At 62.7% G+C, this 80,872-nt stretch carries 88 protein-coding genes (1 of these 88 cut by a window edge); 41 read left to right on the forward strand and 47 right to left on the reverse strand.

What is annotated here, in order from left to right; genetic code table 11:
* From V3388_RS04665 to V3388_RS04680, 4 genes are all read left to right on the forward strand, one after another.
* Positions 1 to 393, forward strand: partial view of a MarR family winged helix-turn-helix transcriptional regulator gene (locus V3388_RS04665; protein ID WP_442915605.1) — the 3' portion only. Its footprint begins 147 nt before the window's first position; the window shows 393 of its 540 coding nt (coding positions 148–540); its start codon lies beyond the left edge, outside the window; the stop codon is at positions 391 to 393.
* Positions 393 to 821 carry an organic hydroperoxide resistance protein gene (locus V3388_RS04670; RefSeq protein WP_336366355.1) on the forward strand — a complete coding sequence of 143 codons (429 nt, stop codon included), beginning with the start codon at positions 393 to 395 and terminating at the stop codon, positions 819 to 821. The genes V3388_RS04665 and V3388_RS04670 overlap by 1 nt, the downstream gene beginning before the upstream one ends.
* 93 nt (positions 822 to 914) lie before the next feature.
* The gene (locus tag V3388_RS04675; protein WP_336366356.1) at positions 915 to 1,685 is read left to right on the forward strand and encodes an SDR family oxidoreductase; all 771 of its coding nucleotides are present in this window, start codon (positions 915 to 917) and stop codon (positions 1,683 to 1,685) included.
* Positions 1,686 to 1,703: 18 nt separating this feature from the next.
* Positions 1,704 to 2,378: a class I SAM-dependent methyltransferase gene (locus V3388_RS04680; protein WP_336366357.1), complete on the forward strand. Its 675-nt coding sequence runs from the start codon at positions 1,704 to 1,706 to the stop codon at positions 2,376 to 2,378.
* Here V3388_RS04680 and V3388_RS04685 read toward each other — a convergent pair.
* Both V3388_RS04685 and V3388_RS04690 read right to left on the reverse strand, forming a co-directional pair.
* Entirely contained in the window at positions 2,339 to 3,370 is a 1,032-nt protein-coding gene (locus tag V3388_RS04685) for a PA2778 family cysteine peptidase (RefSeq protein ID WP_336366358.1), read from the reverse strand. The two genes, V3388_RS04680 and V3388_RS04685, sit on opposite strands and share 40 nt — an antisense overlap.
* On the reverse strand, positions 3,328 to 3,729 hold the full coding sequence (locus tag V3388_RS04690) for a PA2779 family protein (RefSeq protein ID WP_442915606.1): 402 nt from the start codon (positions 3,727 to 3,729) through the stop codon (positions 3,328 to 3,330). Before V3388_RS04690 ends, V3388_RS04685 begins: the two co-directional genes overlap by 43 nt.
* Before the next feature lie 196 nt (positions 3,730 to 3,925).
* On the opposite strand from V3388_RS04690, the gene V3388_RS04695 reads away from it, so the two are divergent.
* Genes V3388_RS04695 through V3388_RS04705 form a run of 3 tightly spaced genes read left to right on the forward strand, consistent with a single transcriptional unit; the run spans position 3,926 to position 6,688 of the window.
* Positions 3,926 to 5,572 (forward strand): serine/threonine-protein kinase, encoded by a 1,647-nt coding sequence (locus V3388_RS04695; RefSeq protein WP_336366359.1) that lies wholly within the window; start codon positions 3,926 to 3,928, stop codon positions 5,570 to 5,572.
* Positions 5,572 to 6,327, forward strand: coding sequence for a PP2C family protein-serine/threonine phosphatase (locus tag V3388_RS04700; RefSeq protein ID WP_336366360.1), 756 nt, complete (start codon positions 5,572 to 5,574; stop codon positions 6,325 to 6,327). The genes V3388_RS04695 and V3388_RS04700 overlap by 1 nt, the downstream gene beginning before the upstream one ends.
* A gap of 10 nt (positions 6,328 to 6,337) precedes the next feature.
* The gene (locus tag V3388_RS04705; protein ID WP_336366361.1) at positions 6,338 to 6,688 is read left to right on the forward strand and encodes an FHA domain-containing protein; all 351 of its coding nucleotides are present in this window, start codon (positions 6,338 to 6,340) and stop codon (positions 6,686 to 6,688) included.
* A gap of 48 nt (positions 6,689 to 6,736) precedes the next feature.
* Here the strand turns inward: V3388_RS04705 and V3388_RS04710 are convergent, their stop codons facing one another.
* Positions 6,737 to 7,477, reverse strand: coding sequence for a glutamine amidotransferase (locus V3388_RS04710; protein ID WP_336366362.1), 741 nt, complete (start codon positions 7,475 to 7,477; stop codon positions 6,737 to 6,739).
* Positions 7,478 to 7,638: 161 nt separating this feature from the next.
* Between V3388_RS04710 and V3388_RS04715 the strand changes: the two genes are divergently transcribed.
* The gene (locus tag V3388_RS04715; protein ID WP_336366363.1) at positions 7,639 to 8,250 is read left to right on the forward strand and encodes a CAP domain-containing protein; all 612 of its coding nucleotides are present in this window, start codon (positions 7,639 to 7,641) and stop codon (positions 8,248 to 8,250) included.
* Positions 8,251 to 8,331: 81 nt separating this feature from the next.
* Here V3388_RS04715 and V3388_RS04720 read toward each other — a convergent pair whose 3' ends face one another.
* From V3388_RS04720 to V3388_RS04730, 3 genes are all read right to left on the reverse strand, one after another.
* Positions 8,332 to 9,057 (reverse strand): YebC/PmpR family DNA-binding transcriptional regulator, encoded by a 726-nt coding sequence (locus V3388_RS04720; RefSeq protein WP_336366364.1) that lies wholly within the window; start codon positions 9,055 to 9,057, stop codon positions 8,332 to 8,334.
* A gap of 85 nt (positions 9,058 to 9,142) precedes the next feature.
* Positions 9,143 to 9,571, reverse strand: coding sequence for an SRPBCC family protein (locus V3388_RS04725; protein WP_336366365.1), 429 nt, complete (start codon positions 9,569 to 9,571; stop codon positions 9,143 to 9,145).
* Positions 9,572 to 9,687: 116 nt separating this feature from the next.
* A complete protein-coding gene (locus tag V3388_RS04730; RefSeq protein ID WP_336366366.1) occupies positions 9,688 to 10,590 on the reverse strand; it encodes an AraC family transcriptional regulator in 903 nt (300 codons plus the stop codon).
* Positions 10,591 to 10,718: 128 nt separating this feature from the next.
* Between V3388_RS04730 and V3388_RS04735 the strand changes: the two genes are divergently transcribed.
* From V3388_RS04735 to V3388_RS04765, 7 genes are all read left to right on the forward strand, one after another.
* A complete protein-coding gene (locus tag V3388_RS04735; RefSeq protein ID WP_336366367.1) occupies positions 10,719 to 12,212 on the forward strand; it encodes a CoA-acylating methylmalonate-semialdehyde dehydrogenase in 1,494 nt (497 codons plus the stop codon).
* A gap of 90 nt (positions 12,213 to 12,302) precedes the next feature.
* Positions 12,303 to 13,469 carry an acyl-CoA dehydrogenase family protein gene (locus V3388_RS04740; RefSeq protein ID WP_336366368.1) on the forward strand — a complete coding sequence of 389 codons (1,167 nt, stop codon included), beginning with the start codon at positions 12,303 to 12,305 and terminating at the stop codon, positions 13,467 to 13,469.
* A gap of 95 nt (positions 13,470 to 13,564) precedes the next feature.
* Positions 13,565 to 14,344, forward strand: a complete 780-nt coding sequence (locus V3388_RS04745; RefSeq protein WP_336366369.1) for an enoyl-CoA hydratase — start codon at positions 13,565 to 13,567, stop codon at positions 14,342 to 14,344.
* Between the two features lie 26 nt (positions 14,345 to 14,370).
* Entirely contained in the window at positions 14,371 to 15,450 is a 1,080-nt protein-coding gene (locus tag V3388_RS04750; RefSeq protein WP_336366370.1) for an enoyl-CoA hydratase/isomerase family protein, read from the forward strand.
* Between the two features lie 31 nt (positions 15,451 to 15,481).
* Positions 15,482 to 16,369, forward strand: a complete 888-nt coding sequence (gene mmsB, locus V3388_RS04755; protein ID WP_336366371.1) for a 3-hydroxyisobutyrate dehydrogenase — start codon at positions 15,482 to 15,484, stop codon at positions 16,367 to 16,369.
* Positions 16,370 to 16,725: 356 nt separating this feature from the next.
* Positions 16,726 to 18,864: a type VI secretion system Vgr family protein gene (locus V3388_RS04760; RefSeq protein WP_336366372.1), complete on the forward strand. Its 2,139-nt coding sequence runs from the start codon at positions 16,726 to 16,728 to the stop codon at positions 18,862 to 18,864.
* A gap of 13 nt (positions 18,865 to 18,877) precedes the next feature.
* Complete coding sequence (locus V3388_RS04765; protein WP_336366373.1) at positions 18,878 to 19,585, forward strand: DUF3592 domain-containing protein; 708 nt, start codon at positions 18,878 to 18,880, stop codon at positions 19,583 to 19,585.
* 24 nt (positions 19,586 to 19,609) lie between these two features.
* On the opposite strand, the gene V3388_RS04770 is transcribed toward V3388_RS04765, so the two are convergent.
* Positions 19,610 to 20,002: a thiol-disulfide oxidoreductase DCC family protein gene (locus V3388_RS04770; RefSeq protein WP_336366374.1), complete on the reverse strand. Its 393-nt coding sequence runs from the start codon at positions 20,000 to 20,002 to the stop codon at positions 19,610 to 19,612.
* A 204-nt stretch (positions 20,003 to 20,206) separates the two neighbouring features.
* Between V3388_RS04770 and V3388_RS04775 the strand changes: the two genes are divergently transcribed.
* From V3388_RS04775 to V3388_RS04785, 3 genes are all read left to right on the forward strand, one after another.
* Positions 20,207 to 21,316, forward strand: a complete 1,110-nt coding sequence (locus V3388_RS04775) for an AI-2E family transporter (RefSeq protein WP_336366375.1) — start codon at positions 20,207 to 20,209, stop codon at positions 21,314 to 21,316.
* Between the two features lie 66 nt (positions 21,317 to 21,382).
* Positions 21,383 to 22,570, forward strand: coding sequence for an alcohol dehydrogenase catalytic domain-containing protein (locus V3388_RS04780; RefSeq protein WP_336366376.1), 1,188 nt, complete (start codon positions 21,383 to 21,385; stop codon positions 22,568 to 22,570).
* Positions 22,570 to 23,700: a proline racemase family protein gene (locus V3388_RS04785; RefSeq protein ID WP_336366377.1), complete on the forward strand. Its 1,131-nt coding sequence runs from the start codon at positions 22,570 to 22,572 to the stop codon at positions 23,698 to 23,700. The genes V3388_RS04780 and V3388_RS04785 overlap by 1 nt, the downstream gene beginning before the upstream one ends.
* Here V3388_RS04785 and V3388_RS04790 read toward each other — a convergent pair.
* Together V3388_RS04790 and V3388_RS04795 are read right to left on the reverse strand one after the other, a co-directional pair.
* Complete coding sequence (locus tag V3388_RS04790; RefSeq protein WP_336366378.1) at positions 23,673 to 24,455, reverse strand: DODA-type extradiol aromatic ring-opening family dioxygenase; 783 nt, start codon at positions 24,453 to 24,455, stop codon at positions 23,673 to 23,675. The genes V3388_RS04785 and V3388_RS04790 overlap by 28 nt on opposite strands.
* A 38-nt stretch (positions 24,456 to 24,493) precedes the next feature.
* Positions 24,494 to 24,934, reverse strand: a complete 441-nt coding sequence (locus tag V3388_RS04795; protein WP_336366379.1) for a DoxX family protein — start codon at positions 24,932 to 24,934, stop codon at positions 24,494 to 24,496.
* Positions 24,935 to 25,057: 123 nt separating this feature from the next.
* On the opposite strand from V3388_RS04795, the gene V3388_RS04800 reads away from it, so the two are divergent.
* Positions 25,058 to 25,948 (forward strand): LysR family transcriptional regulator, encoded by an 891-nt coding sequence (locus tag V3388_RS04800; RefSeq protein ID WP_336366380.1) that lies wholly within the window; start codon positions 25,058 to 25,060, stop codon positions 25,946 to 25,948.
* Positions 25,949 to 25,987: 39 nt separating this feature from the next.
* Here the strand turns inward: V3388_RS04800 and V3388_RS04805 are convergent, their stop codons facing one another.
* The 5 genes from V3388_RS04805 to V3388_RS04825 form a co-directional block, all read right to left on the reverse strand.
* Positions 25,988 to 26,806 carry an ABC transporter permease subunit gene (locus V3388_RS04805; RefSeq protein ID WP_336366381.1) on the reverse strand — a complete coding sequence of 273 codons (819 nt, stop codon included), beginning with the start codon at positions 26,804 to 26,806 and terminating at the stop codon, positions 25,988 to 25,990.
* On the reverse strand, positions 26,799 to 27,728 hold the full coding sequence (locus V3388_RS04810; protein WP_336366382.1) for a putrescine ABC transporter permease PotH: 930 nt from the start codon (positions 27,726 to 27,728) through the stop codon (positions 26,799 to 26,801). The genes V3388_RS04805 and V3388_RS04810 overlap by 8 nt, the downstream gene beginning before the upstream one ends.
* Positions 27,729 to 27,732: 4 nt before the next feature.
* Complete coding sequence (locus V3388_RS04815; protein ID WP_442915610.1) at positions 27,733 to 28,815, reverse strand: ABC transporter ATP-binding protein; 1,083 nt, start codon at positions 28,813 to 28,815, stop codon at positions 27,733 to 27,735.
* Between the two features lie 38 nt (positions 28,816 to 28,853).
* Complete coding sequence (locus tag V3388_RS04820) at positions 28,854 to 29,960, reverse strand: polyamine ABC transporter substrate-binding protein (RefSeq protein WP_336366384.1); 1,107 nt, start codon at positions 29,958 to 29,960, stop codon at positions 28,854 to 28,856.
* A gap of 304 nt (positions 29,961 to 30,264) precedes the next feature.
* On the reverse strand, positions 30,265 to 30,750 hold the full coding sequence (locus tag V3388_RS04825; RefSeq protein ID WP_336366385.1) for a DUF7282 domain-containing protein: 486 nt from the start codon (positions 30,748 to 30,750) through the stop codon (positions 30,265 to 30,267).
* 215 nt (positions 30,751 to 30,965) lie between these two features.
* Here V3388_RS04825 and V3388_RS04830 point away from each other — a divergent pair, with 215 nt between their 5' ends.
* The 9 genes from V3388_RS04830 (at position 30,966) to V3388_RS04870 (ending at position 40,893) form a co-directional block, all read left to right on the forward strand.
* The gene (locus V3388_RS04830) at positions 30,966 to 32,615 is read left to right on the forward strand and encodes an AMP-binding protein (RefSeq protein WP_336366386.1); all 1,650 of its coding nucleotides are present in this window, start codon (positions 30,966 to 30,968) and stop codon (positions 32,613 to 32,615) included.
* Positions 32,612 to 33,037, forward strand: coding sequence for a PaaI family thioesterase (locus V3388_RS04835; RefSeq protein ID WP_336366387.1), 426 nt, complete (start codon positions 32,612 to 32,614; stop codon positions 33,035 to 33,037). The genes V3388_RS04830 and V3388_RS04835 overlap by 4 nt, the downstream gene beginning before the upstream one ends.
* A gap of 79 nt (positions 33,038 to 33,116) precedes the next feature.
* Positions 33,117 to 33,923, forward strand: a complete 807-nt coding sequence (locus tag V3388_RS04840; RefSeq protein WP_336366388.1) for an ABC transporter ATP-binding protein — start codon at positions 33,117 to 33,119, stop codon at positions 33,921 to 33,923.
* Positions 33,920 to 34,678, forward strand: a complete 759-nt coding sequence (locus V3388_RS04845) for an ABC transporter ATP-binding protein (protein ID WP_336366389.1) — start codon at positions 33,920 to 33,922, stop codon at positions 34,676 to 34,678. The genes V3388_RS04840 and V3388_RS04845 overlap by 4 nt, the downstream gene beginning before the upstream one ends.
* A gap of 68 nt (positions 34,679 to 34,746) precedes the next feature.
* Complete coding sequence (locus tag V3388_RS04850) at positions 34,747 to 35,964, forward strand: ABC transporter substrate-binding protein (RefSeq protein WP_336366390.1); 1,218 nt, start codon at positions 34,747 to 34,749, stop codon at positions 35,962 to 35,964.
* Positions 35,965 to 36,062: 98 nt separating this feature from the next.
* Positions 36,063 to 36,950: a branched-chain amino acid ABC transporter permease gene (locus V3388_RS04855; RefSeq protein ID WP_336366391.1), complete on the forward strand. Its 888-nt coding sequence runs from the start codon at positions 36,063 to 36,065 to the stop codon at positions 36,948 to 36,950.
* A 2-nt stretch (positions 36,951 to 36,952) separates the two neighbouring features.
* A complete protein-coding gene (locus tag V3388_RS04860) occupies positions 36,953 to 37,957 on the forward strand; it encodes a branched-chain amino acid ABC transporter permease (protein ID WP_336366392.1) in 1,005 nt (334 codons plus the stop codon).
* A 243-nt stretch (positions 37,958 to 38,200) separates the two neighbouring features.
* Positions 38,201 to 39,331, forward strand: coding sequence for an HlyD family secretion protein (locus V3388_RS04865; protein WP_336366393.1), 1,131 nt, complete (start codon positions 38,201 to 38,203; stop codon positions 39,329 to 39,331).
* Positions 39,328 to 40,893: a DHA2 family efflux MFS transporter permease subunit gene (locus V3388_RS04870; protein WP_336366394.1), complete on the forward strand. Its 1,566-nt coding sequence runs from the start codon at positions 39,328 to 39,330 to the stop codon at positions 40,891 to 40,893. The genes V3388_RS04865 and V3388_RS04870 overlap by 4 nt, the downstream gene beginning before the upstream one ends.
* 40 nt (positions 40,894 to 40,933) lie before the next feature.
* Here the strand turns inward: V3388_RS04870 and V3388_RS04875 are convergent, their stop codons facing one another.
* Together V3388_RS04875 and V3388_RS04880 are read right to left on the reverse strand one after the other, a co-directional pair.
* Positions 40,934 to 41,716 carry a COG4705 family protein gene (locus tag V3388_RS04875; RefSeq protein ID WP_336366395.1) on the reverse strand — a complete coding sequence of 261 codons (783 nt, stop codon included), beginning with the start codon at positions 41,714 to 41,716 and terminating at the stop codon, positions 40,934 to 40,936.
* Between the two features lie 17 nt (positions 41,717 to 41,733).
* Positions 41,734 to 42,387: a hypothetical protein gene (locus tag V3388_RS04880; protein ID WP_336366396.1), complete on the reverse strand. Its 654-nt coding sequence runs from the start codon at positions 42,385 to 42,387 to the stop codon at positions 41,734 to 41,736.
* A gap of 225 nt (positions 42,388 to 42,612) precedes the next feature.
* Between V3388_RS04880 and V3388_RS04885 the strand changes: the two genes are divergently transcribed.
* Both V3388_RS04885 and V3388_RS04890 read left to right on the forward strand, forming a co-directional pair.
* Positions 42,613 to 43,284 carry a response regulator transcription factor gene (locus V3388_RS04885; protein ID WP_336366397.1) on the forward strand — a complete coding sequence of 224 codons (672 nt, stop codon included), beginning with the start codon at positions 42,613 to 42,615 and terminating at the stop codon, positions 43,282 to 43,284.
* A 2-nt stretch (positions 43,285 to 43,286) separates the two neighbouring features.
* The gene (locus tag V3388_RS04890; RefSeq protein ID WP_336366398.1) at positions 43,287 to 44,636 is read left to right on the forward strand and encodes a HAMP domain-containing sensor histidine kinase; all 1,350 of its coding nucleotides are present in this window, start codon (positions 43,287 to 43,289) and stop codon (positions 44,634 to 44,636) included.
* 4 nt (positions 44,637 to 44,640) lie between these two features.
* Here the strand turns inward: V3388_RS04890 and V3388_RS04895 are convergent, their stop codons facing one another.
* On the reverse strand, positions 44,641 to 45,591 hold the full coding sequence (locus tag V3388_RS04895; protein ID WP_336366399.1) for a DMT family transporter: 951 nt from the start codon (positions 45,589 to 45,591) through the stop codon (positions 44,641 to 44,643).
* Between the two features lie 155 nt (positions 45,592 to 45,746).
* Here V3388_RS04895 and V3388_RS04900 point away from each other — a divergent pair, with 155 nt between their 5' ends.
* Positions 45,747 to 46,649 (forward strand): LysR family transcriptional regulator, encoded by a 903-nt coding sequence (locus V3388_RS04900; protein ID WP_336366400.1) that lies wholly within the window; start codon positions 45,747 to 45,749, stop codon positions 46,647 to 46,649.
* Here the strand turns inward: V3388_RS04900 and V3388_RS04905 are convergent.
* The 15 genes from V3388_RS04905 to V3388_RS04975 all read right to left on the reverse strand — a co-directional run bounded on the left by V3388_RS04905 (position 46,630) and on the right by V3388_RS04975 (position 61,251).
* Positions 46,630 to 47,331 carry an MgtC/SapB family protein gene (locus V3388_RS04905; protein WP_336366401.1) on the reverse strand — a complete coding sequence of 234 codons (702 nt, stop codon included), beginning with the start codon at positions 47,329 to 47,331 and terminating at the stop codon, positions 46,630 to 46,632. The genes V3388_RS04900 and V3388_RS04905 overlap by 20 nt on opposite strands.
* Positions 47,332 to 47,370: 39 nt before the next feature.
* Positions 47,371 to 48,543: an HlyD family secretion protein gene (locus V3388_RS04910; RefSeq protein ID WP_336366402.1), complete on the reverse strand. Its 1,173-nt coding sequence runs from the start codon at positions 48,541 to 48,543 to the stop codon at positions 47,371 to 47,373.
* A gap of 32 nt (positions 48,544 to 48,575) precedes the next feature.
* Positions 48,576 to 50,129, reverse strand: coding sequence for a DHA2 family efflux MFS transporter permease subunit (locus V3388_RS04915; protein ID WP_336366403.1), 1,554 nt, complete (start codon positions 50,127 to 50,129; stop codon positions 48,576 to 48,578).
* A gap of 188 nt (positions 50,130 to 50,317) precedes the next feature.
* Positions 50,318 to 50,719 carry a GFA family protein gene (locus tag V3388_RS04920; protein WP_336366404.1) on the reverse strand — a complete coding sequence of 134 codons (402 nt, stop codon included), beginning with the start codon at positions 50,717 to 50,719 and terminating at the stop codon, positions 50,318 to 50,320.
* Between the two features lie 26 nt (positions 50,720 to 50,745).
* A complete protein-coding gene (locus V3388_RS04925; RefSeq protein ID WP_336366405.1) occupies positions 50,746 to 51,594 on the reverse strand; it encodes a glycerophosphodiester phosphodiesterase in 849 nt (282 codons plus the stop codon).
* Between the two features lie 28 nt (positions 51,595 to 51,622).
* Positions 51,623 to 53,407, reverse strand: coding sequence for a sulfatase-like hydrolase/transferase (locus V3388_RS04930; protein ID WP_336366406.1), 1,785 nt, complete (start codon positions 53,405 to 53,407; stop codon positions 51,623 to 51,625).
* Between the two features lie 158 nt (positions 53,408 to 53,565).
* Positions 53,566 to 53,967, reverse strand: coding sequence for a hypothetical protein (locus tag V3388_RS04935; protein ID WP_336366407.1), 402 nt, complete (start codon positions 53,965 to 53,967; stop codon positions 53,566 to 53,568).
* Positions 53,960 to 54,355 carry a hypothetical protein gene (locus V3388_RS04940; protein WP_336366408.1) on the reverse strand — a complete coding sequence of 132 codons (396 nt, stop codon included), beginning with the start codon at positions 54,353 to 54,355 and terminating at the stop codon, positions 53,960 to 53,962. The genes V3388_RS04935 and V3388_RS04940 overlap by 8 nt, the downstream gene beginning before the upstream one ends.
* Positions 54,356 to 54,578: 223 nt before the next feature.
* Complete coding sequence (locus tag V3388_RS04945; RefSeq protein WP_336366409.1) at positions 54,579 to 56,204, reverse strand: phytoene desaturase family protein; 1,626 nt, start codon at positions 56,202 to 56,204, stop codon at positions 54,579 to 54,581.
* A complete protein-coding gene (locus tag V3388_RS04950; protein WP_336366410.1) occupies positions 56,201 to 56,821 on the reverse strand; it encodes a TetR/AcrR family transcriptional regulator in 621 nt (206 codons plus the stop codon). The genes V3388_RS04945 and V3388_RS04950 overlap by 4 nt, the downstream gene beginning before the upstream one ends.
* Before the next feature lie 95 nt (positions 56,822 to 56,916).
* A complete protein-coding gene (locus V3388_RS04955) occupies positions 56,917 to 57,657 on the reverse strand; it encodes a DUF5602 domain-containing protein (protein WP_336366411.1) in 741 nt (246 codons plus the stop codon).
* 406 nt (positions 57,658 to 58,063) lie between these two features.
* Positions 58,064 to 59,065 carry an aldo/keto reductase gene (locus V3388_RS04960; RefSeq protein ID WP_336366412.1) on the reverse strand — a complete coding sequence of 334 codons (1,002 nt, stop codon included), beginning with the start codon at positions 59,063 to 59,065 and terminating at the stop codon, positions 58,064 to 58,066.
* A gap of 145 nt (positions 59,066 to 59,210) precedes the next feature.
* A complete protein-coding gene (locus V3388_RS04965) occupies positions 59,211 to 59,747 on the reverse strand; it encodes a DinB family protein (RefSeq protein ID WP_336366413.1) in 537 nt (178 codons plus the stop codon).
* Positions 59,744 to 59,971 (reverse strand): hypothetical protein, encoded by a 228-nt coding sequence (locus tag V3388_RS04970; RefSeq protein ID WP_336366414.1) that lies wholly within the window; start codon positions 59,969 to 59,971, stop codon positions 59,744 to 59,746. The genes V3388_RS04965 and V3388_RS04970 overlap by 4 nt, the downstream gene beginning before the upstream one ends.
* A 101-nt stretch (positions 59,972 to 60,072) precedes the next feature.
* On the reverse strand, positions 60,073 to 61,251 hold the full coding sequence (locus V3388_RS04975; RefSeq protein WP_336366415.1) for an alcohol dehydrogenase family protein: 1,179 nt from the start codon (positions 61,249 to 61,251) through the stop codon (positions 60,073 to 60,075).
* A 115-nt stretch (positions 61,252 to 61,366) separates the two neighbouring features.
* On the opposite strand from V3388_RS04975, the gene V3388_RS04980 reads away from it, so the two are divergent.
* Entirely contained in the window at positions 61,367 to 61,543 is a 177-nt protein-coding gene (locus tag V3388_RS04980; protein ID WP_336366416.1) for a DUF6435 family protein, read from the forward strand.
* 45 nt (positions 61,544 to 61,588) lie between these two features.
* Here the strand turns inward: V3388_RS04980 and V3388_RS04985 are convergent, their stop codons facing one another.
* Genes V3388_RS04985 through V3388_RS04995 form a run of 3 tightly spaced genes read right to left on the reverse strand, consistent with a single transcriptional unit; the run spans position 61,589 to position 63,347 of the window.
* A complete protein-coding gene (locus V3388_RS04985; protein WP_336366417.1) occupies positions 61,589 to 62,074 on the reverse strand; it encodes a VOC family protein in 486 nt (161 codons plus the stop codon).
* 17 nt (positions 62,075 to 62,091) lie between these two features.
* Positions 62,092 to 62,475, reverse strand: a complete 384-nt coding sequence (locus V3388_RS04990; protein ID WP_336366418.1) for a YciI family protein — start codon at positions 62,473 to 62,475, stop codon at positions 62,092 to 62,094.
* Positions 62,472 to 63,347: a YciI family protein gene (locus tag V3388_RS04995; protein ID WP_336366419.1), complete on the reverse strand. Its 876-nt coding sequence runs from the start codon at positions 63,345 to 63,347 to the stop codon at positions 62,472 to 62,474. The genes V3388_RS04990 and V3388_RS04995 overlap by 4 nt, the downstream gene beginning before the upstream one ends.
* 278 nt (positions 63,348 to 63,625) lie before the next feature.
* Between V3388_RS04995 and V3388_RS05000 the strand changes: the two genes are divergently transcribed.
* The 4 genes from V3388_RS05000 to V3388_RS05015 are packed head-to-tail and all read left to right on the forward strand — an operon-like array spanning position 63,626 to position 65,936.
* The gene (locus V3388_RS05000; protein ID WP_336366420.1) at positions 63,626 to 64,579 is read left to right on the forward strand and encodes a CsgG/HfaB family protein; all 954 of its coding nucleotides are present in this window, start codon (positions 63,626 to 63,628) and stop codon (positions 64,577 to 64,579) included.
* Positions 64,579 to 64,893, forward strand: coding sequence for a hypothetical protein (locus tag V3388_RS05005; protein WP_336366421.1), 315 nt, complete (start codon positions 64,579 to 64,581; stop codon positions 64,891 to 64,893). Before V3388_RS05000 ends, V3388_RS05005 begins: the two co-directional genes overlap by 1 nt.
* Positions 64,890 to 65,246 (forward strand): DUF4810 domain-containing protein, encoded by a 357-nt coding sequence (locus V3388_RS05010; protein ID WP_336366422.1) that lies wholly within the window; start codon positions 64,890 to 64,892, stop codon positions 65,244 to 65,246. The genes V3388_RS05005 and V3388_RS05010 overlap by 4 nt, the downstream gene beginning before the upstream one ends.
* A gap of 3 nt (positions 65,247 to 65,249) precedes the next feature.
* On the forward strand, positions 65,250 to 65,936 hold the full coding sequence (locus V3388_RS05015) for a GNA1162 family protein (protein ID WP_336366423.1): 687 nt from the start codon (positions 65,250 to 65,252) through the stop codon (positions 65,934 to 65,936).
* A 436-nt stretch (positions 65,937 to 66,372) separates the two neighbouring features.
* Here V3388_RS05015 and V3388_RS05020 read toward each other — a convergent pair whose 3' ends face one another.
* The 3 genes from V3388_RS05020 to V3388_RS05030 form a co-directional block, all read right to left on the reverse strand.
* Positions 66,373 to 67,113: a substrate-binding periplasmic protein gene (locus V3388_RS05020; RefSeq protein ID WP_336366424.1), complete on the reverse strand. Its 741-nt coding sequence runs from the start codon at positions 67,111 to 67,113 to the stop codon at positions 66,373 to 66,375.
* A gap of 157 nt (positions 67,114 to 67,270) precedes the next feature.
* A complete protein-coding gene (locus tag V3388_RS05025) occupies positions 67,271 to 68,494 on the reverse strand; it encodes an RNA polymerase sigma factor (protein WP_336366425.1) in 1,224 nt (407 codons plus the stop codon).
* Positions 68,495 to 68,572: 78 nt separating this feature from the next.
* Positions 68,573 to 70,054, reverse strand: coding sequence for a hypothetical protein (locus tag V3388_RS05030; protein ID WP_336366426.1), 1,482 nt, complete (start codon positions 70,052 to 70,054; stop codon positions 68,573 to 68,575).
* 214 nt (positions 70,055 to 70,268) lie between these two features.
* Between V3388_RS05030 and V3388_RS05035 the strand changes: the two genes are divergently transcribed.
* Positions 70,269 to 70,604 (forward strand): EthD family reductase, encoded by a 336-nt coding sequence (locus tag V3388_RS05035; protein WP_336366427.1) that lies wholly within the window; start codon positions 70,269 to 70,271, stop codon positions 70,602 to 70,604.
* On the opposite strand, the gene V3388_RS05040 is transcribed toward V3388_RS05035, so the two are convergent.
* The 3 genes from V3388_RS05040 to V3388_RS05050 all read right to left on the reverse strand — a co-directional run bounded on the left by V3388_RS05040 (position 70,601) and on the right by V3388_RS05050 (position 72,031).
* Positions 70,601 to 70,978 (reverse strand): nuclear transport factor 2 family protein, encoded by a 378-nt coding sequence (locus V3388_RS05040; protein WP_336366428.1) that lies wholly within the window; start codon positions 70,976 to 70,978, stop codon positions 70,601 to 70,603. The two genes, V3388_RS05035 and V3388_RS05040, sit on opposite strands and share 4 nt — an antisense overlap.
* A gap of 70 nt (positions 70,979 to 71,048) precedes the next feature.
* Positions 71,049 to 71,435, reverse strand: a complete 387-nt coding sequence (locus tag V3388_RS05045; protein ID WP_336366429.1) for a VOC family protein — start codon at positions 71,433 to 71,435, stop codon at positions 71,049 to 71,051.
* Positions 71,436 to 71,587: 152 nt separating this feature from the next.
* Positions 71,588 to 72,031 carry an SRPBCC domain-containing protein gene (locus V3388_RS05050; protein WP_336366430.1) on the reverse strand — a complete coding sequence of 148 codons (444 nt, stop codon included), beginning with the start codon at positions 72,029 to 72,031 and terminating at the stop codon, positions 71,588 to 71,590.
* A 219-nt stretch (positions 72,032 to 72,250) separates the two neighbouring features.
* On the opposite strand from V3388_RS05050, the gene V3388_RS05055 reads away from it, so the two are divergent.
* The gene (locus V3388_RS05055; RefSeq protein ID WP_336366431.1) at positions 72,251 to 72,847 is read left to right on the forward strand and encodes a zinc-binding dehydrogenase; all 597 of its coding nucleotides are present in this window, start codon (positions 72,251 to 72,253) and stop codon (positions 72,845 to 72,847) included.
* Between the two features lie 38 nt (positions 72,848 to 72,885).
* Here V3388_RS05055 and bla read toward each other — a convergent pair whose 3' ends face one another.
* Positions 72,886 to 73,665, reverse strand: coding sequence for a subclass B1 metallo-beta-lactamase (bla, locus tag V3388_RS05060; RefSeq protein ID WP_336366432.1), 780 nt, complete (start codon positions 73,663 to 73,665; stop codon positions 72,886 to 72,888).
* Between the two features lie 146 nt (positions 73,666 to 73,811).
* Positions 73,812 to 74,270 (reverse strand): protein tyrosine phosphatase family protein, encoded by a 459-nt coding sequence (locus V3388_RS05065; RefSeq protein ID WP_336366433.1) that lies wholly within the window; start codon positions 74,268 to 74,270, stop codon positions 73,812 to 73,814.
* A gap of 298 nt (positions 74,271 to 74,568) precedes the next feature.
* On the opposite strand from V3388_RS05065, the gene V3388_RS05070 reads away from it, so the two are divergent.
* Positions 74,569 to 76,638, forward strand: a complete 2,070-nt coding sequence (locus V3388_RS05070; RefSeq protein WP_336366434.1) for a TonB-dependent siderophore receptor — start codon at positions 74,569 to 74,571, stop codon at positions 76,636 to 76,638.
* Between the two features lie 65 nt (positions 76,639 to 76,703).
* On the opposite strand, the gene V3388_RS05075 is transcribed toward V3388_RS05070, so the two are convergent.
* Complete coding sequence (locus tag V3388_RS05075) at positions 76,704 to 77,318, reverse strand: LysE family translocator (protein WP_336366435.1); 615 nt, start codon at positions 77,316 to 77,318, stop codon at positions 76,704 to 76,706.
* 41 nt (positions 77,319 to 77,359) lie between these two features.
* On the reverse strand, positions 77,360 to 78,295 hold the full coding sequence (locus V3388_RS05080; RefSeq protein WP_336366436.1) for a tetratricopeptide repeat protein: 936 nt from the start codon (positions 78,293 to 78,295) through the stop codon (positions 77,360 to 77,362).
* A 565-nt stretch (positions 78,296 to 78,860) separates the two neighbouring features.
* Here V3388_RS05080 and V3388_RS05085 point away from each other — a divergent pair.
* Together V3388_RS05085 and V3388_RS05090 are read left to right on the forward strand one after the other, a co-directional pair.
* Positions 78,861 to 79,133, forward strand: a complete 273-nt coding sequence (locus tag V3388_RS05085) for a type II toxin-antitoxin system Phd/YefM family antitoxin (protein ID WP_106670532.1) — start codon at positions 78,861 to 78,863, stop codon at positions 79,131 to 79,133.
* Positions 79,114 to 79,386, forward strand: coding sequence for a Txe/YoeB family addiction module toxin (locus V3388_RS05090; RefSeq protein ID WP_106670531.1), 273 nt, complete (start codon positions 79,114 to 79,116; stop codon positions 79,384 to 79,386). The genes V3388_RS05085 and V3388_RS05090 overlap by 20 nt, the downstream gene beginning before the upstream one ends.
* 86 nt (positions 79,387 to 79,472) lie before the next feature.
* Here the strand turns inward: V3388_RS05090 and V3388_RS05095 are convergent, their stop codons facing one another.
* Together V3388_RS05095 and V3388_RS05100 are read right to left on the reverse strand one after the other, a co-directional pair.
* Positions 79,473 to 79,862 (reverse strand): hypothetical protein, encoded by a 390-nt coding sequence (locus tag V3388_RS05095; protein WP_336366437.1) that lies wholly within the window; start codon positions 79,860 to 79,862, stop codon positions 79,473 to 79,475.
* Between the two features lie 437 nt (positions 79,863 to 80,299).
* On the reverse strand, positions 80,300 to 80,725 hold the full coding sequence (locus V3388_RS05100) for a hypothetical protein (protein WP_336366438.1): 426 nt from the start codon (positions 80,723 to 80,725) through the stop codon (positions 80,300 to 80,302).
* Positions 80,726 to 80,872 lie beyond the last annotated feature (147 nt).

Raw genomic sequence — 80,872 nt, forward strand, 5'->3', positions numbered from 1 at the left:
GCGCTGGGGCTGACCTATCCCCAGTACCTGGCGATGCTGGTCTTGTGGCAGCAGGACAACGTCTCCCTCGTGCACCTGCGAGAGCGGTTGTATCTGGATTACGGCACGCTGACGCCGCTGATCAAGCGGCTGGAAGCCCAGGGCCTGGTGTCCCGGGTCCGGTCCGAAGACGACGAGCGCCAGGTTCGGGTTCGCCTGACCGATCATGGGCGCCGTCTGAAAGGCCAGGCCAGCAGCTTGCCGATCCGGGTAGCTTCCGCAACCGGCTGTTCCGCGCAGGAACTGGAGCAGCTCAAACAGCAGTTGATCGCACTCAGAAGCCGGTTGCACGGCTTTGATCTGACGGACGCCGACCCGGCGTCTGACCCAACGAATCCTGAAGGAGCGTCCTAATGTCTTTGAGCAAAGTTGCCTATCGTGCCTACGCAGAAGCCACCGGTGGCCGTGACGGCCGTGCCATTTCCTCCGACGGCATCCTGGATGTCGAGCTGAAGACCCCGAAGGAACTCGGCGGTGCGGGCGGTAAGGGCACCAACCCGGAACAGCTGTTTGCGGCGGGCTACTCCGCCTGCTTCATCGGCGCCATGAAGTTTGTCGCCGGCCGGGACAAGATCAAGATGCCGGACGATGCGTCCATTGAAGGCGTCGTAGGCATCGGTGAAATTCCCGGCGGTTTCGGCATCGAAGTGGAGCTTCGTATCAGCCTGCCCGGGCTCGAGAAGAGCCAGGCCAAGCAGTTGGTGGACGAAGCCCACAAGGTGTGCCCGTACTCCAACGCAACCCGGGGCAACATCGACGTTACCCTGACTCTCGTCGACTGATCCCTGCAGGCGACGGATCCGCGCGCGGCTGTGCCGAGAGCGGGTCCGTCGAAATGTGCCGACAGCGGATCCGTTAAAAAAGGGGAGCCCCGAATGAGCGAACAAACCTCGGTCATCCTGGTCACGGGCGGCGCCAAAGGCATCGGTCGCGCTCTGGTGGACGGGTTTGTCCGACGGGGCTGGCGGGTCGCGTTTGGCGACCTGGACCGGCAAGCCGGTACCGCGCTCGCCCGAACCCTGGGTGAGCGCGCCCATTTCATTCCGGCGGACGTCGCCGTTGAGGACGACGTTCGCCACCTGGTGGCCGAGGCCGTGCGCTGGGGCGGTCGCCTGGATGCGGTCATCAATAACGCCGGCCTGGCCAATCCGGTCACCGGCCCCATTGAGAACCTGTCGCTGGCGGACTGGCAGCGGCGGTTGGACGTCAACCTGACCGGCACCTTTCTGGTGACCCGGGAGGCCGTGCCTCATCTGCGCCTGTCGCACGGCGCGGTGATAAATCTGGCCTCCACCCGGGCCTTGCAATCGGAACCTGACACCGAAGCCTACGCCGCCACCAAGGGTGGCGTGGTGGCGCTCACCCATGCCCTATCGGTCAGCCTGGGGCCGGAGATTCGGGTGAACAGCATCAGCCCGGGCTGGATTGATACCCGGGCCTGGCAGGGGAGTGGGCGCGACGTTCGTGAGACCGTGCCGCCCCTGAGCGAGGGTGATCACCACCAGCACCCCGCTGGCCGGGTCGGGGAGCCAGAGGACATCGTCGCCCTGGCGGCGTTTCTGGTGTCGGCGGAGGCGGGGTTCATTACCGGACAGAACCTGGTGTCCGACGGCGGCATGACCCGCAAGATGATTTATGAAGAGTGAGGGATCGCGGTGTCGGCGATGACCTGCACGGTCTGCGAGCGGGGGCAGGTGCAACCCTTCCGGGCCATTGGCCGCCAGGCGTACCATCGCTGCCCGGTGTGCCAGGCCACCCTGATGGCGCCGGAATCCCGGCTGGATGCCGACGCCGAACAGGCGGTGTACGCCCTGCACGACAACGCCGTGGACGACCCGGGCTACCGCGCCTTCCTTCGGCGCCTGGCGGACCCGTTATGCGAACAGCTCAGCCCCGGTGCGGTCGGACTGGATTTTGGCTGCGGCCCGGGGCCGGCACTGGCTCGTATGCTGGAAACCGACGGGTTTTCGATGCGGCTGTACGACCCGTTTTTTTACCGGGACGACGCTGCGTTGGCGACCACCTACGATTTCATCACCTGTACCGAAGTGGTGGAGCACCTGCACAGCCCTGCGGAGGTGTTCCGCACCCTGCATGACCTGCTCCGGCCCGACGGCTGGCTGGGCATCATGACCTGCTTCCAGACGGACGACGACCGCTTCGACCGGTGGCATTACCGGCGGGATCCCACCCACGTGGTGTTCTATCGGGAAGCGACGTTCCATTGGCTGGCCGCTGCCTGGGGCTGGCACCTGGAGATTCCCCGCAAGGATGTGGTGTTGATGCGTAAACCGGTGGCTCAGGGTGCGGCCGGGCACGCCGGCAACGTGCCCGGGTAGTCGGTTCCGTTATCGGTAGCGGCCGGCAGTGTGTCCTGGCCGAAACGTTCGGGCGCCAGATGTTGCGCGCAGGTTAAAGCCTTTTCGGCGGCCTTCGGCCAGCCGGCACGGTTCAGGGTGTAGGCCAGGTTGTTCCAGCCTTCGGCCCGTTCGGGAAAGCGGGTCACGGTCTGTTTGAACCGATCGACCGCGAGAGTCAGGTCCGCCCGGGCGAACGCGAGGTTGCCCGCGGCCATCCAGCCGGCAAATTCCTGCGGCCAGGTTTCAATGGCCGTGCCGTAGGCCGCCTGTGCGGCCCTCAGGTGCCCGGTGCTCTCCAGATCATGGGCCGCCCGAAGGAACGGCAACGGGCTGGCCGTGGCGGGCACCTGATCCGGTGGCAGCATGACCCGCGCCCAGCGGTCCGCCCGGCCCCAGGTAGCCATGAAGGCCTCGTAGGCCATCGGGTAGTGCTTGCGGGTGTCCGTATTGAGAATCAGGGCCCTGGGGTTCTCCCGGTAGCCCACCACCACCGCAAAGTGCCACTGTGGCCACCAGTCGAATCGCAGGTTTTGCATCACCAGCACCGGATGGCCGGCATCAATCTCTTCGATCAGCGCGTCCACCGTGCCGTCCAACGGGTACACCAGCATGCCGTGGGCGCGGGCTGCGGCCACCATTTCCACCTGCAGTGAGCCTTCCCGCCCGGGCAGGTAGACCTCGGGCTTTAGGGCTTCTGGGGAGGTGTCCAACCCCTGGGCCGATAGCATGGTGGCCAGCGCCGCCGGGCCACACTGGTACTTTTCCTGAGGATAGAACGGAACGTCGGACAGCAGATGATTGCGGTTGGCAGACGCCGGCCATTGGGGCGTCGTGGCGCAGCCGGAAAGCAGAAGCGCCGCCGCCAGCAGGGCGACGGCGCTTTTGACCGCCCGCCCGAATCGGTCGGGGCGGGGGTAGGGCGCGGGCGTCACCGGATGCAGTTGACGAACGGGAAGATGTCCGTAGCGCACAGCATGTCGGTGACAATAAACACCAGGAAAAACAGCACGATAATACCCACCACGCCTTCGCCGGCCGGCGCTTCTGACAGGGTATCGTTGAACTGGGCGAGTTCGCTCGGGGTCAGGTTGTTGACCCGGTCGGCCACCTCGTCCTTGCTGACACCCAGCTGGGTCAGCTTTTCCTGAACGTCCTGACGGTCGAGCATGTTCAGCAACTGCTGGCGATCAACGCTGGTCTGTTGCTGCTGGATCAGGTCGCCGGTGCCGACCATGGAGGCCTGGGCGGTGGCGGAAAACGTGCTGGCCAGGGTGAAAACGGCCATCAGGACAAAAGACACCTGTTTAAGGTAGCGGCGTAAGTCGGACATCGTGTTCTCCTTATCGTCGTTAGGGGCAATGTCACTATAGCACGTGCGCATCGGGTCGAAGGTTCCCGTGACCACGGTCGCAGCTCAACAAACGCTTACAAAAAAGCCGGGGCGGGCACTGTCCTGGCGCGCCCGCGCTTTCTAAACTCCCTGTGAATCAATCACAACGCGACGGCGAGCGCCGCCCGAGGAAACGATGTCCGGTCTGCTGTCCTCCATGTTCAGTCTGCGTGCCCTGGTTTTGGCGCTGGCCGCCGTGTTCGCCGTCGCCGCCGACCAAATCCCGATGGTGTCCTGGCTTGACCGGGTCCTGCTCAATACCCTGGGAGTGGCGGACGCCAGCGGCCTGGTGCCGGTACCGCTGCCCCAGGTTGCCGAGGTTCTTGCTCAGCGTGGGCTGATGGTGCCGGACTGGTCCGGCCTGGCGCTGCAGCTCTCGCTGGCGCTGGCGGCGACCTACCTGATGTTTGGTGTGCCCCGGTTGGGCGCGGCGGTGGCGCTGCCGGTTACCCTGTTGCTGGCTGGCGCACTGCTGGTCACCCAGGGCGCGCTGATGTTCTACCGATCCCTGTGGCTGCCCCTGGGGCAGGTCATGACGCTGCTGGGCGTCGGTTATGTGATTCTGCTGTTCTGGCTCCAGCCCCACCGACGCATTGTCGCGCTCATTGATAACGTTCGCGACGCTCGATTGCGACTGGCACACCTGCTGCTCGGCCAGGGTCAGACTGATGAGGCACTGCAGGTCCTCGACGACCTCCCCGCCGCCGTAATGTCCCGCCCAGAGGCTCTGGAGCTTCGCTACCAGATTGCCCTGCAGCAGGAACGTCGTCGCCAGTACGAGCAGGCCCTGACCACTTACAATGGCATTCGGGCACTCAAGCGCCAATATCGCGATGTGGTCGACCGCATTGCCGCTTTGGGCAGCAACGGGCCGGTGGCCATGCCCCGCTCGGGCGCAGCCGATCTGACCCAGACCCTGGTGGTGGAGGCGCCGTCCGTGAGCCGTCCCGTCCTCGGACGCTATGAGATTGTGCGCGAGTTGGGCCGGGGCGCCATGGGCGTGGTGTACCTGGCGACCGATCCAAAGATTGCCCGCACCGTCGCCGTTAAAACGCTGCCGTACGCCGCCCTGGACCAGGACCAGCTGTCGGCCCTCAAGGCCCGGTTTTTCCGGGAAGCCGAAGCCGCCGGACGGCTCAGCCACCCGGCGATCGTGACCATCTATGACGTGGGCGAGGAGCCGGACCTGGCGTATATGGCCATGGACTATGCCCCCGGCCGTCCCCTCAGCGAGTTTGCCCGCCCTGGCCGGCTGTTGCCGGTGGCCACCGTGCTGGACGTGCTGGCCGAGGTGGCGGAGGCCCTGGCCTACGCTCACGAGCGCCGCATTGTTCATCGGGACATCAAACCGTCGAACATTCTCTACGACGCCGAGTCCGGCAGCGTCAAGGTGACCGATTTCGGCATCGCCCGGGTTGCCGACGATTCCATGACCCGCACCGGCAGCGTCATGGGCAGCCCCCTGTACATGTCGCCCGAACAGTTGATGGGACAAAAGGTGACCGGCGCCTCGGACATCTACAGCCTGGGTGCGACGCTGTTCAAACTGGTGACCGGAGAGACACCCTTCCAGGGCGATACCCTGGCCGGCCTGACCTACCAGATTCTCAACAAACGGCCCCGCAGTGCCCGGTCGCTGAACGCCGACCTGCCGGCGGGCGTGGTGCGGGTGATCGGCAAAGCGATCCAGCGGGAGCCGGGCAAACGCTTCGGCAGCGCCGCCGAGATGGCTGAAGCGCTGCGTCGGGCGGCGGCGCGGGAGCTTCGGGAGGCGGCCTCCTGATGGCGTTTACCGTGGCCGGTGAGTCCCACCGGGGTGCCGTAAGAGTGGTGAATCAGGACCGGGTGGCCTGGCGGGAAAGCGCCGATGGCAGCCGCGCCCTGCTGCTGCTGGCAGACGGCATGGGCGGTCATGACGGCGGTGAGGTGGCCAGCCGCCTGGCCGTCGACGCCGCCGAAGAGGTCCTGAAACCGGCCCTGGACGCGGGCGACGCGCCCACGCCGGAACGGCTGCGCGAGCGGCTGGCCAGGGCGTTCCAGGCGGCCGGTGGGCGGGTCCGTGCGGCCAGGCTGGCGGAACCCCGTCTGGCCAGCATGGGCACCACGTTGGTGGCGGTCTGCCTGGAGGACGGCCACGCCGGCATTGCCCACATCGGGGATTCCCGGTGCTACCTGATGCGCGCCGGCGAACCGCCGGTGTGCCTGACCCGGGACGATTCCGTGGTGCAGAACATGATTGACGACGGCAGCTTGCGGCCAGAAGACGCCGGCCGGGCGCCGTTCCGCAACGTGCTGACCCGGGCCGTCGGCACATCCGAGGACGACGAGCCCAGTTACCGGTTCCAGACCCTGGCGCCCGGCGATGCCTTGCTGCTTTGCTCGGACGGTCTGCCGGAAGCGGTCGCGGAGGCTGAATGGCCGGCCGTGGTCGCCGGCGGTGTCAGTGCCCGGGATATTGCCGACCGGTTCCTGGCCCGCAGCCTGGAGCAGGGCGCGCCGGATAACGTGTCCCTGATTTTCCTGATGATGACTTCCTGAGGAGCGCAGTATGGCATCCCTTTCCCAGTTGGTGGACAACGTGGTGGTCAACACCTTTGACCTGTCGCAGCCGGTCACCCGAATCGGCCGGCGGCCCGACAACGATCTGTGCATTGACGAGATTTCCGTCAGCGGCCAGCACGCGGTCATTGAGGCCGCTCCGAACGCCTATCTGGACGGTCTGGTGGATTACTACATTACCGACAGCAACAGCACCAACGGCACCTTTGTGAACGATCTGCCGGTGAACGGCCGGCAGCGGCTGAACAGCCACGACCTGATCCGGGTGGGCTGGAACCAGTTCCGCTTTGTGGACGAGGACGAAAGCGCCCTGGAAAAAACCGCGTTCATCCTCGACTGACCCCGGACGGGCGCCCCGGCCCGGCCTCCAATCCCTTGAATCGCCGGCTCAGCCGGCGCGCTCCTGAACCAGTGCGGCAAACCGGTGCAGCAGGCTGCTGGCGTGCAGGGCCGGTTGCACGGCATCAATCAGACCCTGGGCATCGCGGCCTTCCTGAACCAGGGTCTGGCGCTGGGAATCCAGATACGCCCGCATGATCTCATCGGTAAATTCCGGGTGGAACTGCACGCCCCAGGCGCAGGCGCCGATGCGGAATGCCTGGTGAGGCTCCGCCTCGGAGTGTCCGAGCAGAACGGCGCCCGGGGGCAGGGCGCGAACCGACTGGCGATGGGTCAGTTGGGCCGGAAACCGCTCGGGCAGACCGGCAAACAGCCGGTCATCGGTGGCCTCGGGTCGTAGATGAACCTGCTGGGTGCCGGTTTCCCGCCCGTCCGGGTGCCAGTCCACGTGGCCGCCCAGGGCATGGGCCAGCAGCTGGTGGCCATAGCACACCCCCAGCACCGGCAGGGCGGCGTCTACCGCCCGGGCCAGCCAGGCCGCTGTGGCCTCGCTCCAGGGTTCCCGATCGCTGACCATGGCCGGCGATCCGGTCACGATTACCCCATGCCAGTGGCCCGGCTCTGCCGGTTGCTCGCCGGCGCTCACATCGACCACGGTCACGTCCAGATCGTCCGGCAGGGACCGGAGAAACCAGGCGTCAAAGTCGCCGAAGCGGGCCCGGATGTCCGGATAGGTGGTGCCGGTTTTGAGGATCGCGAGCCGGGGCCGATGTGTAACATTCTGAGTCATATGTATCGCTTCCGCTGAGGTTTATATCAACGCGATGTAATAGTGTAAGTGATTGTATTTTGGGAAGGCTGTTCCCATTTTTCGCTCGTTTAACCCCGTATCTTTTCGCCAGGTCCGCCAGGAGCTGACGCTGGTGGTCACGTCCAAAAAGGGGTTGAGCGATGTCCGGTTTCTCACTGCGTTTTCTGATGATGGTTCTGGCCGTGGCGGCGTTGTCCGGTTGCGGCGGCGGAGGCGGCTCCGGTGGCGCTTCCGGTGGGTCCACCAGCGCATCGGCTGTGTCCGATGAGGTGGCGGTGAACGCGAAGGCCCAGGACAAGCCCGCCACCATCACCCTGAATGGGGCCGAAGTGGAAGAATACCAGGCCGCGATGCTGGAGTACGTCAACGCGGCCCGCAGCCAGGCCCGCAACTGCGGCAGCGAGCGGTTTGACGCCGCCCCTCCGCTGCAATACAACGGCGTTATCCAGGGTGCGGCGGACGAACACACCCAGGACATGGCCACCAACAACTTCTTCAGCCACACCGGCTCGGACGGCCTTCGTGTTGGCGGCCGTGTCACCAAAACCGGGTATGCCTGGTCTGTGGTGGGTGAGAATATCGCCGCGGGTTACGACAGCGTCAAGGCTGTCATGGACGCCTGGGTGGCCAGCCCGGGCCATTGTGCAAACATCATGGATCCCCGGTTTACCGAGTTTGCGGTCAAGCGGATGGACGCCACCGGCGCCGATTACCCGAACTACTGGACCCAGGTGTTCGCGGAAGCCCGCTGATCCGTTGCCCCGCCTCGCCTAACGGGGCCGCCCGTCTGGCGGACCCCGGAACCGGGCTCACGAACCATCGCCAGGGGGCGCTCAGCCCTCGGCGACCTCCGCGTTGTGGAAGACGTTCTGGACGTCGTCCAGCTCGTTCAGCATGTCCAGGAATTTCTCAAACAGGGGAATGTCGTCGCCGCTGACGGGCGTGGACGTTTTCGGCAGGAACTGGATCTCGTCCACATCGAATTCGATGCCCTCAAAGGCCGACTCCAATGCCTGCTTGGCCTTGGCGTACTCGGTGTTGGGGGTGAATACGGTGATCTTGCCGCCCTCGTTCTCAATGTCGGTGACGTCCACGTCGGCGTCAACCAGCGCTTCCAGCACCGCCTCCTCGTCCTCGCCGGAAAACACGAAGATCGCGCAGTGGTCGAACATGTGCGCGACCGTACCGGGCGTGCCGATTTTCGACTTGGTCTTGGTGAAGGCCAGGCGAACGTCGCCAAAGGTGCGGTTCGGGTTGTCGGTCAGGCAATCGACGATCACCATGCAGTTGCCCGGGCCGTAGCCCTCGTAGCGGGCCGGGGCGTAGTCTTCGCCGGCGCCGCCCTTGGCCTTGTCAATGGCCCGGTCAATGACGTGGGTGGGCACCTGGTCCTTCTTGGCCCGATCGATCAACCCGCGCAGGGTCAAGTTGGCCTGGGGGTCGGCGCCGCCGGACTTGGCGCACATGTAAATCTCACGGCCGTACTTGCTGTAGACCTTGGTTTTCGCCGCAGCCGTCTTGGCCATCGACTCCTTACGGTTCTGGTAGGCTCTGCCCATCTGACTGCCTCGTCATACTGTTCTGGAAAAGCCGCGATTTTACTCAACAAACGGGCCCGTGGACAGGCCCCGTCTGCGGGTTGCCTCAGGCCAGTTCCGGCACCCGCCGGATGCCCCGCCGCAAGCCTTGCTCCAGGGCTGAAGACACCAGCTTGCCGGTGAGCGGGACGATGTCCTCGAACCGGATGGTGTAGTGCACACGGGTCTGGCCGTCCGGGGTGTCGTCGAAACGGATACGGCCGACGTGATGGCGGATCGGGCTGCGGCTGGTGATGGTGTATTCGATCAGGGAGCCGGGCTCGAAGTGCAGTACGGTTTCCTCCAGCCCGATCGGGCCGATGCCGATGCGGCGCACGGAGCCGACGCCGTTGGGGTCGGCCTGGTCGCTGTCCCGGATACGCTTGACCGGCGCGCCCAGCAGTTTGCCGAACCGGTGGTGATCGGCAAACAGGTCGAACACCCGCTGGCGGGGTACGTCAAAGGTTTCTGTGATTTCAATATGATACTGGGCCATGGCGGGTCTCTTGTCGTCGTTATCAACCGAAGTCCTGAGGGTATCCTCTGGCGCGGCCACGGGAAAGTCAAACCGCCGGCCAGCCGCCGGTCTGGCCCCCGCTGACCGGTAGGCGATCAGTGCCGTGGCGTGTGCCGGTAATCGCTTGGAGACCGCCCCATGACTTTCTTGAACAGCCGGGAAAAGTAGTAGGCGTCGTCGTAACCCAGGCGCCGGCTGATCTCGGCAAAGCTGGCGCTGCTGGTGTCCAGCATCTGGCAGGCCCGTTCCACTTTCAGGTGCAGGAAGTGCTGGATCGGTGACGTGCCGGTCTGGGCCCGGTAGCGGGTGGCAAAGTGCGCTGGGGACAGGCCGGCCAGTTCGGCCAGTTGGTCCAGAGTGAGCCGGCTTTCCAGGTGCTCGCGCATGTAGTTGTGCAGAGTGTCCAGATCAAGCTGCCGGTCCTGCGGGTTCGGCTCGGTGGCTAATGGCAGCGCCGTCAGCAACTGGCGCAGGCGATTGGCAGCGTGAATCAGCCCCCGGGCCCGGAAGCCGGTCTGGCGTACGGACAGCAGGCCATTGAAGTCCACCAGCAGTCGCGGCTGCCGTCCCACCTGGCGGATCGGTTGTGTGCGGCCAAGGCCCAGATACTGGTGAAATTCCTCCGCCAGGGGACCGGTGTAATGCACCCAGTGAAGGCTCCACGGGTCATCGGGTGAAGCGGTGTAGCGGTGGCTGGCGCCGGCGGGAAGCAGCAGGAGGTCGCCGGCCTGCACCGTGTAGGGTACGCCGTCAACGTTGAGAAAGGCGCTACCGTCCGTGCAGTAAATCAAAAGATTGTCCCGATGGTGCTCCCGGTGCATGTGGTGGCCGGCGGCTTTCCGGTAGTGGCCGAACGCCAGCGGGTACAGGTCGCGAGTCAGCGGATGCCGGTCCAGAACCCGGATGAGTGGCTCCGGCACCACATAGCGAACGCTGTCAGGCGGCACGGGCCATTGAGAGGTTCTTGTCGTGGCGATGGATCGCTTTTCGCTGGTCATCGAAAAATAATCCATCATGCGCGAAATTTAGTCAATCACCGGAGCGCGGAGCGCGTGCTAGGCTTTTGAACATTGAGCGCCGGCCCGTGCGCCGGTTTTCCCGGATAACAACAAACAGGGAACCTGTCATGCAGAACGTACCCCAGTATATTGCGGGCGAATTCGCCCAGAGCCAGACCGACCAGTGGATTGACGTCACCAACCCGGCCACCAGCGAGGTAATCGCCCGGGTGCCCTGTGCCACCGACGATGAAATGAGCCGCGCCATTGCCAGCGCCGGCGACGCCTTCCGCACCTGGCGGGAAGTGCCGGTGTCCGAGCGGGCGCGGGTGATGCTCCGTTACCAGGCGCTGCTGAAAGAGCATCACGACGAGATCGCCGAGATCCTGTCCCAGGAAACCGGCAAGACCTTCGAGGACGCCAAGGGCGACGTGTGGCGGGGTATCGAGGTGGTCGAGCACGCCGGCAACGTGGCGTCCCTGATGATGGGCGAGACCGTCGAAAACGTGGCCCGCAACGTGGACACCCACTCCTGGATCCAGCCGCTGGGCGTCTGTGCCGGCATCACCCCGTTCAACTTCCCGGCCATGATCCCCCTGTGGATGTTCCCGATGGCCATTGCCTGCGGCAATACCTTTATCCTCAAGCCCTCCGAACAGGACCCGCTGACGCCGATGCGTCTGGCCGAGCTGTTCGAGCAGGCCGGCGCGCCCAAGGGCGTGCTTCAGGTGGTGCACGGCGCCAAGGCCCAGGTGGACCGGTTGCTGACGGACCCGGCCATCAAGGCGATTTCCTTCGTCGGCTCAGTGCCGGTGGGCCGCTACATCTATGAGACGGGCACCCGGCACATGAAGCGGGTACAGAGCTTCGCCGGCGCCAAGAACCACATGGTGATCATGCCGGACGCGGACAAACAGCAGGTGATCAACGCCCTCGTGGGCGCGTCCGTGGGTGCCGCCGGCCAGCGCTGCATGGCGATCTCCGTGGCGGTGTTCGTGGGCGAGGCCCAGCAGTGGATTCCTGAACTCAAGGAGGCCATGGCCAGGGTTCGGCCGGGCGCCTGGAACGATTCCGGTGCCAGCTACGGGCCAATCATTTCCGCCAAGGCGAAAGATCGCATCGAATCGTTGATCGCCACCGGCGAGGCCCAGGGCGCCAGCCTGCTGCTGGATGGCCGTGGCTGCCAGGTGGATGGCCTGCCGGACGGTAACTGGGTCGGCCCGACCCTGTTCGGCGATGTCACCCCGGAGATGGACATCTACAAGGAAGAAATCTTCGGCCCGGTGCTGGCCTGCATGAACGCGGACAGCCTGGGTGAGGCGATCGAGCTGATCAACCGCAGCCCCTACGGCAACGGCACCTCCATCTTCACCAATTCCGGCGGTGCCGCCCGTCGGTTCCAGCATGAGATCGACGTGGGCCAGGTGGGCGTGAACATCCCCATTCCGGTGCCTCTGCCGTTCTTCTCCTTTACCGGCTGGAAAGGATCTTTCTACGGCGACCAGCACGCCTACGGCAAACAGGCGGTTCGGTTCTACACTGAAACCAAGACCGTCACGTCCCGCTGGTTCGAGTCCGAGGCGACCTCCTCCGAGGCCAACTTCTCCATCCAACTCCGTTGACGGTGTTGTCGTTGAGGCGTTCGGCCGGGGGCAACCCCGGCCTCTTTTCCTGAAGACCCCGCCTCGTTTTCTACAGACAAGGAGCGCAGCATGGACTTCAACCTGTCCGACGATCAGTTGGCCTTCCGGGACGCCGCCCGGGCCTTTGCTGACAACGAGATGGCGCCCCACGCCGCTCGCTGGGACGCCGAGCACGAGTTTCCTGTGGAGGTGATGAGAGCCGCCGGTGCCATGGGCTTCATGGGCCTTTATACGCCCGAGTCCCTCGGCGGCATGGGGCTGTCGCGGCTGGATACGTCGGTGATCGTGGAAGAGCTGGCGGCAGCCTGCCCGTCGACGGCGGCGTTTATCACCATTCACAACATGGCCACCTGGATGATTGCCTCGTTCGGGTCCGAGGACCTGCGGGCGGCCTTTGTGCCCCGGCTGGCCAGCGGCGAGGCCCTGGCCTCCTATTGCCTGACCGAGCCCGGCGCCGGATCGGACGCCGCCAGCCTGCGGACCCGGGCGGTGCGGGACGGCGATGAGTACCGCATCACCGGCAGCAAGATGTTCATCTCCGGCGCCGGCGCCACCGATGTGCTGGTGCTGATGGCCCGCACCGGCGCTCCGGACAGCGGCGCCAAGGGTATATCCACCTTTGTGATACCGGCCGACGCCGAGGGCATCACCTACGGCAAGAACGAAGAGAAGATGGGCTGGCACAGCCAGCCGACCCGAATGGTGTCCCTGGAGGATGTGCGCGTGCCGGCCTGGCATCGGGTCGGCGAGGAGGGCGACGGCTTTGCCATCGCCATGAAAGGCCTGGACGGCGGCCGCCTGAACATCGCCACCTGCTCCCTCGGCGGCGCCCAGGCGGCGTTGGTGCGTGCCCGCAACTACCTGCACGAGCGAGAGCAGTTCGGCAAGCCGCTGGCCGCGTTCCAGGCCTTGCAGTTCAAGCTGGCGGACATGGCCACCAACCTGGTCGCCGCCCGGCAGATGGTGCGCCTGGGGGCGTTCAAGCTCGACAGCGGTGACCCGGAAGCCACCCTGCACTGCGCCATGGCCAAACGCTTTGCCACCGACGCCTGTTTCGAGGTGGTCAATGAGGCGCTCCAGCTCCACGGGGGCTATGGTTACATCCGGGAATACCCGCTCGAGCGCTACCTGCGAGACCTCCGGGTGCACCAGATCCTCGAGGGCACTAACGAAATCATGCGCCTGATCGTCGCCCGCCGCCTGCTGCAGGACGGCGTGGCCGAGGCGATCCGGTAAAACGGGGGTCAGACAGATCTGGGGTCAGATGAACGTTTCATCTGACCCCGTTTTAACGGGCCCGACGCAAACATCGAACAACAAGGACTCCCACCATGAGTGACCTGATTCAGCTCGAAAAACGCGGACACATCGCCATCCTCACCATCAACAACCCGCCGGCGAACACCTGGACGGCGGCGTCCCTGCGGGCACTGATGGCCACCATCAACGATCTGAACGACGACGCCAACATCTTCGCGCTGGTGGTGACCGGGCAGGGCGAGAAGTTCTTCTCCGCCGGCGCCGATCTCAAGGCCTTCGCCGATGGCGACAAGGCCAACGCCGGCGACATGGGGCGCCTGTTCGGTGAGGCGTTTTCCACCCTCCAGGCCTTCCGGGGCGTCTCCATCGCGGCGGTGAACGGCTACGCCATGGGCGGCGGCCTCGAGTGCGCCATGGCCTGCGACATCCGCATCGCCGAAACCCAGGCCCAGATGGCGCTGCCGGAAGCGGGTGTGGGCCTGCTGCCCTGCGCCGGCGGCACCCAGAACCTGCCCTGGCTGGTGGGTGAGGGCTGGGCGAAACGGATGATTCTGTGCGGCGAGCGGGTGACCGCGGAAAAAGCCCTGCAGATTGGCCTGGTGGAAGAGGTGGTGCCCACCGGCAAGGCGCTGGAGAAAGCGCTGGAGCTGGCCGAGGGCGCCTGTCGCCAGAGCCCTTCTGCCGTGGCCCGCTGCAAGCGGCTGGTGATGAGCGCCCGGGACGCCCGCAGCCACGTGGACGGCTGGCGCATGGAGCGGGAGCTGTTCGTCGAGCTGTTCGACACCGAAGACCAGCGGGAAGGCGTCAACGCGTTCCTTGAAAAACGCGCCCCCGAGTGGAAGAACCGGTAATCCGCCCTACCAGACTGGAGAAACGGATGAGCGACCAACCCATCGTGTTTGATCAATGGACGGCTGCCGACGGCTCGATGATTGCCGTGGCCCGGATCAACAGCCCGCGCAACCTCAATTCCCTGTCCCTGGACATGATCCGCCTGCTGGCTCCGAAACTGGACCAGTGGGCGGAAGACCCGACGGTTTGTGCCGTCTGGCTTGAGGCGGAGGGCGACAAGGCCTTTTGCGCCGGCGGCGACATTGTGTCCTTGTACCGGAGCATGACGGAGCCCGGTGGCGGCAACCTCGGCCAGGACTTCTTCCGTGAGGAATACGCCCTCGACTACCGCATCCACACCTTCCCGAAGCCGGTGATCTGCTGGGGCCACGGCATTGTCATGGGTGGCGGCATCGGCCTGATGGTGGGAGCGTCCCACCGGGTGGTCACCGAGCGCTCCCGGCTGGCCATGCCGGAAGTCAACATCGGCCTGTATCCGGACGTCGGCGGGGGCTGGTTCCTCAACCGCATGCCCGGTAAAACCGGCCTGTTCCTGGGGCTGACCGGCGCCCACCTGAACGGCCCGGATGCGATTTTCGCCGGCATGGCCGACCGGTTTATCCGGCACGATCTCAAGCCTTCCGTGGTGGACGCCCTGTGCCAGAGTGACTGGGCGGCCGCGCCGGCAACGGTTGTGGTCGGGCGGGTGCTGAGGGACGCCGAGCAGCGCAGCGCGGCTGACCGGCCGGATTCGCCGCTGCAGGCCCACCAGGCGACGATTGGCCAGGCCCTGGACGCGCAAACGCTGCCCGAGGCGGTCGCCGGCCTCGCCGGGCTGGTGGGCCGGGAGGACTGGCTTGGCAAAGCCACCAAGGGCTTGGCGGGTGCCTCTCCCACGTCGATGGCACTGGTCTGGCGGCACCTCGAGAGCTGTCGTCTGGACGGATTGAAAACGGTCTTCGACAAAGAACTGGATCTGTCGGTGCGCTGTCTGGAAAAAGGCGAGTTCGCCGAAGGCGTTCGGGCCCTGTTGATCGACAAGGACCAGCAACCCCGTTGGCACTACCCGTCGGTGGACGGGTTGGAAGAACGCTGGATCGATGGATTTTTTACCACACAACAATAACGCGGTTGATGGCAACCGAAGGGGAATAATCATGGCAAAGATCAGCTTTATTGGCCTCGGAAACATGGGCGGCCCGATGGCCGCCAACCTGATCAAGGCCGGTCACGAGGTGACCGTCTTTGATTTGTCCAAACCGGCGGTGGAAGCCCTGGTAGCGGAGGGCGCCCGCACCGCGGAGACGGCCCACGCCGCCATTGAGGGCGCGGACTGCGTGATCACCATGCTGCCCGCAGGCCAGCACGTAGAGGCTGTTTACCTCGGCGATGACGGCCTGCTGGCCGCGTTGCCGAAAGACACCCTGGTGATTGATTCCTCCACCATTGCGCCGGAGACCGCCCGCAAGGTCGCCGAGGCGGCGGGTGAGCGTGGCCTCGCGTTCCTGGACGCCCCGGTGTCCGGCGGCGTCGGCGGCGCCAAGGCGGGCACGCTCACGTTCATCTGCGGTGGCGAGGCGGCCACGTTCGAACGGGCGAAGCCGATCCTGGAGAACATGGGCAAGAACATCTTCCACGCCGGCCCTCACGGCGCCGGGCAGGTGGCCAAGATCTGCAACAACATGCTGCTGGCCATCCTGATGGCCGGCACCAGCGAGGCCCTGGCCCTGGGCGTGCGCAACGGACTGGATCCGGCGGTGCTGTCGGAAATCATGAAGCAGAGCTCCGGCGGCAACTGGGCGCTGAACGTCTACAACCCCTGGCCGGGCGTGATGGACGGTGTGCCTGCCTCCCGTGATTACCAGGGCGGCTTCCTGGTCAAGCTGATGACCAAGGACCTGGGCCTGGCGTTCGACAACGCGGTGAAGAACCAGGCGTCGATCCCCATGGGTTCACTGGCCCGGAACCTGTTCCAGCTGCACGCCGGGCAGGGCAACGAAGACCTTGACTTCTCCAGCATCCAGCGCCTGTATCGGGGCGAGTGAAGGGGGACGCCGGGCATCGCCTTGACGGTGTGCCCGGCGCCCGTGCCGGGATGCTGTACGGCTATGCCAACCGGTGTATGGAATGTGTCATGATATTTTACAGTGTCACGCTCATTTGATTTTAAGGTGTCACTGGGCCTGATTGGCCTGGGCGTCGTCCGTCGGCGTCAAGCCGCCTGACCGGCGGTTTATCGCCCCTGAAACGCCCCGGTTATCCGGGGCGTTTCTCGTTCTGGGGCCGGTCCGCCGAGCGACCCGGGCCGCTGGATTTTGGTCCTCGGTGCTGCTACTGTTTCGCTCCGTGTCCCAGGAAGGCGGCACGCTATGGATGGATCAACGCTTCAAGGACGGAAGCCATGCCTCAGCCCCGAGGATTACAGTTTACCCTGACCGTGGGTGGGCTTTCCCCCGATGTTTTTTCCGTTGTCAGCTTTGAGCTGACGGAACGCCTGTCGGCGCTGTTTGATGGCGTCATTCATCTGGCCAGTCACCAGCCGGACATTGCCCCTGAAGCGGTGCTTGAACAGCCGCTGGTACTGACCGTGTGGCAGCACCATCAGCCGCTGCGCCAGTTCACCGGCGTGGTCTGTGAGCTGGGCCGGGGCGCCACCGGCCACCACCGAACCCGCTATCACCTCCGGTTCCGCCCGCCCGCCTGGCGCCTGGAGCTCCGCCAGAACAGCCGCATTTTCCAGAGCCGTACACCCGAGGCCATGGCCGGCGCGCTGCTGGCAGAGCGAGGGTGCGCCGACGCTCGCTGGGACCTTCGCCGGCAGGTCGCCGAGCGGGAATATTGCGTTCAGTACCGGGAGCGGGACTGGGCGTTCATCGAGCGCCTGGCGGCCGAGGAAGGCTGGCACTATCGCTATGATCACGGCCGTCCGGACTTTGGGCCGGGTGATCCGGAGTCCGCCGGCGCCGCCCCGTCGTTGGTCTTCGCCGATCACCATCGGGGTGGCCCACGGCTCCCGCCCGTGCGCTATCAGCAGCAGGCCGACGGCAGCGGCGTTGAGGACGGCGTTTTCCGGTTCCGTTTTACCGAGCAGGTTGGTGTGGCCTCGGTGGCGCTGCAGGACTACGGCTTCCGCCGGCCCGACTACGCCCAGTGGCACCAGCAAGAGGCGTCGGCAGGCCCCGGGCGCAGGGACTATGAGCACTTCGATTACCCCGGCCGCTTCAAGTCCGATGCCACCGGCTCGGCTTTTACCGGTGCCCGGCTGGATTCGCTGCGGCGGGACACTCGCGTGGGGCAGGGGCAGAGCGGGCGGGCGGATTTCTGCCCCGGTGCACGGGTGTTGATGCAGGCGCATCCGGATGCGTCCCTGAATCGGACCTGGGTGATCACCTCGGTGGCCCACAGCGGCCAGCAACCCCAAGCGCTGGAAGGCGAAGCGGGGGAGGGCGGCACCACCTACTACAACGGCTTTGAGGCGGTCCCGGACGACGTGATCTGGCGCCCGGCGTATCGTCCGCCGCCCCGGATGGCCGGCCCGCAGATCGCCACCGTCACCGGCCCCGAGGGTGAGGAGGTCCACTGCGACGTTTATGGCCGGGTAAAAGTCCGGTTTCCCTGGGATCGCAGCGACACCCCGGATGCGCACAGCAGCGCCTGGCTGCGGGTCAGCCAGGCCTGGGCCGGCCCCAACTACGGGTTTTTGGCGCTGCCGCGAGTGGGCCACGAGGTGATTGTCTCGTTTCTGGGGGGCGATCCGGACCAGCCGGTGGTAACCGGGCGCACCTACCACGCGGTCAACCAGCCGCCGTACCCCCTGCCGGAGCATCAAACCCGCACCACCCTGCGTACCCGGACGCACAAAGGCGAGGGCCACAACGAGCTGCGCTTTGAAGACCAGGCCGGTGCCGAGCAGGTGTTGGTCCGTGCAGAGAAAGACAAAGACGTGCAGGTAGGGCGTCAGCGGGCGGAGACCATTGGTAACGACCACCATCGCACGGTCCGGCGGCACCACCTGAACCAGGTCCGGGGCGACCGTCACCAGTCCATTGGGGGCAGCCGCCGCGATCAGGTGGGCGGCGACGACAGCCTGACCGTGAACGGCCGCTACCAGCGCCGGCAGGGCACCAGCGAGCGGATTGACGCGGGCACCGAGATTCACCACCAGGCGGGACTCCGGCTGGTCATCGAGGCGGGCGCCGACGTCACCCTGAAGGCTGGCGGCAGTTTTGTTCGCCTGAACCCCGCCGGCATCACCGTATCCGGGCCCACGGTGCGCATGAACTCGGGCGGCGGCGCCGGGCCGGGTACGGCGGCCGCGCCCCGGCCACCCCGGCTGCCCGAGCCGCTGAAAGAGAGCGACCGTCGGGCCAGCCCGGTGGCGCTACCGGTGCTGCCACCGCGCCCCGTGATGCCGCCCGCCGCTGAACCCATTCCCGGCGGCGACCTCGCCCTGCTGGCGGCCGCCGCCGACGGGGAACTGGTGGTCACCCCATGTCAGCTCGATGCCGAAGGACGGTGTCAGATCCATCCCAACCACTGAAAGGAAGCAACCCATGAACGTTGAAAAACTGCTCAAACCCATGAAATACACCTTCACCCTGATTGGTGCCGCATCACTGGCGCTGGCGATCTACCTGCTGATGGACACCCGCGCTTTTCTCGACTCAGCGGCCAAAGCACAGGGAACGGTTCTGGATTTCGAGGTCGCCCGGTCGTCGAAGTCCACTAGCTACTACCCGATCGTGGCGTTCCGGGATACTCGGGGCGAGCGCATCACCTTTACCTCAAGCACCGGCAGTTACCCGCCGGCCTACAGCCGGGGTGAAGCGGTGACCGTTCTGTATCCGCCGACCAACCCTGGCGACGCCCAGCTGGACGGGCTGTTTTCCCTCTGGGGGGGCACCCTGATTTCTGGCCTGTTTGCGGTGATTTTTGGTGGCGTCGGCGTGGGCATGCTGGCCTGGGACAGGAAAAAGCGGCGTAAAACCGAAGATTTGAAGGCTCATGGCGTGGAAGTGATGGCCCGGTTCCAGTCGGTGGAACTGAACACCGGTTTTTCAGTGAACGGCCGTAACCCGTTCCGCATCCTGTGCCACTGGAAGAACCCCAATACCGGCGAAGGCCATCTGTTCACCAGCGACAACCTGTGGTTTGACCCCACCCGGTATATCACCTCGGACACCGTGCCGGTGCTGATCGATGAGAAAAACCCCGATCGCTACTGGGTCAACACCTCGTTCCTGCCCCGGGTAGCGGGCTAGTATCCGGTCTGGCCGGACGGGACACTACGCTTCCCGACTGTCGCCGCTGGCACAGGCTGTGCCGGTGGCGCAGGCGTATTTGCGGGCGAACCGCCGGTCCGCCCAGCGCTCGTACGCCCGGTTGGCTATCGGGTAAATGCCGGGCCAGAGCAACGGCTTGAAGAGCCAGCCGACGGCGGTGTGGGACCAGGCCCGGACGGTGGCGTTCAGCCCGGTCACCCAGTCGCCGGTCGGCGTCATCAGGTGCAGCCGCAGCAGAAGCTCTTCCCGGGAAGGGAGCGTCTCGCTGGTGGGGTTCTGCTGGTGAACGTCCGCAAACAGCAGGTTCCCGTCCTGAAGTTTCCGCAGGGTCCGAATCTCCCGGGCGCACAGGGGGCATCGTCCATCGTAAAACAGCGTGTCGAACTGCGGGTTCATCGGAAGCTCCGTTGGGACGTTCATTGATGTGCCTTGGAATACGATGTCTGCCCGCGTCCCGGTTCACTTTTGCGCACGGGCAAAAGACCGTGACCGGTGTGTCATGGGCGCAGCATGCAGCCGGATGCCGCAGACGGTACACTGGCCCATTGCGCTGGCGTTCGTCTCCAGCCGTTTCCTATCCACCCAGAACGGACCAACGCCATGGATGACCCCTCATCGAACCCGGCCGATCCCGCCAATGAAGAGCCTCAACAACCCCGTGTCCTGCGCGACCTGACCACGCCCATCTACGGTCTGTTTACACTGGGCATTTTGTATACCCTGTACGTGGCCCACCAGATCATCCTGCCGATCCTGCTGGCCATGCTCCTGAGCCTGCTGCTGGCGCCGGTGGTTAAAAAACTGTACGTCAGTTGGCGTATACCCCACATGATCAGTGCGCTGGTGCTGGTGGTTCTGGTCACCGGCGTCATCGCCGGCGTCGGCTGGGCGGTCGCGACACCGGCACTGACCTGGGCCCAGAAAGCACCGGAGAGCCTCTCCCGCCTTCTGGTCGGCGAAGGCACGTTGATGCAGCAGATCAACGAGGTCCAGCGGTCTGCGGAAAAAGTCGAGGCGTCGGTCCAGAAGCTGTCTGATAACAAGGGCGCCCAGCCCACCGCGGTCGTGCTGCAGACCGATTCCTGGCGCAGCCAGTTAATGTCACAGGTGCAAAGCGGTTTGGCCGGCCTGGCGCTGACCCTGGCGCTGACCTATTTCCTGCTGGTCAGCGGCGACGGCCTGATCCGCAATTTCACCCGGCAACTGCCGCGCCGGCACCGCAAGACGGTGCTGCGCATTACCCACGGCTCCCAGCGGGAAATCGCCCGGTACCTGGCCGTGGTGGGTGTCAGTAACGGCTCGGTGGGGGTGCTGACCGGCCTGCTGTGCTGGGGCATCGGGCTGCCGGACCCGGCGGTTTGGGGACTGGTCGCCGGCCTCGCCCGGTTCATTCCCTATCTGGGGAATCTTCTGACCATCGGGCTGCTGGCGGTGGTCTCTACCACCACCTTGGATACACCCTGGATGATGCTGCTGGCCCCGGTCAGCTTTGTGGTGCTGACCACCATCGTCGGGTTTTTCCTCGAGCCCTGGATTCACGGATTCCGGATGGCCATCAACCCGGTCATCATCTTTGTATCGATCTTCTTCTGGGGCTGGCTCTGGGGCCCTTTGGGGGTTCTGCTGGCGGTACCTCTGATGACGGTCATCCAGGTGGTGCTCAAACAGATTCCGTCGCTGCGACCGGTGTACCGGGTGATTGCTCGCTAGCGCCGGTCACGTCCTCTATGCTGGTTGGAGGATACCGAAACCAACCCGCACGGAGGTCCGACACCCATGACCGTTCATACCCTGGCTTCGAACACCCGGATTCCGGACACTCTTATTCCGAAAACCATGAAAGCCATGGTACTCACCGGCCACGGCGGCATCGACAAGCTGCAGTATCAGGACGTGCCCACGCCGGCACCGGGCCCGGGTGAGGTGCTGGTGCAGGTGACGGCGACCGCCAAGAACAACACCGATCGGAAAGCCCGGGAAGGGCTGTACCCAACCCGCAAGGGCGAGACAACGTCGTTCCGCATGGGCGGCAAAACCACCTTCACCTTTCCCCGCATTCAGGGTGCCGACGTGGTGGGCCGGGTGGCGGCGGTGGGAGAAGGGGTGAGTGAACACCGCCTGGGCGAGCGCGGCCTGCTGGACTTTAACCTGTACGCGAACGACCGCAGGGACATCAACCTGACGCCGGACTATTACGGACACGGCGCCGACGGTGGCTACGCCGAGTATGTGGCGGTACCCTCGGACCAATTTCATGCCGTGCCCAACCCGGAGCTGGCGGACGCCGAACTGGCGGCGATGGGCATGTGCTCCTACCAGACCGCGTTGCACATGCTGACCTCCGCCCAAGTCCGGGCCGGTGAACGCGTGCTGGTCACCGGCGCCAGCGGCGGCGTCGGCACCGCGCTGATCCAGCTGTGCCGGATTTTCGGGGCGATTCCCTATGCCCTGAGCCAGGCGGACAAAGCCGATGCCCTGGTGGCCCTGGGCGCCGAGGCGGTGCTGGACCGGGGCAACATGGACACCTTCGTGGAGCGGCTCAAGGCGGTCACCGGCAACCGGCCTCTGGACGCGGTGATGGATCTGGTGGGCGGCGAGATGACTGACCGGTTCATCGACGCCATGATTTTTGACATGAACGCCCGCTCGACCTACCCACGGCTGAGCATTGCCGGCGCCAGCGGCGGCAACATCAGCGAGATTCTATGGACCCGGATTTATCTCTATCAGGTGCAGATTTTCGGCGTCTCCCACGGCACCCGGGAGGAGGCGGAAAAGCTGGTCCAGTGGATACGTAACGGCCAGCTACGCCCGGTGCTGCACGGGGCGTTTCGCCTGTCCGAATTGCACGCGGCGGAGCGGTATTTTATGAACCGGGGCAGCGGCTACCTGGGCAAGATCGTGATCGTGCCCGACGCCCAGTGGCCCGAGCACGGCCAGCCCTATGCCGTGGAGAAGCACTGATGGTACCCAGCCCGAGGCCGAACCCGAACGAGCGGACCCTGCAATTGATGGACACCCACGCCGGCGGCGACGTCAGCCGGATTGTCACCGGCGGCATCACCGCGTTGCCTGGTGCCACGGTGCGCGCCCAGATGGAATACCTGCGGGATCAGGCGGACGGCCTGCGCCGCCTGTTGCTGGAAGAGCCCTATGGCATTCCGGAAATGTCCGTGGACCTGCTGGTACCGGCCGCGGATCCGCGCGCGGCGGCGGGCTATATCATCATGGAGGTCATGGGGTACCCGATTTACTCCGGTTCCAACACGATTTGCACCGCCACCGCCGTTTTGGAAGCGGGCCTGGTGCCAAAGAAGGAGGGTACCCAGCGATTCATGCTGGAGTCCCCGGCGGGGCTGGTGAACATCGAGGCCACGGTGCGTGGCGGCGTGGTGGAGGCCATCACCTGCGAGGGGTTGCCCAGCTACATCGATACCCACAACGCGACCGCGTCGGTGCCCGGTCTGGGGACGGTGAACTACAGCGTGGCCTACAGCGGCGGCTTCTATGCGCTGGTGGATGCGGCCAGCCTGGGTTTCCGCCTGACCCTGGACGAGGAGCGCGATCTGGCCCGCACGGCTCACGCCATCGTTGAAGCGATCCGGGCGGAGCGGGGCTTTTCCCACTACACCCTGGGGGACGTGGGGCCGCTGCCGTTCCTGCACTTCATGGGGCCGGAGGAGCGGATTGCCGATGGCTTCACCCGCTCCCGTTCCGCCACCTACGTGCATCCCGGTGTCATCTGCCGCAGCACCACCGGCACCGGCACGTCCGCCCGGCTGGCGCTGATGCGCCTTGAGGGACGTTTACAACCCGGGGACCGCCTGGAAACCGTGTCCCTGCGGGAAACCGGGTTCATCGGTCAGTGCACGTCGGTGGAGCGCCAGGGTGACCACGAGGTGGTACACAACACCATCACCGGCCGGAGTTTTGTGCTCGCCCGTTCCGAGATCGTGGTGAACCCCGATGACCCGATGGTCTCCGGTGATGGTCTTCAACACATTCTTTCTGACGCCCGGGGCGGATCCTTTCATGCCGGTTACTCCGGTCAGGCCGGTCCTGAGGGTCAGGCGGACGGATCCCGGAAGACATAGGCGTCCATCACCAGCGCCCCGTGTTCGGTGCCCCCATCGATCCAGTCGGCGGGGCAGGCATGCCCGGCTGCACCGGCCGCCACCAACAACGGCAGGAAATGCTCCGTGGTGGGGTGCGCCCGGCGAGCGTGGGGTGCGTCGTCCAGCGTCCGAAGCAGCCGCTCCGACGCACCGGCGGTCACCGCCTCCCGCACCCATCCGGCGAACGCCCCGGCGTAGCCGGCCGCCTCCGCCGCGTGCCAGCGAACATCCCTGAGGTTGTGGGTCAGGCTGCCGGAGCCGACAACCAGCACCCCCTGTTCGCGCAGTGGCGCCAGCGCCTGCCCCAGCTCCCAGGCCGCCCGGGCGTCCAGGGGGTCCGGCAGGGCCACCTGGAAAACTGGCACATCGGCGTTCGGGAACAGATAGCCCAGAGGCACCCAGGCGCCGTGATCCAGCGGCCGTTGTGGGTCCGCCGTTGCCGCCCAGCCCGCCTCGGCCAGGCACTCCAGAGCTACCCGGGCCAGGCCCGGGTGCCCGGGCGCCGGGTACTGCAGCCGGTACAGCGCCTCGGGGAATCCGCCAAAATCGTGCAGGGTCGCCGGCGCCGGCGTGGTCATCACCACCGGCCCCGGTGCCTGCCAGTGGGGGGATACCATCAGAACCGCCTGCGGCCGGGGCAGGGACGCCCCCAGCCGGGTCAGCGCCGGCCCGGCGAGGCCGGGCTCCAGGGCAAAGGTGGGCGCGCCGTGGGACACAAACAGGCTGCGAATCATGGTGCGTTCCTCCCCAAAACGGTCCGATATGTGGTGAATCAGTGCCCGGCCAGACGGCGATCCAGCGAGCCTTTGCCGCCGCCGGTGATCAGCAGCGAGACGGAAATCGCCAGCAGCGCCAGGGCAAACTCATAGCCGTTGTTGCTCATGAACAGGCCATTAGGCAGGTGCACGCTGAAAATCGCGACCAGCATGGCAAAGCTGAGCGCCGCGCTGGCCGGCCGAACCAGCAGCCCGATAATCAGGGCCAGGCCGCCGAAGAATTCCGCGCCGCCCGCCAGCAGGGCCATCAGGTAGCCGGGGCTCAGGCCGATGGAATCCATCCATTGCCCGGTGCCGTCAAGGCCGTAGCCGCCAAACCAGCCAAACAGTTTCTGTGAGCCGTGGGCGGCGAAAATGATGCCGGCGGGAATCCGGAGGGCCAGGGTGCCCCAGCCGGCTTGAGTGGACAGCAGTGCCTGAACGCGAGAGTTGCTCATGATCGTTCCTTCCTTTATCGGGTGTCTCAGTATGCGTGAGTGCATGGTGTGACTTTACGCTGCTCGATAAATGGGATAAACACAGGTATCAGGGATAAACTGTTCCACAAAATGAGATAGTCCATGGATCGACTTCGGGAAATGCAAACGTTCTGTGCGGTGGTGGACGCGGGCAGTTTCGCGGCAGCCGCGGACGCCCTGGGCCTGTCGCGGGCCGCCGTTTCCCGCGACGTTAACGACCTGGAGAGCCGGCTGGGCGTACGGCTGCTGCACCGCACCACCCGCCGCCTGTCGCTGACCGCGGAAGGCGAGGTGTTCCAGGAGCGGTGTCGGGAACTGCTGGCGGGCGTGGCCGAAGCAGAGGCGGAGGTGACGGCCCGCCGGGGCGTGGCGCGGGGCAAGCTGCGCCTGAACGTGCCGGTCAGTTTTGGCATCAGCCACCTTGCGCCGCTGTGGGGCCGCTTCCACCAGCAGTATCCGGAGGTGGACCTGACGGTGGAGCTCTTGGACCGGCTCGCGGACATCGTGGACGAGGGCTTCGATCTGGCCATCCGCATCGCCCGGCTACAGAGCTCCACCCTGATCAGCCGGCAACTGACCACCACGCGCCTGAAGGCGTGCGCCTCACCGGAGTACCTGAGCCGGCACGGCCAGCCCCGCACGCCGTCCGAACTGGCCAGCCACCGGACCATTGCCTACAGCCACTTTGCCTCCGGCAACGACTGGCCATTCGACGGTCCGGCCGGGCCGGAGACGGTGAAGGTGCGGCCGTGGATGCACGCCAACAACGGCGAGACCTGCTGTGCGGCAGCACTGGCCGGTGAGGGCATCATCCTCCAGCCCGGCTTCCTGGTGAACGGTGCGATTGAACGGGGCCACCTGGTGCCCCTGCTGACGGACTACGAGAGCCGGCGGCTGGGGGTGTATGCGGTGTACCCGAGCCGCCGGTTTGTGACCCCGAAAGTCCGGGCCATGGTGGACTTTCTGCTGGCGGCCCTGCCGGAGGAAGTCTAGCGGGCGGTCAGGCCGCCCGGTGTCCCGTGGATGGCGTGCCTATCCCCGGCGACGGCGCTTGTCCGCCCGCCGCATCCAGAACCAGGCCAGGAACGCGATCACCGAGACGGACAGGATGATGATCGTCGCGAGCGCGTTGATCTTCGGCGACACTCCCATGCGCACGGACGAGAACACCACCATGGGCAGAGTGGTGGAACCCGGGCCGGAGACGAAGCTGGCGATCACCAGGTCGTCCAGGGACAGGGTGAAGGCCAGCAGCCAGCCGGAGACCAGGGCCGGGGCGATCACGGGCAGGGTAATCACAAAGAAGGTCTTCAGGGGTGTGCAACCCAGGTCCATGGCGGCCTCCTCGATGGAATGGTCCATCTCCCGCAGGCGGGCGCTGACCACCACCGCCACATAGGCGCTGCAGAAGGTGGTGTGGGCCATCCAGATGGTGGCCATGCCCCGGTCCACCGGCCAGCCGATCAGCTGCGCCATCTGCACGAACAGCAGCAGCAGGGACAGGCCGGTGATCACGTCCGGCATCACCAGCGGCGCGGTGATCATGCTGGACAGCAACGTGCGGCCCCGCATGCGGGGAAAACGGGTGATCACGAAGGCGCACAGGGTGCCCAGGCACACCGCCATGCTGGCGGAATAAAAGGCAATGCGCAGGCTCATCCACACGGCGGTGAGGATCTGCTGGTCCCGGAACAGCTCGGCGTACCAGTGCACGGAAAAGCCCGCCCACACGGACACCAGCCGGGAGGCGTTGAACGAGTAGACGATCAGCACCGCCATCGGCAGGTACAGGAACAGCAGGCCGATCACCAGCATGGACCGGGAGAACCCCGGCGGGCGCAGTCTAGTCATCGTTTTCCATCTCCCGGGCCTGGAAGCGGTGGAACAGCACAATAGGCACCAGCAGCAGCGCCAGCATCACAATCGCCAGGGCGGAGGCCACCGGCCAGTCCCGGTTGTTGAAGAACTCCTCCCACAGCACCTTGCCGATCATCAGTGTGTCCGGGCCGCCCAGCAGCTCCGGAATCACAAACTCGCCCACCGCCGGGATGAATACCAGCATGGAGCCGGCCAGGATGCCGGCTTTGGACAGGGGCAGGGTGATGGCCCAGAAGGTGGTGAGGCTGCGGCAGCCCAGATCCGAGGCGGCCTCCAGCAGGCGCACGTCCAGCTTCACCAGGTTGGTGAAAATGGGCAGCACCATGAACGGCAGGTAGGCGTAGACCATGCCCAGGATCACCGCGAACTGGGTGTTGAGCATGCGGATGGGTTCGTCAGTCAGCCCCAGCGCCTGCAGGCCGGTGTTGATCAGCCCCTGATTGCCGAGGATACCCATCCAGGCGTACACCCGGATCAGGAACGAGGTCCAGGACGGCAGCATCACCAGCAGCAGGAACACCAGCTGCCAGTGCCGGGGCGCCCGGGCCATGGCGTAGGCCATCGGGTAGCCAATCAGCAGGCACACCAGGGTGGCGAGGAACGCGGTCTTGATGGAGCCCCAGTAGGCGGCCACATAAAGGCTGTCGGAGGCCAGAAACAGGTAGTTGCCAAAATTGACCACCACCGAGAGGGTGTCGTCCACCCACCGGAACACCGGCTCGTAGGGCGGGATCGCCATCACCGCCGAGGTCAGGCTGATCTTCAGCACCAGGGCGAACGGCAGCAGGAAGAACACCAGCAGCCAGGCGAAGGGCACGCCAAACACCACCCGCCGGTGGAACAGCACCGCACGCACCCGCTCGGCCAGGGGCGTGGTCAGGAGTTTCCGGGTCATCGGCTCAGTTCCACAGCAGGATGGGGCTGGAGGCTTCCCAGGACACAAACACCCGGTCGCCCCAGGTGGGGCGCTCGCCCCGGCGCTCCACGTTGGCCATGGTGGCCTGCACCCGCTTGCCGCTGGCCAGCTTCACGTAATAGGACGTGATGTCGCCCAGGTAGGCGATGTTGTCCACCGTGCCGCAGCTCCAGTTGTTGTCGCCCTCGGGTTTGTCCGACGTCAGGTAGATTTTTTCCGGGCGCAGGGCGATCAGCGTGTCCATGGTTTCAGCGGGCGTGGTCACGCCCCGATCGATGAACACGGGCGCGTCCAGCTGGGCGCTGTCCAGGCGGATGCTGTCGGAATTGTCCTCCAGGATGCTGGCCTCGAAGATGTTCACCGAGCCAATGAACTCCGCCACCATGCGGCTGTTCGGGCTCTCGTAGATATCAATGGGCGAGCCCACCTGGGCAATGCGGCCGTGGGACATGATGGCGATGCGGCTGGCCATGGTCATGGCTTCTTCCTGGTCGTGGGTGACCATCAGGCAGGTCACGCCCACCTTCTCCAGGATGTCCACCAGCTCCAGCTGCATTTCCGTGCGCAGTTTCTTGTCCAGGGCGCCCATGGGCTCGTCCAGCAGCAACAGCTTGGGCCGTTTGGCCAGGGAACGGGCCAGGGCCACCCGCTGCTGCTGGCCGCCGGAGAGCTGCTGGGGACGGCGCTTGGCGTAGGGCTCCATCTTCACCAGTTTGAGCATGGCGGCGACCCGGTCCCGGATCTCCGCCTTGCCCAGCTTGTCCTGCTTCAGGCCCAGGGCAATGTTCTGCTCCACCGTCATGTGGGGAAACAGCGCGTAGGACTGGAACATCATGTTGGTGGGGCGCTGGTAGGGCGGCAGGGCGGTGATGTCCTGGCCGTCCAGAACGATGCGCCCGGCATCCGGGGTCTCGAAGCCGGCCAGCATGCGCAGCAGGGTGGACTTGCCGGAGCCGGAACCGCCGAGAAGGGCGAAGATCTCGCCCTTGTGGATGTCCAGGCTGACGTCGTCCACCGCCAGGGTGCTGTCAAAGCTCTTGGAGATGCCCCGGATGCTGAGAAGCACCTCCGCTTGCGCGGAGGCGGTGTTGGTCGCGGCCACCGTCAGCGACCGGATTTCACGCTGGTCCAGGTGCGGGTCATCAGGCGCTGGGCGTCCTGGGGCCGACCTTCCATCACGTACAGCTTCTTCATCACCTCGTCGGTGGGGTAGATGCTGGTATCGTTGCGGATCTCCGGGTTCACGAACGCGTCGGCGGCCTTGTTCGGGTTGGCGTACCAGACGTAGTTGGTGATGTCGGCGATGATTTCCGGGCGCATCAGGAAGTTCATCAGCTTGTGGGCGTTTTCCACGTTCGGGGCGCCGGCCGGAATGGTCATCATGTCAAACCACAGCACCGCGCCTTCCTTGGGAATGGTGTAGCGGATGACGTTGCCGTTCTTGGCTTCCTCGGCGCGGGCGGCCGCCTGCAGGATGTCGCCGGAATAGCCGGCGGCCACGCACAGGTCCCCATTGGCCAGGTCGCCAATGTAGCGGGACGAATGGAAATAGGTGATGTTCGGGCGCACGGCCTTGATCACGTCACCGCCCTGGCGGATGTCGTCCGGGTTGTTGCTGTTCGGATTCAGGCCGATGTAGGCCATGGCCGCACGGACCATTTCCTCGCCCGAGTCGAGCATGGAAATGCCGCAGCCGCCGGCGGCCAGCTTGGCCGTCACCGCCGGATCAAACACCAATGCCCAGGAGTCGGTGGGCGCGCTGTCACCCAGGATCGCCTTGATGCGGCCTTCGTTGTAGCCGTAGCCGTTGGTGCCCCAGAGGTACGGCAGGGCGTACTGGCTGCCCGGGTCGACCTTCTCCAGTTGTTTCATCAGGTCCGGGTTCAGGTTGGCCATGTTCGGCAGCTTGCTGTGGTCCAGCTTCACGAACGCGCCGGCGGAAATCTGCTTGGCCACGTAGTGGTTGGAGGGCACCACCAGGTCATAGCCGGAACGGCCGGACAGCAGGGCGGCTTCGAGCACCTCGTTGCTGTCGTAGACGTCGTAAATCACCTTGATGCCGGTTTCCGCCGTGAACTTCGCGAGGGTGTCCTCGGCGATGTAATCGGACCAGTTATAGACCCGCACTTCTTCCGCGGCGACCGCCGAAAAAGCACACAGAGACAGAGCAACAGAGGCGGCAAGCGCCCGGGGCTGGCACAACTTGAACATGGCTTGGGGTCCCTCACACAAAAGGGATGGATACAAAGCGCACCGGACGGGCGCGGTGTTGTGCAGGTCTGCTGAGGGTGGCCTCGGACGCAGGGGGTGCGGTCCTTTGACTCCTTTAAGGCGTGTCCTGGAAACGGGGGTGGGGAACCCGCCGGTTTCGAGCGTTATTTATCACGGGATCGGGGTGTGCGCCAGAAAAATTTTCGGCTCTGGAATCTGGGCTTCTACGTAGGCCCGGCGCAGGTTCCAGCCCCGGTTCCGCCGGCCGATGCGATACCGGGGAACCAGGGCCGGATGGCGGGCCTTACTTCGCGGTAACCACCGCCATCACGAGCTTGCCGTCTGCCTTCAGCGGGCCGTCTTCCTTGGCGCCCAGGGTGTACTCGAAGGCACCGGTTTTCATGCCGCCGTCTTCGCCGTGCACCATGAGCATCAGCTTGTCGCCGGCCTTGACCTGCTCGGTCAGGATGGCCGCGACATCCATGTTGCTGCCTTTTTTCAACGGGGCGTAGCCCACCACCGGGCCGGGCTTCATGCCGTCGGCGGTGCGGTGCACCACCAGCCAGCCGTTCTGGGTGGTATTGACCTTCTTGGCGGTGACGGTGCCGTCCGCCATGGACTGGTCGCTGCCCCAGACGGCCAGATCGTGCATCTTGCCCATCTTCTCCATGCTGCCCTTGGCCATGTCGTCCATCTTGCCGTGATCATCGGCCATGGCCGGGCCGGCAATGAAGGCGCCGGCAACGAGTGCGGAGGCCAGGAAAGCAGAAGTTTTGACGCGCTTGTTCATGTTGTGCTCCTTGTCATCGGTTGGGCCCGTCCGGACGTCAGTGTCTGGCAGGGTTATCGGGCATTACGGCGGGGTTGCGGAGAAAGTTGCAGATCTCAATAAAAATTTTTCAAGCGACGGTTTGGTGTCTATCTTTACCTTTACGTAAAGTGCGACCTGTGCTAAACCTTGATCCGTTTTTGACTAGCCGATGACAACAACAACAGGAGTTGACGATGAGCCTTCCAAACTACGCCGAGGTCTATAACCACTTTGACGCAGCCGCACTGGAAGCGGACATCCTGGACGGACGTCTCGACAGCGGCCTGAATGTCTGCCACGAGATCTGCGACCGCTGGGCCACCGATCCGGATAAAGTCGCGCTTTATTACGAAACCACCGACGGCGGCGACGGCACCCTGACCTTCGCCGAGCTGAAGGCGCAGTCTGCCCGCTTTGCCAACTACCTGGCGTCCATCGGGGTCACCCGGGGCGATCGCGTGGCCGGGCTGCTGCCCCGGGGGCCGGAACTGCTGATCGTGATTGCCGGCACCCTGCGGCTCGGGGCCGTGTACCAGCCGCTGTTCACCGCCTTTGGCTCCGGGGCCATTGAGTATCGCGTGGAGCGGGCCGGCACCCGGCTGGTGGTGACCGATCCGGCCAACTTCCCCAAGCTGGCAGACGTGAAGCACTGCCCGCCGGTGCTGTGCGTGAACGCCGCCGCGGCCGGCGCCGGCGTGCCGGATTTTGCCGAGACCCTGGGTGCGCAATCCGACCGCTTCGAACCGGTGATGATCAAGGGCACGGACCCGTTCCTGCAGATGTTCACCTCCGGCACCGTGGGCAAGGCCAAGGGCGTGGCGGTGCCAGCCCGGGCATTGCTGGCGTTCTACGTTTACATGAAATACGCCGTGGACCTTCGGGATGAGGACCGGTTCTGGAACGTGGCGGACCCGGGCTGGGCCTATGGGCTCTACTACGCCGTGGTGGGCCCGCTGCTGATGGGCCACGCCACCCACTTCAATCCGAATCCGTTCACGCCGGAATCCACCTACGACATGATCCGCAAGTACCGGATCACCAACCTGGCCGCCGCGCCCACCGCCTACCGGCTGCTGAAGGCCAACGACCAGGTGCTGCCAGAGGGCGAAAACCTGGGCCTGCGAGTGGCCAGCAGTGCCGGCGAACCGCTGAACCCGGAAGTGGTGAGCTGGATCGCCCGCCGTCATTACTGCCCGGTGAAAGACCATTACGGCCAGACCGAGACCGGCATGACCTGCTGTAACTTCCACGGGCTGGAACATCCGACCCGGCCGGGCTCCATGGGCTACTCCTCTCCGGGCCACCGGGTGGTTGCCCTGAACGAGAAGAACGAAGAAGTGGGTGCCGGCGACATTGGCCAGGTGGCGGTGGATGTGAAGGCCTCGCCGCTGTTCCACTTCGATGGCTACACCTGGGGCGAGAAAGACCCCTTCGTGAACGGCTATTATCTCACCGGTGACATGGCCCTGTGCCATGGCGACGGCAGCTTCACCTTCTCCGGCCGGGATGATGACATCATTACCACCGCCGGCTACCGGGTGGGGCCGGCCGACGTGGAAAGCACGCTGCTGGAGCACGCCGCCGTGGCGGAATCCGGGGTGGTGGCCAAACCGGATGAGAAGCGGGGTTCCATCATCAAGGCCTACGTGGTCATCAAGGCCGGGCAGGAACCGGTGGAAGACCAGGCCCTGAAGGACGAACTGCAGGAGCTGGTGCGGCGCCGTCTTTCGACCCACGCCTACCCCCGGGAAATCGAGTTCGTGGACGAGCTGCCCAAGACCCCGAGCGGCAAGATCCAGCGGTTCATTCTCCGTAACCGGGCAAAGGACGAAGCAGACGCATGAAGGTATCGTTTGAAGACCTCAAGCATTTCCTTGAGGTGCAATTCCCCCAGGGTGCCACCTTTGGCACCCTGGAGGCGCTGGGGGACGGCTGGGCGGAAATGCGCCTGGCCATCGATGATGGGCACCTGAGGCCCGGTGGCACCGTGTCCGGGCCGGCCATGATGGGGCTGGCGGACGTGGCCATGTACGCGGCCCTGTTGGGCCGCATCGGGCTGGTACCCCTGGCGGTCACCACCAACCTGAACATCAACTTCCTTCGCAAACCGGCTGCCCACGCCGCCATCCGCGCCCGGGCCAGCTTGTTGAAGGTCGGCCGCAGCATGGCGGTCGGCGAGGTGTTCATCTATTCCGAGGGCAACGACGAGCCGGTGGCCCACTCCACCATGACCTATTCGATCCCTCCCGAAAAAAGCCAAAAATAATTATTGACGTTTACGTAGACGTCAATCTAATCTTGGGCATAGTTGGAAAGTGCAACAATAATAAAAGGCAAGTATGCCCATGAGTGACAGCTACCTCCTGGAAACGCGCCGCCTGGTCAAGGAATTCAAGGGCTTCGTGGCGGTGGACAACGTCAATCTGCAGGTTCGGCAGGGCGAGATACACGCCCTGATTGGCCCGAACGGGGCCGGCAAGACCACCGTGTTCAACCTGCTGACCAAATTCCTCATCCCCACCTCCGGACAGATCCTGTTCAAAGGCGAGGACATCACGGCCCTGCGATCGGCGGCGATTGCCCGCAAGGGTGTGGTCCGCTCGTTCCAGATCTCAGCGGTGTTTCCCCACATGACCGCGCTGGAGAACATCCGCGTTGCCTTGCAGAGCTTCGAGAAGGGGTCGTTTCGTTTCTGGCAGAGCGGCCAGCGCCTGAACCGACTGAACGATCGGGCCATGGCCCTGCTTGATGAGGTAGGGCTGGCGGAGTACGCAGACACCACCACTATTGAGCTGGCCTATGGCCGCAAGCGCGCCCTGGAACTGGCCACAACCCTGGCCATGGAGCCGGAGCTGCTGCTCCTGGATGAGCCGACCCAGGGCATGGGTGCCGAGGACGTGGAGCGGGTGGTGGCGCTGGTGCGCAAGGCCGCTCAGGGCCGCACCGTGCTGATGGTGGAGCATAACCTGGGCGTGGTCAGCCAGCTGTGTGATCGCATCACCGTGCTGGCCCAGGGGGCGGTGCTGACCGATGGCGATTACGCCACCGTGTCCGCCGATCCCAGGGTGCGCGAAGTCTACATGGGCAGCGCCGGCAGCGGGGAACGCCGGGCGTCGGCGGATCCGGAGACGGCCGAGGAGGCCCGGCCATGATCGAGACCATCACCCGGGCGGCGGACGCGAGCGCAGGAAAAAATGCGGACAAAAGCTACGAGCAGCTACGCATTTCCGGGCTGCACGCGTTTTATGGCGAGTCCCACATCCTGCACGGGGTCGATCTGGTGGTGCGTCGTGGCGAACTGGTGACGCTGCTGGGCCGCAACGGCGCCGGGCGCAGCACCACCCTGAAAGCCATCATGAACATGGTCGGCCGCCGTAGCGGGTCCATCATGATCAACGGCGAGGAGACCATCGGCCGGGCGCCCCATCATATCGCCCGCCTCGGGGTGGGGTACTGCCCGGAGCACCGGGGCATTTTCGCGTCGCTGAACGTCGAGGAAAACCTGACCCTGCCGCCGGTGGTGCGCAGTGGCGGTATGAGCCTCGAAGACATCTACACCATGTTCCCGAACCTCTACGAGCGGCGCTTCAGCCAGGGCACCAAGTTGTCCGGCGGGGAGCAGCAGATGCTGGCCATGGCCCGCATCCTGCGCACCGGTGCCACGCTGCTGCTGCTTGATGAGATCACTGAGGGCCTGGCACCGGTCATTGTCGAGAAACTCGCCGACGTGCTGGTGGCGCTCAAGAACAAGGGCCTGACGATCGTGCTGGTGGAGCAGAACTTCCACTTTGCCGCGCCCCTCGCCGACCGCCACTACGTGGTCGAGCACGGTCAGATCATGGAGGAAATACGCGCCGACGAGCTGAGTGCCAAGCAGTCGGTGCTGAACGGCTATTTGGGCGTCTGAGCGCCCGATAGACACGTGAGCGCCCGATACGCGCCGCGTCAACGCAAGATCGTCAAGGAGATACAACAATGACAATGATGAAAACGCTTCTGACCTCAGCCGTTGCTTCTGTTCTGATGGTGGGGGGAGCCCAGGCGGAGATCACCGATAACACGGTGAAAATCGGCTATCTGGCGGACATGTCCGGCACCTACCGGGACCTGGCCGGCCCCAATGGCCTGAAGGCCATGGAAATGGCCATCAAAGACTTTGGCGGCTCGGTGAAGGGCGCCAAGGTGGAAGTGGTCAGCGCCGATGACCGCAACAGCCCGGATGTGGCCTCCAGCACCGTTCGCCGCTGGCTGGAAAACGACAAGGTGGATATGGTCGGCGGCCTGGTGGCCTCCTCGGTGACCATCGCCGCCACCAAGATTCTGGAAGAGAACGACAAGCTTGGCATCGTCTCTGGCTCGGCCGCCTCCAGCATCACCAACGAATACTGCACGCCCAACCACATCCACTATGTGTATGACACCTACGCCATGTCCATCGGCACGCCGACGGCCATGGTGAAGGAGGGCGGCAAGACCTGGTACATCCTGACGGCGGACTACGCGTTTGGCCACGCCATGGAAGCGGACGTGACCAAGGTGGTGGAAGCCAACGGCGGTAAGATCGTAGGCAGCATCCGCCATCCGTTCCCGACCCCGGACTTCTCTTCGTTCATCCTGCAGGCCCAGGCCTCCGGCGCGGACGTGATCGCCCTGGCCAACGCCGGCGCGGACACCACCAACGCCATTACGACCGCCAGTGAGTTCGGGGTCACCCAGGCCGGCCAGAAGCTGGCGGCCCTGGTGGTGTTCCTGAGTGATGTGCACGCGCTCGGCACCAAAGTGGCCCAGGGCATCCAGCTCACCACCGGCTGGTACTGGGACATGAACGACGAAACCCGGGCCTGGTCCGACCGCTTCATGGAAGCCACCGGCGCCCGTCCCACCATGGTTCACGCCGGCATCTACTCCAGCACCATGCAATACCTGAAAGCGGTGGAAGCCACTGGCTCGGATGACGCCCAGACCGTGCGCAAGTACATGATGGAACACCCGGTCAACGACATGTTCGCCAAGAACGGCGTCATCCGTGAAGACGGCCGCATGGTCCACGACATGTACCTGGCCCGGGTGAAAACCCCGGAAGAGTCCAAGGGCGAATGGGACCTGTATGACATCGTGCGCACCATCCCGGCGGACGAAGCCTTCCGGCCCCTGTCTGAAAGCAAGTGCAAGCTGGTGACCAAGGAATCCTGAGCCCGTCACCATCCGCAACAACAGCCGGGTAACGGCTGAGTCACGGTGGGCCCCGCGCCGCGGTTCCATGGCGCGGGGCAACCAGGAGAACGTTCACGATGTCCATGATATTCGGCGTGCCGATGGCGGTACTGTCCGGCCAGCTGCTGATCGGGGTGATCAACGGTGCCTTCTACGCGCTGCTCAGTCTGGGCCTGGCGGTGATCTTCGGACTGCTCAAAATCATCAATTTCGCCCATGGCGCCATGTACATGCTCGGCGCCATGGTCACCGTCATCCTGTTTGACGCCCTCGGGGTGAACTACTGGGTGGCGCTGTTTCTGGCGCCGGTGCTGGTGGGAGCCGCCGGCATGCTGGTGGAGTATTTCCTGCTGCGGCGGATTGCCGGCCAGGACCACATCTACAGCCTGTTGCTGACCTTTGGCGTGGCCCTGATGATGCAGGGCGTGCTGACCAACATCTACGGCGTGTCCGGGCTGCGCTACAGCATGCCCGACGTGTTCCAGGGCGGCGTCAACCTTGGATTCATGTTCCTGCCGTATTACCGGGCCTGGGTGATCGTGGTGGCCCTGCTGGTGTGCTTCGGCACCTGGTTCATGATCGAAAAGACCAAGCTCGGCGCCTACCTGCGTGCCGGTACCGAGGACGCCCAGCTGATGCAGGGCTTCGGTATCAACGTGCCTTTGCTGGTCAGCCTCACCTACGGTTTTGGCGTGATGCTGGCGGCCTTCGCCGGCGTTCTGGCCGCGCCGATCTACTCGGTGACGCCGGTGATGGGCTCCCACATCCTGATCGTCGTCTTCGCGGTGGTGGTCATCGGCGGCATGGGCTCCATTGGCGGCGCCATCATCACCGGCGTTCTGATGGGCGTGGTGGAAGGCCTCACCAAAACCTACTACCCGCCGGCCTCGTCCGCGGTCATTTTCCTGGTGATGGTGGTGGTGCTGATGTTCCGCCCCGCCGGCCTGTTTGGTAAGGAGGCCTGAGTATGAACCCATCCGGCAAATCCGGAGCCGCCGCCTCCGTACAGCAGGCCCTGGCCCGTCAGCAGCAGGCGGACCAGCGCCGCAAACACTGGCTGAACGCGGCCCTGCTGGTGTTGTTGCTGCTGGCGCCGCTGGCGGTCTACCCCGTGTTCCTGATGAAAATCCTGTGTTTTGCGCTGTTCGCGGTCGCCTTCAACCTGCTGCTGGGCTTCACCGGGCTGCTGTCCTTCGGCCACGCCGCGTTCCTGGCGACCGGCGGCTATACCACCGGTTACCTGCTCAGTCACACCCCCTGGATGACCACCGAGCTGGGCATCCTGGCGGGCACCGCCGTGGCCACGCTGCTGGGGCTGGGGTTTGCGCTGCTGTCCATTCGTCGGCAGGGCATCTACTTTGCCATGGTGACCCTGGCGCTGGCCCAGCTGGTGTACTTTTTCTTTGTGCAGGCGCCCTTCACCGGCGGCGAGGACGGCATGCAGGGGATTCCCCGGGGTACCCTGTTCGGGCTGGTGGACCTGAGCGATAACCTCAACCTGTACTATCTGGTGCTGGCGGTCTTCGTGGGCTGCTATCTGCTGGTGCAGCGCACGGTGAGTAGCCCTTTTGGCCAGATCCTCAAGGCCATCAAGCAAAATGAGCCGCGGGCGATTTCCCTGGGGTACAACGTCAACCGCTACAAGATCCTGGCGTTTGTGATCTCCGCCGGTCTGGCCGGGCTCGCCGGCTCCATGAAGGCGGTCGTGTTTCAGCTCGCCTCCCTCAACGACGCCCATTGGCACACCTCTGGCGAGGTCATTCTGATGACGCTGGTGGGCGGCGCCGGCACGCTGCTGGGGCCGGTCGTGGGTGCCACCTTCGTGGTGAACGTGGAATACCAGCTCGCCCAGGGTCCGCTGCGGGACTGGGTGGACCCGATTCTGGGCGGTATTTTTGTGCTCACGGTGATCGCTTTCCGCAGCGGCATCGTCGGCGAAATCCAGACTTTCCTGCGGAAAAACATCGGCTGACCGCCGCGTCCTGCCCGGCAAACCCCGCCACCGCTCGGTCGGCGGGGTGGCTGCGTTCGTAACCTGTCCAAACCGTAATCCCGTTCGATGTGCCGCCAGCTCCGGCCCAGTGAACTGCCGTGCCCGGAAACCCGTAATTTAAGTTTCAAGATAAAGTGAGCATGCTTATAATGTTTCGCCTTCGTTTCTGGCCGCGATCGGCGGCGGCGAACGCGCATCGAATTCACGTTTCGGGATACGGCCATGACACAGAACAACAGCACGCCCACCGGCCTACAGCGCCTTGGCACCCTGGCGGGACAGATCAACTTCCGGTTTCTGTTTCTGGTGGTGGTGCCGCTGGTGGTGCTCGTGATTGCCGGCGTGATCTACCTGACCGGCGGGCGCTTCGAGGAAACCGAGAACGCCTATGTGCACTCGGACATGGTTGCGGTGGTACCGGAGGTGTCTGGAACCATTACCGACGTGGCGGTACGGGAGAATCAGGCCGTAAGCGCCGGCGACCGCCTGTTCACCATCGACCCGACCCGTTATCGCATCGCCGTCGCTCAGGCACGGTCTGCGCTGGCGGACGTGCGCACCCAGATTGAAACGATGAAAGCCCAGTACGAGGAGCAGCAGCAGGCCCTGGACACCGCCCGCAGCGACTTGGCCTTCGCCGAGCGGGAGTACCAGCGCCAGGTGCAGCTCTCCCGCAGCCGGGCGGTCTCGGAGTCCGCCCTCGACAGCTACCGTCACAAACAGGAGTTGGCGCAACAGAGCGTGCAGCAGGCCCAGAAGGGCCTTGAACGGATAAAGGCGGGCCTGGCGGGCGACCCGGACATCGCGGTGGAAGAGCACCCCATGTATCGCAAGGCGCAGGCGTCCCTGGAGGCCGCCGAGCAGGATCTGGCCGATACCGAGGTCACCGCCCGGTTCAACGGCATAGCCTCCAAAACCCCGGTGGTGGGCCAGTTTGCCGGTCCCGGACGATCGGCCATGAGCCTGGTCTCCACGGAATCGGTCTACATTGACGCCAACCTCAAGGAAACCCAGCTGACCCACGTCACCGTCGGCCAACCGGTGGACGTGGTGGTCGACACTTACCCGGACCGGACCTTCAAAGGCCACGTGGCCAGCATTGCCGCCGCTACCGGGTCCGAGTTTTCGGTCCTGCCGGCCCAGAACGCCACCGGCAACTGGGTGAAGGTGGTGCAGCGTGTGCCCGTGCGTATTGATCTGGACGAGCAGCCCGAGGGCGTGAACCTTCGCTCCGGCATGAGCAGCATGGTGGAGATCGATACCGGCCATCTGCGGGGGCCGGCCTTCCTGGCGCCGCTGGCGACCTGGCTGCAGGGCAAGCCGGAAACCGCCGGGAGTGAGGGCGCCGAGTGAGCACCGCCACGGGCGCCAACCGGCCGGACACCGCCTTCAACCGGGCGTTGATCACCGTGTCCATCATGCTGGCAACCATCATGCAGGCGGTGGATACCACCATCGCCAACGTGGCCCTGCCCAACATGCAGGGCAGCATGTCGGCCACCTCCGAGCAGATCGCCTGGGTACTGACCTCCTATATCGTGGCGGCGGCGATCATGACGCCGATGACCGGCTTCCTGTCCGGCCGCATCGGCCGCAAACGGCTGTTTGTGCTCTCCGTCACCGGCTTTACCATTACCTCCCTGCTGTGCGGCATTGCCACCTCCCTGGAGCAAATCGTGCTGTTCCGCCTGCTGCAGGGCGTGTTTGGCGCGGGGCTGGTGCCCCTGTCCCAGTCCGTGCTGCTGGACACCTTTCCCCGAGAGAAACACGGCTCGGCCATGGCCATCTGGGGCGTGGGCGTCATGGTCGGGCCCATCCTCGGCCCCACGCTGGGGGGCTACCTCACCGAGTACTACAACTGGCGCTGGGTGTTCTTCATCAACCTGCCGGTGGGCATACTGGCGCTGGCCGGTATCCTCACCTTTGTGCCGGAAACGGAAAAGACCCAGCGACGCTTTGATCTGTTCGGCTTTGCCTTGCTGTCCCTGGCGATCGGCGCCCTGCAACTGATGCTGGACCGGGGCCAGAGCCTGGATTGGTTCTCATCCACCGAGATCGTGATCGAGGCCATCGTTGCCGGCCTGTGCATCTACTTGTTCGTGGTGCATATGCTCACCGCCAGAGAGCCGTTCCTGGAGCCGGGCCTGTTCAAGGACCGCAACCTGGTCATCGGCCTGGTGTTTATCTTCATCATCGGTGTGGTACTGCTGGCCACCCTGGCGCTGTTGCCGCCGTACCTGCAGAACCTGATGAACTACCCGGTGATTACCACCGGCGAGCTGCTGGCGCCCCGGGGCATGGGCAGCATGGTGGCCATGCTGCTGGTGGGCCGGCTTGTGAATAAGGTGGACGTGCGGTTGCTGGTGGGCACCGGCCTGGCGTTGACGTCCATTTCCCTGTTCATGATGGCGGACTTCAACCTCAACATCCGCCCGATGGCGCTGGTGCAGACTGGCATCATCCAGGGGCTGGGCCTGGGCTTCGTGTTCGTGCCCTTGAGCACCATTACCTTCTCCACCCTGGATGCCCGTTACCGCACGGAGGGTACCGCCATGTTCAGCCTGATGCGGAACATCGGCAGCAGCATCGGCATCTCCGTGATGGTGGCCTGGGCGACCCGGTTCACCCAGGTGAACCACGCGGTACTGGGTGAACAACTCAATCCTTATCGCGTGCCGTTCCAGCAGCTGATGGAAGGGCAGGGCCTGGGCTTCAGCACCGATCAGTCCCTGGCGCTGCTGAACCAGGAACTGACCCGCCAGGCCGCCGCCATTGGCTACCTCAACGACTTCCAGGCCATGGCCTGGATCACTCTGGCGGCATTGCCGCTTATCCTGCTGTTCCGGCGACGGCCTGCTGAAAGCCCCTCTGAGGGCACTTCCTCCCAGGAAACGACCTCCGAAAGGGCCGCCTGACCGAAAACGTCGTGCCAGGCGGCGCGGCCGGGTCTACGCCTCAGCTCGAGGCGAGTTTCCGGCCACTGCCACTGAGTGTCATCCAGATGACCACGGCAACAATGACACCAAGGAACAGCAGGCTGGTGTCAACGGTGCCGAAACCGAGTCCGCCGTACTGCGTTGGCTGGGACAGCATGTCACCGAACGAGGCGCCCAGCGGCCGGGTGAAGATGTAGACCAGCCAGAACGCCAGGATCGCATCCAGGCCCAGCAGAAAATAGCCGATGGTCAACGACAGGATCACGCAGCCAAACAGCACGCCAGTGGCCTCGTAGCCAAGGCCGAACTGCTCAGACACCAGATCCCCGGCGGCGGTGCCCAGCGCGAACGTGAACAGGATAGCCAGCCAGTAGAACGCTTCCCGGCGGGTGGTCACGATGGTGTGGATGGACAGGGTGCCCTCACTCCTGAACCACGCATAAAACGTTGCCGCCAGGAGCAAGCTGAAGACGACGGTGCACGTCACCAGGCTGACGCCCAGGTTGTCCACCAGGTTATCGGTAACCAGCGTACCCACAATCGAGATCAGAACAACGGCCAGCCAGTAGGTCCAGGGCACGTACTGTTTACGCGAAAACTGGAGCGCAAGTGCGGCGACCAGAACGCCCGTCATGATGACGGATGTGGCGGTCAGCCCAAGGCCGAGATTCACCGCCAGGTAATCGGCGGCGGTTTCGCCCATGGTCACGGCCATCAGCTTGATGATCCAGAACCCGGCGGTGACCTCGGGGACGCGGTTCGGGTGGTTATATCGGGATGGGTCGAGAGCGGACGTCGTCATGGTTTGGGTAGCCTCCTTCAGTGGCCTGTCGGGATCAATGCAAGGGCTTGCGCGGCAAACTGATCGGAGCGCACGTCATCGTCGGCGTTGCAACGTTCCGTTGCCTGTGCCTGCAGGTCTTTGGTCTGCTGCAACTCACTGCCAGACAGCGTGGTGGTGTCGAGCTGGCTGCGCAGTTTGCCGAGCAGCGTTTCGCAGGGCACGGGGTGGCCATTCGCGTCGGTGACCGGCGTGCCCGCGATGGTCTTGACCGTGGCGCCCCCAATGGCCTGATCCGGGCTTTTCAGCGTCTCTGACAGGTGGTCCAGAGCCGCCAGCGCTTTGGCTTCATCCGGGTGCGCGGCCCGCAGCGCGGCAAAGGTTTTGTCTGCCGCGGCGTCTACGTTGCCCCAGGCATTCGGCGCCTGGGGGCGGAGGGTGTCTTCCTCATCGTCCCAGAGGGTCTCGAACCGGGTGACCCGCTTTTCGGCCGCTTTCAAGTCGCCCTGGGCAGCCAGGTTCCGGGTTTCTTCTACGATGGATTCGTACTCAGAAAGATCCCCCAGCGACCGGTGCATGGTGTTGTTTGCAGCGCTGGCTGATGGGCTCTCTGTATGCTGGGCAATTTCCGCGGTGGAAAACGCGACGACGGGTACGGCAATCAAAAACGCAGCGAGTAAAAACTGTTTCATCGGGTGCTCCCGTGAGGGTGAAAAAACAGCCTCCGTTATAACCCCTGCTGCATACCGGGCTCTGATCGTCGCTATACAAATCTGTATACAAACCGGGAAGCCATGGCCTGCATGACACCGCCGTTCTGCAGGCGGGCTGGCGGATCCGGAGGCGCTGTTTCCCGGCGGCGATTTCTGGCTAAATCCGGACATGGAATACAAACCTGAAAAAGAGGCAGTTAACCGGTGAGGATTCTGGTTATTGAGGACGATGCGCTGACGGGGCCCTACATTGCGGACGGCCTCAGGCAGGAGGGACACGTCGTCGATCTGGTGAGCGACGGCGCCGAGGGGCTGATGGCCGCGGCTGCCCGCAAATACGATCTCCTGATCGTGGACCGGATGTTGCCGGGGCTGGAGGGCACCTCGATTGTCCGCACCCTGAGGGGCGCAAAGTCGCCTGTGCCCATCCTGATACTGACCGCCCTGGACGGGGTGAGTGATCGTATCGACGGGTTGAACGCGGGCGCTGACGACTATCTGGTCAAGCCGTTCGCGTTTGGCGAGCTCTCGGCCCGGGTGGCGGCATTGGGCCGTCGCCCGCCGCCTTCGGAAATGCCGTCTGTGCTGACCGCCGGCGATTTGGAAATGGACCTGCTGTCCCGCCGCGTCCGCCGTGGCGGCGTGGACATTGATCTTCTGCCACGGGAGTTTTCGCTGTTGGAGTGTCTGCTCCGGCGCAAAGGGCGGGTGCAGACCCGGACCATGCTTCTGGAAACCGTCTGGGAGCTGAGTTTTGATCCGCAAACGAATGTCGTCGAGACGCACATCAGCCGGCTTCGGGCGAAGGTGGACAAGCCTTTTTCCCGTGAGTTGATTGAAACCGTGCGCGGCGCCGGCTACCGCATCCGGGAGTGAGCATGGCCCGCTCAACACCGCTTCGGCTGACCCGAACCCTGGTTGCTATTTTTACCCTGTTTACGCTGGCCGGGTTTTGCGCGGCTTATCTGATCACCCGTGAATCGGCGGAAGCCGAAATTTCAGCGGACCTTCAGCAGGTGCTCGAGGCGGTACGGAACGCTGGCGATCAGGGCGCAGTTGAGGAACGGGTGGCAGAACTGGTGGCGTCAAACCGACCGGCCGATCTGCTGATTCGTTACGCGGTTCCGGGCAAGCCCGCGCTGGGTTCGCTGCCGAAGGCAGTAGCCGTCGAGCCTGGACAGATAGTGGGGCGCCGGCAGTTATCCGCCATTCAGGGAAAACTGGCGGACAGCTACCTGGGCTGGCGCGGTTCTGTCCAGGGCGGGGAGTTGGCTCTCCTGGTGGGTCGCGATGGTCTGGAAGACCTGGGAGGAACCTTCGGTCTGATTTTGCTCTGGAGCCTGATACCGGCGCTCGTTCTGGCCACCATCGCCGGCGGACTGGTGGCTCGCCGGGCCCGGGATCGTCTGGACGCCATCGAACATACTCTCGCGTTGCTCACCTCGGGTAATCACGGCGCCCGTGTGCCGGTGGGGCGGAAGCCACCGGATGATCTCGGGCAGATTGCCGCAGCGGTGAACCGTATGGCCGAAGCTCAGGAGGCCTCCATAGACTCGCTGCGGCAAATATCGACGGACATCGCCCACGATCTCAAAACACCGATTCAGCGGGTTGCCGTGCTCCTCGAAAAGCTGGATAACGGCACCCTCGACGGCGTTTCCCGGTCTACGGTGGTCGCGGCTCGGGCAGAAACCGCCCGAATCATCCAGACGTTCCAGTCGCTGCTGCAGATCGCGCAACTGGAAAGCGGCCAGGCCCGGGCGGATTTCGCGCCCGTCAATCTGTCTGCGCTGGCCCGGGACATGCAGGAAATCTACGAACCGTCGGCGCTCGACAGCGGCCATTCCCTGACCGTTGCGGCAACCGACGAGGTCTGGGTGCAGGGGGAGCGAAACCTCCTCGGACGTCTGATCGCCAATCTGATCGAAAACGCCATGCGGCATGCGCCGCCGGGGCCCGTCTCGCTAAAAGTCATGGCGGAAGACGGCGTTCCGACGCTCACGGTACGTGACCACGGACCTGGTATTCCGGACAGTGAGCGTTCAAAAGTGATGGGTCGCCTGTATCGCCTGGAACGGAGCAGAACGACTCAGGGCAGTGGCCTGGGATTAAGTCTGGTCGCGGCCATTGCTGAGCTGCATGGCGCCAGGGTACGCCTTGGCGACGCGGCGCCAGGGCTGGAGGTTCGGGTTGAGTTCGAACCGGCCAGCCCCGCGGGGTCCCGTTGACGAACTATCGGGCAACCGTTACCGGTGACGCCAGGACCGCCGTCAACGCAGCCTGTCGGCGCTGATACAGGTTGTTCAGTACCAGCGCGGTGATCACCATCAGCGCGCCAAGCACTTCGGTCACCGAAAACGCGTGGCCACGGATCGCGCCGATGGTAAAGGCCGTGATGGGCACAAAGTTGATGAACAGCACCCCGTTGACGGCCCCCAGCCGGCGAATGCCGGTGTTCCAGCTCAACACGGCCAGCACGCCACCCAGCAGGATCAGGTAGAGCATCTGCCAGCGCAGGTCGATGATGGTTGCCAGAGTGGGCCGTTCCAGAACGTGGGTGGCGGTCAGGCCCAGGGCGATGGCCCCCAGTGACAGCGCACCGAACACGCAGGTCACCGTGGTATAGCGCAGCGGCGACCAGGTCGGGAAGCGGGCGCCGCCCATGGTGTAGGTCACCCAGCAGACGGCACCGGCCAGAAACATGAGGTCCCAGTGGGCCGCACCGCCACCAAACGCTCGCACCGGGTCACCGCCGGTAATCACCAGAAACACGCCGCTGAACGCCACCGCCACCATCAACAGGGTGAAGCCAGCCGGGCGGACGCCCTGGATAGCCCAGGTCAACAACACCGTAATCATTGGCATGGTGGCCATGATCACCGCGCCGTGTTCCGGGCGGGTGTGGGCCAGGCCGTTGAACGCCAGCAGGTTAAAGCATGCGAAGCCGAGCGTGCCCAGCAGGAACAGGGTCGCCGCCCGGCCCTCGGTGCGCAGGGCGCGAGGACCTTCCGTGATCAGAAGCAGAGCAGCAAAAATCAGCGCTGCGGTGCCGTAGCGGATCCACGTCATATAGTAGGCATCGAGGCTCACCAGCGCCGACTTGGCGACGGGGAACATGCCGCCCCAGGACAGGGTGGCGGCGAGCAGCAGAGCAATGGCCGTAAGGGTGTAACGGGGGTTCATCAGTGCGTCTCCTGGTGGGGCGGATCACGCCCGGTCCAACGTACGCCGAGGGCGGATGGCTCTCAGCAAGGCGTGCAGTTTAACTGTTTCCTAAATCCGGATAATCTGGCTAAATAGAAAATCACTTTTTCTATTTATTAAGTAATGAGGCGGCGATGAGCCTGGATGCCATGGTGGTGTTTGCGGCAGTGGTGGAGCAGGAGAGCTTTTCAGCGGCGGCCCAGTCGCTGGGGCTGTCCACACCGGTGGTCAGCAAGCGGGTGTCGGCCCTGGAGCGCAGCCTGGGCGCCCGGCTGCTGAACCGTACGACCCGGCGGCTGAGCCTGACGGAAGCGGGCGAGGTCTATTACAGCCACTGTGTACGGGTGGTGGCTGAGGCCCGGGAGGCTGAAGCGGCGGTGACCGACCTGAACAACGCACCCCGGGGGCTGCTGCGGGTGACCGCGCCCGTAAACTTCGGTTCCCATCAGGTGGCGGGCCTGCTGCCAGGCTTTCTGGCGGCGTACCCGGACATCCGGGTGGACATGGACCTGAGCGACCGGCAGGTGGATCTGGCGGAAGAGGCGTTCGATGTGGCCATTCGGATCACCCAGCAGCCCCAGCCGCACCTGGCGGCCCGCCGTCTGGGCAGCGCCAGGCGGTTGCCCTGTGCGGCGCCCGGCTACTGGGCCGCCCATGGCCGGCCGCAGGTCCCTGACGACCTGAAACACCACAACTGCATTGTCTACCGGCCCAACCCCAGCTTTAACCAATGGTATTTCCACGGCGCGGACGGCGTTCAGAGCGTGGCGGTGACGGGGAACTTTACCGTCAACAACACCGAAGCCATGTTACGGGCGGCGATCGGTGGTCTCGGGGTGATCATGCTGACGTCGTTCACGCTGGATCGCTACGTGTCAGCGGGATTGCTGGAGCCGGTGCTGGAGGATTTCGATGCGCCGGATACCGACGTGTACGCCTGCTACCTGCCGAACCGGCATCTTCCGGCCAAGGCCCGGGTGTTTATCGATTACCTGGTGAATCACTACGGGGAAAGGCTCAGCTCCCCGTCGGCGTGATCCGAAATTCCAGCACGGAATCCAGCGCCACCAGTTGGTTTGCCAGGGTACGGGCGCCGGTCTGCACCGTGGTGCGGATGCTCATGGTGTGCCGCAACACCCGGCCGTCCTGGTCCAGCCGGTAGCTCATGTCGGCAACGCCAAAACCGTGTTCCTTCAGCAGGGCCCGGAGCTGCGTCTCGGATAGCTCCGATCCTCGCTCAAAGCGGACGTCAAACCGGTAGTAAATCTGGTTGGGTACCCGCGCCTCGATCCAGCGGAACAGCGACAGGACGCTGACCGCCAGGGCCACCGAAAGGGTTAGCGGAAAGTAGAAACCGATGCCGGCCAGGATGCCGATGGCCGCGGTGATCCAGATGGACGCGGCCGTGGTCAGGCCGCGCACGGACAGGCCCTCTTTCATGATCACGCCAGCGCCGAGAAAGCCGATGCCGGTCATGATGCCTTGCGCCATTCGCGTGGGGTCCAGGCGAATCATGTCCCCGGCGGTTGGCATCCAATGCACCTCATACACCGTCACCAGCATCAGCAGGCTGGAGGTGGTGCACACCAGCGCGTGGGTGCGAAAGCCGGCGGGTCGGCCGTGGTAGGTGCGTTCATAGCCGATCAGCGCACCCGCCACCAGGGCGGCGATCAGCCGCACTGCCATTTCCACGTAGTCTGCCGTGACCGTTGCCGTCATCCTTGCGGTTCTCCCCTGACGATGGGGCGGCTCAGCGGGTCAAGAGCCCTGGCCGTCCCCGGAAATGTCGATGTCCACCACCACCATCATACCCGGACTCAGGCGTTCTTTGGGGCCATCGTCAATGGCGATCCGCACCGGGATGCGCTGGGTGATCTTGGTGAAGTTGCCCGAGGGGTTCGGGTTGGGCAGCAGGGCAAACTGGTTTGTGGCGGCATTGCCGATGACCTGGACATGGCCCCGGAACGTCTGGTCCGGCATGGCATCCACGTGCAGCGCTACCGGCTGGCCGGCCTTCAGGTCACCGATCTTCGTTTCCTTGATCTTGGCCTCCACCCAAACATCGCCGGGGGTGTGCATCATCAGCACCGGCTGGCCGGCAGACAGATACTCACCGGGGTCCACAAAGGTTTTGTCCACCACGCCGTCCCGGGGGCTGCGGATGGTCAGGTCGTCCACCTGCACCTGCTGGTGGCGCAGGTCCGCCTCGGCCTGGGCCAGGGACTGCTGGGTGACCTGCAGCTGGGCCTTGAGCAGCTCGGGGTTCGGGAGGCTCATGGTGGGGCCGCTCATCAGGCCGATCCGGGAGTTGTCCAGGGCGGTCCGGTCCACGGTGACCTGGCGCCGGGCCCGCTCGTAGTCGGCCTTGGCGGTCAGGTAGGTGTAGAAGTCTTCGTCCAGCTTCTGCTGGGAGACGGCGCCGGACGTGGAGAGATTTTTCGAGCGGTGGTAGGTTTTCTCCGCCGAATCCATCACCGCCTGGGCGGCCTCCAGCGTGGCCTGGTCCGCGTCCAGTTCGTCCCGGGTTTCCCGGATGCCGCCCTGCAACTGGTCGCTGGACAGGGCCAGCCGCTGCTTCTGGTAGGCCAGCTCGGCTTTCATGCCTTCCACCTTCGCCTGCAGGGACGCCAGTTGCAGTTCGTCCGGGCGGCTGTAGAGGCTGGCCACCACGCTGTCTTTTTTCAGGGTATCGCCCTGGATCAGCGAGAACTCGGAGAGGCGGCCGGACAGGCGGCTGCTGACGGTGATTTCGTTGGTGACGATCTGGGCGTCATCGCCGGTCACATGGGTGCTCTGGAACCAGAACCAGTGGCCGATCCAGCCCACCAGGGCAACCAGCACCACCAGTCCGGCCGCCAGCCGGAGCCTGCCTGCCTTCCGTGGCGCTTTCCCGTTGTCCTGAGTGTTATCAACGTTCTGCGTATCAGCCATAACAAGGTAGGTCCTGTATCAGAATCACGACATCACGAAGCCCGCTGCGCCGACCAGCGGCTGAGCAGGCAGGAAGGAACGACCACCAGCACCAGGCCGGCGACCACCGCCAGGAAGCCGTCCTGAAAGGCGAAGATGCGGGCCCAGAGTGCATCCATCTGGCTCAGAAGGTGCATTGCGGCGGCTTGCTGGTAGAGCGCGCTGGTGCCCACGGAGGCCACGGCGCTCTGAAGCTGGTCCATGGCCTGCATGGCCATGGCATTGCCGGCGTTCAGGCCATCGGTCAGGTGATCGCTGTGGAACACGGTACGGCGGTCCATCATCGCCACCAGCCCGGCGGTGCCGAACGCGCCGCCCAGCTGCATGGCAAAGTTGATGGCACCAGAGCCATAGCCAATCTGATGCGGCGGCAGCGAGCCGATGGCCCGAGTGATGGTGGGTGGCGGAAACGCCGCCATGCCCACGCTCAGCATTGACATGGCAATGGCCAGGGTGGTGAACGAGGTGTAGCTATCCACCTGCGCCATCATGAACACGGCAAAAATGGCAAAGGCCAGCCCCGGCAGGGTGAGGTAGTGGGGCGGCACCCGGTCGCTGAGCTTCCCGACCATGGGCACCAGGATGGCAAGCACCAGGGTGGACGGCGTAAACAGCACGCCGGCCTTGACCGGATCGTAGCTCAGGATGCTCTGCACAAAGTTCGGCAGCAGGTACATGATGGCGTAGAAGGAACCGCCAAACAGGAACAGGGCCATGGAGCCCATCAAAAAGCCCTTGTTGCGGAAAATGCCCAGGTCCAGCAGCGGCGTGGGGGTGCGCTTCTGCCACCCAACGAACACCGCCGCGATGGCGGCCGCCAGCACCAGAAGGCCCACCACCGCAACACTGCCCCAGCCCCAGCGCTGGCCGTTGGACAGCGCGGTAAGCAGGGCGAACACGGCCACAAACAAAGAGGTGGCACCGAACCAGTCAAACGGCGGGCGCGGCCCGCTGCTCTCCCGGGGCGGCAGGAAGAAATAGCCCATGACCATCGCCGCCACGCAGATCGGCGGCACAATGAAAAACACGTAGCGCCAGTTGTAGGTTTCCACCAGCCAGCCGCCTATGACCGTGGCCAGCGTCAGCGGTAACCCCAGGCTCATGCCATACATGGCGGTGGCCATGCCCCGCTGATGCGGAGGAAATACCGAGAATAACGCCTCCAGGGCCACCGGCCGGATCAACCCCGTCATGGCGCCCTGGATAATTCGAGAGGCGATGATCGCGCCCATGCCCGTGGCCAGGCCGCCCAGGAAGGACGCGCCGATGAAAATGGCGAGTACGGTGATGTACGTGGCCCGCTGGCCAAACGCGCTCACCAGCCAGGGCGCCACCAGCAGGGCCACCGTGGTGGCCGCCAGGAAGCCCGTGGACAACCACTGAACCTGGTCGTCGCTCATGCCGAACGACCCTTTGATGTAGGGCGTGGCCACATTCACGATGGTAATCGACATGCCCAGCGCCACCAGTCCCAGCAGCACGGTCAGCGAGACCAGCCATTGGTACTTTGGGCCATAGCGCTCGAACAGGACGTCCACTTGGGTCATGGGGCTCCCGGATCGCTGAAATATAGAAAGCGCCTTAGTTTATAGGCAGGGAATGATTAGTAAACCATCTTTACGACGGAAGTCGGGGAATGGACGGATAGGTAATCCTACGTATGTGCGGGCGATTGCACGGCCTGGCGCCGCCCGGTGACGGACGAGGAGGGAGCAGAAGCGGCGGGCAAGACCGCTCAGGCCGGGCGTTTGCCGGGATACTGCGGGTAGTCGTCGAGAATCTCGTACCAGAGGGGGCGGTCGTCGGTGAACGCGTGCACCTGTTGATTCACCCGCAGAGGCGTATCCAGCGTGCCCACCCTCAACCGAAGCACCTCGGGCAGATCGTCCCGGGCACTGTACAGCGGGCTGCCGCACTCGCCGCAGAACGCGCGCACCTTGCCGGGGGATGCGCTGAAGGTTTTCAGGCAGCTCCGCCCGGCGGTCAGCGTGAACCGCCGGGCGTCGACGGGCGCAACGGCCACGAAGGCGCCGCCCTGGGCCTTCTGGCACTGGTGGCAGTAGCAGCGGGACAGCTCGTGGATCTCGCCGTGGTATTCATAGGTAATCTGGCCGCACAGGCAGCTGCCGGTATGCATGGGTGTACTCCCGCGTTTGGGCCGGATCAGTCCGCAACCGGCGCGTCGGTGGTGCGCTCGGTGGCGCAGCTGTTGTAGGCATAATAGTCCCGATCGGTCAGAACCACAGCGATCCGCGGGTTCTCCGCGTACAACTCGAACGCGTCCCGGTCGTTCACCGTGCTCACCAGAATGGGCACCTCATCGCCAAAGGCCTGCTGCACTGTGCGGGTGTAGCGGTCGTCGTTCATGGACAGCGCGCTGAACGGGCCGAAGGTGTAGGCGAGCTTCATCACGTACACGTTGCCCCAGAAGATCGGCGCCGAATAGCCCGCCTCGTTCGGGCTGATCATATAGCTGGTGTGCACGCCCCGCTCGGCGAGCCAGCCCAGGTAGATGGGGTTGCGAGATTCCACCAGGGCGCGGTCGGTCATACCGTGCCGGGCCAGAACCGTGGCAAGACGGTTGACGGCATCGTCCGCCTGCCAGGGCCAGAGGCCGCTCAGGTCTTTCGCATCCAGCCAGAAATACACCTGGGGCCCTATGGCCTCCAGCATCTGGTCCAGGGTCAGGGTCTGGCCGTTGGTGGTCTGGTAGGGGCGGTCGTGGGAGACCATGAATTGCCCGCTGTCGGCGTCGTACAGCACGTCGATTTCCACCCCGCTGGCGCCCCGGGCAATGGCCCGCTGGACGCTGCCGACGGAGTCCTCCTGGCCCTCGCCGACAAACCCCCGGTGGGCCCAAGCTTTCTGGCACCCCTCAAACAGCACCGGCGCTTGCCGGGCGGCGTGCGCGTAGGCCTGGTTGATCCAGCCCGGCGCCCAGAGCCGGATGGCCAGGGCGATAAGAACCAGCAGGGCGGGTATCCAGTAGCGCTTTCGGGTCAGGCGGGGCATGGCAGCGTTCTCTCGCTCAAACAATGGATTACAGCGTCGGCTTCCGGGGGGCGGACAACGTTGGCGCAGTGCCGGCGTCCGGGGCATGGGCCAGGGTCTGTTCCGGTGACTGGCACGGCTTCGGCTTGTCGGTCTGGCTCAGCAACTGGCGGCCGCAGAAGATCAACTGATTGTTCTTCTCCACCACCACCTCGTAGAAATTGTCCTCATACAGCTTTTCGCTGTGGAAGTAGTGCACGTTGGCCTGGGCGTTCGGGTTCACCAGGTTCTCGCCCATCAGCGAGAGCAGCCAGTGGCCCAGTTCGTAATGGCTCAGGTGGTCGTAGTCGGGCAGCGGGTAGGCGGTGTCCGTCGGGTTGTCCCGGGTTTCGTCAATCACCATCGGCACGTGGGAGACCGCTTTGGTCAGCCGGTTGTGGCCCCACAGGCCGTTTTCCCCGAGCATCTGGCCGTGATCGGAGGTGAGCACCCACACGGTGTCACCCTTGAGTTGCTTTTCGAGCTTGGCCCGGGCATCCCGGTACAGGTCGTCCAGGTACAGTAGGGCGTTGTCGTAGGCGTTGGCCCGCTTTTCCGTGGGCGTCAGCCCGGAGCCCTCGGTGGGCCAGGCCTGGTAGCGGGGGTTGTCCGACTGGTCGTAGTTGGCCCGGTACGGGGAATGCACACTGCGCAGCACAATGGCGATAAAGTTTTTCTTACCCCACTGCTGCTGGTCAATCCAGCTGAGCAGGGCCCGGTCTCCGTTCTCGGTCACCTCAACCGGATTGTCTTCCCTGGTCAGCGAGACATCCAGGAACCGGCTTCCCACACCATTGAGCATCTTGGATTCGTGGGTGGAGAGCCAGAAGGTTTTGTAGCCGTTGGCTTTGGCCTGCCGGAACAGGTTGCCGATACCGCGTTCAAGCTCCGGCACGTTGCCCGGCTCATTGATCACGTTGAACAGCAGCGGCAGGGAGGCCCCGGTGGCCACGGAACTGGCAATGCCGCGAATCACGCTGGCCCTGGGGTGCTGGGCAATCGTCTCCAGGTAGGGCGTAGTATCCCGGTCATAGCCGTAGACGCTCATACGGTCATAGCGGGTGGAGTCGGGCACCACCAGCACAATATTCTCCGGCGCATCCGCCATGGCGTCGCTGATGATCTGATAGGGTTGGTAGTCTGGGCGGTCCACGGCGACCTCCCGGCCGGCCATGCGGGTAAAGTAGTAGCTGAACACGTTGATGGAGTTGTGCAGCGAACTTCGGGTGGGCCCGGGCATAAACGAGATCATATCCCGCCGGGTGGCGCGCTCGGGTTTGCTGCCCAGCACCAGAATCACGATCAGCAGCGCGATCCACGAGCGCGGCAGGTTCCAGCGGGGCACGCCCCAGTTGAACACCACGAACAGCGCGCCCCAGGGCAAGCCCCAGGCCACGAGCGCGGGCCAGTGGTCGGCAAAGGCGTAACTCAGGGTATGGTTGATCTCGCCCCACTCGGACACCAGCTTGCTCAGATCGAACGGCGTGATTGGCGACCCCACGAACGAGATGTAGCTGAGCTGGAACAGCTCCATGGCGGCAAACAGCACCAGCACCAGATTGATGAACCAGCGCCGGCCGCTCAGCCACAGGCATAAATTGATCAGCCACAGCACCAGCACGTACTTGAATTCAAGCTCGGCCTGATTGTTGGGGGTGTACAGCTGTTGCAGGAAATCGTCCGACAGCATCAGCAGGGTGGTCAGCGTCGGCAGAAGCAACCATTTGGCCACGCGAGCCAGAATGGGATGTTGTGCCAGCCAGCGATGCAGGAGAGGGTTGGCGGAAGCAAGCAAAATAGGGTTCCCGGAGCCAGAGACATTAGCCCGCAAGCATACCTGCAAACCCCGCGTCGCCTCTACCCGCGGTGGTGTGCGCCGCGGTTCGCGCAGAAACAGGGTATGAAAGGGTTTGCAGGCCCAGCGGTGGCGGCCGGACCGGACACTGAGGGCCCCTACGAGCGACGACGGCGGTGCCAGAACAGCAGGATAAGTCCGAGTACTGCAAATGCGCCGGACAGTGCGGTGCCCATGGTGTAGTCGTTAAAGAAGTTGTTCACGGGTTGGCCCGTGACCCGCTGCAGATCTCCGCTGGCGTCCATTAACCTAAACCAGCCAATCACAAGCACATCGAGGACCGGAACACCAACCAGCAAAACGCCCAGGTGCAGACGCCACCCCAGGAATCGGTTCACGGCCAGCCCGCCCAGCAGGAAGGGAAGCGCGAGAGCCAGATATATCAGAATCATCGTCGCCTGCGCGGGACTTGGGCCAATATCCATAAAGCTCGCGAACAGAGCGGTCTGCACCAGAAGCCCGGCAAGGGCTTCCAGCGTAATCGCGATGACCTTACGCATGCACCTCGTCCGAACCACCGCGGAAGAACGCGCTTGCCTTGGGGCGGAACACCAGGACGATAATGATCAGGGAAATGATCACCCCGGGAAGAAGGGACGTGGGTGCCTGAGTGGTCACGCCGGTGATGACGAGGCCAATCACTGTGACCGCAACGTACAGTGCGCGTGACCAGCCTTTGCCCTTGAGCATCCCGATACCGGCGGCAAAGGTGGCCGCGGCATTGATCAGCGTGATGATCATCAGCGTCATGGGTGGCAAGGACGTCGTCTGCTTGAGGGCGTCCAGCAGCTCGGAGTTGCTCATGTAGTAGGGGACGGCTACCAGCGAGAGGCCGGAAGAAATCAGCAAAAACCAAGCAATGACGGTAATCGATGTGGGGCGTTTCATATCATGACGTCCTTTTCGTATTGATGGTCGGACTCAGCCGACGCGCGGGTTTCCCGCCAGCTGCGGGTGCGGGTGTTTCCAGGTGGATCACGAGGTCCTCAGTGCCCGGAACACGATTTCGGTTGTTCGGTCGGCAGCTTAGCGAATGCGCCCGGCAAGGGCCAGCACTGAGGGCCGGTTTCATGACGCGGCCCTCGGTTTATCTGCAGCCCGAACCGTTGGATTACCCCACAAACATTCGCTTCGCCAGCGGCAGACCTTTCACGCCGCTGACGGCCACGGTGGTCATCAGCCCGCCAATCATGGCGCCCACCACGCCGCACGTGAGCACATCCTGGCCGGTGAGGTAGAGACCGGGAATGCGGGTCTTCGGGCGCAGCCAGTCCTGCTCGAAGCGGTCCGGGGTGTGGTCCAGGCCATAGATTTCACCGCGCTCGTAGCGGCAAAAATAGTCCGTGGAAAGGGGCGTGGACAGCTCATAGTAGTCCACCTTGCCTTTCAGGTGGGGCAGCTTCTCGTACAATTTGGCGAGCAGGCGCTGGGCGTAGGCCTCCTTTTTCGCCTCGTAGTCCTCGCCCCGCTTGCCCCAGGGTTTATCGGCCCAGGCCTGGTACCACTCATAGGGGCCAGGGGCGACGATTTCGATGGTGGCGCGGCCGGGATAGCGGGCGGCGAAGCTGGGGTCCTTGGCGCTGGGGAACGAGATGTAGGTGAGCGGGATGTCCGCGTGCTCCGGGTCTTCCCAGAAGCGGGCGAGCTGGCCTTCGTAATCCGCGCCCGGATAGAGCCAGAGGTTGGTGCGCGGCAGGTTCAGGGCTTCCGCGGTGTCCTGCAGGCCGATGTACAGGCACACGCTGGCCATGGACCGTTTCACCCGGGTGAGGTGGCTCTGGTAGTCCACCCGATGCGGCGCGTCCGCCGGCAGCAACTTGCCAAAGGTGTTGAAAACGCCGGCGTTGCTGATCACCACCGGGGCCCGGACGGTTTCGCCATCGGCCATGGTCACACCTACCGCCTTGCCGTTTTCCACCACAATGCCGGTGACGTCCGCGTAGGTGAACACCTCACCGCCGCCCTGTTGCACCACCGGGATGATGGTCTTGGCGATTTCAGACGCGCCACCAATGGGGTAGTAGCCGCCGTGCAGGTAATGACGTGCTATCAGGGCGTGAATGAGAAAGCTCGATTCGGCCGGCGGCAGCCCGTTGTCGCCCCACTGGCCGGCCAGCACCGCGATCAGGTCCTGGTTGCTGGTGAGGCTTTCGAGCACCTCCCGGGTGGTGCGGTTCAAAAACGCCGGCGCGCGTCGTTTGGCCAGCGCCCGGAACGGGCCGGTCAGCGTTGCCGGCATCAGCTTGGCCAGCACCACGCCGGGCATGGCCCCGGACACCTGCTTGAGGTACTTCAGATAGGTGTCGATGGCCTGTTCCTCGCCGGGAAACGCCGCCTTTAGGGTCTCGGCGAAGGCCGCCGGGCCGGCCACCAGGTCCACGTGTCGGTCCCCCAAGTAGATGCGGTCGTAGTGGCTGTCCATGGCCGCCCACTTCAGTTGCCCATCGGTGATGTGATCAAACAGGCGCCGGCCCAGGGTGTGCTCGGACCCCATATCGCCGATGTAGTGCACGCCCACGTCCCATTCATAGCCGTTGCGATCGTAGCTGTGGGTAAAACCGCCGGCGGTGTAATGCTGCTCGAACACCGCCACCTTCTTGCCCAGTTTGCTCAGGCAGGCGGCTGCGGTAAGGCCGCCGATGCCGGAGCCGATCACGATGGCGTCGTAAGGGCCGTTCAGGCGGTTGGACCGGTAACGGCGGCCGACGCGGAGGGTGCTGGGTTTGGGGCTGCTCATGATGTGGTGTCCTCGGGTTGGGTGTCCGGCCCGTTCCGGGAGCCGTCCATTAACAGGGTCAGTACGCTTTCGGCGAGCCGTGGCTCGGCGTCGGCGGCGGGCAGGTGCCCATCAATCATCAGTTCCGACAGGCCGTGCACGAGGGACCAGGCGGTGGCCGTCATCAGTGGCAGAGGCAAGGGCTTGAGGTAGCCCCGGCGCTGGCCGCTGGCCACGGTGTCTTCCAACACCTTGAAGGCCGCTAACCCGGCTTCATCCAGACGCGGATGGGCGCCCCGGGGCAGGATTCGGCCGCCGAACATCAGCCGGTACAGGTTGGGCTCGTCATTGGCAAACGCCACATAAGCGAGGCCAATCTCCAGCAACGCCCGGCGGGGTTCCGTCTGATCCACGGCCAGCAGGCGTTCGCGGAGCCACTCAAAACCGGTGACGGCCAGCTCGGCCAGCAGGGTTTCTCGGTCCGCAAAATGGCGGTATAGGGCCGGCGCGCTGACGCCGATCTGCTTGGCGATCGCCCGCAGGCTGATGGCGGTGTCGCCGTCGGCCCGCAACACCTCAAGGGCTTGCTGGTGGGCTTGCTGGGGAAGGTCGCCGTGGTGGTAGGCGGCTCTGGTCATGGCGGCTCGGACGCTCTGGTGATTCAAAAGTTATTGCCGTTAACATTGTTAACGGCAATAACATCACAGGGCGTGCCGGGTGTCAACGGGCCGTTTTAAAATCCGTTGAATCGCTCCAGATTCTGCAAGGACACGGTGATTTCGTCCCGCCCTGCATCGAAGCCGATCCGGTAGCCGGTGGGGTACCAGCCCGGATAGCTGTATCGCAGAGGCTTGGCCACGGCGGTGGTCACCTCCGGCCGGGACTGCAGGAACGCCAGGGAGACCATGGGTTCCACGAAGGTCAGTGCCCCCTTGTAGTAGCCGTAAATAAACGTGTGGCTGAACGGCGCGCCGTGGAACTCACCCCCGGCCGGGTCAACGCCGTGAAGCCCCATGTGCTCCACCGCGGTATCGGGTGGCACCACGTAACCGGCGGGCACCAGTGCGGCCTCCGGTGGAGCCAGGGCCTGATCGCGGTCGGCGCCCTGGAAACTCACGGTTTCCCGCTCCTCGGGTGTGATCAGATAGAAGTGCACGTCAAAATGCGGCACCGAATAGACCCCGCTGGGCGGGTGGCCCGCCGGGTTCCAATCAAGCACCACGTGGTCAAACCCCGTATACGGGCCGTCTTCCGGCATGGGCACGGTAAACTCCCAGGCCATGCGGCCCGGTTCGGCGTTGGGCAGGCCCTCAAGGGCCGCTCGGGACAGCACCACGGAAACCGACGCCGGATCGCCCGCTGCCGTGGTGCTCACCACCAGGTGCGCGGTGCCATTGCCCACCGTCACCGGTGTGCCGGTGTAGGTTGTCGGCTCGGCAGCGAGCGCCAGCGCTGGGGCACTGAACAGGGCCATTGCCGCCCACCAGCGGCCGGTATGCCGGGGTTTGCTGAGTCGGTCGCCCAGTGGGTTTAGTGGTGGATCGCTTGGTGAATCACTCTGGGGGGCAGGCCGAGAAATACGTAAAAAGCTTTGCCGGGAAAGTTGGAAAGCGTCGGGTGCAGTAACCATGGTCTCACTCCTCCGTGACAGACGCACAGGCTGATTGCGAAGGCCACACGGGCCCGTCTGCCATGCCGTTCGGGCGGACATCGGAGGGAGATCAAGGAGGGGGAACCGGGCCGACAGCAGGAAAACACGTCCATTCCGCGCTTGTGCTCACGACCACCGACCGGACTACCGGCAGGCTCCCTTTGAGTCTAGCACTGGGCAAGAAAAAGGGAGAGCCGCGAGGGCTCTCCCTTTTGTCTCGGGGCGGCGATCAGGCCGCTTCATCCCGGGCCGGTGGCGCCATGAACTCCGGGCCGACCGGATCCTGGATGTGTTTAGCCAGGATCTCATCGATGGCTTTCAGCGCCCCGGTATCCAGCGACCAGCCTTCAATCTCGCTGATCGGCGCCAGCTGCTCGGGCCGGCGGGCACCCCAAAGGGCCGTGGTCACGCCGGGCCGGTCAATCAGCCAGCGCAGGGCGAGGGCCAGCACGTCCTTGTCGTAGTGGGACCGGGCAAACTCGTCGAGCGCCGCTACCGCATCCAGGTACTGCTGGAACCGGTCGCCTTGGAACTTCGGGTCATTGTTGCGCAGGTCGTCACCATCGAACTGGCTGTTTCCGTGCATCTTGCCGGAGAGCAGGCCGCGGCACAGGCCGCCGTAGGTGATGGTGGCGATGCCCTGTTCGTCGCAGTAGGGCAGCGTTTCCTGTTCAATCTCCCGCTCAAACAGATTGTACGGGGGCTGCAGGCTGTGCAGCGGGGCAAACTTGCGGAACTCATCCATCTGCTCAGGGGTGAAGTTGCTCACGCCAATGGCGCGGATCTTCCCGGCCTTGAGCAGGTTCTCCATGGCCCGTGCGGTTTCTTCCATGGGGGTCTTCGGATCGGGCCAGTGAATCTGGTAGATGTCGATATGGTCCGTCTGCAGTCGGCGCAGGGAATCCTCGATCTCTTTCTCGATGCGCGCAGCGGTGGCTTCCCGCCAGACCGAATCGTGGTCATCCGACCAGTTCATCGCCACCTTGGTAGCGAGGGCCACTTTGTCCCGCCGACCGCCGGCGAGCGCCTTGCCCACGATTTCCTCTGATCGGCCAAAGCCGTAAACCGGCGCGGTATCCACCAGGCCCACGCCCCGGTCGATGGCTTCGTGAATGGTATCGATGGATTGGGCTTCGTCCGTGCCGCCCCACATCCATCCGCCAATCGCCCAGGTGCCAAGGCCCACTGGGGTAACCTTTACATCGGTGTTGCCAAAGCTTCGGGTTTCCATAACACCTCCTGCTTGAACCGGAATGTGCTTTTCAACCTAACAACTCAGTACCAGGGCCGCAACCGGGGCCCATCCGGGGTAACCCGTACCTGGTGGGTTCGGGGGAGGCCGGGTTGCCGGTGTTGTCGGCGGAGGGGTGGATTGCTCAGACGGCTTCCGGAATCAGCGCCAGCAGGTCGGTCACGCCCACCTCCACGCCGGCCTGGGAGAGCAGGGTGGTGGTCTGGCCGCGATGGTGGGTCTGGTGATTGAAAAAATGCAGCAGCAGGCTGGAAAGTCGCTTTTGATGGGCGATTCCCTGGGTGTTGTGGTAGTGGACCGTCTGTTCCAGATCCGTTTTGGACAGCGAGGCGACCCAGCGAAGAATCTGCTCATCCAGCCACCGGCGGTGCTCGCTGAGTGCCGGCAGCGAGTCAAACAGCGTCTGATCCAGGCCGACAGGGTCCGGCAGGGCGGCCACTGCCTGCAATGGTGCTCCGATAGTGGGCTGGGCGGCAAACCGCTTCAGCCAGAGCCGATCCGCCACCGCCAGGTGATTCAGCGTGCCGAGAATGGAGCCGAAGAAGGCGCCCCGATCCTCCGCAATCGCTTCGGCGCTGAGCGTGCCGGCCGCCTCGTAGAGTTTCTGGTTCATCCACTGGTTGTAGCTGGCCAGCAGCTGAAACGGGGCACTCAGGGTCATTGCGGTTCGCTACCGTTTTCCTGCAGGGTGTCCCGCCGGTTATCCCGCGCGGTGAAGCCCCAGCCAACGGCCGTCAGCAGGATCAGCCCGGTAATGATGGGCGATACCTCACCCCAGGACACCACCGCCGCAATCACGGCGGCCACGGCGGCGCCCGCGCAGAGTTTCCAGGAGTAGCCGCTGGTGCCGTGTTTTTTTTCTGGTTGGCTGGGCAGATCGCTCATGGGCGCCTCATCGAAGGTCAAGGAAGAACGGCAAAAGGCACTCCGGATGGGCGGTGCCTGAAGCCCCAGTATGCCCCTGATTCGCCGGTAAAGAGAAGCGGCTACCGGGGTGGGACCAAGACAAAATTGCCGACATGGGTTTTCAGCAGGAAGGTCTCCTGCGCAACGGCTATGTCTTTCAGCTCAAACGCTTTCGCAACCAGCGGGCGTATCTCGCCGCGCTCGATGTAGCCGATGAGGTTCGCAAAGACTGGCTCATCCCACGCGGTACATCCGATCAGCGTTAAATCCTTGAGGTAAAAGTCACGCAGGTCGATGCTGGCGATCGGGCCGGCAATCGCGCCGGATGAGGCGTATCGGCCGCCGCGTGCCATGATCTTCAGCAGAGCGCCAACCTGATCACCGCCGACATTGTCGATAACCACATCCACCGACCCGTCCGGGAGGCCAGCAGACAGGTCCGTGCCCCGGGCAATAACCTGATCGGCGCCCACGTCCCGCACGGCGTCAAGCTTGTGCTTACCGGCGACGGCAATGACGTGGGCCCCTCGGCGCTTGGCCAATTGAACAACCGCAGACCCGACCCCGCCGGACGCCCCGGTAACCAACACCCGGTCAGCGTTGCTAACGCCGGCCCGGTGCAGCATGTTTTCCGCCGTGCCGTAGGCGCAGGGAATGGTTGCCAGCTCCACATCGCTCCAATCGCAGTGTATTTCAAACACTTCGCTGGCCGGCACGGAAACGTACTGCGCAAAGGCGCCGTCAAAATCGGAGGCCATCCAGAGGTTGTCCAGAGAACCAAAGCCGTTTGACCGCATACACGGTCGAACAAGAACGCGTGCTCCGATGGCGGGTCCCGTCGCACCCCGGCCCCAGGCAGCGACCTCTCCGCAACAGTCCGTACCCTGAATGAACGGAAACGGCGTGGATTCGTTCCAGCCGCCGTCCTCAAGGGCAGGATCGTTGCCCGCTTCGGAGAATTGCTCGGTGCCAGCGCGAACCGATGAGGAATACCAGCCAATCCGCGTGTTGATTTCGGTGTTATTCACTCCGGCGGCCAGCACCCTTAGCAGAACCTCGCCCGGTCTCGGCGTTGGAATGGGGACATCCCGATAGTCGAGCTTCTCGTAACCACCGTTGCCCGTCGTGACAACGGCTTTCATCGTCGGTGGATTTCCCCGGACATCGAAGCGCCCGGGATCGGGGCGTTGCAGATAGGATAAATCAGGCATGCGTGATCCAGCGGGGGTATGAAAAACGTGAAGCCGGAGCACCGGCACAGAGACGCCAAATCAGCTTATTACGAACACCCGGCAAATCCAAACGCCGCTGCCGTTAACCCCTTTTCCCGGGCCAGTCGTACACATTCAGACCGAAGTCCAACCGGAGCACTTTATGTTTTCCATGTTCAAAGGCGACCCCGCCAAGAAACTCAAAAAACAGCGCGCCACGCTGCTTGAGCAAGCCCTGCAGGCCCAGAGGAAAGGGGACATCCGCACCTACTCCGAACTCAGCGCCGAGGCCGATGAGGTGTTCAAAAAAATCCAGGCGCTTGAAGCCTCACAGGGCTAATGAAAGCGCCCGCCGGGCCAGCTTGCCGCTTGCCCGACGCAAGCCTCACCCCCGTCGCGCCGCTTCAATCGCGGCAATATCAATCTTCTGCATGGTCATCATGGCATTGAACGCACGCTTGGCGGCCGCCGGGTCCGGATCGCTGATGGCCTCGGTCAACGCCTTCGGCGTGATCTGCCAGGAAATCCCCCATTTGTCCTTGCACCAGCCGCAGTCGCTTTTCTGGCCGCCGTTGTCGATGATGGCGTGCCAGTAGCGATCCGTCTCGGCCTGGTCGTCCGTGGCCACCTGGAACGAAAACGCCTCGTTGTGTTTGAACATGGGCCCGCCGTTCAGGCCCAGGCAGGGGATGCCCAGCACCGTGAACTGCACCGTCAGCACGTCGCCCTGTTTGCCGGCCGGGTAATCGCCCGGCGCCCGCCAGACGCCATCGACGGAGGAGTCCGGAAACACACTGGCATAGAACCGGGCCGCCTCTTCGGCGTCGCCATCAAACCAGAGGCAAATGGTGTTCTTTGCAATCGCTGTCATGATCCTTCTCCTGTCATTCAGAGGCCGGACCCGCCGGCCTGATTGCCCTCGGCTTTCAGCTCCCGGGCCGGGCGTACTTCAATGGAGCCGTAGCGGGCGGGAGGAATTTTCGCGGCCAGCGCGATGGCCTCATTGAGGTCCCGCGCTTCCAGCATGTAAAAGCCCGCCAACTGCTCGCGGGTTTCCGCGAAGGGGCCATCGGTCACCGAGGTCTTGCCATCGCGCACGCGCACGGTGGTGGCGGTGTGGGTGGGCAGCAGCGGCGAGCCGGTGATGTAATGCCCGCCCTCCGTCAGGTTTGCCACGCAGGCCATGCACTCCTGATTCAGCGCATCCCATTCCTGCTGGGACATGGCCGCCATGATGGTCTCGTTGTAGTACACCAGCGCCAGATACTTCATTTTGCAGCCTCCCCGGTGGCTCCGGCACGGTCTGGCATGGGCACCTCCACATCGCCGGGGAAATTGATCATCCACGGGATGTCGAACCGGTCCACAACGGCGCCAAAGCGCTTGGCCCAGAAGGTTTCCGCCATCGGCATACGCACGGTACCGCCCTCGGCCAAGGCGGCAAACGCACGCTCAGCTTCGTCAGCGCTGGCCATTTGCAGCTGCACGGAAAAGCCCTGGGGTTTCTGGTACCACTGTTCCGGCGCGTCGCAGCCCATCAGGTACTGATCGCCCAGGGTCAAGTGAGCGTGCATGATCTTGCTCTGCCAGTGGTCGCCGACCCCGGCCGGCTCCGGCGAATCGCCGAACGTCATCATGAAATCCACCGAGCCTCCGAGTAGGTCGGCGTAAAACCGGAACGCATCCGCGCAATGGCCATTGAACTGCAGGTAAGGGCCAAGGTTGCGGGGCCGTCTGCCGAGGCGCTCACCGAGGGCCTCATGCACCGCCAGGCCCTCGCCCGGTTCGAAATCCTCCATCCCGAACACCTGGCGCACTTCCAGCCGGGCGTTGCCGTCCGCATCGGAGGCGGGCCAGCGCTTGACCCATTCGATGGCCTCCTCACGAGACGCCACGTCAATGAGGGTGAAGCCCGCCACCAGCTCCTTCGTTTCCGCGAAAGGTCCGTCGATCACCGTAGGTTTGCCGTTTTGGAAATCGACCCGGAAACCGAACGCGCTGGCCTTCAGCCCCATGCCGTCCACAAACACGCCGGCGTTGGCCATGGCTTCGTTATATCGGCCCATGTCCATCAGCAGTTGCTGCCCGGGCATCACGCTGGCTTCGGTGTGTGGATCGGCCTTTCGAATGATCATGAATTTCATGGTGTGCTCCTTCCTGGTTCGACGGGGGTGGTTGGGTGCCGGAACGTCGTTAACGTTTTCCGGCTCTTATATCTCTTAGTCGAACGGCGATCGTGGGAATCGACAGGTTTGTAAGACTATTTCTGGGTGCTGGGGGGCCGAGAAATCAGGGAAAATAGAAAGCTATCATTTCGGACATTTTTCACAGAATATTACAAACTATTTAATATTTATTTTGAGAATGCGTTTTTGCTTGTCTACTATGCCGTTTGCGTACACAGACCGATAAGGAATTCAGAATGAAAAAAATAGGAGCAACACTAGCGCTTTTCAGTGCGCTACTGTTGTCGGCTGGTTGCTCGACAGTTACCCAGCCCGTAGAAAATTCCCTCCCTCAGAAAGCGCAAGTGAGCCCGGTGCTTGCAGAGCAAGGCAAGACGCTGAAACGCAAGGTTGCGATTGCTCGCTTCAGTAACGAAACAAAGCACGGCAATTCTTTCTTGCTTGATAACAATAACGACCGAATCGGCAAGCAAGCGATGGATATACTTTCTGCCCGGCTCACTGAGACCGGCAAGTTCTTAATGCTGGAGCGAGCGGATCTCGGGAAAGTGCGTGAGGAACAATCTCTTGATGATCTTGATAGTCAGCGAGTTGGTGCCGATTATTTGATCATCGGGTCGGTGTCAGAGTTTGGCCGTAGTACCGAGAGCGAGGTTGGCATATTCAGTCGCAATAAGGTTCAAACCGCCCGGGCCAAGGTAAATGTTCGCCTCGTCGACGTGCACACAGGTCAGATTGTATTTGCTCAGGAAGGTGCGGGCACTGCGACTGCTGAAGCGAATCGAGTTTTCGGTGTTGGGAATACCGCTGGCTACGACAGCAGCCTGGATGACGCTGCGCTCTCTTCAGCTATTTCCAAGTTGGTCAGTGAGCTTATTGGCAATCTGATGGACAAGCCCTGGAGAGCTTACATTATTGGCCATCAAGATGGTTTCTACCTTGTTACTGGCGGAAAAGCTCAAGGCATCGAGCTTGGCGATACCTTTCCAGTGATGCAGCCGGGTAAAAAGGTTAAAAATCCACAAACCGGCATGATGATTGAGTTGCCGGGCACGCAGGTTGCGACGCTAAAAGTCGCTTCGTTCGCAGGCGAGGGCACCAACGAGATTTCTTTGGCCACCCTAGTCGATGGAAATCTGACGGATCGGGAGCTGGATAAGCTCATCGTCGCTGAGACAGAGGACAAATAATGAAACGGACTTTAGCCATGGTTGCGCTGCTTTTCTTGTCGGCTTGTGGCACCTATCGGGCGAGCACAGAAGTTGCTGAAAGCGCGCACCTTCAGTTCATGGGCAACCCCGAAGGTGTGGTGTTCGTGTTGGACGATAATCTTCAGCGTATTGTTTCTGAAGGCGCCAGCTATGATCTGAACGGAATTCAGGCTACTCGTTATACCGCACAACCTGGCACCCACGTACTGCGCGTCGAAAAGAACGGGCAACTATTAATTCTCAAAAAAATCTATTTGTCGTCCGGTGATGTCTACGAGGTGAATCTCCCATGAAACTTGCGTTATCAGTAGTGTTCCTAATTAGTGTGCTCAGTGGCTGCGCGGTCAATTCTAATGTTCCGCCTACCCATTTCTACTTTGGTAGCTATGCAACGACACTGTATGAGTACAAAAAGGATCCATCGGAGCAGACGAGAAACGCTCACATTGCGGAGCTGAGACGAATCATCAGTTACAGCGGCGAGCACAATCTTATTACACCTCCGGGTATTCACGCCGAACTTGGTCAGTTCTTGTTAAAAAGCGGTGATCAAGCAGCTGCGATTAACGAATTCAAAGCAGAGCAGAGCCTTTATCCCGAATCGGAAAAGCTCATGTCTCTGATGATCGATACAGCCCAAGGATAACGCATGATCAATACGTTTAAATTTATCGTTCTGGCGGTGATTATTTCATTGACTACCGCGTGTGCAACTCAATCAAACCTGCTCTCGAAGCAAGAAGCTTATCCAGTCATGTACGATGAGGATATCAATTCCATCGTTGTCGTTCCTGCGATCAACCATTCGACGGCGGCGGATGCGCCAATCCTTTACCAAACAAGTGTAGCTGAGCCCTTAGCTTACATGGGGCATTATGTGATGCCGATTGAAGTTACAACCGAGTTGTTGCATGAGCAGGGCGTATCGGACGGTGAGCAACTAGTTGATGTTCCCCCACAGAAGTTCGGTGATTTATTTGGCGCCGACGCGGTTCTTTTTGTAACGATCGACAAATGGGATACCAACTATTATGTCGTCGGCGGCAATGTGACAGTGGGGTTGCACTACGTTCTCCGTTCCACCGCAACTGGTGCGCAATTGTGGAACTACCACAGCGAACAGGTTGTGGACACGTCTGATAACTCGGGTAACGGTCTTCTGGTCGCACTCATTGCTACAGCCATCAAAACCGCAAATCAGGATTACCTGCCTATTGCTAAACGCGTGAATAACATTGCGATCAGCACTCTGCCGTATGGAAAATACCATCCGCAGAGTGGCAAAGATGGCGCTTTAAAGGTCGTGCCTGTAAACAGCATAGCGGCTGATCATTAGGAAAGGATGCCCAACTATACAGTTTCAGGGGTAGGAACCAAGCCGGTATACGTCCGGGTTGGTTCCGTCTCAGGGCTGATACGAGAAGTCCCTAGATCTTCAGAAATAGTTGTTTTTCCAGTTGATTTGGCGCTCTCAATTGTGAGTGACGAGGTCTCCTGGGATGCTCGGCGGAAAGTAGCATGCCATTGTTCATGTCATCATTATTCTTCCTGTCTTCAGTATGTCTTTTCCAGGTACCGATTGAGCTGAGCCATTATCGAGTTCGCCGAATCTGAGGCGTGCCTCGTCGGCGATTTTCTGGACGCTCAGGAAATCCCTTTAATTCACGCGCTCTTTGAGTTTGACGCGGATGAATATCGGGTCCCATGTTTCTTATCGTTGAACCGAGCGGGTACGAAAACGATTGCTTTCGCAAAGCGGGCAGCCAGTCTCCTTAATGATCCACTCGAATCGAGACGGGCCGGTCAGGCGGCGGTAGGCTTTCAACGAGGGCCTCAACGTCAACGTTGTGGGCAGCGAAAAACGCCTCCGCCGCATCAATGAGCGTGGTCTCAGTTTTCAGGATACCGAGGTAGACCGGCCACTCGGTGTCAATCAGGCCCGTGTGGAACCGGCTGGGATCGACGTTGATCTGCCGGGCCAGAAACCGGAACTCCACGTCGTTCATCACGATGTAATCGCAGCGTTTACTCAGAAACATCCCCAGCATCTGCTGAGCGTTATAGCCATCGCGCCGGACCAGGCCGGCGTCGATCCGCTGCTCGAGAGCATCGCTGTATACAAACCATTTGCGCAGGCAGACGCTGCCCTGAAGGTCCTCGAAGCGTTCCGGCCGCCGTCCGGGCTGTGCGAACACCCGGTCACGCCAGGTCAGTACCGGGCCAACGGCGTGCATCTGGTCCGGTAGCGGCATCCACAACGGGTTGGCGAACACGGCGTTGGCCCGGCCTTGCTTGAGGGTCCAGGCCTGGCGCTTGCGGGGAACGGGCCGGAAACGCCCGGCAATGCCGGTCTCCCGGGTGAACTCGTGGATCACCTCCACCAGAATGCCTTCGCTGAGGTTATGGCCGTAGTAAAACGGAATGAATCCCTCGTCGGACCCCATGATCTGGAGCGTCTGGCACCAGGCAGAGACGGACCAAAGGGCGCCGATGATCAACAGGCTTATTCTCATTATGTTCTCTGTATCAAGGGCGTAGCGTCGTTCATCAAGCCGCACTCTTCTAAGCTAGCCTATTGCGTCGGAGTCCTGAACCCGGAACGCCGACATTTTGCAGTCTTTTGCGGAGCGGGAGCTGGCTCCTTGTGCCCTCACTGCCCGAGTGGCCCGGTCAGGCAAGGTCGGACAGGCGGGCCTCGAGAAACCGGCGTTCCGGTGCCTGCGTGGCCAGATCAAGCGCCCGCTGATAAGCGGCCCGGGCTTCATCAACGCGCCCCAGGCGGCGGCAGAAATCCGCCCGGGCCGCGTGGGCAAGGTGATAATCCAGCAGAAGGCCTCGGGCAAACAGCTCGTCCACCAGCGCCAGCCCGTGCTCCGGGCCCTGGTGCATGGCCACCGCCACGGCGCGGTTCAAAGCGACCACCGGCGAGGGTGCGTGGTGCAGCAGGGCATCGTACAGCCCGACGATCTGTGCCCAGTCTGTTTCCCCCGCGGACGGTGCCTCGGCGTGCACGGCCGCAATGGCGGCCTGCAGGGTAAAGGGCCCGAAACGGCCGCTGCCCAGGGCCCGCATCACCCGGGTGCAGCCTTCACGTATCTGGCCCTGGTGCCAGAGGCGGCGGTCCTGCTCTTCGAGCACTATCAGGTCGCCCGCCGCATTGCTGCGGGCGTCCCTGCGAGCGTCGTGCAGCAGCATCAGCGCCAGCAGCCCCTCCACCTCCGGCTCCGGCAGCAGCTCGTGCAGCAACCGCCCTAGCCGGATCGCCTCCTGGCTCAGCTCGTGGCGCACCAGCCGGTCGCCGGCAGAGGCGGCGTAGCCCTCGTTGAATACCAGATAGATGACGTGCAGCACCGCGTGCAGCCGGTCCGGCAACTGCGCCTGGGCCGGCACCTCGTACGGAATCCGCGCGTCCCGGATTTTCGCCTTGGCCCGCACGATGCGCTGCGCCAGCGTGGACGCCGAGGTGAGAAATGCCCGGGCGATCTCTTCCGTGGTTAGCCCGCACACTTCCCGCAGCGTCAGCGCGATCTGCGCCTCCACGGAAAGCCCTGGGTGACAGCAAGTGAAAATCAGGCGCAGCCGATCATCCACGATGTCCGGGGCTTCATCGGGGAGGTCTTGCGCGTCGGCCTCCAGGTCCCGGGCCATCAACTCCAGCGACGCATCAAACCGCGCCCGCCGCCGAAGCTGATCAATGGCCTTGAAGCGCCCGGTGGACACCAGCCAGGCCCGGGGGTTGTCCGGCACGCCGTCTTTCTGCCACTGCTGAAGCGCGGCGGCGAACGCCTCCTGCATCGCTTCCTCGGCCAGGCTGAAATCGCCAAGCAGGCGAATCAGCGTGGCCAGAACGCGGCGGGACTCCTTAAGGTAGATCTCGTTGATCGTGTTTTGCATACGCCTGGCACTTATACCGTAACGCAACAGGGCTGAGGGTTGAGTGCAGGGCCGCAGTGGCTTTCGCTCAACCGTCGGTTAATCAGCGGCCTGCGCCAGCACGCTGTGAATGACCTCCTCACCACTGCCGCCGGTTTGCAGCCACCGCCCCGCCTGATCTTCAAACACGATCATCGGTGTGTAGCCGCCCCAGGTTTTCAGGGCCTCGAACAGTTGCTGCTGCTCGCCCGGCAACTCGGATGAGCGGTCTGCCCCCGGTACGATGCCACCGTGGTGATTCTGGAAATTATAGTCCGCCAGATCGGTATTCAGATCCTGCCGGGGCGAGCGGGAGTGGATCAGCAGCGCCGTCAGCGGCGCGCTGGTCTTGGTCATATAGGCGACGGGCACCCAACGCACCGGCACGTCCGGGTACTTCTTTTGCAGCAGCGTATAGAGCTTGGCCGCATAGGGGCCGTTCGGATCAAAGATCACCGTGAGGTGAGCGGGGCCGGCACCGTCCCCGGTCTGGATGCCGTCAGCGTTTTGCAGAATGAGGGCATCGTTGGCGGCGAGCTGCCCGAACTGCACGCCCGGCGCATCGGACGATGCCGGTTTGACGGTATTCGGCGCGCTTGCCGGGCCCGCCGTGGCGGTGCTGGCTGAGGAGGCGCCAACGTCTCCCGCCGTCTTGTCCGGCTCACAATTGGCCTGCAACCAGTCCTTGAGCGTGGTCATTGCCGCCTTGAACTCGGCAGTCAGCTCGATTGGGTCGTGTCCTTCCTGCAGTGCCATTTGCCGCCCCATTTTCATCAACGCGTCGCTGGGCACCTCCTCCGGCACATTGGCACTCAGGTCCTCGAGGATCTTGCCGCTTTTGGCCAGCGTGCCTGGCTCCAGGGTCGTGTTGGGCACGTTGTAATGGCTGGTCGCGGCGGCCGCGGTATACGCGTAGGTGGCCGATGGCATGACGACGCCGATTTTCAGGCACTCCCGGAACTTGCCGGACTGCTGCATCTGCTTCAGCTGGGCCAGTTTTCGTTTGTCCTCCTCGGTGAGCTGCATGCCGGACGCATCCGCCGACTCGCCGTTGGCCAAGGACAACAGGCTGTCCACCTGGCCCTGATGTTGGCGATAAAACCCGACGTTGGCCTCGTTGGCGCTGCCCAGCAATTGCTCGACAACGTGGGCCTGGCCGCCGCCCTGGGCAGCCATGGCGGACTGCATCAGCGCCAAATCCCCCAGGACAAACTGATGGGCCGTCATGCCATGGGCGTCAATAAGGGACATCAGTTCGGTATTGCTTTTGACCCGATCCACCAGATCGCCAATGGAGGCGGTGCCGTTACTCAAACTGAACTCATCGTTCGTGCTGATGCCCTGCTGTATCGCCTGCCGGGTAATCGCCAGTACGTTGGTCAACAGGGATTCTGACACGGTAAATTGCGACAGCTCGGTGCGGCTGGCGTTGTCGAGGCCCAGCGCGGCAGCGGGCAGTGCGGCGGCCAGCAGCAGCAAGGCAACCAGAGCCGAACCGGCCCGGCGCATCAAAGTGATGGGGTATGCGGTGGATACAGACATAACGGCCCTCCCTGAACCTGATTGTTGTCACGTTTTAGCCTAGCAGAGGCGACTGACCCAGAATGTGACAATCGCAACGCCCACTGATCCCAAAAACCTGGCGCGAGTGGATGGCGTATTCAGAATGGCAACATACAACGGCCTTCGATCCGTGATAGAAACCGAAAGGGCGGTAAAGTTGATATCGCCAATTGAGCATCCAAGGAAACCAAACATGATCAAAGTAAGCGTGATGTATCCGAACACCCCCGGCGCATGGTTCGACCATACGTACTACCGAGATACGCATATGCCACTGCTGAAAGCGCGCATGGGCGACGCCTGTCTGTTTTACACCGTGGACAAAGGGATTGCGGGTAGGGCCCCCGGAGAGCCCGCCACGTATGTTGCCATGTGCCACATTTACTGCGATTCCGTGGACGCTTACGTCAATGCGGTTGAGCCGCACGTCAACGAAATTCGGGCGGATATCGCGAACTATACCGATATCGTTCCAGTGCTCCAGTTCAGCGAAGTGATCGTTGAGCGCTCGGGCGAGCTCGGTCGTTAGGTCATTTGCGTGCCCTGATGAAAGACAATGAGCCACCGATCGCCCTGATAACGCCAGATGGTGGATCGCTGGCTCAGACGACCCGCCTGGTCGAGCTGGTAGGTCGCCAGGTATAGGTTAGGTGAGAGCTCCTGGCAGCGGAATTCGGTGACGCTGCTCGCCGGCGTTTCGGGGTCGCCCAGCCTTTTCTCCAGCGTATCCAGAACAAACGCCTTCGAATACCGGCGGCCCGACGCGCCAATCTCCCAGAATTCGGGCGCGACCATGGCTTCAAAATCGGCCCGAGACGCGCCAAATTCCGACCGATGGAAGATCGGCTCTCTTGCCGCGAGGGCAGCGGTTACCTCGCTGATGCTAAGCGTCGATTTTTTCATGGGGTGTGGCGCCTCCATTGGCTGGCCTGAGTGGCACGTTCACGTGGCTTTGGTGTAGTACGCCGCTCGCTCAGGCGCCCCGCAGGTGTGTGCCCAACCACCAGAGGTTGCCCTGAGGGTCGCGAACACCCGCGCTGCGGTCCCCATAAGGAAGGTCTCTAGGCTCAGACAGACTCTCGGCGCCGGCGGCCAGAGCCCTGCTGTAGGTTTCGTCCACATTGGGCACGTAAACGTGAGTGGACGCAGGAAGGCACGCCGACGGACGCTCCCCCATCATGATCACCGAATCGCCAATTCGGACCTCTGCATGCTGAATCGATCCATCCTTGCCAGTGACGCGTTGTAGCTCGACGGCCTCGAAGGTGTGTGTAAGGAAGGCCAACGTATCCGAGGCGGATGTCACCAGGAGATAGGGCGATACGGTGCTGTGACCGGGTGGAGCAAAGTGCTGCTTCATAGTCTCTCCGTGTTATTGACTAACGGCCACAAGGGCCGAGCGTAAAACGATAGAAGCCAACGCAAAGACAGGCGTTGTCATCGTGCTGGTGTCTGTTGGCTCGTTCGTCGTCCCTAGTGAGGGCACCAGGGATGTATTGGCTAAAGCGGCATTCACCGCGGGTATCTGGCCTGTTCAAGCACCCGTGTGAGCCGGTCAAGGTTCTGCTCATTGGCCGGGCCGGCCCGCTCTCGGACGGCCCGCGCCGTTTGCGTATTTTCAAACACCTGGGTCCAGGTGACGTGGGTGCCACGCCCCTGCGCCTTCAGCCCAATGGTTAGCCGGAACTGTGGCGGGCAGTCGTGGTGAATGACGATGTTGGCATTGGGTTCCAGGTTTTCGAACGTGCTCGTGTTGGCGTAGTCGGTGCCGTCTGGCGCATGCATCACGAATACCCAGCGCCCGCCTGGCCAGAACTCAAAAAGGTCGAAAGTGTTGGTAAAACCCTCCGGCCCCCACCACTCGGCCAGTAAATCAGAGGAGGCAAAGGCGCTGTAGATTTCCTCAGGGGAGAAGGGCAGGGTTCTGGCGGTGTAAAGGGTTTTGTCGTCCGTCATGGGAGGCTCCGGTTGTCATCCAGTCCAGGGTGGGTGCCGTGCAACCTGATGGTTCGGGCACAGATACCTCTAGTCGAACGGTGATCGCGAAAATCGACAGGCCGATCAAATGGCGGCGGCAGTCAGGCGCCGCCGTCCGATCCCAAAGCGTCGATCACCACATCCAGCAGCGCCCTGAGGCGGGCAAGCCGGCACCTCAGCCTGCGGGACGCCGCCACAATGCCGCTGATCTTCATCACCGCGTACTCCGGCCTTGTTGATCGTGCACGTCTGCAGCCTGGTAGCACCGTTCTGGTTCACGGTGGCGCCGATGGTGTTGGCCACATGGCGGTTCAGATCGCACAGGCCATGGGGGCGCAGGTGTTCGCGACGGCCAATCCCGGTGATCAGGAATGTGTGGCGCAATGGGGCGCAACACCGATTGACTACACGGCCCAGAGCGTCGAGCAATACGTTAAGCAGCATACTGCAGGAGTGGGCTTTGACCTGGTGTTCGATACGGTCGGGGGCGCGACGCTGGATAGCTCCTTTGCGGCCGTCAAACACTACGGCCATGTGGTCAGCGCGCTGGGTTGGGGCACCCATGCCCTTGCACCTTTATCCTTCCGTGAGGCGACGTATTCCGGCATCTTCATGACGGGTAAAAACCGCGCCCACCACGGTGACATGCTGCGCGAAGCCGCCAGACTGGTTGAAGCCGGAAAGCTGCGGCCACTCGTCGACCCGACCCACTACGATCTTTCAACAGCGGAAGCGGCCTATGCGTCGGTGACGGGCCGACAAAGGCCTGGGAAAGTCTTGGTGACCGTGGGCTGACACGTGACGGAGTGCGGCGGCGCCGAACCCGCACTCCGCTACTCCATAATGCGTTGGGCTTTGGCCACATTGGCAGTCCGCTGGAGAAGCTCTCGGCCACCCGGTAAACCATGCCCCGGAATTACGACCTTGGCGCCCGGAAATTGCTGTTGCATGCGTTTGATGGACGCCGGCCATTCGTCCAGATCGGCATCCACCACGTTACCGACCGAGGTGCGTGACAGCTCCAGCACGGCGCAACCCCCTAATAGCACCTTCGCTGATGGAACATAAACAACCAGATTATCGGGCGAGTGCGCGGCACCGGGGTAGAAGAGCTCAACCGGGCCGAAGCGTACCGCGTCGCCTGCTGATGAGAGGCCGTCCAAAACGTGCGCTGGAATCTCGTTGCCCTCTGCCTTGGCCAGTTGTCGCGTCGCCGGTGTGGCGTAGGTTGCCACGCCCGCCTCCTCAAGCACCTTCACACCCGCGACCCGGTCGTCATGAAAGTGTGTGGACACCGCGCGTGTCACCGGCAGCCCAATTTGCTTCTTGATTTCCGACAGGAGGGCGGTTGTGTTCTTCGCGCCCCAGGCGGTATCCACCAACAGTAATTCATCGCCATCACGGACAATCAGACCATTAGACGGATACACTACGCCGCCGAAAGACTGCGTTGCGATGTGCGCCCAAACACCCTCGGCAATCGGGAAGATACGCACCTCTCCGACGGGGATCTCGGCGGCTATCGGATAGTCGCCTTTCATCTCGCCCGATTGGGCCAGCGGGCTCAACACAGCCATCAGACAGACCGTGATGCAGACGAGTAAACGATTCATGACGCCTAACCTCAACTATTCGCCAAAGAAGTTGCTTTATCGATCAATCAGAACGCTGCCAGCAAATTGAAAACATGCCCCAGCGCATCGGCACTTCTTACCTGACCCTGAATAGAGCAGTTTGCCGCTTGTGGTAGCGCGAGCGTTCAGCCAGAAGGCGCCAACGTTGCCCGCGCACGTTCAATAAAATCGGCCCACACATCGTTCGGCTCCCACAGGCAGCGCAGATAATTGTCCGCCTCCTGTTCTGACCACCCCAGCTTTGCCTGACCGTACAGAGAGACAAAACTCGATGCACGATAATTGGCCGCGCAATGAACCAGCACCTTTAATCCCGCGACCTCGTCCATGGTGCGGAAAAACCGTTGAAGGTCGTCCTGCGTAGGCGCTTGAAAATCCACCGGGATATGGACGTAGCGCATGCCCAATGCTGTCACCAATCCCGCCTCATCCTCCAGGCAATAGCGCGGGTCAAGCAGGCCGAGGTTTATGACGGCTTGAAAGCCTTCCGACGCAATGTCCTGCAGTTCGGATTCCGACGGCTGCCCCGCCGTCGCCAAGTCCCCCGAGACGGATACGAAATTGCGAATGCCGGTGATGGGCACCGTGAAACCTCCGTGTATTTGGGGCTGACGTGAAGATGGCAAACCAGAACCGCAATACTTCCTCAAACCTCCGCGGGTTGTCGAGCCCGAAGGGACATCTTTTTGCACCCGCTGCCTTCTACGCGTTGCCTTGCATAGCGGATATCGGTTCATAGAGCAGATGAACGCAATCTATGCTGGCATAATATATTGAATGATAATGGTTTGCATTAAGATTTATTAAGACATAAACTCCGACGAAATCCGTGAGGCCTCCCGCCGCACCTACGCTCATTACATTCGTCACAAAGGTCCGTTTATGCCCACCACTGCGTTCACCCAACCACTGGCCCGCGCCATTCGCCTTACGCTTGCCGTAGGCCTCACAGCCACGTCTGTGCCGGTTCTGGCCCAAGACGCTGAACCTGCCAGCCTGGACGCCCTGGTGGTCTCGGCCACGGCGCTGAAGGTGTCGGCGCCGCTGGTGGAAACCCCGCGGCCGGCCTCGGTGGTGGAGGAGGAAGAGCTGCGGGAGCGTAACGTGCAGTCCCTGGATGAAACCCTCCGCTACCGGGCGGGTGTGCTTTCCGGTCAGTTCGGTGATGACAACGACACCGACTGGTTTAAGGTCCGGGGCTTCGACCAGGCCACCTACCAGGACGGCCTGCGCATCTACCGGGAAGGGTTCTATCAATGGCTGCCGGAAACCTACGGCCTGGAGCGGGTGGAGTTGCTCAAGGGCCCCGCCTCCATTCTGTACGGTGAGGCGCCCCCGGGTGGGGTGATCAACGCCATCAGCAAGCGCCCGACCGACGAGACCCAGGGCGAAGTGGAGATTCAGGCCGGCACCAATGCCCACCGCCAGCTGGGTGTGGATACCTCCGGCCCGGTGGGCGACCGCCCGGATGTCCGCTATCGCCTGGTCGGCCTCTACCGGGAGGGCGATGGCGACCTGGATTACACCGAAAACGAACGTTATTACCTGGCCCCGAGCCTCGCCTGGTACATCACCGACGACACCACCCTGACCGTGCTGGCCAGCGTTCAGAAAGACGACGCTATTCCCACCAACCCGTTCAAACTGCCTTACGGCACCGTGGAGAACACGCCGTTTGGCAAAGTGGCCCCGTCCACCAACTACAGCGAACCCGGATACGACACCAACGAGCGCACCCAGTCCTCCCTGGGCTATGAGCTGAGCCATCAGATTAACCGCGTCTGGCGGTTTGAGCAGGACGTCCGCTACAGCCAGCTGGACCTGTTCCTGCGCAGCAGCTTTATCTTCTTCGCCACCGGCCCGAGGGAAGGGCAGCGCTACCTGATCTACCGGGACGGCGAGACCGACAGCTGGACCGTGGATAACCGGCTCGTCGGCACCTGGACCACCGCCCGCACCAAAAACACCCTGCTCGTTGGCGTGGACTACCAGGACTTGAACACCACCGGCAAAGAGGACAACGGCCTCGCCGTGTTCGGCGACCCGATCGACCTGTTTGATCCCCAGTACGGCAACTTCACACCCATTGACCCGGCGGACCTGATCGAGCGGGACATCAGCAAGCAACAGACCGGCTATTACCTGCAACACCAGCTGCGCCTGGACGATCGCTGGGTGTTCCTGGCCGGCGCCCGCTATGACCAGGCCGAGCTCAAGAACGCCAACCGCACCACGGGCGTGACCGAAGGGGCCGATAACGACCAGTTCTCCCTCTCCGGTGGGGTGATGTACCTGGCACCCAACGGTGTCTCGCCCTATGTGTCCTACACCGAATCGTTCCAGCCCATTGCCAGCACCGACGGCAGCGGCGACCTGTACAAGCCCCGCACGGGCAAACAGGTGGAGGTGGGTGTGAAAATCGCCCCGGAGGATCTGGACGGCTACGTCACCGCCGCCGCGTACCGCATCGACGAGAAAAACTCCCTGGGCACCTCCTTGGGCGGCGGGGTACAGGCACAGGATTCGGCGCGCAGCACCGAAGGCGTCGAGCTGGAGAGCGTCAGCTACCTGACCGACCAGCTCCAGCTCACCGCCGCCTACACCTACAACAACGCCAAGGTGAAAGCGAACGCCAGCGCCGAAGAACGCCAGGCGCCGCTCATCCCCCGCCACCAGGCCTCCGCGTGGCTGGACTACGCCTTCACCGACCTGGCCCCGGGCCTGAAAGTCGGCGCCGGCGCCCGTTTTGTGGGCAACACCCGGGATGGCAGCACTGAGGTGCCGTCCTACACCGTGTTTGATCTGATGGCCCGGTACGCCTTCGCGCCCCAGTGGCAAGTTCAGCTGAACGCCAGCAACGTGGCCAACCGGGAATACGTGGCGAGCTGCGATTATTGGTGTTACTACGGGGCCGAGCGGAGTGTGGTGGGGAGTCTAAGCTACCGCTGGTGAGCAGAGGGTAGGGGGCTGTTGCTTGCGGCGGCTTTGTTACGGCCACCACGACAACCGGTGATGGGTCAGCTTTTGGCCGCAACAAACACGCCGCTGCCTACCAGCAGCGCCCCGGACCCGATCCGCAGAGCGTGCTCGCCTTGGCGCGAACGGAGGGCATATTTTGCCCGGTGAGCACCGTACGCGTAGCCCAGCATGACACCGCCAACGGCGGTCGTCGCGATGGCGTAGACCGTAACGGCGTCCAGCCAACTGACGGATGAAAGATCCAGAAAGGCCGGGAAAAAGCTGAGGTAAAACAGAATGGCTTTGGGGTTGCCCAGCGTTGTGAACAGACCGGCGCTGAAGCTCGCGAGGTAGTTAGCTTCGCTCACTGGCTGCGCCCGGTCTCTGGTGCGCTTAGAAAACGCCAATGACGCCCCCAACCACATCAGGTAAGCGGCACCTGCGTACTTGATGACGACGAACAGATCGCCCATCAGTTCGGACAGCGCCGTGAGGCCCAGAATCGCGAAAGTAATAAAAACAAAGTCGCCTGCGACGATCCCCGCGACGGTCGAGACGCCGTGTCGCAGGCCGGACGCAAGTGTTCGAGCGATGACCGCCAGTATTCCCGGGCCAGGGATGAGCGCCAGAACGACCATGGCGGTGAAAAGGGCTAGGGCGGATGTAGGGCTCATTGGGGTTCCTAGTAATTGATTTACGCGGCGTCGCTGGCACCCTATTTCTGTATGCATAGCAGGCGTGCTGCAGTACCCGTTCCTTTCACCCGGCATTTCCGGACTAACTCTTTAGCAGCGACAATTTGCTCTGGGGTCATAACTCTGGCTAACTCTCGCAGCTTTTGGGCTGCCTTTTCATTACCTTGATTTGCCGCCAAACTGTACCATTTGTAAGCTGTCACAACGTCCTTTAGAGCTCCTTCGCCGTTAGCCGACATTTCGCCCAGCCTGTACTGGGCAAATTGATCATTGAGTTTGGCAAATTTTATATACCAGTTGCGAGCTTCAGCACAGTCTTGGGGAACGCATGTCCCCTGATCATAAATATCAGCAAGCCGAGCGAGCGCGGGAGTAAAACCTTGGTTGTAAGCTCTCTTATACCATTCAATTGCTAAATCCGGGCTCTTCTTAACGCCCTTCCCGCTTAAATATAGTTCCGCGAGTTCAACCTGAGCAATATCGTAATTCTGTTCTGCCGCTTCAGCTATCCACTTAAACGCCAACTCATCATTTTTTTGCACACCAAGACCGTCGGAAAACATTTTCCCGAGCGCATACATGTGCCTGGCATTTCCTTGTTTAGCTGCCTTTTGTCTCCACTCGAAAGCCTGGTAAACATCCTTATTTACACCACGTCCACCTAAATACATAGAACCGAGTTCATATTGCGATTCGGCATCTCCCTGTTCCGCACCTTGTTTATACAATTTAAATGAAATCTCGTAGTCTTGTTTGACCCGAATTCCAAAGCGATGCATGAAGGCCAAGATGCGCATGGCCACAATGTTTCCGTGTTCGGCCTGCTCCCGGAGGCTTGAGACATCGATATCTTTCAAAGTGTGCTGGTCCGCCACGCTTGTAACAGGCCTTAGCAAAAAAAGTGTGGCTATCAGGATCAAAAAAGAAATTCTCATTTTCATCTGCCATAATTTCATAACATTTTTTTAATAGGGCTTTCGGAGTGATGGTTTATTCATAATTTATTCAAAAAAAATAGTATGTGGCAAAGTTAACATATAAAACCATGGGTTTGGGGAGCATTATGGGCATCAGGGGAAGTCCACCACGAACTGCTGCGACTGGTTAGCTGGGAGTAATTGCGATGCCTGTTCCCTGGCTAACAACATGACGGCCTACTGCGCTGCCCTGGTACCCGCAACCGCCGGTGTACCTTGATGAAATCACCGCCAATTCAGCGGTGAACGAACATGAACTTCAGACTAGCAGATCACAATCGAGTTATCGGCGGATTGCCCCACACGGCGAACACCAGTGTTGCCGAAATGCCGATGATCGTTCTGGCTGCGATTACGGCGCCAAGTTGAAACCCATGGGCACATATCCGACAAAAAACTACGCCAAACCATACAGATAACGCTGCCAACACGCGCAGCTTTGTAGTGGAGGCGGAGCCGCAACGAAAAAGCTGTCGCTGTGCTTGGCCTTGTTAGGGCTATTGCGCTATAGTTGTACGGAGTTTCCGTACATGATGGTGGAGCTATGGACATAATCAGTGTAAACAAATTTAGAGACAATCTGAAAAACCTTGTCGAGCAGGTCATTAGTAGACACGAGCCCCTCAAGGTAACGCGTCGTGCCGGAGAGGCATTCGTGATTATTAGTGCTGAGGACTGGGAGAGAGAGCAAGAAACCCTGCACGTTCTCCAGAACCGAGACCTAATGCAACAGATTGCGGCCTCCCTTAATACTCACAGCCGCGGCCAAGGATTCACACCTGATGATGAGCAGATGAATGAGATCACTGGTATTTGAGGGCAACACCTGGGAAGCCTATGAAAAGATGCGCGAGAAAGACAAAAAGCTGCACAAGGCTCTCTGCAAATTATTGAAAGAAATGCTCCGGTCTGAAGATCCATCCACTGGCACTGGCAAACCTGAACCGCTCAAACACAACTTATCAGGCCTGTGGTCAAGACGCATCTCACAGAAGGACAGGCTGATATACCGGTTCGATGATAAATCCATTTATATTTTCGCCATTGGTGGACACTACGATCAGCCTTAACGCTGAAATAAGCGGCCGCCTTGGAGCGCAGCGGAAAGGCGGTCCGGTGGAGGGCCTTCAGGCCCGGAACGTACTTGATTGATTTGTTATAGCCAATCCTGATCATGCGGCCGAAATTCCTCAGGAGAGCCAATATACCCCATTTCTAAATCAGTCAGTCGCTGCTGCTCAAGCTCAATTTCTCGGAGAGTAGCCAGACGTGAGTAAAGCGCTCCAGAAGATAGAAATTCTGCATCTTCAAGAGAAGATCCTTCGAGGATTTCAAAGGGAACTGACGCTTGCCCGACTAATAATCGGTAGAGTTTGGCGAGATAAAACTTCTCTTCATCCCAGTTGGTCGTGAACGGCTCAATCTCTACGAGAGGCTTTCGAAGCTTCGATGCCAGCTTGATATCCGAAATGGCGCTTCCGAAAAGCTTTCTGAGTTGGGCAATGTCTGTCGCCGTCACGTCTTGTTTTGGAATGATAAATATCATCGGTAAATTCTGCTATAACGCCGCCAGCACGCGCGGCTTTGGAATGTAGGCGAAGCCGCAATGGAAAAGCCGTCGCTGTGCCTGGCTTGGTTAAATGCCGGTTACCCGGCGATTCATTTCGGCACCTAACTCGAATGCCTACTCCCGATACTGTGGACCAGCAAGACCCATGGCGCCAGGAACCAGGACACTGAATGGGCGGAAATTGCCCGATGGTTGCGCTGGATGGCCCCGCGACCGGAACACCCCATTACCGATCCTCACCGCTGAACAACTGAAGGCTGTTTTCTGCCTGCCGGCAACGGGCGGAGCAGAGGGCAAACACCAAACCTAAGAACACCGGTGCAAGGCCTTTAACGCCGCCAACATGCGCGACTACGAAATGGAGGCGAAGCCGCAATGTAGTAGGCGTCGCCGTGCTTGGCCTTGTTAAAGAATCAACTGCCGGGCCTGTTGGCGTTATGTTCTGTAGGAATGTTCGAAAGAAGGTAGCTCTCCAGTGCATAAGTGAGATACCCAAAACCTTGCTCAAAGCCCAACGTGATCACGTAATCCGCATTCTCAAGCTTCCAGTCGTTCGGGCGGTATTCCCCTGGGCCTGATACTCGAACATACTGGCCGAGCCTTGCACCGAGGCCATGCCCCTCATACCCCTTTTTGCCTTTGCTCGCGCCTGAGCCTATATAGGTAACATCGTTTCCCCGAACAAAGGCGTAGACACCCTGACGGTTATGATTGGGAGCCGCGCCTTTCAAGTGCCAAGGTTCCGACCACTTCGGGATAGAACCAAGTTCGTCCAAATTCCAATGCAGCTTAAAAAAATCGGTCGTGAGTTTTTTGAGCCTATCTACTGAGACTGTCATTTACGAATCCTTTAACGCTTTGCTCACCGGAAAATTAGGAGCGCAGCAAGTAATTTTTCCGCGTGCAGCAACTTGTATGGATAATTTCTGCCGTGTTTGGGTAAATTGAGGCCCACCCCCAGTGGCCGCTGGGGGCCTTCATGCAGC

It is taken from the genome of Marinobacter sp. C2H3 (genome assembly GCF_037080155.1).
Classification (GTDB): domain Bacteria; phylum Pseudomonadota; class Gammaproteobacteria; order Pseudomonadales; family Oleiphilaceae; genus Marinobacter.

Bases quoted from the DNA above. Each gene is read 5' to 3' on its own strand.
- V3388_RS05050 (WP_336366430.1), bottom strand. From the start codon at position 72,031: ATGACGGACGACAAAACCCTTTACACCGCCAGAACCCTGCCCTTCTCC.
- V3388_RS04950 (WP_336366410.1), bottom strand. From the start codon at position 56,821: ATGACCAGAGCCGCCTACCACCACGGCGACCTTCCCCAGCAAGCCCAC.
- V3388_RS05080 (WP_336366436.1), bottom strand. From the start codon at position 78,295: ATGAAATTATGGCAGATGAAAATGAGAATTTCTTTTTTGATCCTGATA.
- V3388_RS05025 (WP_336366425.1), bottom strand. From the start codon at position 68,494: ATGCAAAACACGATCAACGAGATCTACCTTAAGGAGTCCCGCCGCGTT.
- V3388_RS05020 (WP_336366424.1), bottom strand. From the start codon at position 67,113: ATGAGAATAAGCCTGTTGATCATCGGCGCCCTTTGGTCCGTCTCTGCC.
- V3388_RS04715 (WP_336366363.1), top strand. From the start codon at position 7,639: ATGTCCGGTTTCTCACTGCGTTTTCTGATGATGGTTCTGGCCGTGGCG.
- V3388_RS05100 (WP_336366438.1), bottom strand. From the start codon at position 80,725: ATGACAGTCTCAGTAGATAGGCTCAAAAAACTCACGACCGATTTTTTT.
- V3388_RS04935 (WP_336366407.1), bottom strand. From the start codon at position 53,967: ATGCGTAAGGTCATCGCGATTACGCTGGAAGCCCTTGCCGGGCTTCTG.
- V3388_RS04705 (WP_336366361.1), top strand. From the start codon at position 6,338: ATGGCATCCCTTTCCCAGTTGGTGGACAACGTGGTGGTCAACACCTTT.
- V3388_RS04735 (WP_336366367.1), top strand. From the start codon at position 10,719: ATGCAGAACGTACCCCAGTATATTGCGGGCGAATTCGCCCAGAGCCAG.
- V3388_RS05045 (WP_336366429.1), bottom strand. From the start codon at position 71,435: ATGAAGCAGCACTTTGCTCCACCCGGTCACAGCACCGTATCGCCCTAT.
- V3388_RS05035 (WP_336366427.1), top strand. From the start codon at position 70,269: ATGATCAAAGTAAGCGTGATGTATCCGAACACCCCCGGCGCATGGTTC.
- V3388_RS05010 (WP_336366422.1), top strand. From the start codon at position 64,890: ATGAAACTTGCGTTATCAGTAGTGTTCCTAATTAGTGTGCTCAGTGGC.
- V3388_RS04840 (WP_336366388.1), top strand. From the start codon at position 33,117: ATGAGTGACAGCTACCTCCTGGAAACGCGCCGCCTGGTCAAGGAATTC.
- V3388_RS04960 (WP_336366412.1), bottom strand. From the start codon at position 59,065: ATGGAAACCCGAAGCTTTGGCAACACCGATGTAAAGGTTACCCCAGTG.
- V3388_RS04770 (WP_336366374.1), bottom strand. From the start codon at position 20,002: ATGAACCCGCAGTTCGACACGCTGTTTTACGATGGACGATGCCCCCTG.
- V3388_RS05055 (WP_336366431.1), top strand. From the start codon at position 72,251: ATGCCGCTGATCTTCATCACCGCGTACTCCGGCCTTGTTGATCGTGCA.
- V3388_RS05000 (WP_336366420.1), top strand. From the start codon at position 63,626: ATGAAAAAAATAGGAGCAACACTAGCGCTTTTCAGTGCGCTACTGTTG.
- V3388_RS04695 (WP_336366359.1), top strand. From the start codon at position 3,926: ATGTCCGGTCTGCTGTCCTCCATGTTCAGTCTGCGTGCCCTGGTTTTG.
- V3388_RS05095 (WP_336366437.1), bottom strand. From the start codon at position 79,862: ATGATATTTATCATTCCAAAACAAGACGTGACGGCGACAGACATTGCC.
- V3388_RS04915 (WP_336366403.1), bottom strand. From the start codon at position 50,129: ATGACCCAAGTGGACGTCCTGTTCGAGCGCTATGGCCCAAAGTACCAA.
- V3388_RS05090 (WP_106670531.1), top strand. From the start codon at position 79,114: ATGAGATCACTGGTATTTGAGGGCAACACCTGGGAAGCCTATGAAAAG.
- V3388_RS04860 (WP_336366392.1), top strand. From the start codon at position 36,953: ATGAACCCATCCGGCAAATCCGGAGCCGCCGCCTCCGTACAGCAGGCC.
- V3388_RS04775 (WP_336366375.1), top strand. From the start codon at position 20,207: ATGGATGACCCCTCATCGAACCCGGCCGATCCCGCCAATGAAGAGCCT.
- V3388_RS04945 (WP_336366409.1), bottom strand. From the start codon at position 56,204: ATGAGCAGCCCCAAACCCAGCACCCTCCGCGTCGGCCGCCGTTACCGG.
- V3388_RS04725 (WP_336366365.1), bottom strand. From the start codon at position 9,571: ATGGCCCAGTATCATATTGAAATCACAGAAACCTTTGACGTACCCCGC.
- V3388_RS04825 (WP_336366385.1), bottom strand. From the start codon at position 30,750: ATGAACAAGCGCGTCAAAACTTCTGCTTTCCTGGCCTCCGCACTCGTT.
- V3388_RS04865 (WP_336366393.1), top strand. From the start codon at position 38,201: ATGACACAGAACAACAGCACGCCCACCGGCCTACAGCGCCTTGGCACC.
- V3388_RS04875 (WP_336366395.1), bottom strand. From the start codon at position 41,716: ATGACGACGTCCGCTCTCGACCCATCCCGATATAACCACCCGAACCGC.
- V3388_RS04850 (WP_336366390.1), top strand. From the start codon at position 34,747: ATGACAATGATGAAAACGCTTCTGACCTCAGCCGTTGCTTCTGTTCTG.
- V3388_RS04805 (WP_336366381.1), bottom strand. From the start codon at position 26,806: ATGACTAGACTGCGCCCGCCGGGGTTCTCCCGGTCCATGCTGGTGATC.
- V3388_RS04730 (WP_336366366.1), bottom strand. From the start codon at position 10,590: ATGACCAGCGAAAAGCGATCCATCGCCACGACAAGAACCTCTCAATGG.
- V3388_RS04925 (WP_336366405.1), bottom strand. From the start codon at position 51,594: ATGCCCCGCCTGACCCGAAAGCGCTACTGGATACCCGCCCTGCTGGTT.
- V3388_RS04785 (WP_336366377.1), top strand. From the start codon at position 22,570: ATGGTACCCAGCCCGAGGCCGAACCCGAACGAGCGGACCCTGCAATTG.
- V3388_RS04995 (WP_336366419.1), bottom strand. From the start codon at position 63,347: ATGAAATTCATGATCATTCGAAAGGCCGATCCACACACCGAAGCCAGC.
- V3388_RS04890 (WP_336366398.1), top strand. From the start codon at position 43,287: ATGGCCCGCTCAACACCGCTTCGGCTGACCCGAACCCTGGTTGCTATT.
- V3388_RS04760 (WP_336366372.1), top strand. From the start codon at position 16,726: ATGCCTCAGCCCCGAGGATTACAGTTTACCCTGACCGTGGGTGGGCTT.
- bla (WP_336366432.1), bottom strand. From the start codon at position 73,665: ATGAATCGTTTACTCGTCTGCATCACGGTCTGTCTGATGGCTGTGTTG.
- V3388_RS04855 (WP_336366391.1), top strand. From the start codon at position 36,063: ATGTCCATGATATTCGGCGTGCCGATGGCGGTACTGTCCGGCCAGCTG.
- mmsB (WP_336366371.1), top strand. From the start codon at position 15,482: ATGGCAAAGATCAGCTTTATTGGCCTCGGAAACATGGGCGGCCCGATG.
- V3388_RS04820 (WP_336366384.1), bottom strand. From the start codon at position 29,960: ATGTTCAAGTTGTGCCAGCCCCGGGCGCTTGCCGCCTCTGTTGCTCTG.
- V3388_RS04845 (WP_336366389.1), top strand. From the start codon at position 33,920: ATGATCGAGACCATCACCCGGGCGGCGGACGCGAGCGCAGGAAAAAAT.
- V3388_RS04710 (WP_336366362.1), bottom strand. From the start codon at position 7,477: ATGACTCAGAATGTTACACATCGGCCCCGGCTCGCGATCCTCAAAACC.
- V3388_RS04690 (WP_442915606.1), bottom strand. From the start codon at position 3,729: ATGTCCGACTTACGCCGCTACCTTAAACAGGTGTCTTTTGTCCTGATG.
- V3388_RS04955 (WP_336366411.1), bottom strand. From the start codon at position 57,657: ATGGCCCTGTTCAGTGCCCCAGCGCTGGCGCTCGCTGCCGAGCCGACA.
- V3388_RS04800 (WP_336366380.1), top strand. From the start codon at position 25,058: ATGGATCGACTTCGGGAAATGCAAACGTTCTGTGCGGTGGTGGACGCG.
- V3388_RS04990 (WP_336366418.1), bottom strand. From the start codon at position 62,475: ATGAAGTATCTGGCGCTGGTGTACTACAACGAGACCATCATGGCGGCC.
- V3388_RS04880 (WP_336366396.1), bottom strand. From the start codon at position 42,387: ATGAAACAGTTTTTACTCGCTGCGTTTTTGATTGCCGTACCCGTCGTC.
- V3388_RS04745 (WP_336366369.1), top strand. From the start codon at position 13,565: ATGAGTGACCTGATTCAGCTCGAAAAACGCGGACACATCGCCATCCTC.
- V3388_RS05085 (WP_106670532.1), top strand. From the start codon at position 78,861: ATGGACATAATCAGTGTAAACAAATTTAGAGACAATCTGAAAAACCTT.
- V3388_RS05075 (WP_336366435.1), bottom strand. From the start codon at position 77,318: ATGAGCCCTACATCCGCCCTAGCCCTTTTCACCGCCATGGTCGTTCTG.
- V3388_RS04795 (WP_336366379.1), bottom strand. From the start codon at position 24,934: ATGAGCAACTCTCGCGTTCAGGCACTGCTGTCCACTCAAGCCGGCTGG.
- V3388_RS04920 (WP_336366404.1), bottom strand. From the start codon at position 50,719: ATGCATACCGGCAGCTGCCTGTGCGGCCAGATTACCTATGAATACCAC.
- V3388_RS04700 (WP_336366360.1), top strand. From the start codon at position 5,572: ATGGCGTTTACCGTGGCCGGTGAGTCCCACCGGGGTGCCGTAAGAGTG.
- V3388_RS04985 (WP_336366417.1), bottom strand. From the start codon at position 62,074: ATGACAGCGATTGCAAAGAACACCATTTGCCTCTGGTTTGATGGCGAC.
- V3388_RS04830 (WP_336366386.1), top strand. From the start codon at position 30,966: ATGAGCCTTCCAAACTACGCCGAGGTCTATAACCACTTTGACGCAGCC.
- V3388_RS04720 (WP_336366364.1), bottom strand. From the start codon at position 9,057: ATGGGCAGAGCCTACCAGAACCGTAAGGAGTCGATGGCCAAGACGGCT.
- V3388_RS04980 (WP_336366416.1), top strand. From the start codon at position 61,367: ATGTTTTCCATGTTCAAAGGCGACCCCGCCAAGAAACTCAAAAAACAG.
- V3388_RS05070 (WP_336366434.1), top strand. From the start codon at position 74,569: ATGCCCACCACTGCGTTCACCCAACCACTGGCCCGCGCCATTCGCCTT.
- V3388_RS04940 (WP_336366408.1), bottom strand. From the start codon at position 54,355: ATGAAACGCCCCACATCGATTACCGTCATTGCTTGGTTTTTGCTGATT.
- V3388_RS05040 (WP_336366428.1), bottom strand. From the start codon at position 70,978: ATGAAAAAATCGACGCTTAGCATCAGCGAGGTAACCGCTGCCCTCGCG.
- V3388_RS05005 (WP_336366421.1), top strand. From the start codon at position 64,579: ATGAAACGGACTTTAGCCATGGTTGCGCTGCTTTTCTTGTCGGCTTGT.
- V3388_RS04910 (WP_336366402.1), bottom strand. From the start codon at position 48,543: ATGGCTGATACGCAGAACGTTGATAACACTCAGGACAACGGGAAAGCG.
- V3388_RS04900 (WP_336366400.1), top strand. From the start codon at position 45,747: ATGAGCCTGGATGCCATGGTGGTGTTTGCGGCAGTGGTGGAGCAGGAG.
- V3388_RS04765 (WP_336366373.1), top strand. From the start codon at position 18,878: ATGAACGTTGAAAAACTGCTCAAACCCATGAAATACACCTTCACCCTG.
- V3388_RS04680 (WP_336366357.1), top strand. From the start codon at position 1,704: ATGACCTGCACGGTCTGCGAGCGGGGGCAGGTGCAACCCTTCCGGGCC.
- V3388_RS04750 (WP_336366370.1), top strand. From the start codon at position 14,371: ATGAGCGACCAACCCATCGTGTTTGATCAATGGACGGCTGCCGACGGC.
- V3388_RS04905 (WP_336366401.1), bottom strand. From the start codon at position 47,331: ATGACGGCAACGGTCACGGCAGACTACGTGGAAATGGCAGTGCGGCTG.
- V3388_RS04965 (WP_336366413.1), bottom strand. From the start codon at position 59,747: ATGACCCTGAGTGCCCCGTTTCAGCTGCTGGCCAGCTACAACCAGTGG.
- V3388_RS05015 (WP_336366423.1), top strand. From the start codon at position 65,250: ATGATCAATACGTTTAAATTTATCGTTCTGGCGGTGATTATTTCATTG.
- V3388_RS04675 (WP_336366356.1), top strand. From the start codon at position 915: ATGAGCGAACAAACCTCGGTCATCCTGGTCACGGGCGGCGCCAAAGGC.
- V3388_RS05030 (WP_336366426.1), bottom strand. From the start codon at position 70,054: ATGTCTGTATCCACCGCATACCCCATCACTTTGATGCGCCGGGCCGGT.
- V3388_RS04970 (WP_336366414.1), bottom strand. From the start codon at position 59,971: ATGAGCGATCTGCCCAGCCAACCAGAAAAAAAACACGGCACCAGCGGC.
- V3388_RS04740 (WP_336366368.1), top strand. From the start codon at position 12,303: ATGGACTTCAACCTGTCCGACGATCAGTTGGCCTTCCGGGACGCCGCC.
- V3388_RS04670 (WP_336366355.1), top strand. From the start codon at position 393: ATGTCTTTGAGCAAAGTTGCCTATCGTGCCTACGCAGAAGCCACCGGT.
- V3388_RS04810 (WP_336366382.1), bottom strand. From the start codon at position 27,728: ATGACCCGGAAACTCCTGACCACGCCCCTGGCCGAGCGGGTGCGTGCG.
- V3388_RS04790 (WP_336366378.1), bottom strand. From the start codon at position 24,455: ATGATTCGCAGCCTGTTTGTGTCCCACGGCGCGCCCACCTTTGCCCTG.
- V3388_RS04780 (WP_336366376.1), top strand. From the start codon at position 21,383: ATGACCGTTCATACCCTGGCTTCGAACACCCGGATTCCGGACACTCTT.
- V3388_RS04895 (WP_336366399.1), bottom strand. From the start codon at position 45,591: ATGAACCCCCGTTACACCCTTACGGCCATTGCTCTGCTGCTCGCCGCC.
- V3388_RS04835 (WP_336366387.1), top strand. From the start codon at position 32,612: ATGAAGGTATCGTTTGAAGACCTCAAGCATTTCCTTGAGGTGCAATTC.